The sequence below is a fragment of the Olivibacter sitiensis DSM 17696 genome (genome assembly GCF_000427965.1).
GTDB classification, from domain to species: Bacteria; Bacteroidota; Bacteroidia; order Sphingobacteriales; family Sphingobacteriaceae; genus Olivibacter; species Olivibacter sitiensis.
On sequence record NZ_ATZA01000003.1, the window covers coordinates 1 to 115,343 of the forward strand.

The following is a 115,343-nucleotide window of genomic DNA, read 5'->3' on the forward strand; positions in this document are numbered from 1 at the left end:
TATCTTTCTTGGGAAATGCTTTGTAATAAATGTTCGACAAACTATCCCAGGGAAGCAGATGAGCTAACTTAACCCAACGGTTTTCTGGGTTAAGATGACGATCAAAAGGAGACTCAAATCCCTCAATAATGAGCTGATTCGGACTGCTATAAATAGGGCTAGGTGCACGCCTTTTTGATGCTTTTTTCATAAATCCTTGCACTTGACAACCTAAAAATAACTATAATTCATTGGTTAACAAAACGAATAGAGTTTTTCAGCAGACCCTAAATACTGGTTTTCAAGGATTGCCAACTGTGGTTTTTTGTCGGAATTTTACTGCTGTTTCATCATAGCAGCGATGAAACGTTATTATGGTAAAATAATACATTGAACTATGCAGAATCTGAGGTACATTTTTATGCTTGCGGTGGCATTTTCAAGTCCTTCTATAACATCTTGCTCAAAAGATGACAATAGCACAAACACCGGCGGTGATACCATACAAGGTAAAATTCTATATGAATTTGGCACCAACACTTTTCAATTTGATCTGGAAAGTGGAACCAAGCAGAACTTTTTTGAGTACAATAGTTATTCCATGAATGGTTGGGACGTTAGCCGAGACGGCAAGCTGTTGCTTAGCAGCCAGATTATAGCCGGCAGTTTTGATGTCACCAAATATACCTTGAGTAATTTGGAAGATGGTTCCCTCATCGGTGAATTCGAATACCGCCCACTGGGTATGGAAAGGGATAACCGCGGATTGCTGTCACCGGATAATTCCCTTATCGCCATTAAGCCAACGGCAGATCAGGGAATTATTATCGTCAACACATCAGGAGAAGTATTGCACGAACTGAACAGCGTTAACGGAGAGCCCATAAAGCAGCGTGAAAATGTAGTTTGGTTACCTGGTAACGCCTTGGTTTTCACCTTCAATGATTTTGTTCTGAGAACGGACCCACCCTACACAACCATTACACCCATAAGGCAGATGGATTTTACCGAATGGGGCGATCTCCATGCCAACCCAGATGGCACTAAACTGTCGATGCGCATCGACAAACATATTTACCTTATGGATATTGATGGGCAAAATCTGACGCAGGTAACCGAGAGCAGTACCGTGCATTACGAACGGGAAGCGGTATTTTCTCCGGATGGGAAGTATCTTTTAGTTGGAACAGATTGGACGCCGAGGTCAAACAGCAAGGGAGTATGGTCGCTCAAAATCATTCCAGCGGATGGTAGAAAATACCGTGTTGATGAAGAAGATCCAAATGTCATCCCTATTATTCCAAAAGGGTCGGAAGTTATCGAAAAGTGTAGTGATATCATGCTTTGGCGCTGACGGCGGGCTAACTTGCATCCATCACCTATGAAGTATTATTTCCCTACAGTTTCGATTCCCCTTTCTTATCTAAATCGGCATCAACCCCCTACCCTGTTTCAACGCTAATTTTGATAAATCTTAAAAAAACTATTTGATATCTGTATCGTCGGACAAACAAAAAACCTTAGAAAGACGCATTTCTAAGGTTTTTTGTTTGGTATTGGCTCCTTTCAGAAAGCTATTTTTTATTTAGAAAGGCACGCAACATCCAATTTTGCTTTTCGTTAAACTGCATAAAGGCGTTGATCATATCGTTAGATCCCTCATCGTTAGCGTCATCCGTTATTTCCAACAAATCGCGCTCTAAACCTATCAAAATTCCCAGATCATCCACTATCGCTTTGACCAGCTCTACATCGGACAAACCGATGGTGTTTATTTCTTTTATTTCCGAGGTTTCCAAATAATCTTTATATGTACTCAAGGGTGATTTGCCCAAGGTAAGTACCCTTTCTGCCAGTTCATCAATCGTGGTGATGGCGTTATTGTATAGCTCTTCAAATTTGGCGTGAAGGGTAAAGAAATGCGAACCGCGCACATTCCAGTGTGCACCTCTCAACTTTTGATAATGCACATGATAGTTGGCCAACAAATCGTTCAAATGATCGACAACAGGCCTCAGTTTTTTGCCTTCTAGGCTTATAGCTTCTGGATTCATAAATTTATTGTTTTTTTAGTATAAAAGAAACGGGATATCTACCTTACCTCAACAACAAATATCTGCCATTACTGTTTTTTTCTTACCACTAAATTGTAATTTTCCTGTTTCTCCACAACGACAGTCTCCCCGCGCTCAACAAAGCCTTCACGCGCCACGGCATCATACCATTTTCCATCTATCTCTATTTTGCCAGATGGCCGCAGTGTAGTCTTCACCTCGCCCTCCCTGCCTATCAACTCTGCATTGCGCAAGGCAGACACGTAGCCCATGCTAGACTGCTGCTCATCGGTCAATACCAAGCGTTGAAAAGCTTTGGAATGAAGTATGCCCTTACCAAAAACCACGCAAAGAACAATGGACCCTACCATGGAAATCAACACGATAATCAAGGAATTAAACAGGTTATTGGGCGTGCTCGGCACAAAATCGAACCAATCGTTTGGCACCATGCTGAATGTCAGCCCGCAGATTACAAAGACAATACCCAAAATACCTGCTATGCCAAAACCGGGTATGACAAAAATCTCCAAGAGTAGCAAAACGACTCCCAGCACAAACAATACTATTTCCCAATTGTCCGCCAATCCTTGCATATACAGGGGAGCAAAGAAAAGCAATGCCGCTATAATGGCAACTACCAAGGCAAAGCCGATGCCTGGAGTCTGCATCTCAAAATATATGCCTCCAATGATAAGCAAAATCAAAATGCTACTCACAGCGGGGTTGACCAAAAAATTGATGAGGGCATCTACCCAAGTGCTCTTGTAGAAAGCGACGTCGCTATCAGCAAGACCAGATTGCTGAATAACGTCATAGACATCCTTGGCGTACGCTTTCGCCAGCCCAGCCTCTATAGCCTCCTTACTGGTAAGCGTTAGAACCTTGCCTTTTTCTTTCCATTTTGGCAAGTCCACGTCCGGGTCCACAAATGCTTCGGCGATCTTGGGATCCCTATTCTTGGCTTCTGCCGTGGCACGCATAAGTCCACGCATATACGATTGATACTTTTCCGGCAAAACCTCTCCTTCGCCATTTACCACACTGGCAGCGCCAATGCTCGACCCTCTAGACATGTAAATGTCGTCACAAGCCAATGCAATCAAAGCGCCCGCGGACGCGGCATTATGATTGATAAATATGGCTGTCTTGACAGGACTATTCAATATTTTGGTTCGTATGGAATCGGCAAAGTTGACCATGCCTCCATACGTGTTCATTTCTATGACAATAAGCTTGGCCCCATTGGCCTTGGCCTCGTCAAATGCAAGCTGAGTAGTGCGCCAAGTAGCGGGCCCTATATCCTCTGTCAATTTAAAACTGTACACGTCCTGTCCCATTGCTCCATGCCATCCGAAACATGAACAAAAAAACATTAAACAGCACGAAAGCCGTAAAAGGATGCGAATGTGTATTTTTGTATTCATAAGTTTTAAAAGCAATACGAAACTATCGATTCAACTGCTATAAAAATACATATAAATAATGAATAACACGCTACCTATTGCGTATTCAATCGCTTTCCCTCACCCCATATGGCGCATGGATTTTCACCCGACGGCCCGCTACATGGCCGTGGAGCTCAGGGACAATGACAATGGCATGCCCTATTTCACGGTGTTCGATTATCTAAATGGTCAAAAGGCACTGGAAGATATCCCGGCAGAAGATCGATGGTGGACATTGGGTGCGGTGGCTCCAGAACATCTTTTGCTTACCTATTACAGCAATCCGGAAACGCCAAACACATCTGCTTTATCCTCTATATCTTTGAAAACAGGCAAGTCACTATGGGAAAAGTACAACCTTATTTTGGAAGGGCAAAGCAAGGATGGGCCGGTGGTACAATTAGCCCATATGCCAAATGGATTTCTCAGTCTTTTGGATCCCTCCTCTGGGCATACAATAGCACATTACAAACCAGGTCAACAGATTTCTTACTTAGAAAGACCTATTATATATTCGGCCCCTGTCACTACCTCTCCAAGCTTTGTTTACCAAAGCGAAAACCACATTGGTCCGTGGCATTATGCGCAATACGGAGACCTCGACCTATGGGCAATACATACAAAAAAGGACAATAGCATTTGCATCAGGTTGATTATTAGCCACGAGCAAGTAATTTTGCACGATGAGGTAATAATTAATAATTTAGCCAAGTTGTTATTGGAAATATTTTTCATCTTGGATGACCATTTGTTTGTCATCTCAAATAATAAACAGCAAATAATTGCGTATAAGCTTAAGTAAAAAAGCAAACATCAACAAGAATAATTATACTGCAAATCAAAACAGTTCTTTTTAGAAAATGATGAACAAAAAATTAAAGAAAACAGGTATTTCTGCCTGCCTGCTTTTTGCAAGTTCACTTAGTCTGTCTCAAGCATCGGTACTAAGGGATTCGGTAGGCGTGGAAAACCTAAACGGCAAACGTGTCATCCTTCACCGTGTCGAATCTGGCGAAACCTATTACGGTATCTCTAGGCGTTACCAAGTAGATCCCAAATCACTTATTGCATTTAACAATAACACTTCCCTTAGACCCGGATTAGTGGTCAAGGTGGCTACCGGAAAGCCATTCGTGGAAAACATATCGGTACGTCCGGAGAAGGAACAGGTGGTGAAAGCCTCCGCCAGCAGCGCCGCAAATACCGGTACGGATTTCATTGAATATAAAGTTGGATCAGGTGAAACCCTATTTGCATTGTCAAGAAAATTCGGAGTCTCTGTAGATGCTATACAAAAAGCAAACAGCCTCTCCAGCAGTAGCCTAAAGGCTGGGCAAATCGTTAAAATCCCCAATCAGCAGACGGCAAGCAATGCGGTGGTAATTACCGATGAAGACTTAAGGGACGACCGTACTACAAACAACGAGGCATCAACAGCCGTCTCAGTAATAGACGATCGAAACGATAACAATACCGTGGAAAGCGTAAGAAAGGAAGAGGAAAAAAGTTTTGAACCCACGAATCAGTTTGGTTTAAAAGAGGTGTCGGCTAGCGGGGTTGGCGTTTGGATGGATGACGTAGGAAACGGAGATAGCGGAAAGAACCTCGCTTTGCATAATGCAGCCCCCATAGGTACCGTAGTGAAAATAACCAACCCGATGAACAATAGGATGGCTTATGCCAAAGTGGTGGGTAGATTTAATGAAACTGCTCAAAGCAAGGATGCCGTTATCGTGATTTCCAAATCTGTAGCTAGTCTACTGGGAGTTATTGACAGGCGTTTTCAGGTAAAAATTTCCTATTAGCAGACGGCCACATGCAAGACAGAAAAAGGCCTTTTGTTATCGGTATTGCAGGTAGCAGTGGTTCTGGGAAAACGCTTTTCCTGAAATGTTTTCTCAACCATTTTAAGGATCATGAGGTGACGCTCATCTCTCAGGACGACTACTACTTGCCTGCAAATACCAAGACGCAGGAAGAAAACCGATTGTATAATTTCGATCTACCTACTGCTATAAACAGAAAGGAATTCCATCAGCACATCTTAAGTCTTTTTGAAGGCAACACGGTATATAAGGAAGAATATACGTTCAACAATCCCGCGCTCGAACCAAAAATGTTGGAAATTAAACCTGCGCCAATCCTCATTGTAGAGGGGCTTTTTATTTTCCATTATCTTGAGGTAAATGAGCTATTGGACGAGCGTATTTTTTTGCATGCCGATGACGACATTGCCTTACAAAGACGCATTAAACGGGATCTGGTAGAACGCGGTTACGATGAGGAAGATGTACGCTACAAATGGTTCAACCACGTATTGCCAGCCTTTCAGGAATATTTGTTGCCTTATAAACCCATGTGCAATCTAATCATTGAGAACAATGAAGACGATATGCAACATATGTTGAATGTAACCAACACTTATTCGGAAGAACTTAGAAAGAAAGTGTTTAAAGAATAATTCTAAATAAACAGTATCTTTGCAGGATGACAACTACGAGCGTATTTGTTCTAAGCGAATATACCACCAATAATGCCACCCCTTTTGAAAAACAGCGAGGTGGAGACATTTTTTTTTGCTTAGGTTGCGAATTTAAAAAATGCTGTAAGAAATATAAAAAAGGTACAAGATGCAAAAAATGCCCAAAGAGATAACTATTCTCATTAGGAGCACCTTAGCTGATAGTAAAATGAAGCCCCTGGGCCGTCATCATTGTTTTCAGCCCATAATATGCCATTCATTTTCTTTATCATGTCTTGGCAGATAATCATGGCTATGCCAGCCCCTTTTACTGTATTCGATGAAAAATTGGTAGTATTGCTTTCATAGAAAAGTCCATTAAAAACCTCTTCGTCAATACCCCTTCCAGAATCTCTTACAATTACCTCCACCTTGTTACTAGCGCTGTCTAACAAACGTGAAGAAATGTTGATTTCGCCTCCTTTATCGGTATATTTCACCGCATTGCTTATGATATTCCTATTTAGGAAGAGCAACATTTCAAGCTGCCCATAAACGTCAATGTCATCCTCCACATCGATTACCAAACTTAAATCTTGATTGTCTATTTCGTATTTATTGAAAAGCACCGCTTTTTCTATTGAGTCTTTCAAATTGATTTTTTTGGATATTAAACTCATTCCCAATCCATTATATTTTGTCCATTGCAATAAACCATCAAGCGTCTGTATACTCTGTTCTGAAATGATATGCATTTGCTCAAACAAGGACTTACATTCTTCCAAATCAAGATCGTTGCTTTTCACTAGTTCCTGCGCAAGTAAAATAGAAGCAAAGGGCTGACGCAAATCATGCGCCATGATGGCAATCACCTTTTCATTGAACTGCCTTTTGTCTTCAAGCTGCTTATTGACTTTTATAAGCTGTTCGGATAAGGTCCTTTTGATGCGATAAAGATTCCATATGTAGATAGCTATACAAACACTCAGCAAAGCTAGCAAAGCAATAGCCCAAAATACCACCTGTCGTACCTTATGTTTCTCCTCCTCTAGCCTTAAGTTATTCTCCTTCAATAATATTTCCAGGTAATTAATTCTATCTAAGGTATCCACAATGGGGTGCTCTCGCTGAAAACGGAGTATGGCATCGCTTTGTGCATTTACCCTTTCGGAGTTCGGCTCCTTCTCCCTCAATATATCGAAGATCCTACTTCTACCATACATGGAAATCAGCTCCATTTTGTTCTCTAAGGAGAGCTCAACCCCTTTTTCATAATAGGCCACCGCCGAATCATGGTCTATTTTGGAAAATGCATCTCCTAGTCCATAATAGTTCTGAACATCGAAGGCGGGGCTATCATCATAATTTTTATAGGATGCCAAACTGCTCCTAAAAAGTTGGATGGCTTTTTGTGGATTATTGGCTTTCTGCAGGTATATCTGACCTCGATAATTATCTATCTGGGCCAAGATAGGATTGTTGTCATATTTTTTAGCTACCCTTTCAGCCGTATCGGCATAGCTCATCAATTTATCGAAACCGTATAAATCGCGGTGCAAAAAGCCATAGTTCAACAAAATGGATGACTGCAAGGAATCCTTCTCCATATACCTGCTCAACTCCAAGGCCTGATTTACATAATTCCTCGCTTGAGGCAATAAATTGCGGGTGGCGGACAAAACCGCAATTTCTGCCAATGATACACATTGCAGTGTCGTATCTTTCATGGTTTTGGAAATTTCAAGCGCATCGTTAAGTTGCTTGAAGGCCATAAAATCATTTGCCTTGACACGATAATAAAAGCCCAAAGAGTGGAGCGCCGCAACCTCGCCTTTTTGATAACCGAGCTTTGTAGCCATCTGCTTGGCCATGTCAGCATATCGGTATAAACTATCAGCATGTGCATCCCGGTATTTTTTCGACAATTCGTTCAACAAATCGACTTTTTGAGGATTATCTTGACGAATTTGAGAAACTTTTGATTTTAAAGATGCAATGCCATTCTTTTCAGTTTTTTGTGCGAAAGCTGTATTAAAAAGAAAAAAGAAAACCGGTAGGATAAGAAAATATCTGGCCATATACGAATTCGTAAAGCTAACAATACCTATTTATAGGGCAAGACAAAATTGACAAGCCCTAGATTGCTATCGTATTCCCTATTATTATACAGACAATTATATCAAAATAAGTTGATATAACGAAACAACCGCTCGATATATGATAGGTCTTGGACAGGATATCCCTCCTTATTTCAAATAAACGTGCGTAATTCCATCTCCCCCGCGGTCGGCATGTTCGTCTTCCATACGACTTACCTCTGCATACTTCCTGAGGTAATCCCTAATCATTTTTCTCAGAATACCATCTCCCTTGCCATGTATGATCTTCAGGCTAGGAAAACCCATCATCACCGCACGGTCCAGCACCTTCTCTACTTCCTGCAAGGCATTCTCTGTACGCATGCCCCGTACATCCACCTCCGGATAGAAACTGGCTATATCATCCACACCATGCGTTGTGCTAGATCGCCGGACAGACTTAGGTACTACGTTCTTTTCCACTTTCTCCACCTTACTGCGCTTCACCACCATGCGTAGCTCGCCCATGGCCAATATGAGATTGTCCTTGGCTACCTCGAGGACCTGGGCGCTATTGCCAGAGTCGAGCAATTTCACCCAATCACCCGTCTTGTATTCCACCTGGCTCTTGGAGCCATGCGCTTTTGTAGGAACCTTAGCTGGTTCTACGTGAAGTTTATCCCGCTCTGCTTGCAGATTTTGCCTTAGTTTCTTCGTGTTCTCCTTATCGGCCTTGCTATCTTTAATTTCGGCAATCGTGTTTTCTATCAGCTTATTGGCATTTTTGAGAATCATCTGCGCCTCTTCCTTAGCCTGCTTCAAGAGGGCGTGCTTATTCTCGCGTAGTTCTCGCTGCAAACGCTCGTTCTCTTGCTGTAGGCGTACGGCTTCATGCTCTCGCTTTTCTACGGCTATACGAGCCTCGTAGATAGCCTTTTTCTCCCGCTCCAAATTGACCAAGAGCGCATCCACGTTTTTCTGCTGTGTACCTATCTTTTGCTTAGCTGCTTCCAGTACCGCCTGGGGCAGTCCTATTTTTTGCGCTATTTCAAAGGCATAGCTACTACCTGGTTTCCCTACCTCCAAGATGTACAGTGGCCTCATGGCTTCATTGTCGAACAGCATGGAAGCATTGACAAGTCCCGGTGTATTGCTGGCAAAATGCTTCAGGTTGGAATAATGCGTGGTAACCACACCCCTCACCTGCTTTTGATTGAGCACCTCCAAGACTGCTTCTGCAATGGGACCACCAAACTGCGGGTCTGTACCCGTGCCAAATTCATCTATCAGCACCAATGTCTTTCCGTTGGCTCTTTCGGAAAAATATTTCATCTTGGAAAGATGCGCACTGTAGGTACTCAAATCACTCTCTATAGACTGGTCATCACCGATATCGGCAAATATTTGCTTGAATATACCCATCTTGGATGCCTCATCGGCAGGGATCAATAGACCTGCCTGCACCATCAGCTGCAAGAGTCCAATGGTTTTCATGCATACCGACTTACCCCCGGCATTGGGTCCCGAAACAACCACTATGCGCTCCACTGCATCTATCTTTACGTTAAGTGGCACCACTGACAGCTGCTCTTTACGAAGGCTCAAAACCAGTAAGGGATGCCTGGCATTGATCAAAGAGAGAGCTGGCTGAGCATCGATTTGTGGCAGTGTTGCATCTATTTCCAAAGCAAACAAAGCCTTTGCACGTACAAAATCCAATTTGCCCAATAGGCCATGATAAGCATGTAGCAAAGGAATATGCGGTCTCAGTTCATCAGTAAGGGCGGTCAATATTCGGATAATCTCCCTTCGCTTGTCAAATTCCAGGTCGCGTACGCGGTTGTTGAGGTGAAAGACTTCTTCGGGCTCGATATATACCGTTTGACCACTGGCCGATTCATCATGTATGAAGCCTTTCATCTTGCGTTTATTCTCCGCAAGGATGGGGATACAGAGCCGTCCATCCCGCACGGTGAGGCTGCCGTCGGCTGTCCAGCCCGCATGTTGCACTTCCCTGTAGATCGTATCTATTTTTTTCCGCGCCTCACGTTCTGCTTTGGCTATCTCAGTGCTTATTTCCAATAAAAGGGAGCTGGCGTTGTCCCGTATTTTGCCTTTGCTGTCGAGCACATTTTCTATACTGCGTATAATGCTTTTTTCTATTGGAAGATGCTCGAACAGCGCTTCAAGATTGGGATACAATCCCTCCCTGTCGTTAAAATAGCTAATGACGGCAAACACCGTGACTAGAGAGAGATAGATCTGGTGAAATTCTTCATCAGACAAGAAAGTACCCTCCACCCTGGCCCGATCGGCCAAATGGCGTATGGGATAAAGGTGATCTATGGGCAAGGGACTGTCATTGACCAATATCTCTTTAAACTCATATGTCTGCCGCAAAAATTTATGTATCTGGTCCATCTGATGCAGAGGTTGTATCTTTTCTACCATCTGCTTGCCCATGTCACTAATACAGAAACCAGCTATTAATTGCTTTATCTCGGAAAACCCAAGTTTATCAAGCGCATTATTAGGATAAATCATTCTTGTTCTTTCATTTGTTCCCGTTTGGCAACAGGTTTATTTGGTCCCAAACTGGAAGCCGCAGGCTTGCCATCTAACATTACGGGTGTAGGCACGTCCTTAGGCAATACTTTTTTATCACTTCCGTTATTTATGGATACGGACGGGTTGCTAGGAACAACACCGCCTTTGGCCGAATCATAACTAACAGGCATTATCAACTTCCCAACACCTAAATAGTGCAACATCCTATCCTGCTGATGCAGCCATCGCTCTCTTGCAGCAATTGGCGGCAAACTGTCAGATCTGCCAGTCAATGTGTCGGCAACCGCCAGATCGGTACTATCTATGAACACCAATTTGTTCGACCATTTTAGTCTAACGGAATCGAGGGCCACGCGACGTACACTATCGGCTATGTACGCACTGCGAATCGAGTCGGCAACAAACTGCTTCCGTATCTTCGCGTCCATTTTGCTCTGCTCTTGTTGTTCCATGTCCGTCAGCCGACTCTGTACTTTTTCATATATCTTATCCAACTCCGTGGGATCATTGGAATAATAGGCAATACTATTGTACAGACCAGCTGAATCGGTGCCGTACTTATCATAGATAGCCTGATAGTATTGCTTCGCCACAAGTTGCATGCTATCCTGCGGCATGCTCATCAAGTAGCCCTCTATCAAATGCAAGTCGGTAAGTACATTGACCATTTTCCTTTTTGCAATCACATCTTTTGGAGCATCCCGACACGCCGTTATCAAAAGTAAAGCCAATAATCCTCCTAAAAACCGTCGCATTTCTTTAATTTAGCCGCAAACTTAGATAAACTTGTTTTTTCATGCAAATTAACGAAAATTGCAGGGAAAACATGCTTATCCATTTCTCATCTGCCATTGAGAAACGAATATTGCAGGTAAAAAATAAAAACGATTGTTACGTAATAGGATGAGTATAGAGACCAATTTATTGGAAATCAAAAATGAGATAGAGCAGGTACAGGTTACTCTTGTCGCCGTGTCCAAAACAAAAAGTGTAGAGGAAATAAAAGAGGCCTATGACGCCGGACAGCGTATATTTGGCGAAAACCAAGTGCAGGAACTCGTAGAAAAACATCCTGCCTTGCCTCAAGATATCTTTTGGCATATGATAGGCCATCTTCAGACAAACAAAGTGAAGTACATTGCTCCCTTTGTCCATCTCATACAGTCTGTAGACAGCCTAAAACTGCTGAAAGAAATAGACAAAAATGCCAAGAAGCACAACAGAGTCATAGATTGCCTGTTGCAGATACATATCGCTGAAGAGGAAAGCAAATTTGGCCTAAGCCACGAGGAGGTCATAGAACTTCTCCGCTCGGGAGACTACCAACAAATGCAAAACATCCGCATAGTAGGCTTAATGGGCATAGCTACCAATACAGAAAATGGGAAAGTGATAAAGGAAGAATTTTACGAATTAAAAACCTTTTTTGACGGGCTCAAAATCAGCTTTTTCAAAGAAAAGGATTATTTTAATATCCTTAGCATGGGCATGAGTTCCGATTACAGGCTTGCCATCACACAGGGAAGCAATATGATTCGCCTGGGATCCGGCATTTTTGGATCAAGAGCAAACAAACAGTAGTACAGCAATGCAAGAACAACAATATACCATCCGCAAAGCGGTACCTGCCGATTGTGCACAAATGATGGAACTGATACGGGAACTCGCCTTGTACGAAAAAGCCCCTGAACAAGTGACGGTAAGCATGTCAGAATTTGAAGATGCCGGTTTCGGTACAAATCCCTGCTGGGAGGCATTCGTAACCGAAAAAGATGGCAGGATTATTGGGTTAGCTCTTTATTATGTGCGTTACTCCACATGGAAAGGGAGGCGAATTTACCTAGAGGATCTGATAGTAAACGAAGCCTACCGCGGACAAGGCATAGGCAAGCTGCTATTTGATGAGGTACTAAAGGAAACTAAACGCAAAAAATACAGTGGTATGGTGTGGCAAGTATTGGATTGGAACGAGCCTGCCATCAATTTTTACAAAAAATACAATTCAGAATTTGACGGAGGGTGGATCAATGTGTCGATTGCTACAACGGAATCATAGTTTATTGTTTGTTTGCTTATGTACTGTCGCCTGCTTGTTGTCCTGCAAAGGAGAACAAGCGAACAAGACATCCAACATAGATGAGCAAGAGCCAAAAACAGATACGCTCACTTATAAGCTTTCCCACGTCCGCCTTGAAAGTGAAAAAACGGTCGATATGGGTAGTGGCGGTACTGATACAACTTATTTCGATGTCGTATATCCCGTATTCGAAAACAAGGAGCTAGACAATTTGGTCATGTCCACGCTACTTAGCACCGATGATCAAGGAAAGACACATCGCAGTGTGGAGGAAGAAGGCAAGGCATTTATCAGTGATTTTGACAGCAACATACAGGGTGATCCCTTCCCACGCCCTTGGTTTCATCAAATGAACCTAAAGGTAATACAAAACACAAAACACTACCTCGCTTTTGAATTCTCGTTTAGTCAATATACCGGTGGGGCACATGGCAACTATGGCACCATTTACAAGAACTATGCTCCACAAAAAAAAGACACACTAGCACTAGAAGACGTCATACATCAACAAAAAATGTCCATCCTCCTAAAAAATGCCGAACGCATCTTTCGCCATCAGGAGAACATCGGCAAAAATCAATCATTGGATGACGAATTTTTTTTTGACGATGGAAAATTCGCACTTAACAATAACTTTGTGCTCGACAAAAAGGGCATCCTGTTTCTCTACAACGTATATGAGATCAAACCCTATTCGTCAGGAATCACGAAATTACACATCCCATACAAGGCCATTGATACTATAATGACTGATTTGGGACAACAAATAAAAAAAGAAATACAAAAAGACTAAAGCTGAAAGGCGAAGAGGTCTAAGGTAATAAAGCATAATCGGAATGAATATGTCCTTCTGCCTGATACCTTCTTAAAGCCTGATACTTGATACTAACGTCTTAATACTTTTAAGTTTTTCAATTTTTACTTTACATAATGCAAGTATTCAAATTTGGTGGTGCATCTGTTTGCAATGCCGAAGGAGTGAAAAATCTCACCAAAATAGTAGATAACTACAAAAACGAGGAGCTGCTTATCGTCGTATCTGCCATGGGCAAGACCACTAATGCCCTAGAAGCACTTACGAAGGCCTATTTTAATGGAAAGACGGAAGAAATGAGGTCGCAATACCAGCAGGTAAAGGCTTTTCACGAACAGCTACTTAATCAGCTTTTTGAGGATAGATCGCATCCAATCTATGACGATGTAAATAACTTTTTTGTAGAAATAGACTGGATCATAGAAGAAGATGCTCAGGATGCTTACGACTACCTATATGACCAAATTGTATCTATCGGTGAGCTACTTTCCTCACGTATTGTAGAGGCCTACCTGCGGAGCCAAAAAATAAGCAGTATGTGGATAGACGCCCGCAATTATATCCATACGGATAACAACTACCAAGAAGCAAAGGTAGATTGGGATAAAACCACGGAACGTATACAGGAACGATTGCCAACGCTATTGAAAGACTACATCTTAGTGACCCAGGGCTTCATTGGCAGCACTTCAGAAAACTTTACTACTACCTTAGGGCGAGATGGCTCGGACTACTCTGCTGCCATATTTGCTTCCAGTCTACAGGCAGAGCACGTTACGATATGGAAAGACGTACCAGGTGTGCTCAATGCAGATCCAAAGTGGTTTGACCATACCGAGCTTATTCCCGAGCTATCCTACCTGGATGCCATAGAACTGACTTATTATGGTGCCAATGTAATCCATCCCAAGACCATAAAACCCTTGCAAAACAAGGGCATCCCACTTCACGTCCGCTCCTTCATAGACCTTCAAAGTCCCGGCACCTGTATTCGCGTCAACAAGCACACGCTTCCAGTACCTTCCTTTATCTTCAAGGTCAATCAAGTGCTTATATCCATATTGCCCAAGGATTTTTCTTTTATCGTGGAAGACAATTTCAGCCATATCTTCAACTTGTTTTCCAAGTATAAACTAAAGATCAACATGATGCACAACAGTGCGTTGAGCTTTTCCGTCAGTGTAGATTATCATGAAAACAACATAGCGGAACTCATTAAGGAACTGAAAAGACAGTACGATGTGGAATTTCAGCGCAACTTGGAACTAGTGACCATACGCTATTACAACCCCGAGACGATAGCACGCGTGTTGGTCAACAAAAAGATCATCATGCAACTGCAGGACAGCTACACCTGCCAGATGCTTATTAAAGACAATTAGGTTTAGAGGTAGAAGGTAATAAGGTGTAAGGCAGGGAAGTGTATGAACAAGATTTTACTACATGAGAACGTACAAGACTACCTTAGGAGTCACCTCTATAGTTCATCTGCCGAAATGGCTCTTACAAAAAGTCCTTTTGAAGGGATAACCGCATCTGAACTGGCCTCCCAATTGGACGGTATGCAGCGGGCGAGGAAAAAACTCCCTTTGTGGTACAGAAACAAATGCATTTACTACGCTCCGCAACTTGCCAGCGAGCAAGCGTCTTCTGCCCTGACAGCCAAGTTCAAGTCTTCCTTAATTGGTCAGGGCGATCGGCTGATAGATCTTACGGGAGGTTTTGGCGTAGATAGCTATTATTTTAGTCTCAAGGCCAAAGAGGTTTTTCACTGTGAAATTCAGGAAGAACTATCTGCTATTGCCGCACATAATTTCCAGTGCTTGGGAGCTTCAAACATCCAAGTTATTGCCCAAGATGGCATCAGTTTTCTATCAGCCCAAAAGGATGATGATTTCACTGTTGCCTACATCGATCCATCCAGAAGGGTAAAGTCGCAAAAAGTATTCTTGTTAACGGATTGCGAGCCCAATATCGTAGCGAATCAATCGCTCTTGTTTCAAAAATGCGAACGTATATTGCTAAAGGCGGCCCCATTGCTGGATATTACGTTGGCCATGAAAGAACTCTCGTATGTACGCGATATCTATATAGTAAGTACGGGAAATGAGACCAAGGAGCTTCTGTTTCTCATGGAAAGGGATTTTGAGCAATCACCACATTATCATGCCGTTGCGCTCCACGAAGAAAATGCACCCCAGATATTTACCTTTTTACATGAAGAAGAGCAAAATGCCCTGCCAGAATATAGCTCTCCCCTCGCCTATTTGTACGAACCGGACAGTGCGCTGCTCAAGGCTGGCTGCTTCAATTTAATTGCCACTAAGTATGAACTTCACAAACTTCATCCGCATACGCATCTCTATACCTCGCCTGTGCCGATAGCCCAATTTATAGGCAGACAATTCCGCATTAGTGATGTCATGCCATACGGTTTGTTCAAAAGAAAATACAAAAACATCCAAGCGAATGTCAGCTGCCGCAATTTCCCTCTCAAAGCGGAAATATTGCGACAGAAACATAAGATAAAGGACGGTGGTGATCTATACCTGTTTTTCTGTACCGGTCCTGATAAACAGCTGTTGACCCTCTTCTGCGAAAAAACACATGCCAATCGGTCTACACCTCCAAATCTCCCTGAATCCCATCATGGTGATTTTCTCCAGTAAGTATGGAAGTGAGCATTTTAAAAGTGGCTACTGGAGCTGCATGCTCGTTATCCCAATAATGTCCTTCATAAGGAACTACTTTCAACAAAGAAATGCTGGGATCATCTGGTCCATCAAACCAGATTTCAAGCGGTTTTGACCACAATTCGTCCACTTTTTCCTTGTCATCCACCTGTTCGGCTATACCATATACATTTAAAAAGCCGGCCCGTTTACCGCCTTGCATCAACAAATGAACAAAGGGGTCTTCGGACACTTCTTCTTCTTTAAGGCTGTCTTTGCGATTCATAAACCAAAAATTCCCTGCGTCATCTACTTCCAAAATAGTCATAGGCCGTACAGATAAGGGCACACCTGTCTTTATATCCGTACAGAAAAAACAGGTCTTTGCTTCCGTTGCCAGTTCTTTCATCTTGTCAATCGCCTCTGCGCCTTGCAAGTCTTTTGTTTTCTTGTCTGTCATCTTATTCCTCTCCTTCTATTTCTACTGACGAATCCATGAAAAATGCCAATAGGTGTTTGTTCAACTTGTCTTTGTGCGTAAGAAAAAAACCATGTGGCGCATCCGGATACAGGATATATTGGCTATTGGCTACCAATTCCGAGGTGCGATTGCCACTGGCTTCCACGGGCACTATTTTATCGGCATCGCCATGGATGATCAGCGTAGGGACATCTATGTTGCTTAAATCACCTCGGAAATCAGTTTCGGCAAATGCTTTCACGCATTGCACGGTAGCATGGGGTGCCGCCATACAAGCAATGACACGCTGGTATTCCAGCATAGGCTTGCTCACAGCCTTATGCAGCATCGTGAGTCCAAAAAAATCATTGAAGAAGTTCTCCAGAAAAGCGGGCCTATCCTTCTTGATTTCTTCGATCATATCCGTAAACACCGCCCTGTCCACGCCTTCGGGATTGTCGTCTGTTGCCAGCAAGTAAGGGGTCACTGCGCCCAACAATACGGCTTTGCTGATTCGGCTGCTCCCATGGCGGGTAAAGTAACGGGCCACCTCTCCCCCTCCCATGCTAAAACCTACTAAAATGACGGATTCCAAGGCGAGCTGCGTGATAATTTCGTGCAAATCGTCTGCAAAATTATCATAGCTATAGCCATGCAGAGGCCTGGAAGAATCTCCGAAACCTCTTCTATCATAGGCTATGCAACGGTACCCTTGCTCCAGAAAGTAGCCGATCTGTGGCTCCCACATGCGGTGGCTAGATGGCCATCCATGGATAAAGACAATAGGTTGCCCTTGCCCTAGATCTTCGTAGTGCAGACGGATACGTTCCCCATCTGCTGTGTTCTTCTTTTCGATAAATTTCATATTTTCATAAGTAGTGTTAGGTCATTACATGCAAATTGCAGTCCAAAAACTAATTGGTTATAAATTGATCCAATGACACCAATGGCCAAGAATAAACAACCAGCAACTAATAAGTGGTAAAATGTCATAAAAGTTGTAAGTTTGTTCGGCTATGAAGACAAGAAAGGGCTTTATATCACTATAAAACAAAAGAACATGTCTAAATCAAAGAAAGAACAAAAGGACCATCAAGCAGTAGTAACGGATAAATCCATCAAATTTTTCGAGAAATACATTAACAACCCCTCTCCCACAGGCTTTGAATGGCAAGGACAACGCCTTTGGCTCGACTATATTAAACCCTATGTAGACGATACATATACGGACAATTACGGTACGGCAGTGGGCGTCATCAATCCCAAGGCCGACTATAAGGTAGTCATCGAGGCGCATGCCGATGAGATCTCCTGGTTTGTCAACTATATTACCAATGATGGGCTCATCTACGTCATACGCAATGGGGGCTCCGATCATCAGATAGCGCCTTCAAAAAGGGTAAACATACACGGAGAAAAGGGCATCGTGAAAGCGGTCTTTGGCTGGCCTGCCATCCATACGCGCGGTGCCGGCGAAAAAGAAGAAAGCCCTTCGTTGAAAAACATCTTCCTCGACTGCGGTGCCATATCCAAGGAAGAAGTGGAACAGCTGGGCATCCATGTCGGTTCCGTCATTACCTATGAAGACGAGTTTATGGTATTGAACGACCGCTACTATGTAGGTCGCGCACTGGACAACCGTGCCGGAGGTTTTATGATAGCCGAGGTAGCACGCTTATTAAAGGAAAACAAGAAAAAACTGCCTTTCGGGTTGTATATCGTCAATTCCGTGCAGGAAGAAATAGGATTGAAAGGGGCTGAGATGATCGCCGATAGCATAAAGCCCAATGTGGCTATCGTCACCGACGTATCGCACGACACCTCTACGCCCATGATCAACAAGATCACACAAGGCGATACGGCCTGTGGCAAGGGGCCAATCATTACTGCTGCGCCAGCCGTGCAAATCAACCTGAACAAAGTGTTGATCGAAACGGCCAAGGAAAAGAGTATACCTTTCCAAAGGGCGGCTTCCTCCAGAACTACAGGCACGGATACGGACTCCTTTGCCTATTCCAATGGAGGCGTACCCTCGGCGCTGATCTCGCTCCCTTTACGCTATATGCACACCACGGTAGAGATGGTGCACAAGGAAGATGTAGACAATGTCATCAAGCTCATCTACGAGGTTTTGCAGAAAATAGAGGCAGGCCAAGATTTCAGGACCTTCAAGAAATAAATTCAATAAGGCTGTCTTTGAGACAGCCTTCTCTTTCATCTCCCATGAAGCACCTCACGCTGTTTATGGCCGTCTGCTGCGGTCTCATTGTGGCCAATTTGTACTATTGCCAGCCACTACTGCACCTTATTGCAGCAGATTTCAGTGTTTCGGAAACCGAGGCAGGAAGTATCACCTATATTACGCAGTTGGGCTATGCAGCGGGCCTATTGCTCTTTGTACCTCTCGGCGATCTGCTGGAAAAGAAGACCCAGATACTGTACACTTCCTGCATGGTCGTTGTAGTACTCCTTTTTGCATCCTTTACGCGATCTTTCTTTCTCCTGCAAGTATTGTCCTTTCTTATCGGTCTATTCTCCATTATCCCCCAGTTGCTCATCCCTTTTGCGGCCAGCCTGGCCAAAAACGAGGAACGGAGCAAGGTCATTGGCTTGGTAATGGGCGGTTTGCTGATAGGTATTGTTTCTTCGCGCTCACTGAGCGGGCTTGTAGGTCAATACCTGGGATGGCGGTATATGTATTTCATTGCGGCCAGCATCTGCTTCCTGCTCATCTTGCTGATGCAGCGATGGCTGCCCCATGGCGAACCTACTTTCAAAGGCACCTACAGAGAGTTGATGCGCTCTATAGTCACTTATATCAAGCAGGACAGCAATTTACGCTTGGCATCTCTGAGCGTGGGCATATCCTTTGGTGCCATGTGTGCTTTTTGGGTAGCGATGGTACTCTTTCTGGCCTCCCCTCCCTTTAGCTATAGCACCGTGCAAATTGGCCTATTTGGTCTCGTTGGTGCCAGTGGAGCTTTGGCCGCCCCAATGATAGGCAATCGGCTTTCTAGCAAGCCACAGCTGCTCCACGTCTTTGTGTTGCTAGCGCTGTTGCTGGAATTACTAGCATACCTATCCTTTTACATATCTACGCACCATATCCTGCTGCTGGTACTTGGTATCGTTCTGCTCGACGTCGGGCATCAAATGATCGGCATTACCAATCAGAGCCTCATCTATTCGCTCAATGCTACGGCCCGCAACCGGTACAATACGGTCTTCATGACTTCCAATTTCATTGGCGGTGCTCTTGGCTCTGCATTGGGATTGGCACTTTACCATTGGCAAGGATGGCATGCCGTATGTATAGGTATCAGCCTTACCGTTATGGGAAATGCATGTCTTAACATCTTATGGAAGAAAAGGTGATGGTTATTGCGCATGCGCTTCTATGAATTTTTCCAGTTCCAAAAAATCTGCCTCTTTCATGACACGGGGTATTTTGATTTGGCCACCTAGCTTTCTCGTCTCCTTGTTCCATTGATAGAACACATCGGGAGAGACCAACTCTACTTCCACCCCTTTCAGGGCCTTGGCCCGGGCCACGCCATAGTTTTTGTTCAGCTCGGTCAAATGCCGATTGAGCGCTTCGGCAAATTGCTCCTTATCCAGATATTTATCTCCATCAACAGCAACATACCACTTGTTGATATAGTCTTCCCCCCGATGGATGGCAGACACGACAAATTCCTTTATGCTAATATCAAATTGCTTTTCGAGTCGCTGCATGGCATCGTTCATCTGGTGCACGGCAAGCTGTTCCCCCACCACATTCAGGAAATGTTTGGTCCTTCCCGTAATGCGTATCTCGGCCAGTTCCTTACTCGTCACCTCCACCGTGTCGCCTATCATATAGCGCCAGGCACCGGCACAGGTGGAGATCAGCAAGATGTACGTTTCTCCTTCTTCCACATCAGCCAGGGTCAGAACCGGTGCATCGGCCGTTACGGCACCGTCTTGGTCCATGTATTCTTCCTTAAAAGGTACGAACTCGAAAAATATACCATTGTCCACAATGAGGGCCATCGCATGGGTATCGGGTCGCTTTTGCGTGGCCAAATAACCTTCGGAGGCCAGGTAAGTTTCGATGACGGTCACTGGCCGCCCCAGAAGCTTGTCGAAACTCTTGCTATAGGGCTCAAAGGCTACACCCCCTGTAGAGTAAACTTCCAAGTGGGGCCATATATCATGAATATGGTTCACTTTATGACGGGCTATGATTCGTTTTAGCATGATCTCTGTCCACGATGGGATCCCCGTGATACTACCGACGTCCCAGTCCCTAGCCTCCTCTGCAATGCGGTCTATCTTGGTCTCCCAATCGGCTACAGCGGCAATCTCGGGTCCCGGCTTATAGAAACGCCTGAACCAAAAAGGGATATTGCGTGCACTGATACCGCTTATTTCGCCTTCCATGTGGTCGTCCTTCTCTATCAATCGGGTGCAGCTGCCCAGCATCAAGATCTGCTTGGTGAAAAACTCGGACGGCAACTCGAAATTCTTTAGACTAAGGATCTGCTGAATGCCAGAGCGTTGGATGGATTCCAGCATATCGTCCGTGATGGGAATGTATTTACTATGGCTGGTGGTGCCGCTACTCAATGCAAAATAGTCCTGTCCTCCAGGCCAAGTGACATTTTGGTGCCCTTCCAGCAGATAGTGCCACCACTCGGCATATAGCTTGTCATAGTCGTGAAGCGGTACCTTATCCTGAAATGCGGTGATCATATCATCTGCCTGCAATATCTCGGCAAATTTATATTTCTTTCCAAAAGCCGTCAGCTTAGCCTTTTCCAAAAGATGTTGGAGCGTCTTCGCCTGCGCTGCTACGGCATCACTATGTCCACCGAGCAAGCCAGCGGCGTCAATGGCTTTTTTAATAATTTCACCTATCAGATCCATAAGATATCTTTCATGATTGAAATATAATATTATCCCATTTTTTCATTTTTTGCAAGGCCTCTTCATCTGTTAAATCTAACCGCAAGGGAGTGATGGATATATTACCCTGTTGCACTTCGTACCGGTCCGTGCCTACCTCCACCTCCTCTATTGGCCGCACACTGATCCAATAATTCTTGCGTCCCAACGGATCCTCGCCTGTTACCACCCTACCATCGTAATGCCGCACGGACTGCCTGGTAAATGCAATGGCCTTGGGCTTACGTGGAAAATTGACATTATATAAGGCCGGTTCTGTATCATGCATTAGCAGTTCCAAGCACTGCAACACGTAAGGAGCCAAATAATCAAAATCTGGTTCCTCGTCGCCCACGGGCGTACTGAGAGCAATGCCCCTGAAACCCAGCATGACGGCTTGTCGCGCTGCCGAGAGCGTGCCCGAATGCCACATGGCATTGCCCAGATTGGTTCCCATGTTTATCCCCGATAGCACTATGTCCGTATCGGGCCACAGCTCCGTACCCAACGCCACGCAGTCTGCGGGTGTGCCATTGACGCGCAGGGCTTCTATATCGTTAAAAGAAATAACCGACTTTTTCACATATAGCGGCCTAGAATGCGTGATGGCATGTCCCATGGAGGATTGCTCCACATCCGGGGCCATGATGCGCACGGTACCGAACTCCTTCGCTATGCGCGCCAATGCGGCAATGCCCGGCGCATAGATGCCATCATCGTTGGTGATTAATATGTTCATAGGTATGCTGTATTTATTTATGTACTATGTAATTGTACATGACAAAATTTATGAACATCAAAAAAACGCGTCATTGCCAGGCCTATGGGGCGAAGCAATCTGCGTTTTGTTGTTTGCCAGATTGCTTCGTTTCTCGCAATGACGGCAAACAAGAAAAAATGTCACATACTTAGATACTAAGTATAAAACCTAGCGAGGTAAAAATTGTTCATATCATGTCTTGGAAAAATAAATATATGATAGATCATGGCCCTCACCCGCTCATTCAGCTTTTGCATAACGATGCCGCTGGGGCATCAACACAGGAACTCGAACTGGTGAAACTCATCCATAAAGAAGGTTTTAAGTGCAAACTATTTGGCCATTCAGAACGCATTGCCCATCAGATACTGCCGCAGACCGACGTACTTGCGGTAGCGGCAGGAGACGGCACCATCCGCAAGCTGGCATTGGACATGCTCAATGGACATCTCAAACACCGGAGGCCCATAGCCCTATTGCCACACGGCACGGCCAATAATATTTCGAGGGCTCTCGGTATCTCGGGCACCAATAGGCAAATCATACGCTCCTGGCATCAACAGTACTTACATCCCTTTGATATTGGCCAGTACAGCATAGGTAGAAAATATAGTTTTTTCTTGGAATCCTTTGGTTTTGGAGTCTTCCCAAGATTGATCAGCATCTTCAACGATAGGAAAAAAGAAGTAGCGCATAATGTGGATGAGGAAATACATCTAGCATTGCAGTATCTGCTCGATATCGTAAAATACTATAAGGCCAGAATGTGCCATATACAAATCGGAAAGCAGCGGATAGATGAAAAGCTATTGCTATTGGAAGTCATGAACATTCCTTCCATAGGCCCTAGACTCACGCTTTCCCCTCACTCCGACCCCAGTGATGGTATCTTGGAGTTGGTTTATGTTACCGAAGCACAAAGAGAGGCCTTTATAGCCTGGATCGAGCAAATGATTGCCGGCAAAAGCACTAAGCTGGAGGCCAAGCGTATACTGCTCAATAAAGCTAGTATTACACTACCTCCAGTTGACTGGCATACCGATGACCGTCTGATTAAGAGAAAAAGCAAAGGTACCGTACATATCTCCCTATTGGGACATATGTTTGATTTTCTGGGAACCGTAGAAAAAAAATAAAAAAAAATTTTGCAAAGTGTACAAGACACACTATATTTGCATCATCATAATTTAGGTTTATAATTGGTTAGTAAAGGTCTCTAGTCTCCCCGGCTAGGGACCTTTCGTTTTTCATCCCATGGCAATCTATCGACCGAATCGGCATTAATTTGGACACCATTGCATTTCTAGCTATCTTTGATATATACGGCCATAAATAAGGCTGAAACTACTACAAAGGGTTATATCCGCAGACCGATTCGTAACCATGTTTGATGCTCTCAAAAAATCACTGGATCATATTATTCAACTCAACGAAGAGGAATGGACAAGTATAAAAGATGCTTTTGAACTAGTCAGTGTACCTTCAAAACACCTGTTAACGGACTTTGGCGAAAGAGAATCTAAGATCTATTTTGTAGGCGAAGGCCTAGTACGTCTATATTGCATGAACAGCAAGGGCGAAGAAACAACGGTATTCATTTTTAAGGAACATCATTTTGCCAGTTGTTATCATAGTTTTCTTACCCAAACACCCAGTGACCAAGCCATGGAGACATTGGAAAGCTGTACGCTGCTTTCTATCAGCAAAGAAAACTACAGCAGGCTCCATCGGGAAGTCCCGAAGATGAACATGATTACCCGTGTAGTAGCAGAGCAGCGATTCATCAATGCCCAACGTATATTTTCTTCCCACATTATGCGTACAGCCGAGGAGCGCTACCTCGAATTTGAACGATTACATGGAGACCTATTATTACGGATTCCTCACCATATCATTGCTTCTTACCTCGGCATCACTCCCGTCTCGCTCAGTCGCATCAGAAATCGGCTAAGCAAAAAATGATTTTTTCTTATCTTATGTTAACGGCGTAAAATCTTGGTCGGTTTTACCTTTGCTGCCATTACATATTTACGGATTATGATCACGAACAAACAAAATTCCCTTTACATTTACACCTGTACTTTCCTTTTGTGCCTCTTTATTTCAGCTCTTTTTCATGCGCATGCGCAAGAAGCAAAGCTGGGCCCTCGCGTAGAGGTAGAGGCCGACCCCTTAGCTTATGTTTTCAAAGGATATTCCATTCACACGGCCGTCACTTACTCGGGGTTTAGATCCAGTGTAGGTGTTTTTGGGATAGAACCACCCAAATTTTTCCTCGAAAATAAAGCGTTCTCGGTATTTACCTCGGGTTTTGATGTGAAAACAGACTATTTGTTTGGCAGTATAAAGGGCTTCTATGCCGGACTTCAGCTGACGTATAGTAAGGAAAGAGTAGGGCTTAAGGATGCGGAATACAGAGAAAGTATCTGGGGTTTGAACATTGGTGTAAGGACAGGCTATCGTTTCCTATTTGGAAAAGCAGAAAACAACTACAAAGGGTTTTACCTTACTCCATGGATAGCACTTATGTACGCTCCCGATGCCAAGACAATTCAACACGGCACTCAGGAATACCAACAATCTTCGTGGGCTCCCTTTCCTACCGTGCACGTGGGATGGCGTTTTTAGATCAGGCTCTTTCCGTCTTTTTGCCAAGCGCTAAGCTATAAGAATGTGTTTTTTTTCGTACGTTTGAAGAACATACGGCTACATATCCAATTCATGATCGAACTACAAAACGATTCTCTACATATCAAGATTGCCAAAAAAGGGGCAGAAATCATTTCCTTGTACGATAAGCGCGATGGTATTGAGCATATATGGCAGGCCGACCCCACTGTATGGCCTTGGCACGCACCAAATTTATTTCCCATAGTCGGCGGCTGCAAGGATAATAGAATCTTGATAGACGGGCAATATTTTCCGCTTACCAGGCACGGCTTTGCTAGGCATAGCACGTTCAACATTTTGGAAGCTTCTCCCCTACATGCGGTATTTTCGTTCTTGTATAACGACGAAAGTCTACAAGTTTTTCCTTATAAATTTGAATATCAGATCATATACGATTTGGAGGAAAGTCAGTTACGCATTACCTACAAAGTAATCAATCTTGACGACAATGCTATCTATTTTTCCATTGGCGCGCATCCCGCATTTGCTATTCCGTTCTTCCAACATGAACAATACAGCGATTACTATCTCACATTTGAATACGAAGAGGTTTTGTCTTCGCAACTGCTGGACAGCGATGGTCTTGTCACTGGCCAGACAAGGGATATCCTTATCGAGCAGGGAAATTTACATCTATCGCCCACATTATTTGAAAATGACGCCTTGGTATTCATGAACCTACGCTCCAAACGAATAGACATCAAGAGTGAGAAGCACCAAAAGAGTATTTCGATATATTTTCCATCATTCAAAGAGCTGGGGATATGGGCCAAGCCATATGCACACTTTATCTGTGTAGAACCTTGGCTGGGACATGCAGACCATGCCAGTGAAAATCCTACCGCCTTTCAGGAAAAACCAGGCATACAGTCACTTCGCCACGGGCATACCTTTGAAGCCGATTTCGTTATAGCCATCAATCTACAATAAGACACGACATCCCTATGCATACTTTCTACAAGTTGAAACACCGTCTGCTAACATTGGCTGTATCGATAGCCATTATTAACTGCGCAAACAACATAGCGCATGCCCAAAACGCCAATGACTCGCTGCTTATAGCCACTACCGCATGGAAAAGCAAACCGATAAAAGAAGGAGTAGTATGGAAACAGGCACATTATACCCAGTTGTTTGACAGCGAGCAAGAAATCAACTTGGTAGAAGTAGATCTTAAAGACAAAAAATTGGGCTTAGCGCTGGAGGGTTTTTCAGATTCCTTGGCATTGACAAGCGCCATAGCACAAGCTGCCGATGCCACAGTCGCTATCAATGGCGGCTTCTTCGACATGACTAATGGTGGCGGAACTACCTTACTGAAAAAAGACGGCCAGCTTGTAAACAGCACTACCCTACTTTCCAAAAACGGAGAACGAACAGCGCGCTCGAATGGAGCACTCATGCTGAAAGGAAGGAAAACTTCCATCATCTGGCAAAATGATCTGGATAACCTTACATGGGATCTCAAATTAAAGGGAAAGAACATTATGGTCTGTGGCCCCATGTTGTTGAGTCAAACGCAAATAAACCCCCTTACCCAAGATGCTTTCAACGACAATAGACATCCCCGATCGGCGGTTGCCATTACCAAGGATCAGAAACTTTTACTCATAACGATAGATGGCAGAAATGCCAAGGCCCAGGGAATGAACCTCCATGAATTAGCTTATTTCCTGTATATATACGGTGCAAAAGAGGCACTCAATCTGGATGGGGGTGGTTCTACGGCCTTATATATAAAAGGTGAAGGTGTGGTCAATTATCCTTCGGATAATAAATTGTTTGACCATCTTGGCGAACGAAAAGTCGCCAATTGCATCTTAGTCTATTAAGTCAGGGACAAGCGTTCTTTCCACAATTGCTGTTCCTGTTCTTCCAAGAACGCGATATATGGCAACAAAAGATGTTTATCTGCCGCCTGCTTCTCGTCTATGTTTTCCAGATACGCGGGAATGAAACCAGCGCAGAAAGATGGCCCGCAAGAATAATGCTTGATACGCTCCAACTCATTCAAGCCTATCTCGGTAGCATGGCTATTCAGCACATCCTCAGGTATCTCATAATCGGCCCCTTTTTCAAAGCCGAGAAAATGAAACAACTTTCTTTTCCATACCACAAACAGCTTGTCTGAATCCACATTTTGACCAAAATGACCAAAAATGTCGTTCAATACTACCTTGCCCTTTTCCATTCCCAACAATGTGGGAATAAACATTTCAAGATGCCTCGCATACGCAAGGAAGCTCTCAGCGGACAACTCTTTCTCATAAAACCGTACAAGCACCTGAAAGAAATCATCAAAGGATAAAGAAGCATGAAGCTGCCCCAAACTCAAAAAAAACAGGCTATGCCTATTGGGAGGCCTGGAAAAAGACGGATAAATACCATGTTCACCAGGAGGAAAGGAAAAGTAGACTGAATCTTCTTGTTCCGTCAGTGCCTTATTTACCGCAACCCAAGAAGTGAAATCATGTACCAGACTACAATTGGCCGCTAGGTCCCTGTCCTTATTCCCATCTTTCTTTTTGGTTCCCACAACGACATCGCCCGTTTTAAGCATACCAACCGGACGGGAAAAACCACGTATATGCAAAAATAACGTTTGCTTGTTCGGCAAAACCAAAAGACCAAATCCTTTTGCATTATCGAACCATTTAATTGCACCTACAAACATGGAGAGTATTGTAATTTATTGAATATTGTAGTAAAATTTAATACCATAAATCGAAGAGAAGCTATACCTGTAAAACCTATAAACTATATTTCGCTCTAAATTAATACTTTATTATTTATTCCTAAAATGTTTTTGTTTTTTTATGTAAACCAAGCGCCTGAAAAAGGCCTTTTACAACGAATGTCTATTGATAAGTAAAAACAGAACTGACATAGAAGTGACCACACAAATGCCTAAAGTGAGGGATGTTTTTTACTTTCGTGTTAGTTTTGTGTTATACAATTTAAATTACATATGGCTAGAAAAGACTTCATGCAAGATCTCTTGGTACCATGCCTCTTCTTATTTTTTTTCAGTTTACTTGCAGGTGAAACGCTAGCTCAAGGCACAATATATTTTAGGACACAAGACTCTGTCATCACGAAGAATAAGGTATGGACTACGCCCGACACTTTATGGAAAGTAAAAAAAAACTTCCCGAGAGCTGCTACCGAATGGTTTTTAATACAGGCAGCACCCGCTTCCTTTAATTATTTTGTGAGAAAAGATCCCTACTCCCATATTACCGTTAAAAACTTCATTCAACACCTGAACCCAACTTATTGGGACTGGGATGACAATGAGTTTATGACCAACCAAATTGCGCACCCCTATCACGGGCATCTATATTTTAACGCCTTTCGTAGCAACGGCTACTCATATACGCAATCATCCCTTGCCACTTTGGCGGGAAGTTTTATTTGGGAAACTGCTGGCGAAACACAGTCACCTTCCATCAATGACCTGGTCAACACGAGCTTCGGTGGCGTTGTATTGGGAGAAATGACGCACCGCGTGGCTAACAATATTTTGAGCAGACCTAGCTACGGTATTGGCAGGCAAGTCAATGAGGCACTAGCATTCCTAGTCAATCCCATGAACGGACTGAACCGCCTACTCGATGGTAAATGGGGAAAATATAGAGGTGGTGGTATTCGCGATTCCTCATTTATAAGTGGCGAATTTGATTTTGGCTTAAGGCGCTTTGATTCTAGATCGGACGATGTATTGTCAAAGGGTAAAAATGGCGGCTATGGCCGCCTGCGCTTTATCTATACAGCTGGAGACAACGACATCAAAAAGCCTTTTGATGAATTTTACGTCAACATTGAACTGGGGAGAGACGACAGTTCCCTTATCAACACGTTAAACGTATACGGTTTGTTATATGGGCGCGAGATATGGAAAAAAAAACCAGGTAGACACATAGGAACTTTATCTGCCAACTATGATTTCTACCGAAATGAGGCATTTTTTTATGGTGCGCAAAGCATTAATTTCAACATGGCATCTACTTTTTCCCTAGGGAGAAAGAGTAGCGTGTCTACATTGATTGGCGGTGGCCCTGTATTGTTAGCGGCGGTACCAGATCCTTACCTGCTCTTTGGGGCCAGCAGAAATTACAATTATGGATCTGGAATCAATTTACGTTACGGGGGTGAGTTAAATCTGTTTGATCGGCTTAAGATAAGCTCTCAATACAACGGCGGCTTTTTCTTCACACTTAGCGGCAACCATTCGAATTATTTCATACATGCCGTATCTTCTGAGGCAAGTTTTAAATTCTACAAAAACCTTTCCCTAAACCTCAACTCGGGGTACTTCACCCTTCAGGGCAATTTCAGAGATTATGAAGACATTGACAAAACCTATCCTTTCATACGCATGTCCTTAGGCTACGCAGTCACTTTCTGACACAAAAACAAATTCCCTGCCCACGTGTTTAAAATAGTACCTAAAGACGCTAACATTTTGATAACCATATATAGAACAAAATTATGTCTCCATTTTTCCGAATTGTACACATCACTTCGCTCCTGCTTATTGGCAGTACACTTTTTGCCCAAGAGCAGGGAAAAGAATATCTTTCACTTATCTGGAAGACGGACAGTATATTGCCAATTCCAGAGAGCATATTGCTGGATAAGCCGAGCAGTGTGCTATATGTATCACTTATAGGCAAAGGTGATCGCTCTGCCCTCGACGGTAATGGCAGCATTGGCAAATTGAAAACAGACGGAACCGTACTAGATCTCCATTGGGCAACGGGGTTGAATTCTCCTAAGGGCATAGACACTCATGCGGACAAACTTTTTGTCGCCGACTTAAAGGAACTTGTTGTCATAGACTTAAAAAATGGAAAAACGATAAACAAATTTTCCGTACCAGAAGCTGGTATGCTAAATGATGTGACCTCCGCGTCCAACGGTTCCATATATGTTTCGGATTCCAATGGAGGCAGCATTTACAAGTTCCAAGACAGCTCCTATGTCAAGCTTTTAGACAACTTGAAAAATCCCAACGGCTTGTTGGTTGACAATGACACGCTCTATTACCTCGATAGTGGCAGCCTATACGCCTACGATTTGGAAGGAAAAAGTGCAAGGCTTATAGCCGAAGGCATGCTAACAAGTACAGACGGATTGCAAAAAACCAAGGAAGGTGATTTTCTGATTAGTTGCTGGATTGGTTCACTGTACTTTGTGAAAAAAGACGGAAAGGTTATCCAGCTACAAGATAGCAGAGACGAAAAGAAGAACACCGCAGACATTACCTTTGACAGTACTGAAAACATATTGTACGTACCCACTTTCCTTAAGAAGAGCATAGAAGCATACCGTTTTGACAACGGTTCGAAATGAGATCTTGACTAATAACAGACAATATAGAAGAACATCTACCGTTAGTATCTTTGATGATCAGGAAAATAGTCTTTGTCAAACACCCCGCTAAAATTCTAAAAGCTGCTGTATTTTCGCTTTTTTTTACCGTCATAGTCACCTTTACTTTTGCCACAAACAGAGAATCAGCGCATGTTTCTTATTCTCCCTATCCAGAGATCATAAAATATGCCAAGCAATGGTTAGGTGTAAAATATAAATATGGCGCGGCTCATCCAAATCAAGGTTTCGACTGTTCGGGATTTGTACACTACGTATATAAGCAATTCAACATTTCAATACCCAGAAGTTCAGCAGCAATAGGAAAAGTGGGAAAAACCATCCGATTGGAAGATGCAGAGGCTGGAGACATTATACTTTTTACAGGCACCAACCCTCGTAATAGACAAATTGGACATGTCGGAATCGTCGTCTCCAATGATGGAATCCATACCAAATTTATACACGCCAGCTCGGGCAAAGCCATGGCAGTAACGGAAACCCCACTTGAAGGTAGCTACAAAAAACGCTTCATCAAGGTTATCAGAGTTGCCTCCTGATTGTATTTTTTCAGAAAAAATTTTCCTCTAATCCCTTAGGATATTCCCACTGTCTGTGAAACGCCCATCTCCGGGTGAATTGTTCATTTCACAAAAACACCGCAAAACAACAATAACGACAAAAACGGAAGTCTGTTTGGTCGGAAATGCTTAAATTGCAAGCCACATTATTACAATTCACATATGAACGGATATTTAAAGCGATTGACGGCCTTAAGGGAGATTATGCGGGATCAAAAAATTGATGCCTATATCATTCCCGCTGCCGATCCCCATATCAGCGAATACCTACCAGCCCATTATCAATGCATTGCTTACGTATCTGGATTTACAGGTTCCGCCGGAACGCTGGTTGTTACCCAGGCATTTGCGGGGCTATGGACTGACTCCCGGTATTTCGTACAGGCAAAGGAACAATTAAAAGAATCTGGATTCGAACTAGTTAAACTGAAAGTACAAAAGGCTCCCGAATACATAGGGTGGCTTTCCGAAACACTGGATCAGGGAAGCACGGTCGCTTTTGATGGCAAATTGATTGCAGTAACTACTGCTAAGGAAATAATCAATTTCTTGCAGCCGCGCAAGATGATCATAAATGCCCGCGTAGACCTCCTAAAACAGATTTGGTCGGACCGCCCTTCCCTTCCACGGGCAGAAGCTTACCTTATACCTCCTTCCATTACTGGAGAAAACACAAAAAGTAAGCTCGACCGTGTACGACAATACATAGTTCGGCACGATGCCACCGCTCACCTTATCTCTTCTCTTGACGATATTGCGTGGCTATACAACATTCGTGGTGCTGATGTGAAATGCAATCCCGTAGTATTGAGTTTTTCGTATATCACCGTTGAAAAGGCCTATCTGTTTATCGACAAAAACAAGTTGCATCTAGAAGCCATAGAATCATTGGAAACAGATGGCGTTGAATTAAAGCCCTATGAAGATATCTTTGACTTTATCAGGTTACTCAATTCCGACGAAACGATTTTCGTTGATCCTGTAAAAACATGCTATACATTATATACGATGATCCCCCAATATGATCGTATCATTAAAGGCACTAACCCCACTACGCAGTTCAAGGCCATAAAGAACGAGGTAGAAACTGCCCATACGCGCCAGACCATGGTTAAAGACGGCGTAGCTCTTACAAAGTTTTTCATGTGGTTTGAAGAGCAGCTCAACGGAGGCTTACTTGACGAGCTTTCGATCGTGGATCAGCTGTTCGACTTCCGGAGCCAGCAGGAAAGTTTCGTGAATGACAGTTTTGACACTATTGCCGCATATGGCCCGCATGCGGCGCTGCCACATTACAAGCCCACAGCAGACAGTAATTCCAACATTGGCACTTCAGGGCTTTTCCTGTTGGACTCAGGCGGGCAATACAAAACGGGCACCACGGACATCACTCGTGTAGTACCTTGTGGGCCTACAAATGCCGAAGAAACGAAAGACTATACGTTGGTACTAAAGAGCTTGATAGAGGGCAGTACGATCCTATTTCCCGAAAGCAGCAGGGGCTATCAAATAGACGCCATTACCCGCAAGGCCCTTTGGGACCATTTGTATAATTACGGTCATGGAACAGGACACGGTGTGGGTTTCTTTCTCAATGTACACGAAGGCCCACAAGTATTTAACCCTTCCAACAATGATACCATCATCGAAGAAAATATGATTACCTCTATCGAACCTGGTCTATACAGAGAAGGACGGCACGGAATTCGAATCGAAAACCTGGTGTTGAGCAAAGATGCAGGTACCAGTGAATTTGGAAATTTTATGGGCTTTGAAACTTTGAGTCTATGTTATATCGACACTAGTTTGATTGAAAAAGAGCTTCTTGAGCAAAAACATCTATCGTGGCTTAATGAGTACCATCAGCAGGTGTACGATGCACTTTCACCGTACCTCAATGAAAAAGAAAGGCAATGGCTCAAGGAGAAGACCAAAAACATTTAAAGAACAACAGAAAACAAAACCAAATGCCACATCCTATTCCACCAGCAAAAAACACCCCAGCAAGTGCTTTCGACCGCCTATTGGAAGTGCTAAACACTCTCAGGGAGGAATGTCCGTGGGACAAGAAACAAACCATGTTGTCCTTGAGGCACCTTACAATTGAAGAGACCTATGAACTTGCCGACGCAATATTGGAAAATGACCTCAACGAAGTAAAAAAAGAGTTGGGCGATATCATGATGCACCTTGTATTTTATGCGCGTATCGCATCGGAAACCAACGCTTTCACCATTACAGACGTATTAAATGGCGTTTGCGACAAACTCATTAGCAGACATCCCCATATTTATGGCGATGTTTCGGTAGCAAATGAGGAAGACGTAAAACGCAATTGGGAACAACTGAAACTGAAGGAGGGCAACAAGTCTGTGTTAGCGGGCGTACCGGAATCCTTACCTGCATTGGTAAAAGCATATCGTATCCAAGACAAGGTAAGGGGTGTTGGTTTTGACTGGCAGGAGGCTGCCGAAGTGTGGGGCAAAGTAGAAGAAGAGATGCAAGAGTTCAAACAGGAGTTTGACGTATCGCAAGAAAAAGCCATAGACAGCGAAAAGGCAGAGGCCGAATTTGGCGACCTGCTCTTCTCCTTGGTAAACTATGCCCGCAAAATAGGAATCAATCCCGAGACAGCATTGGAGCGAACGAACAAAAAGTTCCGAAAACGCTTCACGTACCTGGAAGAACAGGCCAAAGCAGATGGAAAGGAACTAAAGGATATGACCTTATCCGAGATGGATAGCTATTGGAATCAGGCCAAGAACCTATAAGGTGATCTATAAATGGATTAACAAATATTTATGCTATGAGCCACCAATTGTTGCATGAAGTATACCGATACCCAAGCCTTTCGCAGTCGGACTTGGAAAAGATCATGGCCCAGCATAAACGAATATCTTTTCCAAAACATAAACACCTGCTCAAAGCAGGCCAAATGGCAAATGCCTATTATATCATTGAATCTGGATTGGTGCGCTCTTATTTATATGATTTTAACGACAATGAAATCACCACCGATTTCATCCTGGAAGGCGAAATAGCAAACGAGGTTGCCTCCCTATTTCAACGCATCCCTACGAAGATATATATGCAGGCTCTGACGGATGTAACGGCTTGGAAAATCGATTTCGACATCTTTCAGGAACTTTTCCTCTCCATACCCGCTCTCACAGAGTGGGGCCGCGCCTGGATGACCACCCAGCTAGTGCTATGCAAGAAAAGAGCCACAGAGATGATCACGGATTCGGCAGCACAGCGCTATGCCCAGTTGATGAAGGAAAAACCACAAATAATACAGCTTGCCCCTCTCAAACATGTTGCTTCCTATCTGGGAGTGACCGACACCTCCCTAAGCCGGATCCGAAAAGAATTTGCCCTCTCCAGATAAAACTTATCTTAAGGCAAGTTTTTCTTTCATTGGTACTCCTATTTTTGGCTTCTAGACTACATGATTAAAAAAACCTTGATCGGTATATTTCTATCAGGGCGAATCGTTAGGCGATAAAAAAAATTAATATATAAATAAACCTATAAATTGTAATTTCAATGGCAACATTAAATCCCTATTTGAACTTCGACGGCAAGGCCGAAGAGGCATTCACTTTTTATCAATCTATATTCGGCGGTGAGCTATTCATCCAGAAAATGGGCGATGCACCTGGTATGGAACAATTGCCCGAAGAAGAAAAGAATTATGTGATGCACGTTTCATTGCCTGTAGGAGATAATTTACTTATGGCATCAGATTGCCTAAAATCGCAAGGGCATGAACTTCGTATAGGCAATAACTGCTACATTTCACTCGCGCCAGATAGCCGCCAGGAGGCCGACAGAATATTTGCTGCCCTAACGGAAGGAGGCACCGTAGAGATGCCTTTGGCCGATATGTTCTGGGGCGACTATTTTGGCTCGTTAAAAGACAAATTTGGCATACAGTGGATGATCAATTACAATGACAAAACTCCATAAGAACAGCAAATCATATTGCCCGTCGACAGAGCACACCCAAAAAAAGGAAGAACTCTGAGAGACAGGACAAACCACTTGGAGCATGGCAGATTTCTGCCGTGCCTCTCTTCTCCTCACACCTAGGTTTTCAAATATTTTTTGCCATTATGTATTTAAATACTATTTTTGCTTCGCTTTATAAAAGCCGCCTCGGTAGCTCAGCTGGATAGAGCAACGGTTTTCTAAACCGTGGGTCACAGGTTCGAATCCTGTCCGGGGTACAAAACTATTTACCGTAAGTTGAACGTATGTTCGTCTTGCGGTTTTTTATTTTAAGAAAACTTCACCAGCACTCGTATTAGGCAAAGAACAGAAAATGAGGACATAGTTTGGGGCATACCATTGCATACTTTGCGATGCAGTCAATTCGGCATACGTATATTCAAAATGTCTGCTGAACCAGCCGAAACGAAGCCTATTTATATATTTAATAGTCCTCATAATAATTGTTCAGGATGGCCATGAGTTTGTTCAAATTCAAGCTTTCATGGCCGATCCGTCACCGTATTTCACTATGTGAAAGAAAAGCTTAAAATAGATAGCATAATAAGCTAAAGTACCTGAGTAGCCTCGCCATACGCAAACCTTCACGTTGTTTTCATTGGTTGTTTCCATAATTTTGATCTATTAATTGATAAAATTAAATTCAATCAACTTTCTTGAACCTGCGCCAGTAGCTGGATTCATCACCTATCCCATATGCCAATACAAGATAATGCCCATCAAAGCTAAACACAGCTGGCATGGCATTATCATATCCAATTGGGCGGCAATCAAAATCTGTGGTCAAACTACCATTGGCACGTTGCTCATATGTACCCGTGCATGGCGGGTCTGCCTCATAAGATATAATGGCTCCGTCTGACGTCAATTCCAAGATAAAGGCTTCATCTTTGGAAACCTGTTTCCAGTCGTTGTTCATTTCCTCGGTGTAATACAAATCCGTGGTAACTGTTTGGTGAAGTACCCATTTTCCATGTAACGTTGTTTTTTGGTCGTCATTCTTGTCACAAGCACTAAATGCAAGGGAAAGGAGCATCAGGGACATAACTCTCATATTCAAAAAATTGGTTATAATGGCAAACGTGTATATATCTGAAAATGTTACATTAATCCAAAAATCACACCCGACATAATGAGAATCGGATCTGCTTTTTCGACAATAAATAAACGGATCTTTGGTCAGTTGCTTTTTGACAACATAATGGTTGTCAATAAACTTTCTCTCGATTTTGTGATGGACACAAATTTTCACATTGTAGGTGCTATCCGCTTTCTTGTGATGTTCAAATACCTTAGCGCTAACGGTTGCCATAATTTTCAATCACCACACAAAAATTTCCGTTACCTATTTGTTACGGTTTTGCGTGAAGTTCAACAAAAAACTATGTAAATCACACCGATTCAGGGTATCCAATTTGGCAAGCGCAGATGTTCCCAATCTGTCCTTAGAAACGAAAAAAAGCCGTTTTTCCGTGCGAAAAAACGACTTTTTGATGTGGTGACCCCGGAGAGGCTCGAACTCTCGACCCACTGATTAAGAGTCAGTTGCTCTACCAACTGAGCTACGGAGTCAATTGCTTTTTTAATTAAGCGAGGCAAAGATAGGTTTTTCTTGATTTAAAATGAAAGTATTTTTCCAGTTTGACTCCTAGATCACCCCATATACCTGAATGACAGAATCATTAAATCACAAAAAAGCTTATCAACACGTTTAATCCATGACCGTTCTTATGATTTTTTAACAACTAAATTGAGCAAAATAACGATTCAATAACGCATATTTGTCCCATGTTTAAAAGGATAAAAAACCAGTTTATACGCTATACCGTCATCATTATTTATTTCGTCATCATCTTTATATGTGCTATAGAACTCAATTTCCTTTGGCTTTTCGGATATACTCCAAGTAATAAAGATATCGAAATGCCCACACTTCATGTCGCTTCCGAACTCTACACGGCAGACGGAAAGCTTATTGGGCGATATTTTAAAGAAAACCGCTCACCTGTTGCTTATGACAGCATATCACCTAATATCATCAACGCCTTGGTTGCAACCGAAGATATCCGTTTTTTTTCACATAAGGGTGTCGATTTCAGGGCCATCGTATCGGGCCTGGTTTCCTCTGCCCAAGGAGACAAGCGCGGCGGCAGCACCATAACTCAACAGCTGGCAAAAAATCTATACAAAACACGCTATACGCAATCCGGCGGTCCGCTTAACAAAGTACCGGGGTTAAGAATGATCGTTATTAAGATAAAAGAGTGGATTACGGCCTTCAAGCTGGAAAGAAAATACAGCAAACAGGAAATCTTGACTATGTACCTCAATACAGTCACCTTTGGCAACAACACATACGGTATAAAAACAGCCGCAAGACGGTATTTCGACAGCTCCACATTGGATATCAATGCACCGCAGGCCGCATTGCTTATAGGCATGCTGAAAGGTACAACGCTATACAATCCCGTTAGAAATCCAGAACGGGCCCTCGAGAGAAGAAACGTGGTGCTATATCAAATGGAACGAGCAAAATTTATAACAGATGAACAATACAAGCAATACAAAAGTCAAGAGCTCAATCTGAGCATTGGTTTAGTGAGCGAATCTGGCAAAGAAGATTCCTACCTACGAGGCGCGGTAGAAAGGCTCATTGAGAAATGGTGTGAAGACAATGGGTATGATCTATATGAAGACGGGCTGAAAATCTATACCACCATAGACTCCAGAATGCAGGCACATGCGGAAAAAACGGCCTATGAACAAATGGAAGTACTGCAAAAAAGGCTCAACAATGCCTGGGGTAGCGAGCTGCCTTGGCGCGACTCGCAGGGCAACGTTATCCCAAATTTCTTGGAAAACCTGGCTAAGAAAACTTCCATCTATACCTTTCTGAAAACTAAATATGGCGAGCGTGAGGACAGTATAAAACATTACCTAGAGCAACCTAAGCCCATGCAGGTTTTCACCTGGGATGGCATGAAGGATGTAGAATACAGCACCATGGACTCACTAGCCCATTACGCCAAGTTTCTAAATGTAGGAATGATGGCCATGGATCCTTACTCTGCGGAGATCAAGGTATGGGTAGGCGGCATTAATCACAACTACTACAAATATGATCATGTCAATCAAGCCAAACGACAAGCAGGCTCCACATTTAAACCCTTCGCTTATCTCACGGCACTGCAGCAAGGAATGTCTCCCTGTGACAAGTTTGTAGACAGAGCCGTAACCATAAAATATACGGAAAAGGGAGAAGAAAAAATTTGGGAACCAAAAAATGCCGATTGGAATTTCAGCGGCATGGACATGTCATTACGTTGGGCCATGGGAAGATCCATTAACTCGGTCACTGCCCAAATAACGGAAAAAGTGGGTTGGGACAACGTGGTAAAGACAGCCCATGAATGTGGCATCACAAGTCATTTAGAATCCGTTCCCTCCGTCAGTTTGGGTTCTAATGATGTCACTGTGTACGAAATGGTAAATGCATATAGCACCTTTCTGAACAAGGGCAGGCACAGCGAACCTATCTTGGTAAAAGAAATCACGGACCACGATGGCAAGTCCCTCGCGACATTTGACGCAAAATCCAAGCAAGTAATGAGTGAAGAAGTCGCATGGCTGATGACCTATATGCTTCGTGGCACCATGGAAGAACCGGGAGGAACATCGCAAGCCTTATGGGAATGGGATTTATGGAAAAATGGAAATCAAATAGGTGGTAAGACTGGCACGTCTTCCGATTACGTGGATGGCTGGTATATTGGTATAACCAAAGACTTAGTAACTGGCGTTTGGGTGGGCAACGATGAACGGAGTATCCATTTCAGAAGTTCTGCAACCGGCGAAGGAGCCCACACCGCGCTCCCCATTTTTGGGAAATTCATGGAAACATTGTACCATGACCCGACAAGTGGCTATCAATATGGCCCACTCCCGGCCCCTACTGTCCCCATCACCCGCAAATACGATTGCCCAAGTCCAAGAATCATCGTGAGAGACACGGTAGAAACAGATACCATAATACCTCTCCGTCCCACCGTTGCCCCTATACATGATGATGATGAATTGGACAGGATAATGAATGAACTTCAAAAGAAACAACAAAGCCAATGATGTGCAATCTCTCGACTCATATGTTAAATTAGTTTTTTAAATGCAGTATATTTTCTAGATTAGCATCAAATCCATTCATATACGAACCATATGAAAAATATAGACGTAAAGACCATAATCAAACGCCATTGCCCAATACTTTTATCCATAGGTTTATCGATCTTTTTATGTTATCCAAGCTCGTTATACGCTCAGTATTTTGGACAGAATAAAATGCGCTATAAGACACTGGATTTTAAGGTAAAATCTACGCCGCATTTCGATTTCTACACCTATCTGAACAACGACAGCCTGCTCAGGAGATTTGCACAGGAAAGTGAGTTGTGGTACGAACTTCACCAGCAAGTTTTCAGGGACACCTTTGAAAGGAAAAACCCGCTCATCCTATATAACAACCATCCAGATTTCCAGCAAACAACTGCTACCTCTGGAGAAATCAGTGTAGGGACGGGTGGTTTCACGGAAGGCATGAAAAACAGGGTGGTGATGCCCCTGATGCAAATAAACAACCAGACACGGCACGTGCTAGGTCATGAGCTGGTGCATGCTTTCCAGTACCATTCCCTCATGGAGGGAGACTCCACTCGATTGGAAAATATTGGTAACCTTCCATTATGGATGATAGAAGGCATGGCGGAATACCTTTCCATAGGCAAAAAAGATGCCTTCACTGCCATGTGGATGCGCGATGCCTATTTAAACAAAGACATACCTACGCTAAGGGATTTGACCGAAAGTGGGCGGTATTTCCCCTATAGGTATGGGCAGGCATTCTGGTCTTATGTAGGTGCCACATATGGCGATACGGTCATTGTCCCACTTTTCAAAGCTACCGCAAAATATGGCTATCAAAACGCCATTCAATATATATTTGGATATGATGAACCCACGCTTTCTGGATTGTGGCGCAGTAGCGTAGAGAATGCTTATGCTCCGCTATTGAAGGATACAGCACAAACTCCTTTGGGAAACATGGTCATCAACAACAAGAATGGCGGCAATATGAACGTCTCTCCAGCCATTTCTCCTGACGGAAAGTTGATAGCTTTCCTGTCCGAAAAAGAACTTTTCAGTATAGACCTATTTTTAGCTGATGCAAAAACTGGAAGGATCATCCGAAACCTGAGTAGTAGGCAAAGCAACTCCCATATTGATGAATTCAGCTATATCGAATCTGCGGGCTCATTTTCTCCCGACAGCAGAAAATTTGCGTTCAGTATCTTTAGTGGAGGAAGAAACAAATTATTGATAGTCAATGTCGAGAACGGCAAAACCATCATGACGGAGGGCATGGGCGATGTAGGTGAATTTTCTAATATCACTTGGTCGCCCGATGGAGTACACGTTGCCTTTTCGGGTCTCAAAGAGGGACAAAGCGACATTTTTATGTACAACATAGAAAACAAGACGCTTACGCAGCTTACGAATGATCCTTATTCGGATTATCAACCCAGCTTTTCTCGAGATGGAAAAAAGATCGTTTTCAGCACCGATAGACTTTCATATCGTGGAGAAGATGGGGAGGTAGCGATACCGATGACAATAGCTGTTTTGGATATCCAATCAAAAGCAGTTTCAGTAATTGATGTGTTTCCCAGAGCAAACAATCTCAATCCGCAATTCGGCAGTAACGATGAGCATATTTATTTCCTTTCCAACCGCGACGGTTTCAGAAATCTATATAAATATACCTTGGCTGATGAAAAAGTGGAACAGCTCACCGACTATTTTACGGGTATAAGCGGTATTACCGAATATTCGCCGGCGCTGAGCGTTTCCAATGAAGACGATATCATTTACTCCTATTACCGGTCTCAGCGCTACACCATTTACAATGCCAAACCCGAGGACTTCAAGGCCACCGAGGTCTCCCCTACCGAGGTCGATTTTACGGCAGCTATGCTTCCCCCTCCCCAGAGCTATGGGGTAGATGTCGTAAATACCAATCTGGGCAATTTCAATCTCTTTCGAAGAATAAATAGTTCTTTGATAAAACCCATACCCTACAAACCAAAATTCCAACTGGATTACCTACAGGGAAGTGGCGTGGGAGTAGCGGTGGGCAGTCGTTACGGAGCCGGGCTTGCCAGTGGTGTGCAAGGCATATTCTCTGACATATTGGGCCGCAACCAGCTGTTTGCCGGACTGGCCATCAATGGGGAAATATATGATTTTGGTGGACAATTTGCCTATATCAACCAAAAAAGCCGTATTGGCTGGGGCGGCTCCGTTTCGCATATACCCTATATGTCGGGACTAATGAGCTATGGGCAGGAAACCATCAATGACATCACGTACCTAACGGAAAACACCGATATTATCCGGACATTCCAAACACAAGTCGATGGTTTCGCCATGTATCCCTTCTCTAGAACTACCCGTTTTGAGTTGGGCGCTGCTTTCGCCCGATATGGTTACCGCATTGACCGCTTTACCAATTATTACCAAAATGGTTATTACTTTGTTGGCAGCGACAGAAGACGAATATCCAACGAGGAGGCCTCCGCCACCTATGGAGGAAATTTTGAAAGTTTCACCTTACCGCAAGTGAACGCTGCATTTGTGGGTGACAATTCATTCTTTGGAGTGGCCGCACCGCTGAACGGTTATAGGTATAGGCTAGCAGCAGAGAAGTACTTTGGGCGGTTCAATTTTACGGCATACACGGCAGATCTAAGGAAATACAACCGTTATAAGCCCGTCACCTTAGCTGCCCGTGCTTATACATACATGCGTGTAGGGGACGGAGAAGACCGGTTGTTCCCGTTGTTTATTGGCTATCCGTTCTTGGTACGCGGTTACGAATCTGGATCATATTATAATAACAGCAATAGCTACTCAAACTCCAATGGATTAAATCAACTGATGGGTAGTCGAATGGCAGTCTTCAACCTGGAGGCGAGATTGCCATTCACTGGCCCGGAAAGACTGGCACAGATAAAGTCGGGTATGTTTTTCTCCGATCTGAATGTGTTTTTTGATGCAGGTATCGCATGGAGTGCCGGTGACAAGCTCACCTTCTCAAACCCTCAAAAGGTAGGAGAACAGCAATATATTGATAGTTCCAACGGCGAAATAGTTACGGTAGATATATACGAAAGAGCACCAGTGATGAGTGCCGGCATATCCCTTAGGGTCAATGTATTTGGTTATTTTGTGCTAGAGCCATACTATGCTTTTCCATTCAATAGATCCGATATAAAAGCCGGAACCTTCGGGCTGAACTTTGCCCCTGGATGGTAGTTTACTCAACAAAATCTTCCTAGAAAGACTATCGTATTTGGATAGTCTTTCTAGGAATGAAAAACGCGCGGCATACTGCTCAATTGCACCCCTGCTGTTAGCATTCTCTCCATATCCAAACCAATACTGAGATCTATCCAGTCTGTATTGATCGCCCTTATTATGCGCTCCTTTTGAGGACGAGTATATATCTTAAGAGTATTAAATCGCTTCAAAGCTATATCTTCTCGGTCATATTCTTCAAAATAGACCAAACGAGAAACCTGATTCGGAGAGTCAAAAAAAAGTTGCTTATTACGCTTATAGAATTGTACAGTGCTCAATAAATCACCCGTAAGGCCAACATGTAAGCTTCTTCTATTGCTGTCGGTAAGAATATAAACGAATTGCTTCATGATAAAAATCTAACTAAAATTTCCTAAAACCAAAATAAGTTACTAACTTTATTGGCACAATATTACTAACAATTTTAGTTAAAACAAATTTATTTAGAAAAAAATGTCCAATATAGCATCCAATCTGAAGTATCTGCGCAAGAAAAAGAAAAAGCTTACGCAACAGGAATTCGCAGAAGCTATGAATATAAAACGCTCTTTGGTAGGAGCTTATGAAGAAGACCGTGCTGAACCTAAATATGAATTATTGAAGAAATTTGCCGATTTCTTTGAGTTGACAATGGATGAGTTAGTCAATGAATCCATTGATGATAAATGGAAGCGAACGCCAAAAAGTGACAGTTCCAATCTACGAATACTAAGTATTACGGTAAACGAAGATGAACAAGAAAACATTGAATTAGTCCCTGTAAAAGCAAGTGCTGGGTATTTAAATGGTTACGCAGATCCAGAATACATTAGCGAGTTACCCCGTTTCAATCTCCCTATTTTCAAACAAGGAACATACCGAGCATTTGAGATAAAAGGTGACTCCATGCTTCCCTTGCAACCTGGCACCATCATCGTTTGTGAATATGTAGAACAATGGAACGACATCAAACCGGGTCAAACGTACGTAATTATCTCCCAAAGCGAGGGGATTGTATACAAAAGAATTGCTTACAAATTTAAGGAAGACAAGGGACTTAAATTGCTATCGGACAATAAGGTCTACGACCCGTACTGGATCGCTCCCGACGATATCCTTGAAATATGGAAGGCCAAAGCTTTCATCAGCACCAATTTCCCAGAGGTTGCTGCAGAACCAACTCTTGAGTCGCTTACCAACATGATGTCTGATATACAGAAAACGATAAAAAACATGAAGAATTAACTTCCAAATAAAGGTGCCACTGAAGTCGGTGGCACCTCTTCAAAAACCAGTAGTCAAAACCTTCCGAGAAACAATAAAGTTTTGTATGACAACCTTACCCTTCCATTTTCTTCATGGTTATCAAAAAGTTTCTTCAGTTCCTTCTTCAAACCGCCGTTATCTTTCTCTTCATTTGGCATGTAAGAATAGGAATAGGTCCTACCCAGTAGTTGGGTGTAATCAATAAAGGTTTCATAATTATAGATTTTCTTAACAATTTGATCATTCCCGAAAAAAGAAGCGAGGTTTTCACCTCTCTGATTCCTTTCGTTAAATGCCGTTAAATCTGTCGAGAAAGCTTCTAAAACTTTCTCATATTCCCTTTCAAAAGCGGACATATTACTTCTCATATTCCAGATAATGGCTACCGCCCCGCCTTGTCTTATTATTCGCTCAAACTCTATCCTGGTTTTATCAAAATCAAACCAATGAAAGGCTTGGGCACAAACAATCAAGTCTATTGCATGATCGGGCAATCCAGTTCGTTCAGCTTCGCCATTCATCAAATGGCAATTAGCCAGGGCTTCAAGGTGAGCACCGGCCTTATGCCGCATTTCTACATTTGGCTCCACAGCATATATGGTACAGCCCCATTGGGCCAATTGCTCCGTAAAAATGCCCGTGCCAGCCCCAATTTCGGCGACCGTCATGTTGGGAGTCACACCAAGCTCCTGTCGCAGAAAATCCATCATTTCAACAGGATAAGCCGGTCTAAACTTATCATATTTATCTGCTCGCAAGCTAAATCTCTCCGTGTTCTTCATAAATGCTAATTGCCATAAAGATGCCACAACATAACGTATTATCCAAATATTTTACAAAGCATAAAGCCCCTGCTTTTGGCAAGGGCTTTATCAATTGGCGTTTACTCTATCGGCAATATACCGTCAATAAACTTTTACCATAAATACAAAGTCCTGAATTTTCTTTATCTGCTCCGCCCTATTCAGCTTACCCAAATTATTTCTTTTATTGAGCACGATTTGCTCGCCTTCCACGTCTGCCAGTTCCTCCAAACTCTTCAGAAGAAATTTGGTCTTTATCGCAAAAGCAGCTCCATCCGCCTGCGTCTGCTTTCCCTTAACGATACCTATTATATTACCATGGTTATCCACCAATGGTCCGCCGCTGTTACCTGGATTCACGGGAATAGAAACCTGATAGGCAATGGTGTCTCCAGCGTAATCTGATTGACTACTTAGATACCCTCTACCATATACCGCCTCATCCCTTGGGAAACCAATTGTAAACACATCCTCTCCTATATCCGAACTCCCCTTTTTGAAAGTGTAAGGTATTGCTGCAAGGCCCTCAAAGTTTGGATCATCTATCTGAAGAATGGCTATATCGTAGCTTTTATCCATATGAACCACTTTGGTTTTATACGATTGCCCATCATTGCCCTGCACATAAATAGAATCTGCCCTATCCACCACATGGTAATTCGTCACCAGATAGCCATCAGAAGAAAGTGCAAAGCCAGTAGCACCATAATGACTGGGATTTATCCCCTTGTCCTTCTCCGTACCGTCACTATTCTTCTTGTTGAATTCTTTCACCAAGGCGTTCTGGCGCCTAGCTATACTATTCATATCCCTTCTCAAGGCAGAATACTGGGACGAATTGTCCTTTACATTGGTAAAATAGCCTGTCAGCCACAAGGTCGAAAAAACGGCCAAAAGAGCTACAGAAGCCGCCACCAAGGAGTTGATCTTATATTTGTTCCAGATACGGACTACTACCGGTTTGTGCGGTTTGGCACTTAGCCTAATTTCGTTCATATCCAATTCGGCATGGATGGCATCCATTTTCTGCTGCAAATTGACCCTATCTCCGTACAAGCCGAGATATTTGAGAAAACTTCTATGTTCTTCCAACTGAGTTTGCGCATAAGGAGTATCATTGCAATAGCGCTCAAATTCTATTTGCTCCCTTTGACTTAGCTCCCCTTTAAGGTAAGCATCGGCCCATTCCAAAAATTCCTGATCGCTTCTCATCCCTGCTTATTTTCTATTTATATGGCACTGATCTGATAAGATACGACGCCCAAAAATGCAAATTAATTAAAAAACAACTTCTTAAGCCGCTGCAGGCATTTATATTTCTGCGTTTTGGCATTATCAGTGCTAGTATAACCAAACTTATCGCTGATATCCTGCATAGACATATTGTAGATATAGAAATCTTTCAATATGCTTTGGCAGGGTTCACCTAAACGCTTCATAGCAGCTTCCATCATAAAAAATTGCTTGTCACGTTCTTCCATCCATTCTATCTCATTCACCAAGGGGATAGAATCTTCAAAATCCTCTATATTGAGACTATATCTATCTTTTTTCCCCAGTCGCTTAAGCCATAAATTGCGGCAGATAGAATAAATAAATGTTTTTAGCTGGCATTTCAGATCCAGCTTCTGCTGTCCTATCCTGTCGTAAAGCGCAATAACAGCCTCCTGAAATATATCTTTGGCATCATCTTCCGATCCACTATTATGAGTCACGAAACGCAGTGCCATAGGATAAAATTGCTTATATAAAATCTTTAACGTGTCTGAATTTCCTCGTTTAATACCTTCCAACAACGATACGTCATCAGCTACGGTCTGCTGCTTTTGCTCTTTGCTCACTTATTAATACACTTAATTGATAAATGGTAACCCAAATTTATTCATTTTATCGCTATTTATAACTATGATCCCCTCTTTACTTCATTGAGTTTGATATCGGCCATTCACCATCTAAACAAAATATATTACTGACAAGCAGCTATTTAAACTAAACAAATCCAGCAAAAGGCAAGCCCGAAAAGAAAAAAATAAAATTGTTGGGTTACCTTTATAGCTTTAGAGGTATAAAAGGTAAATGTAAAACAAGTTATTGTTTAATTAAAACTGGAGATTATAATGAAAAACGCATTCAAATTTGGATTTTTTGGCTTAGCATTGGCCATTGCAGTAGCATCTTGTGGTGGTTCTGAAAGTAAAACTGAAGAAACTGCAGACACAACTATCGAAGTAGTTCCTACACCAGATGATACTTTGGAAGTTGTTACTGACACAGTCGTTACTACCGATACAATCCAATAAGAAAAAGAACAATTTAATAAAAAAAAACAATTAATTAACAATGAAAAATCTATTCAAATTTGGCTTTTTGGGCCTTGCTTTAGCACTAGCTGTAGCAGCTTGCGGTGGTTCTGAAACCAAAACCGAAGAAACTGCAGACACGACTGTAGAAGTAGTTCCTACACCAGATGACACTATTGAAGTTGTTACTGATACTGTTGTTACTACTGATACTTTAGCTGAAGACACTGATCACTAAGCTGAAAAGTATTTTTTCAAGAAAAGCCATTTGCTAATAGCAAATGGCTTTTCTTTTTATTACCCGCTTTCCAAAAGCGCTATTTATCCAGTCTTTTGTCTTTTAACAAAGCCTTACAGATTCTCTTGACCAATACTGGTCCCTCATATATAAACCCGGTATATAACTGGATTAAGGATGCACCTGCTGCAAGCTTCTCCTTGGCATCTTCTGCATTGTGAATACCTCCTACTCCAATTATCGGAAAAGATCGATTGGATTTCTCGGAAAGATATTTGATCACTTCGGTAGAACGCCTGGTCAAGGGGCGACCGCTCAGCCCTCCTATTTCCTTTGTCAGTTCGGGAGACGATCTCAATCTTTCCCTCGTTATTGTTGTATTGGTTGCTATCACCCCCGCAATCTTGGTTTCCTGTACGATACTGACAATGTCATCTAACTGACTGTCGGTCAAATCGGGAGCAATTTTCAACAAAATCGGCCTTACTAGCCCATTCTTGCCATTGCGCGATTGCAACGTATTCAAGATATGCATCAAGGGCTCTTTTTCCTGCAAATCCCTCAACCCCGGAGTATTGGGAGAGCTTACATTCACCACAAAGTAATCGACCACATCAAAGAGAACATCGAAACAGGTCACGTAGTCATCAACGGCTTTCTCATTAGGCGTACTTTTATTCTTGCCTATATTGCCCCCAATAATCAGCTTGTCTCTATGCTTCAACTGCTTCAAACGTTGTGCGGCAACCTCCACTCCCTGATTATTAAAGCCCATGCGGTTGATGATAGCTTCATCATCCACCAAGCGAAACATACGTGGTTTATCATTACCAGGCTGCGGCCTAGGTGTTACCGTACCGATTTCAACAAAGCCAAAACCCAAGTCTGCGATCTCTTCAACAAACTCGGCATTCTTGTCGAAACCAGCTGCCAACCCAACGGGATTCTTGAATGTAAGGCCAAAAACATGTCTCTCGAGACGAGGATCATCATAACAAAATGAAGAGCGAATTAATTTTGAGACACCGGGAACAAGACGCGTATTACGCAGCCCTGAAGTAACCGCGCGATGGGCATCCTCGGGTTGTAAAAGAAAAAAAAGGGGCTTCACCAATTGATACATGAGGCAAAGGTAAATAAATTTTCCACTTGTTATTAAAAGGATTTATTGACTCAAATAAAGCTTACGAAGTGTTGGCTGACCCTTAGTGACTAGGCTTACTTTAATTACGGATGGATTTGTGAGATAAAATCAGATGAATTTATTAAACCCGCGGTCTTAACATATTGCATGACTTCATTGTGTTATTATCCTTTTACTTTCGCTTTCCTCACTTTCCCGTTTTTGCCTTACTTTTGCGTTGCCGCCAAAAGACATCGAATACGTAAGCCTAATTATGGGAAATTTCCGAGATTCAGGATAGAATATACTAGTGCTTTTTCCGTTAAAAGCTTCTGGTGTAAGTATTCCGTAATCGTTTCTGTATTTAATTGTGCTTAGCATGTCATATACCGATAGCTGAAGGATAGCTTGTTTTTTTAGTTCCTTTTTTATACCGGCATTTAACGAGCCGAACCGACCAGTTTTTACAGTACCGTTATAGGTTGATGAATTGTAAAAACCCGACAATTCAAGAGATAAGTTGTCTGTCATTTTAAACAAGTGACTACCGTTAATGGAATAAAGTATTGTTTGCATATAAAAATTGTTAATTAACGGAAAGTATAAGACGATTAGGAAACAAAAAATTGTTGGCTGATAATTTTTCCCTGACTGACTTTATACACACATAACTCATCAATATTTCTTTTCTTGCCATCAATGAGAAAGGCAATGAAAAACCTAATTGTAAAATAGTTTTCTGCGTGAATAGCTTCTGAGATCTCTATGTTGTAGATTTCTACTTTAGAAAGAAACAATTTTTCAACCTCAATTAATCTCGACAACCCTTTTAACGGTTCAGGACGAGGATTGATTGGGTCGATACTTTCTGCGTCTTCACTAAAAAGATCCTCATACGCTTTTACAAACTGCTGATTTCTTAATAATTGAATAAGATGCCGCGAAATGGATGTTATTGTTTGCATTGTTTTTACTAAGTTAATTGTAGATTTATCGTGAATTCGTTTACGTCATTTATTACATTCATATGGTCCTTAAGGACAATTACTGTTCGCCTATTATTCCTTGTTGTTCCTGTACAAAATTATTAAGTACATAAGTAAGCATCCTTTCTACATTTTCGTGGGTATGCTGAAATGTCTTGGGAATCAATCTGAAATTTAGTTTTTCTAATATTTTAACGGACGCTGGGTTATGAGCAGATGGAAAAGCAGTGATCATGTCAGCCTCCATTTTTTCAAATCCAAAATTAATAACTGCTGCTAAGCCTTCTGCCATGATGCCTTTCTTTTGAAATTCAGGTAGCAATTCGTAACCGATTTCTAAAGAGCTATTATCTACATCATAATTCCAAAAGCATATCGCACCGATTAAAGCAGATTCACCTTTATAAGAAATCGCCCAAAACACACACGCATGCTCTTTAAATAGCCTTTCAATTTTTTGGATATAGGCTATCGCGTCATTTATACTCGTGAAAGGTTCTTTCCCTGTCAATCTTGCTACTTTAGGATCTGATCGTAGTTGGTAAATTGCCTGAGCATCTGAAAAGGATAATCTTCGTAGATTTAAACGTACGGTTTCTAATACAGGAAATATTGAAAAGTTAGTATTCATCTTAAAAAGGAGATAAGTTTTTGGCAATACCATTTTTATCAAATACTTGAATTAAAGGATTGCCAATGCTATCCACGATAATGCTTATCCTGGGCTTTTCATCCGGGCCATTAATAAACAATCCCGCATTGCCATTTTCTGTTATTAGTTTCAAACGTGAAATATTGCTACCTGGTGTACCAGATAAATCTTTATCCATAATCAGAATTCCTGCTCTAAAGTTATTTCCATTTAGATCCTCTTGAGATAATAACCCTATTGCATCTGCATTTGCATAATCAAAGGAAAGAGCGCGTAAGCCAGAATTATTCATTGTAGAAAGAGCAAGCCCACCTATTTCGTCCCCTTTTTCATCATAAAATATGATGCCAGCTGGAGCAATTTTTCTTTTATATTCCTTCCCTGCAATAATCGGGTTTGGCATCAGTTCTTGATTGGATATAACCATCCTGTTATTTCCTGCTTCATCAACAACATTAATACGCTTGACTGATATTTCCTCGAAAGAAGCCGTAGACCTGTTGTTGGAATTGAATGAGTAGATGAGCAACAGCGTAGTGACAGCCATGTAAATCATCATGAATAATTGTAAAAAGTTCTTTTTCATGTTAGTATAAATAAATAATCCGAATAAAATCCCACGGTTTATGGCTATTAATCTTTGGTCAAAAAATCAATAATCAAATTTTCAAATTTATCCTTACTCTGGATATTCGTAAGGTGAACTACAGGAAGTATTACAACTTTTCTACTTCTTCGGGAATTACGAGAAGCAAGGTGCAACCCGATTCGGACTTAACGGCATGTTTAGAATTAGGTGGCGTAAACAAGTAGTCTCCTTCCTCCAATAAAGAACCTTCAATTTCACAACTTCCCTGTAAAACAAAAATTTCTTCTCCAGCCGGGTGATTGTGGTACGGATATGATGAACCAGGTTCAAACTTTAATAAGATGGTAGTAGATCGTTGTTTTTCCTTATCAAACCGAAGTGATTTCACAAATACACCTTTGTAATGAATGCCCTCTTCTACTAAAGCTGTCCATACCTTTTGTTCCGATCTTACGATGTAAGCATCAATGTTCTTTTTCATTTTTTTGTTTTTTTATTTTTCAGCATGAAGGCCAATATGATTTCCTTCCGTGTCTTCTACTATGGCTATAAATGCAGCCGGAATTTCTGTTTTTGTTGTAATAACTTTTCCTCCCGATTTTTCAACCCTATCGAGAACTTTCTGAAGTTCTGGATAGGCATTTAGATAAACAAGTGTTCCTTTATTTGAAGGAAATCTGCTGTCAGATTTGATCAGTACTCCGGTTATTCTTCCTGACTTTTTGCCTATTACACTCACTTGTTCGCTGAAAGTGCCAATTGAAGAAATGCCTTGTTTCATTACTAGTCTTTTTTGATTGTTGTCTTGCGCAATAGCATGAAACCCCAGAATTAGGAGTGAGATTATTGAGTAAGTTTTAAATACCTGTTTCATCTTTTTAGATTTATAATTGTTCTCTCAATATTCATTTTAAGAACTAAATTCACGGAACAATATTAATACTTTTTTTTATAAAACGTACAGACTTGTCTGTTTTATTTTTTATTTTTGCAAAAACAATATTAGAAAATGTCAAAAGCAAGGGAACGGATTTTATGTGCCACAAAAACCCTGTTTTATAAGCAGGGATATAATGCCACAGGAATTAATCAGGTAATAGAAGAGGCTGATATAGCAAAATCAACGTTGTTTCAGCATTTTGCTACTAAAGAAGATTTATGCAAACATTATTTGCAGCAAACAAGTGATGACACCATTTCCTATCTGGAACAGCTGCTTTCGGGTAAAGGAAGTGAGAAAACCAAAATAAACAAGCTCTACGAGAATCTTCGGAATGATGTTATCAATAAGGAATTTCGAGGATGTCACTTTCACAATATTATCTCCGAAATCTCCGATAAGAATGAAGTACTATTCCCTATTGTACAAACACACAAAGAAAAATTGCGGATGATTTTTCATAAAATATTTGAAGCGGATACCGACAAATCTTTTGCTGATTTCGCATTTATACTTTTTGAAGGCACCCTGATCCAATGTCAAATACAGCAACAGCAATGGCCAATTGATAGTGCCAAGCAAACTATGAACAAATTATTGGAAGAAAGACAAAAAGCATGAAGCAGGGAATAATTCATATTGTTATGATTTTCATTCTATTGACAATAATCCACATGGAAAGCCATGCCCAAACAGTAAATAATAATAGGATGAATACTGTCTATTACAAAACAGTCGAGGTAAACGGACTCGAAATTTTCTATATCGAAGCAGGCGATAAGGCAAATCCCACTCTCTTGCTCTTGCATGGATTTCCTTCCTCGTCTTTTATGTTCCGTCATTTGATCCGTGATTTGAAAGATAAGTATCACTTAATAGCTCCCACTTATCCTGGGTTTGGTCTTAGTTCGATGCCCTTAATTGAAAAATTCGATTATAATTTTGACAACCTTTCTGTCATCATCGAAAGATTTATCGACACATTGGATATAAAAAAAGCGACCTTTTTGATGCACGATTATGGCGGCCCCATTGGTTTTCGGATTTTAATGCGTCGCCCTGAGTTATTGGAATGTTTAATTATCCAAAATGCCAATGCTTACAAGGAAGGACTTACCGAAAGTTCCCAGCCCTTATTTGATTTATGGGAGAATCCTAGCGTTGAAAACAGAAAGAAGGCAGCTCAGTTACTGACTATTGACGGAACAAAATTTCAATATTATGAAGGTGCATCCGACAGCTTGAAGATTGAGCCATCTGCAATTTATACAGATCAGTATTTTCTTGATAGACCAGAAAACAAAGAGATACAGCTGACTTTACTTTATGATTACAGGCACAATGTGGAAGTCTACGATTTATGGCAAAAACAATTGGCAACAATACAACCCGCCACATTGATCATCTGGGGAGAAAACGATCAATTCTTCTCAAAAAACGGAGCTCTGAAATATGGAGAGGATATAGAAGACATTGAATTTCATTTCTATCCTACCGGGCATTTTCCATTGGAAGAATTTCATACCGATATTGCACAGAAAATTGACAATTTCCTATCTAGGAAATTGGTGCGATAAAACCAGTTCTCTATTAAAGATTTTCCAGAAAACCCATATACCGGGGAACGCTTCTTTCTATCCATTCTTTTTTGCTATTCAATTCAACTCCATAATAGGCAAAAAACGACCTGTAATCGGCTCGCACATATTCAAAGGTCAGTTCAAAAGGGCGGGTTAATTCAGCCAATGTATACTTATATTTTGCCATTGCATTATATTCATTTTCATCTATTCCAACGGATATTGCCAATGCGATTTTCTTTCCCGAAAGCTTGTATCCGCTTTTGCCGCCATAGGCCCAACCGTAGGTGAGAACCTCGTCCAGCCACTTTTTAAAGAGCGGAGGACAGTTAAACCAATAAAATGGAAACTGAAACACTATTTTGTCGTATTGCTCTATGAGTTGTTGTTCCGCACTTACATCAATTTTCTCATCAGGATAAACCTCGTACAACTGGCGAACGTCATATTTATCAGGATATTTGCTTAGTTCTTCATTCCATCTATGATTGATTAACGAACGCTTTATATTAGGGTGGATAATTACTATTAATGCTTTCATATACAGTTTATATTACGTATTACCGCACAAAAGTAATCCAAAAAAAACTAAATTCGTCTGTAGACAACTAATTGTATGGTACTATAAAAAATGTAAGCAATGGCAAAAATCAAGGAAACTTCCACAAACTTTTCAAATAAGCAGGCTTTAGCCAATGATTGCCTAGAGGTATATGCATCCAATATAATAGGTGGTCGGTGGACACTAGCAATATGTTGTTATCTGATAAACGGAAAACACAGATTTGGAGAACTGAAAAAATGTTTACCAAATATAACCGAACGAATGCTGACATTGCAATTGCGCAAATTGGAAGAAAACAAAATTGTAAAACGAACGGTGTATGCTGAGGTTCCACCTCGCGTTGAATACGAGCTAACACAGATTGGATATGCCCTAAATCCAGTTATCAGAGAACTTGAAAAATGGGGCAGAAAACATAAATCACTTTAGCCCTTATAGTCACCAAAGGAGCATGTTCTCCCGCATTGTTTTCAATCTCAATTTTCTGGACTGACAGGCCATCTATCAAAACAACAATAAGTCACAGAAGAAGAAAAAAAAGGGACAAGTCTTTCTTTTTTAGACTTGTCCCAAGAGGTGATCCCGCTGGGATTCGAACCCAGGACCCATACATTAAAAGTGTATTGCTCTACCAGCTGAGCTACGGAATCTTCAAATGAAAAACATCTCCTTTTCGTTAGCACACGCACTTCTAGATGCGCTTAAGGCCTTTTCAAATGCCGGGGCAAAAGTAAGTATTATTCCGAACAAATGAAAATTAACTTAAAAACCTCTTTTCTTCCATCACAAAGTCTATTATAAATCCGTCCCAAATGCCATTACATTACCTCCCCTAACCCACACATCTGAATTGGGACAATAATGAAACCACCCGTAAACATTTATTTATAATCGAGATACTTGCAGCAATGAATCGCCATCAAAAACTTAACGTTGCTCATTTTGTTATCTTTATTTAAAACTATTGTCATAATGATTCAAGACCTGATACAAGAATTCGAACATGAAGTAAATAGCACGCGTAAACTCTTACAAGCGATCCCTGAAAAGGATCTTGGCTATAAACCGTCGGAAATTTCCTGGACGATGGGCGAATTGGCCCAGCATATTGCTACCATCTATTACTGGTATGTGGGCGCACTTACTCAAGACATTTATGACATGGCTGCGGATCACTTTAAACGGGGTGATGCCAATGATATCAAAGCTACCTTGGCGTTTTTCGAAAATAATGTTGAGAAGGCCAGAACCGCTTTAAATTCGCTTACCGAGGAGAAGTTGAAAGACGATTGGATTATGAAAGCAGGAGAACGGGTAGTTCTTGGTCCTATGCCAAGGGGTATTGTGGCCCGTGGATTTCTTTTTAATCATATTTATCACCATCGTGGCGAAATGATTGTTTATCTACGTGCTACGGGGAATAAGGTTCCCGGTATGTACGGGCCTACTTATGAAGAAAGTAAATAAAAAAGGTTAAATAAGTAGAGCAGGTTTTCTGCTGAATTACCAGATTTCTTTTTTGAAAATCCCATTCGAAAAGATTTCAATAAAAAAGCCCCAACATCTGCTGAGGCTTTTGTGATCCCGCTGGGATTCGAACCCAGGACCCATACATTAAAAGTGTATTGCTCTACCAGCTGAGCTACGGAATCGTTATTTTAAAGCTCTTTCGAGGCCTTAACCCCCTTTTTGAAAGAGCTGCAAAGATAGAATCTTTAACATTATCTTCCAAAGATAAATCAACAATATTTGAACTTTTCTTTTAACTAATTAAATTTCAATCTAAAAATATTCACCCATATAGTTAACTATAAAATCCTTTCAATTTTGGCCTTGATTTACGCCTTGCATACCTCGATTTAAATTGACAAAAAAAAGTCGCAGATAACGTTTATCTTTCAAACACCAAGGCAATCTCATTATCTTTGTCCGATAATTGCACAATACCACCATGATGTCAATTGCTCTACTCATACTTTTCCTTGCATGTTATATTTTTGTGATTTATGTCTATACCGACAAACTTCGCAACGAGGTAAAAAGCTACTTTGCGCCAACGTATCAACCACTATATTACCTTGGCATCGTTTTACCTGGACTATACCTCTGGTGGATCCTCCGAGAGGAACAGTTTATCTATTTCTACGATTATTCCAACTATTGGATTAAGTCGGCCATGTTCCGAAATTTCTTTTACGATTCTGCCGTAAATGGTTTGAGACAAGTGTATCATTCTATTAACTTTGACGAGTACAATTATACGCCAGTGGTACTTTTGGCCTTGTGCCACAAGTATATCGGCTTGCAGTTCGGCGACTATATTATGTCGATGTATCTCATCTATGCCATTCCATTCAGCCTGATATTTACCAATTTCGTCCTCAAATGCCTACCCCAATCCGTAGCTCCCCCTTGGAAAATCGCTCTGCCGTATATCATATTGCTCTTTGCTCCCGTATTAATACCCTTACGTCTGGGCTACATAGATCTTTGCGGCCTTATCCCCATAAGCATCTTACTAAACATTTTCGTAGACAGCTGCTACTTGAGAAAAGTAGACATAAAAAGTGCCGTAAGCATCGGTCTATTGCTACTTGTTGCAGTATTCCTGAGGCGATGGTACGCCTACTGGGTGGTCGGATTTTTCCTGGCTGTTTTCATCACCAATGCAGTGTATGCCATACGATCCAAGAAGCTCATTATCCTGAAAAATACGACTATCAATCTTTTCGTTGCCGGTATAGTTCCCTTAGCAATAGTCCTCCTGTTCTTTTATCCTTTCTTTGAGATGAGCGTATTGAAGGATTATTCCATTGCCTACGCGGCTTACAAGGGGAATTATTCATGGGCCATTGTGGCAACAGCTTTTCCCTCATATTGTGGTAATTCATTATTTATTGCCATTGTAGTAGGCGCAATATGCCTGTACTTCCGACAAAAGTTCTTCCTTATCTTGTTTTTACTCATCACTTGCTTTGCGGTAATGTTGTTCTCACGGACAGCCGACCTGCTTTCTTTCCAGCATTATTATTTGCTTGTTCCCTTGGCCGTTTATTGTTTTATCTTCGCCATTTGCAACCCCAAATTATCCAAAATAATAAGATATCCACTTATAGCGCTGTTCCTCTTTAACTTTTTATTCGTATTCAATGGCAGCTACAAATGGCGAAGGAACAGTAAGTTTATTGATAATAGTCATTTAGAGAAAGAATACACGGGCAACAATGCCCTAGAGATGATAAGACGCCATAGCCTTTTCCTATTTTCGTTTGTAGACGCGGGGCCCAAGTTCAGGCCAGACGTAAAAGAAATAAACAGGATGACCGATACACTCACACACTTACAAAATCGGGGAAATAAAGTCTACATAGTAGCGAGTTCTTCTATTTTCAATGACGATATAGTACGAAACAGTCAGCTGCCAGATATCAATAGTCCCATTTTCCATATGTCACCGACCCAGATGATCGACTATAGGGATCATTTCCCCAACGAACTATTCATGGCAAACTATGTAGTGGTAACCGATCCCGTACAAACCCATATGGAAAGACAACGCTTCATCACCTATTTCAATGAGGAAATCCTCCGCGGAAACCTAAGCCATCATTATCAGCAGGTTGCAGAATATGCCTTGCAAGACGGCATCAAAGCCTATCTGATGAAGAAAAAATCGGGACTAAGTGAAAATGAAATTAATCAGCTATATCAATATTTCAGGCATAATTTTCCAGATCACCCACAAATGTATGCCATCTATACGCCCGCGTTGTTCGCTACCTCTTTGGAAGACGGCGATTATTGGAATCCAATCCAATTTGTGAACGACAGCACCCTATACTTTTCTCCCGGCAGGGAGCATCCTAGCAGCATGCACTTAACATTTGATCAACGTTCTACAAGTCTCCAGTTCAAAGCCGGCTTCGGCGATAGTCCAAATCTAAAGCAGCAAGACGGCCTGATGCAACAGAATAAGGTGTTCCTGCTTTTAAAACAAAATAATAAAATCATACAGAAAGTCCTTATAGACCATCAAGGAAACAAGGTGTTCAACATAGGCCCATTGGCGAGTTGCACACTTGACATTATAGTGGAAAAGGAACAAAATAACCTGGAAAAAGATGACTTTTACCTGTGGGATTTCAAAAAACATTGAACACCAAAATACCTTGTACTTTTATGCTTTTTTGCTGCTATCCTTTTTGACGATAGCAAATGTACTTACTCCAAAGGGATAGGTAATCCACCGCATGGCCTTGTTTTCAACTTTCATCCAAGAGACAATGACCCTATTGATCCACGATGGAGTAAAGAATAACTGATTTGCCTGTGCCTTACCTCTAGTGAAAAACCTTGAACACAAGCGATATAGGACCGTGGGAAAGAAAAGGAGAAAATTCCAATATCCTGCTCTCAGGACCGCAAAACCAGCGGCATGAAGCTTTTTCAACAGGGTAGTCTTATCGTATCTCTTGAAATGCTGGTTTATGACATCATGCTCGGACCATAAAAATCGATAAGCAGGCACGAATATAATGGCCACCCCACCATCTTTCAGTAATTCGGACCAGTTGGACAGAGCCCGTTCATCGTGCTCCAAATGCTCCAGGCAGTCGGAAGCAATGAGCAAATCGAAACTGCCGGCCGCGAAATCTGGTGCTTCCCCGTCCATTAAAAAGGCATTAACCATGCCTCTTGAATGACATTTATTTATGGCATGCGGGCTATTGTCCACCAGGTACAAATCAAGATACCCTTGCTCTTTCAAATGCCAGGCAAGAGCACCTCCCGAAGCCCCTATATCCAGTATCTTGGCCTCTTTAGAAACACCTAGTTGCTTGACAAGCTGCAAAACAACATGCCTTCTTGCCATGAACCACCAATGTTTTTCCTCCAGTTCGTGATACTTCTCTTCATACTGTTTGTCCATCAACAGCAAATATAACCTTTAAGCATAGTATAGTTTTACCCATTAGTGAGTAAATATTTTTCGGGAACTAAATTTTATCTATTTTTAGCTTATGAAAGAATCATTGCCATCCGTTGATTTATCCGTTATAATCCCCATATACAATGAAGGGAGAAATCTACTGGAACTTTACCAAAGACTCTTGGAAGTTGTACCAGGCATCAGTTCACAACACGAATATATATTTGTCAATGATGGTAGTAATGACGACTCCCTACAGCACATTTTAGCACTGTGTCAGGAGAATGAACATGTATTTTACATTGACCTAAGCAGAAACTTTGGCCAGCAGATCGCCATCAGCGCCGGGCTGGACATTGCAAGGGGGAAAGCTGTGGTGATCATGGACGGTGACCTGCAAGACCCACCAGAACTGATACCCAAGCTGTATGCCAAATATCGCGAAGGCTATGAAGTGGTTTATGCCCGACGTGGACAGCGCAATGGCGAGAGTTGGTTCAAAAAATATTCGGCCAAACTGTTTTATCGCGTGATGAATTGGGCAAGCTCCTTTGAATTTCCTTTAGATGTGGGCGATTTTCGTTTGGTAGACCATAAAGTAGTGCAATACCTGAACCTAATGCCCGAACAAAACAAGTTCCTAAGAGGGCAAATCGCCTGGCTAGGCTTCAAGCAGACAGCGATAGATTTCGACCGCGATAAAAGAAAAGATGGGAAAACCGGTTATAGTATCACCAAAATGCTAGTGCTTGCGTTGGATGCCATTACCAGCTTTTCAGACAAACCCTTACTATTCGTCACCCGATCGGGATTCCTCCTCTCCGGCCTTTCTTTTTTACTTATCCTTTATGCCCTTTTTGCTTATTTTGTGTTGCAACGTACCATTTCCGGATGGACCTCTATCATGGTAAGCTCCATGTTTTTGGGAGGCATACAACTTATCTCCATAGGCATTATTGGAGAATATGTGAGAAGGATCAACAAAAACACGCAAAATAGACCTCTGTATATCGTTAGAGACAGCAATATCATTTCCCAAAAGGAGTAATTGTTGCTTTCTAAGCAATTATCGCACAAGGGGCTAGCTATCCGCGCAACTTCAAATTCAAATTGGCACCGATTGTTTTGGATGCGACAGACGAAGGACTAGGCAATATCGCAATCTTTTTCTTTAATCTCAAGAAAGGCTTTTCCACAAAAAAATAGAGCAATGCGCCTATAGATACACTTAAAAACAAATACAACAAAAAAGATAGTTTATTAGTATACTTACCTGCAAATGAGAAATAATTAACCATAATGTAAGGAACCAATATAGTCAAGACAAAACTACCATGAACCAAATAGATAGCGTAACTTAACTTATTGCTACCAAAAGTTATAATCTTCTCAATCCAATGAACCCCTGGCTTTATGTAAAATACAGCTGGCAATATCAGAAACACGATAAGGGGTGCCAAATTTAAATACAAAAAACCAAATTGATTGTGTGCCAACCTAACACTTCCAATTGCCCATTCCTGCTGTTCAAAAGATTTACCAAAGTCAAAGGCAAAGGAGAAAAGTATCAGAATAGTCAGAATAAGGGTAACGGAAATAGACAATAACAAATAACGAGAACGCTTAAACAATTGTGGATGAAATTGATAAAAATAAGCAGCCAATAAACCTAATGCTGGCCTATCTAAATACAAAACCACCCTATTCATAAAAAAAGTCATAAACTCGCCTAGATCTTGCTGGGTATGAAAGTTGTAGTAATAGTATTTTAATGAGTTGCTAAAAACGATGAGCGATAAGGCAAACATCAGCATGAAACTTTTCAAGGAATTGCCGCACCACCTTAAACCGATAAACAACAGTATAACAATAGAAATATAAAACCATTCTTCTACGCTTAAACTCCAGGATTCCAAAAAAAACACAGGCATTTCTTTGTTGAAATTCTGAATAAAGAAAAAATATTCATATAAATTTATCGATCCCAAACCAACTTGTTGATATGATTGTATGACGGCCAACACGACAATCATCACATAATAGCCTGGTAGGGTTTTTAGCCATCTTCGCCCCATGAATTTACACAAATCCGTCAAAAAAAGCCCTTTAGTACGAACTATCTGGATAAGTTGGTTTCCTATCAAAAAACCACTCATTACAAAAAATATGGTAACTCCATCTACCATGACCAAAGCCATCAAGAAACTCTTAAAATAGCCGTCCCCAAAAAGACTATGAGAGTGAAAAAGCAGTACACTCGCAATTGCATAGCACCGTAAGGCGTCTAAGCCGAAATTTCTTCCATTCATCGTTTCACGAAGATTAAAAATTGGAAATAGATCTTGGTTAATCGAAAATTATCATGTTATAAAAATGCGAATAACATATTTATAACATATTGATTATCTGCATATAACAGGCAAATCAACTCCAATTACAGGATGAAATAAAGACTATTTTTCCGGATTTACAATAGCAAATTCAATTAAAATATTGCCTTAGATTTAAGGGCTAAAAGGCAGTGAAATCGGGCTTAAAGGGACGCTAGATAGCTCCTTGGAGTAGTTCTCAGTGCCGATATACTCATGCGGTGCAAGACAGGCTTACATCGGACTCAACAAAAATGTACTATAGGAATGGAGCAGTTATACTATTTGGTGAAGATTTCATTTCAAGTGGCGTTCCGCTGAATATTACCTTCCCCCCTCTTTCGCCTCCTTCAGGTCCTAGTTCTATTAGCCAATCAGCCTGCTTGATGACTGCTAGGTTATGCTCCAATACTAGAAGGCTATTTCCTGCGTCCACGAGCTCGTTAAACAACTTCAATAACTGTTTCACGTCATCCATATGCAGACCCGCCGTCGGTTCGTCCAATACATAAATACTTCCTTTACGCTCAAGGTTGCTTGCTAGTTTGAGCCGTTGCAACTCGCCACCAGAGAGCGTAGACAACGATTGGTTGAGATATAGGTAATCCAAGCCAACCTTGGCAAGATTGTCCAATTGGGAGACAAAGGACATTCCCTTGAAAAAGAGAAGACTCTCCTTCACCGATAAGCCCATTACTTCCGCTATATTCTTACCGTGGTAGGTGTAGTGCAACACTTTTTCATCGTAACGACTCCCACCGCAGGCTTCGCATACGGTTACTATGTCTTCCATAAAAGACATATCGGTAACGATTACGCCTTTTCCTTTGCATTTTGGACATGCCCCCTTTGAATTGAAGCTAAAATAGGATGCAGATATGTTGTTTTCCTTTGCAAACAACTTGCGAATTTCATCACCTATATCGAAATAGGTGGCAGGGGTAGAACGTAGATTGACCCCGATGCTCTTTTGTGAAATGGAGATTACATCCCTTTCCATTTCCCCGATAGCAACCTCAGAAAGTGAGCTTTTGCCCGAGCCAGCAACTCCGCATAAGACACAAAAGATTCCCAAGGGGATATCGACAGACACATCCTTCAGGTTGTGATAAGTTGCGTGTTGTATACTCAACCAGCCCTTTGGCATCCTAGTATTTTCCTTTATAGCCACTTTCTCATTTAGGTCTTTGCTAGTCAGGGTAGCGGTTTTCCGCAACCCATCCAAACTGCCCATATACATTACTTCTCCCCCATTGGCACCAGCTCCTGGCCCCATATCAATGACGTATTCCGCCATATATATAAGATCAGGGTTATGCTCCACCATAATTAATGTATTGCCCTGTTCCTTTAGACGAACAAGGGCATTCTTCAGGCGAATGATATCGTGCGGATGCAGGCCCGAGCTCGGCTCATCCAGCACATAGACAATGTCCGTAAGCGAACCATTGATATACTTTGCGATCTTAACGCGTTGCGCCTCTCCGCCAGAAAGTGTCCCCGATGCCCTACTAAGGGTAAGGTAGCCAAGACCAATATCAAGCAATGCCTTCAACCTCTTGCTTAGCTCCCGCTTAATGTCAACGGCCAAGGGAGCGTCTATCTCATCCACAAAGCCCAAAACTTCGTCCAAAGGCATTAAACATATATCCGAGATATTCTTGCCCATAATCTTGCATGAGCGGACGCGATCATTTACACGCGTTCCATTACAGGCAGGACATTCCTCCAGCGTCATCAACTCGGCCAAGCGCTTAGCGTGCCGCTTCCCTTCATCTTTGTTAATTATACTGCGTTGCATACGTGGAATCAATCCCTCATAAAGCGCAGTATGCGGCCATTCGGATGGAGGATTCTTCAGCTTTTGTTGCGGAGCGTAGAGGAACAATTCCAGCTCTTGAGGTGAGTAGTCTTTTATCTTTTTATCAAGATCAAATAGCCCGCTGTTGGCATAGCGTTTCCACCTCCAAAAACCAGCATGAAAGGTGGGGAAATCGATAGCCCCTTCATTTAGGCTTTTGTCAAAATCCACCAGCTTCTTTACATGGATCTCGCTACGGAAACCCAGCCCATCACAAACGGGGCACTTACCATCTGGGTGATTAAAGGAAAATGTGTCCGAATAACCAATAAACGGCTTACCTATCCTAGAGAAAAGCAGGCGCACGAAGGTGTAGATATCGGTATAGGTACCTACTGTAGAACGTACGTTGTCCCCTAATTTCTTTTGGTCTATGATAATGGTGACAGGTAGATTTTTGATGACGTCTACATGTGGACGACCATATTTGGGCAAGTAATGCTGTACAAAACTAGGGAAGGTCTCGTTTAGCTCGCGACGGGACTCCGCAGCGATGGTATCAAATACCAGTGAAGATTTTCCAGAACCAGAAACCCCAGTTACTACCGTGAGTTTCGATTTGGGAATCGACACGCTAACGTGTTTCAGGTTATTTTCTACCGCATTGATTACGATAATATCGTTATTTTCAGACATGAAAGTGAACTTGTTAATTTGCGCGCTTACTAAGGCAACAAATGTACCAATTCGACACAGAAAGCATCACTACAGACATAAAAACACACCTTAGGTATAAGTTATAAACGAAAAATGGATGCCATTTTGTGGCATCCATTACATTTTTAACGAAGATGCAAAATTAACTGGGCTTTGAATAAGTCTTACGCAACTCTTCATAAAGCTCAATAACCTTTTTCTGCAACTCGATCACCTCTTCATTGCGCTCGTTCAATTTCTTAATAGCATCCTCCAAAGCGGTATTATACTGCTTTTGCTCTTCAGAGTCATTAAATGTCAACAGCTGTACAACGCTCATGTCAAAAAGCTTGGAAATCTGCTGTAAACGAGACAGATTGACATCCGTAATACCTGTCTCAATCTTTGAGAACGCAGGAATAGAAATATCAAGCTTCTTTGCTACATCTTCCTGACTCCATCCATTCTGGTGTCTTAACAACCTTATTTTTTTTCCTAAAGATTTCATTAGAACAATAATTTGATTTGTGGGAATCGGTTAAAAGCTGCATAAGTCATGTAGGCAGCAATCAAAGATCCTAAGCGAAATAGTTTCTTAAAAGCCTTTCCTCGAATCCCGTCATTCTATTTCTTGAATCAAATATAGTAATTATATTAATTTTCAAAAAAATTATCTATATACTTAACAAAATTGACGCCACCAAAGTTACCTGAACTCATAAATAAGAGATTTTTATTGTGATAATCAAGATTTCTTAGATATATCAACAAATCTTCTGCTGAGTTGAAAAACAACAAATCTTCTCTGTTAAAAGATTGCTTTAATATTAACGGATCTATAGGTTTTTTATTTTTTTGCTTAAGTGATTTTTCATCAATAAAAACGGCAGCCGTTTCGGCAGCAGCCATTGCATCTTTATATTGCGCCAAAAACTGATCGTCAAGGCTACTAAAAGTATGCAATTCCACCACGGCTATCAGTTCTTTATCTGGATACTGCTCGCTCAAGGCTTCTACGGATGCCCGCACTTTTGATGGCGAATGCGCGAAATCCTTATAAACAATGCTGCCATCTTTATCCGCTACATATTCCAGGCGTCTAACTGCCCCATTGAAGGTTTTGATGGCATCGTAAAAATCGTCTCTGGTTATACCGAGCCATTCGCAAACCGTATAGGCCCCAGCTAAGTTCGACAAGTTGTGCCGACCGAATACCTGCAAGGGGATATCCCCCTGATTGGTCTGGAGATAGGTAACCCCCTTGTTGATGGTATAACTAGGCAAACGATAACCATGCGTATTGATCTTTGCGTTATTTTCGTTGACCAACTTCTGCACTTCTTTATCATCTTTGTTATATACCAATGTCCCTTTGGGAGATATACTTTGTATGAACAACCTGAACTGCTCCACGTAGTCGTCATAGGTAGGAAAAACATTGATGTGGTCCCACGCTATACCGCTTATGAGTGCAATGTTTGCATGATAGAGCAAGAATTTGGGTCTTTTGTCTATCGGAGATGCCAAATACTCATCCCCTTCAACAATAATCAATGGCGCATCCTTCGTCAAGCGCACCATGGTATCAAACCCCTCCAGCTTGGCACCTACTAAGTAATCAAATTCCCTATTGAGCTTTTTGAGCACATGCATGATCATGGAAGTAATAGTTGTCTTACCATGACTTCCCGCTACGACTACCCTCAACTTATCTTGTGTTTGTTCATACACAAATTCAGGATAGGAATAAATGCGCAAGTCCAATTCTTGGGCTTTCAACAATTCTGGATTATCTGCCTTGGCGTGCATCCCCAATACCACCGCATCGATGCTTTGGTCTATAAGTTCCGGATGCCAACCTATTTCCTTTGGAAGAAGACCATACGCCTCCAGATTTGACTTGGAAGGTTCATAGATAAAGTCATCGGATCCTGTGACAATGTAGCCTTTTTGAGCGAGGGCGATGGCTAAATTGTGCATAACAGCACCTCCTATGGCAATAAAGTGAACACGCATATGCTATTCTTATATTATATAATTTGCTGTTTTGTTCAATATTTCACAAACTTTGCTGCCACCCAATTATCCTGCTCGCGATGTTCTTCATAAATCAAGTGCAGTGTCTCGGCTCTCTCTTTCAATAAGTCCAGGTCTTCGCCAGCATAGAAACCGCTAAGGAACAGCCTTCCACCTGTTTTCAACACCTCAGAATACCTGTCCATTTGATCCAACAATATGTTTCGATTAATATTAGCCAAAACAACACCGAACTCCTCATATGGAATAGCTTCTTTGGACCCCTGTATCACTTCAATGCCAGAAACCCCGTTGAGCACTATATTCTCCCTGGCGCTGGAAGTACATAATTCGTCATAGTCTATGGCCACTACCCTAAGAGCGCCCAATTTGGAGGCCAGAATAGCCAAAATACCTGTCCCACATCCCATATCCAGCACGTTTTTACCCACTAAATCTTCCTCAAGCAGGTACCTCATCATCAATGAAGTAGTCTGATGGTGTCCTGTGCCAAAGGCCATCTTTGGATCTATCACAATCTCATAAGCATACTGAGGCTTTGGATCGTGAAAGGTAGCCCTCACATAGCAATCGCCAATCGCAAGTGGCTTAAAATTCCTTTCCCACTCCTCGTTCCAGTTTTTGGGCGCAAGATCATGTACCTCGTACAGTACATGGAAGCCAGGATCTTGGTATAGTAAGAGTCCTTCCAACGAGGCAAGATCTAGATTATTCGAGGGGATATAGGCCTTGAAGCCTTCGGATGTATCTTCAAAGGTATCAAAACCCAATTGAGCTAAATCGTCTATTAATATATCCTTTTGCCACTCTTCCCCTCCCTGACATGTGAATACTACCTCGCTGTATTGCATGCTTATAAAGATTTTCTCATTTATTTTTAGTTGAATACCTTTACGATATCAGTAAAATCCCTCGATTTCAACGAAGCCCCACCTATCAAACCGCCGTCAATATCGGCTTGGGAGAAAAGATCAGGCGCATTTTTTGGGTTGCAGCTGCCTCCATACAATATAGTGGTATCATTTGCCAATGTCTCGTCGTATTTTTCTGCGACGCACTTACGGATATACGCGTGTACCTCTTGAGCCTGCTCAGGACTAGCAGTAAGCCCTGTACCTATAGCCCAAACCGGTTCGTAGGCCAAGACCACCTGAGCAAAAGCTTCGGCAGACAGATGAAAAACACCCTTTTGCAATTGCTCCCTAATTACCTCAAAATATTGCTCGGATTCTCTTTCTTCTTTCGTTTCGCCAACGCAATAGATCGGCTTCAATTGGAATTTTAAAGCCACGTCAATCTTTTGCGCCAGCACCTCATTAGTTTCACCGAAATAAGCCCTACGCTCGGAATGGCCTACTATGACATAACTGGCTCCAGTAGATTTGATCTGCTTGGCGGAGATCTCTCCTGTGTACGCTCCAGCTTCTTCTTGGTATAAGTTCTCTGCACCTACAGAAATCCTGTCAATACCTTTTGAAAGTTCTGCTAGTGCATAAAGGTGAATGTAAGGACTGCAAACCACTACTTCTTGCTGACCATAAACTTCATCTTTTACCATATGGGCTATCTCGGAAAACAAACTAACACCTTCTTGGTAATCCAAGTTCATTTTCCAATTGCCTGCTACGATTTTTTTACGCATCTTATAAAGTTAAAAGTTAAAAATAAAATCCTATAAAGTTCCAAGCCTGAAAGCCCCTGGCCATGATTGTTCTTTCCTGAACGAACGGTAATTTACTGGCCAACAAACAAAGTCCCGATCATCCTCTATACTTAACAGTAAGCCCAAAGACATACCGCAGTATATTTTCCTCCGAAGTGTCAAATGTACGATTACGTCGTGCAAAAACCAATTTTGCCGTATCAATCATTTTCTCCAACTCATAGGTGGCACTATTCTCCTCACCACCCCAAGTAAAATCGGGTACAAATTTGAGCGGAGTGCTCTGATTAAAAATACTTGCACCGACTCCCACTACGGTACCGGTATTGAATGCGGTATTGATAGCACATTTGGCATGGTCCCCCATCAGCATCCCACAAAACTGCAGACCCGTGTTCCTATATCCCTCATCGTGGTAATCATACAACCTCACTTGCCTATAATTGTTCTTTAGATTGGAATTGCTGGTGCCCGCACCCCAGTTGCACCATTCGCCAATGACTGCATTTCCCATATAACCTTCGTGCCCCTTGGAAGAGTTGCCCCATATCACGGAAGTATTCAGTTCGCCTCCCACCCTGCTTCCGGGGCCTACGGTCACGTTACTATAGATCTTCGCCCCCATCTTCACCTGTGAGCCTTCGCCTAACGCAAATGGCCCACGGATATACGCTCCTTCCCAGACCTCGCTGTTACGACCAAGATAGATGGGGCCCGTCTTGGTATTGAAGGTGGCACATTCGGCTACGGCCCCCTCTTCAACAAAAATTCTGTCACCTATTACCGTGTTACTACTACTTAGGCTCGCAGATGTTCTACCTCGAGTAAGTAGTTCAAAATCTTTCGCAATTTCTGCTCCATTTTGCAAAAATATAAATTCGGGAAAATGAATAATAGATAGCGGTTTTTTATAATGCTTGGCTTCAGTCCCTTTGGCTAGGTCCTCTACCACCTGATGGGCATTAACACCCTCCTCCGTATGTACCGCAATAAGAAGATCATGGTAATAGAGCGATTGGCCAGGACCTAATTCACGAACGGTATCACACAAGGCTGCATCGGGCAGCACATTGCCCCTAATGCAAATCGATTCGCCTCCATTTTGATGAAAAGGATATTTTCCTTGCAGGTATTCTGAAGTAACGACGAACACTTGCTCCCCCATCCATTTCACCCATTTTTCACGGATGGTAAGCGCTCCTATCCTCAAATCAGAAACTGGTCTGGTAAGTGCCAAAGGATACAGGTGATTTCGCCAAGAGGCATTGTCATATAAGTAAATATGCATAGGATTCACTAATTTACAAACTTAGATAAATTGCTTTTATATCCAATTTAATTGAGTTGCAAAAAAGCAATTTATCGGTCTCTCCTGCCATGGAAAACTTTTTATAGAGGAAATTTATAGATTTCTCCTCTCCCGTTTCAACAGAATATCATAAAAATAAAAAAGTCTCGGCATATATGCCAAGACTCCACATTATCTTATAAAAATTTCCTCTTATTTGCTATAGCGGCTACGGAATTTGTCGATACGTCCTGCCGTATCTACCAATTTCATTTTACCTGTATAGAAAGGGTGTGAGGTATGTGAAATTTCCAATTTCACTAAGGGATATTCTTTACCATCTTCCCAAGTAACTGTTTCTTTGGTATCAATGCATGATTTGGTTATGAAAGCATAGTCATTTGACATATCCTTAAACACTACTAACCTATAGTTTGATGGATGCAAATCTTTTTTCATTTCGTATTTCGTATTTTGTGTATTCTTATTTCATCAAAAAAGACACGTCATTTATTATAGAGAAAAACACGTCTTCATTTGAGGTCGCAAAGATAAACTTTATATCTTTTTGTTCAAAATTATTTTGCTTTGTTTTTTTCATAAGTGGATATGCCCATGAATCTGAAAAACAGAGGCGCGCTAAGGATAATTGCTTCATTTTATTGAAAAACCTAGAGACGACATATAAGGATAAGGACATTCAGTTATAAAAGATAAAACCTGTGGAAATACTTCTTGAAAAGTGATAACTTTCCTTAAAATCAATCAACCACCAGTTCCCTCTCGCCAGATACGAGTTGGATATGGCAACAATCGAACGTGATGACGTATGGGCTTGTCACCACCTCGCGGCCGTCTATGTATCCAAAGAATATCAAGGAGGTATTACTATCCTTGGGAAAGCGCTGGTCATCGGCATCGGAAGCAACGGGATAGCTGCCAAATTGCCTAAACATGCTCCATTCCTGCGCAACATATGCACGCGTTACATCCTCACCACCAGGCATTCTCACTACCTTGAAATCATCCAAGGCGACCGGTGAACCAGCGGCATCAGTCAGCTTGACCGAAATAGTCCGAAACTCCATGGTGCACATTTTGCCGTCACAGTTTCTCTCTGCCTTGGTGCAACCTGCCATGGCCAAACCTAAGCACAACCATAGAATTAATCTATTTCCCATTATAAATCAGTGAGTTCCATTTAAAGGATAACGAGTGAAATACCCCGTTCGCTACATAGCGGCACGAATAAAGCATGGTGGCTATAGAACTAAACCATTCTATTTTGAGAAGCTGACCGGAATAGAGTCTATTACATATAAAATATTCCCTTCCTGTTGCCTAGCATATAAACTAGAGAAAGTACCTAAAAGAAAAAGCAGCAATAAGCCGATTTTTAGATGATTCACTTGATGAGTGAAAAGGGATAAGCGGTTCATGTGGGTTTTCAAATATGACAAAAAGGATTTCTGCATAAAAATACGGATAATCCACTTAAAATCATATAACTTTAGCCTGAATAATATCAACTTTCTCCAACACAGCGACTAATGATGAAACTACTGATAGGTTTTATTTCGCTATGCCTAGGCACTTATTTAATGGGCTATGCGTACACCACACCAATGAAGGTTTACTATATGAATACGATTGTGTTCATAATAGGTTCCGTGCTTGCTATTGTGCCTATTGTTTATCTGTTTATCAAGGTAATGCGGAAGCTTTTTAATTAAGACCCCTAATCACGATAAAACAGCAAACAATAATGGGGCAGTATTTATCTGTAGGCTGTTAACAATCTTGCTACCAAAAAAAATCGCTACCTTTAATCGTATGATACATGAGGTAACCTGCGCCATCATCCAAAAGGACGATAAGATATTGATCTGCCAGCGCTCTAAGCAGATGAAACTGCCACTCAAATGGGAATTTCCGGGAGGCAAGGTAGAGCCAAGCGAGTCGTACGAAGACTGCCTACTGCGCGAAATCTTCGAAGAGCTGGCCATCCGCGTCAGCGTACTGCGTCGGTTGACCGTGGTGGAACATCATTATGCCGGCTTTTCGATACGCCTCCACCCTTTCGTATGCCAATATGAGGATGGTGAGCTGCTCGCTGCCGAACACGCACAGACCGTCTGGGTACCCAAGGAAAAACTGATGGACTATGACTGGGCCGAGGCCGACATACCCGTCGTGCGCGAACTGATCGTGGCAACGGACGCTTATTGGTAACATTGCAACAGAACATGCTGAACATGCAATTGTTGAAGCTCCATGGCTATGAACTGAGATAGAAAAACGGATAGCCTAATAAAAAGCTATCAACTCTCAATTGTTCAATTTTCTGAATTCGGCGGGACTCACCTCTTTCATTTTCCTGAAAAAATGTGATAAATGACTTTCGTCCGTAAAGCCAAATTCGTACGCAATCTGTTTCATTGTAAGCGCTGGGACCAACACGCGTTTTTCAATAAGCTTGAGGCGGTATTCGTTCACATAGTTGCGATAACTAATCTCGAATTTACGCTTGAAATAATCGCTAAAGTAAGAAGAAGCGATATTAAAGTGGGAAGCAATGCTTTTTATCTGTATAAGCGACGGATCATAAATATGCTGATGTATATAGGATATCAGTTCTTCTTTATCTGGCTGTCCGTTGTCGATACGGATATTCAGTTTTGCGGCGGCCTCTTTTATGAGACCAAAAATGGAGAGCATTTGGTAATAGACCAATGGTGAAGAGGCCACATCTTTACGGCAATTATAAGCAACGATGTTTTCCACGGTATTGCGCAAGATAGTGATACAAGGCTCGTCCATTTTCAACTTCACTTCTTTCAGGAGTTTATTCCTCATAATGGCCTCTGGAGTTGAAAGCATCAGCGCATCGGGCCGGTGCATTTTATGACCTGCAAAGTAACTGTCCGTAAATTTTATAAAAGTGAAATGGGTACTTTTCCTGATTTCAAAGTAATGCTGGTCCTCTGGACTGATAATGAACAAATCTCCTGTCTTATACGTTAATCGATTGTTGTTCAATAGGTGCACGCCACTCCCTTTTCGAATGTAGACAAGTTCGTAATAGGTATGGCTATGTACCGGCAGGTGAAAGATTTTCTCTTCGTAGTCGTGGATTACCAATTGTTCAAACTGGGTTTTCTTCATAGCAGCTTATATTCATTTACCATAAATGTACATCGATTTACTTAAATAATACAAACTAAAAAGTGAATTGATTCGGAACTTTGTAAATATGGAAGGAGAAAAAGGACTCACGGCTTATCAAACAGGCATAATGGCTGTCAGTGCGGGGATTTGCGTTGCAAATATCTACTATATCCAGCCGTTATTGCATGATATAGCCTCCGGTCTGCATGTTTCCGATAGCGCAATGGGAAGCGCGGCCGTACTGGCACAAGTAGGCTATGGCATTGGACTGCTTTTCATTACCCCATTGGGAGATAAAGTAAACCGCAGAAAACTGATATTGCTATTGCAGCTTATCTTGGTATTTGCATTGCTTGGAATGACGTTTTCAAAGGGACTTTCTACCATTTTGGCCATGAGCCTACTGATTGGGTTTCTATCGGTTGCAGCGCAGGTTATTCTTCCATTGGCCGCTTTTTTATCGGTCAAGAACAAAGGCAGAACCGTAGGTAATATCTTTACCGGCATACTGGCGGGGATATTGGCAGCAAGGGTTTTTAGCGGATTTGTCGCAGATTGGTTGGGTTGGCGCTATGTATATGGCTTAGCCGCAGGATTGGTTTTTGTTTCATCCGTCTTGCTGTATAGGGCCTTGCCCGACGTGCCGGTACTATTCAAGGGAACTTACAGCGGCTTGGTGAAATCTACTTTACAACAAGTGACACGCTTCCCGCTCTTACGGCATACGGCCTTATTGGGAGGATTGATGTTTGGCGCTTTCTGTTCGTTTTGGACCAACCTTACCCTTCATCTTAGTGGCTCGCCCTTTTATTATAGTACCGATACTATAGGTTTATTCGGCATCCTTGCCATCGCCTCGGTCCTGTTGGCCCCCGTCTTCGGGAAACTTGCCGATAAGGGAGTACCTCGGTTGTCCCAGTTGATGGGCATTATTATCGTGATAGCAGGAATAGTGTTTACGCTGATATTTCCAAATAGTTTATGGGCTATACTACTGGCAGTCCTACTGCTCGACATAGGCGTACAGGCCGTGCAGGTGACCAATGTCGCTGTAATCTATACACTTGACGAACATGCACATAGCCGAATCAATACCGTTTATATGACCTCCTATTTTCTGGGAGGTGCATTGGGCACATTTACAGGCCTTTTATGTTGGAAAGCAGGCGGCTGGCAAGCGGTATGCATACAGCTGCTCCTATTGGCTGTGTCGGGCGCTTTGCTTGCTATAGGCGGGTTCCGTAAAAGAAAATTGCAACAAGCAACTATTAAATAATTTTTAAAACAAATCATATGCTTACCGTCATTGCAAAGATAACCGCTAAAAAAGCGCTGATAAAAGAGACAAAAGAAGTACTGCAGGCGCTCGTGCCACCTACTTTGGCAGAAGAAGGCTGCCTACAATATGACCTGCACCAGGGAACTACGGAAAACCATGTATTCTTCTTTTACGAAACATGGGAAAGCCGCCAGCATCTGGAAGAACACCTGGCCAATAGCCATTTGATAGCATTCAAACAAAAAGCGGAAAACCTGCTACAGCGGCCAATGGAGGTGTTCATGTTGAATAAAATATAACCATAAAACGATGCGATGGAAAGAAGGAAATTCATACAGGCAGGCAGCTTCATAGTTGCCGCATTTCTGCTTAAACATAATCTATATGCGATGCATTTAACGATAACGCCCAAAACTTTTTATTTTAAGGATGACGGCCTTATCCCCAACAGCAAGTATCCTTTACTGGTGTACCAAAATGCCTTCACGCAGCGAGGAAGCAAAGGCGGCGATTGGCTTGAAGAAAAATTTGCGGTCAACCATTGGACAAACACCTGGCGCTGGGGAGTCTACCCTTTTCACCATTACCACAGCAATACCCACGAGGTGCTAGGCGTATTCAGTGGCACTGCCCTCTTGCACATGGGTGGCGAACAAGGAGAGAAAATGCAAGTACAAGCGGGAGACATCCTGGTCATACCCGCCGGGGTGGGACACAAATGTATCTCGCATAGCAATGACTTTACCGTATTGGGGGCTTATCCAAATGGCCTATCGCCAGATTTGAAGAAGGGCGAAAAAGGTGAACGCCCTAAAACGGACCATAATATTGCCGCAGTAAAATTCCCTGCCACTGATCCTTTTTTGGGCAAGGGTGGTGGCTTAATCAAAATTTGGAAAACATGAAAACAAAACTTGTAAAATATACCTCTATCCTCCTTCTTTCACTAATAGGTAGTATCATGCAAACACAAGCGCAAATGCCCCATACCTATCCACCCGGCATCACTCTGGCACATAGTTTTGCGGATGTGGAACCCGCAGGAATTACACTTAGTGAAAACGGTCGCCTCTTTATGTGCTTGCCTCGTGGTGGCGTAAACCACAAGCATCCTTCGGTAGTGGAAATTATCGATGGCAAGGCGGTAGCCTTTCCCAATAAAGCGATAAACCAAAACGTCGATACCGACCTGCCCCATCATTTGGTATCGGTATTGGGCATTACCCTATACAAAAACACCCTTTGGATTTTGGACCAAGGCAAACGAGCAGGCATCGATGGCATTCCAGATGGAAGCACCAAAATAGTGGCGGTAGATATCAATACCAAAGAGGTGATCAAGAACATCCCCATTCCACGGCCGTTTTTCCGCGAGACCATACAGCTCAACGATTTGCGCTTCGATCCCACCCACGGCAAGGAAGGTACTATCTATATTTCCAACAATGGATTTGCCAAACCGGACCAGTCCATTATCGTGGCCGACGTTGCAACGGGCAAATTGAGGGAACTGTTTAGAGACGCACCGGAAGTATCGCCGGTAAAAGGATTTATGACCTATGTGGAAGGCTTTCCGCATACGCTAAGCTATGAGAAGCCTACCATGCCACAGGGAGGCGTTAACGGTATCGAATTGAGCCCGGATTTCAAAACCTTATACTGGACGATACCCACCAATCCAAATTTCTACAGCATCCCCACCGAAATCATCAGTGATGCCCATTTGTCGGAAAGTGACATAAAAAAAGCAATCAAATGGGAAGGACAGATTGTTTCTAACGGTGGTATTACCATCGACGAAGAAGGTACGCTCTATTTTGGCGATGCCTCGCGGTACAGTATCCTGAAGAAAGATACCGCCGGCAATGTGTCCTTAGCTGCTTACGATCCCCGCCTGATCTGGCCCGACGGCATGATTTATTGGAAAGGCAACTTGTACGTCACCATCGGCCAATGGCATCGGGCACCGGGCCTCAACGATGGCAAGGATTTAAGGCACGGGCCTTATGAAGTATTGAAAATCCCTATTACGGAAAAAGCAAAAAATCAATAGATATGAACTATCAGAAAACAGAAGTAAGGGCTATTGACCATATCGGCATTACCGTGCCCGACATAGCCGAAGCAGCTGAATTTTTGGAAAAAGCATTTGGCGCAACGGCCATTTACGACAATATCGTCCCCGCGGACGAGCCTACACAAGGCCCAGATGCGGAAGCCAAACTGGGCATTGCGAAAGGGACGGCCGTGGTACACATGCGCATGATGCGCATTGGCGACGGCGCCTGCATAGAACTATTTGAAATGAAAGTCCCCGGCCAGCGCCAGCAGAACATCATTCCGTCCGACATCGGCTTGCAGCACTTTGCGGTGTACACGGATGATATCGAAAAAACCAAGGAGAAATTCCTGAAAGCCGGAGGTAGGCTCTTAAAAGGCCCCAATGACATGTTGGGCCGTGAGGGCGGCGAAGGCAACCAATTTATGTACGCAGTGACGCCTTGGGGCACCTTTGTGGAATTGATCACCTATCCATCCGAGTTGGAAATAGAAAAAACAACCGTTTTGCGCAGGTGGAAACCACAACCTGGCAAAGAGGAATAAATTCGTTCACTTAAAAGCTATAGCAATGAATACGCGCACGAAAGATATCGTAAAGGGAATAGCCGTAGGACTGATAGCATCGTGGATCAAGTCTTTGGCAGAGCCTCCCCTACAGGATTTGGGCGAAAGGTATTTCCCTCCCAAACCCAACCAGCTGAAGCTGAAAGGAGCAGACGTGAACAGGCAACCGGAAAACATGCCGCCATCGGTACTGGCAAAAAAAGTATACCATGCTTCTACGGGCAAAGAGCTGTCGAAAAAAGACACCCTCAAAGCCATGAAGTTTATTCATTACACCTTGGGAACCGTGATTGCCATCACCTACGTAAGCTTGGTCAATCGCCATAAACAACTAAAAATCGAGGAAGGCCTTACGGCGGGCGCAGCCGTCTGGGCAGCCACGCACGGATCGGTGGTACCGGCACTTGGCCTACAGGGCAAGGTAAAAGCCATGCCCAAGTCCTGGTGGGTCTGGGAATTTGGTTCCCACCTGGTTTTTGGTGTGGCTATGGAACAAGGCAGGAAATTGGCAAACAAAATTATCAAGTGACAAACCGTACAATAAGCAAAAAACAAAAAGATGAAAAAATTTATTTTGCTCGCGTTGATAGGCATCTCAATAAACAATACCATGAAAGCACAAGTTTTAAAGGGCAGCAATTGGTCTGCAAAAAAGGTAGACAGCACCTATATAGTAAGCGTTCAGGATAAATCCAGCATACTGGATGCCCTGACCGATTTTGTCGTGACCCAAAAGATACAGGCCGGCCAGATAACCGGCATTGGCGCCGTAAACGAAGCCACGCTTCGTTTCTTCAACCCCGAAACAAAAAAATATGTAGACAAAACATTTCAGGAACAAATGGAGGTGAGCAACCTCTCTGGCAACATTTCGGAGGTGGAGGGCAAGCCCATGTTGCACCTGCACATTACCCTAGGCAAAAGCGATTATACCGCCCTGGCCGGGCATTTGTTGGACGCCAAAATACGGGGAGCCGGTGAGTTCTTTATCTACCCATTGGACAACCACGTAGTGAAAGTGAAAAACGAGGCAGTAGGATTGAATTTCTATGATTTCGACAAATAATTGTATTCATCCGTAAAAGGAAATGTAATTCATTATGAAGTACATATATGTATTGTTACTCAATATAACAATGGTCTTGGTTTCGCTCACCTCCTGTGGGCAAGCAAGGCAAGAGGACACAAAAACAGCTACAGTTATGCTACAGCAGAACACGGTCATCGGCATTATCGGTTCAGGTAATGTCGGTGGCACACTGGGAGAAAAATGGGCGAAAGCCGGATACAAAGTACTGTTCAGCAGCCGCCACCCGGAAGAATTAACCGATTTGGTGAAATCTGCCGGCAACGGTGCCGAGGCCGTTTCTGTGGAAGAGGCGGCAAAACGGGGCGAGATTATCGTGCTGGCCGTCCCATTTATGGCAGAAGCCACGGTAAGCAAGCAGATACAGCCTTTTGTGAAAGGCAAGATAGTGCTTCTTTGCGACAATGCTTATCCCGGAAGGGATGGCGCAATTGCAGAAGAGGCCAAACGGGTGGGCGTAGCTTACTATGCACAACAGCATTATTACCCGGAAGTAGCGTTGATAAGGGCTTTCAGCTCATTGCCCATAGCCACGGTAGCAAGGGCCACGGCCAGCAACCCCGTGAAGATCCCCTATGCGGCAGACAACGATCGGGCAAAAGCCATTGCGGAAGAACTCATCAGGGCGGCAAACGGAACAGCCGAATATGTCGGAAAGATCGCAGACAGTCGGCAGCTTGACTACTAACTTCGAGCAAAAAAACATAATTACGCAATCTCAAAAATTGAAAAACAGCTATATTTTACCGTTCCAACAATGAAAAATGCCCCTGATTTTTTGCCGCAATTAACCGGCTCTTTTGCGCAGCCAGCTGCTGAAAACCCTACTGTCGCCATGGTAGAGGCGGCCTATCGGCATCATGGTTTGCACTTCCGCTATATCAATTGCGAGGTAAGCCCCGAAAATTTAAAAGCAGCCGTAGACGGTGCTCAAGCAATGGGATGGACCGGGTTTAACTGTTCCATACCGCACAAGGTGGCGGTAATACCATATCTGGATGGTCTTGGTAAATCGGCCAGCTTGATTGGTGCAGTCAATACCATTGTAAAAAGAGACGGACAATGGATAGGCGAAAATACGGATGGCAAGGGCTTTGTACAGGCATTACGCGAAGCGATCGACCCTAATGAAAAACACATCACCCTGTTTGGCGCCGGTGGCGCTGCCAGGGCCGTTGCCGTAGAGCTGGCATTGGCGGGAGCGGCAAGCATTACCTTGGTCAACCGCAGTAAAGAACGCGCAGAAGCGGTCGTTGCCCTACTGAACGAACATACCAACGCCAGGGCGAGCTACCATCCCTGGACGGACCGTTACGCCATCGACCTTTCCTCAGACATCGTCATCAATGCCACCAGCGTAGGTTTGTTCCCCAACGTGCAGGAGCAATTGAACATCGATTTCGATAGCATTACACCAGATATGGTAGTAGCCGACGGCATTCACAATCCACCGGACACGCATTTTCTGAAAACCGCAGCGGCCAAAGGTTGCAAAACCGTAAACGGTTTGCAGATGTTAGTAAACCAAGGAGTAATTGGCATTAAGTACTGGACAGGTGTGGATGTGGACCCAACGGTGATGCACGCCGCATTAAAAAAAGTTTTGGACATACACTAGTACTAGATTGTTGTTTTTCTTTAGAGGCACTTGGACAAACGTTTTGAGCTTATTGAATTTAAATAGTAAAAATCATGAAATACTTTTTCAAACTGGCAATATTTTCACTGTTAACCATAAACATCCATACCGCCATGGCACAAAATGACTATGAGGTAATAGCCCGCATCGCTCCGCCAGACCCAGACATGTCTGGCATAGCCGTCAGCTCGGACAACCGCGTGTTCCTGGGCTTTCCGCGCCATGCTGATAATCATACGGCCTTTGCATTGGCAGAATTGGTAGACGGCAAGCCCATCCCCTTTCCCAACAAAGACTATGTGTACCCCTCCACAAAACCATACGCAGATTGGTTGGTATCGCCGCATGGCATGTACATGGATACTCGGGATGTGTTGTGGGTATTGGACGACGGAAAGCGTTCCGGCATCAAGGAAATTCCCGAGGGCGCTGCCAAGGTGGTCGCCATAGACATCAAAACCGGCAAAATAGTACACTCCTTGGTAATCGGTAAACCAATATTGTCAGACGACGCACACTACAACGACTTACGGGTAGACTTGACCCACGGAGAACAGGGAACCGTTTATATCGCCAACTCCGGCTTTGGCGAATACTTTTCACTGGTCGTCATCGACGTGGCCAGCGGCAAGGTAAGGCAGGTCCTGCTCAACCATTACAGCACCTCGCCCGACATCGACTTTATGGGCTTTCTGGAAGGTCAGGCACATGTGTACAACTTCAAAAACCCAACATTCCCCATCGGGGGTGCCGATGGCATTTCAATAAGTCCCGATAGTAAGACCTTATATTGGACCAGCATTACCGGCAGGAAACTATACAGCATAGCCACGGATGTACTGTGCGATGCCGAAGCCAGCAACCAGCAAGTCATCAAGGCCGTAAAAGACCTGGGCGAGCGCCCCGCCTGTGACGGGCTGGCAGAAGACGAACAGGGCAATATCTATTTCGGGGCCTTCGAGCAGCAATCCATCATCAAGCGCACCACCGACGGACAATACCACCTGCTTGCCCATGATAAGGACAATTTCGTGTGGCCCGATGGCCTAGCCTATCGCAATGGCTACGTGTACGTCACCCTTGGCCAGTGGAACCGCCTTCCGGGATTCAATGGCGGAAAAGATTTGAGAAAACCGCCTTTTCTGGTAGTTAGAATTAAAAGTGAATAATTAGAAATAAAAGCAATGATAAAAATAGTCCGTTTAATACTCATTGGTAGCTTATTGGCTATCAATAGCATGGCACAGACAAAGGCCCCAGAACTGACGGTGGTTGCCACTACAACAGAACGCAACTGGAATGGATTGGCCGTATCTAACGACAAACGCATCTTTGCAGATTTCCCCCGCTGGGAAAAAGGAGACAATCCTTCGGTAGTAGAAATTAAAGAGGGCAAAGAAATACCGTTTCCGGGTGGTACATGGAACGAATGGCAATCTGGTAAAGACCCGAAAACAGCCTTTGTTTCCGTCAATTCCTTGTATCTGAACAGAGCAGACAACCATCTTTGGGTGACGGACTCTGGCGATCCCTTTGGGGATAGCAATGTGCTAGGGGCGCCCAAATTGGTCGAAATAGACCTAGCAACCGATGAAGTGGTCAATGTCTTTTTATTCGATGAAACCTTTGCACCGACAGGAAGCCACTTGAATGACATTCGTATTTCAGGAGACCATGTCTTTGTCACAGAATCCGGAACTGGAGCAATTTTGGTATTGAACAGAAAAACGAAAACGATTAGAAGGCTCTTGGCCATGTCGGTACTTACCAAGGCCGACCCGAAGGCGCAGCCAGTAGTAGATGGTTTCAGGCTGCAGGGAGAAGACGGAAAGACACCGGCCATCCATGCCGATCAGATAGAACTTTCGCCCGATGCAAAGACCTTGTATTTCATGAGCCCTTTTGGCCCTAATCTCTACAAAATTGCGGTTGCCGACTTGCTGAACGAAAAGCTTACCGACGCAGATTTGGAAAAGCGCGTCACAGTAGACCGCAAAGTGAATCCGGTGGGGGGCATTATCATGGATGCCAATGGGAATTTGTACCTATCCGAGGTAGAAACCAAGAGTATTCGTTGCGAAGGCGCCGACAAAAAAACAAAATGGATACTACAGGACGACAGATTGGTATGGCCAGATGCCTATTCCATTACACCCGATGGCACCTTTTACATCGTGGTAGCACAGATCTCCAACATGTCATTCATGCGTAAAGGCGAAGATCTAAGGCAAGCACCGTATTACATATTTAGTTTCAAACCAACTGACTAATTTACTATGGACAGAAGAAAATTTATTAAGCAAAGCTCAGTGGCCACGGCTGGACTGGTAGCCAGTACTTCCATCCCAGCATATGCTTCCACATTTGTAAAATCAAGTAATATGACATCACCATTTGAAAATTCAGGACAGCACAGAAGATTTCGCCCCAAGTACAAAGCTGGCTTCGGCGGCGTGGCCCTGGGCAACGGATTTCAGCAGAATCCAGATATAGAATGCATCCAATCGGTAGAGGCCGCCTGGGATGCAGGTATACGCTATTTCGATACCTCACCTTGGTATGGCCTGGGTATCAGTGAGCGCCGCATGGGGATGTACTTAAAGGACAAACCCAGGGAAGAATTCGTTCTTTCTACCAAAGTAGGCCGCCTCTTGCCCCCGCATGAAAATTTCAAACTGGAACGTGGCCTGTGGAAGAGCAAGCTCAATTTTGAATACAAATACGATTATACTGCCGCAGGCGTACGTCGCAGCGTGGAGGACAGCCTCCAACGCCTCGGCCTGTCATCGCTGGATATCGTTTTTATTCACGACCTATCTCCGGACAATGGCGACATGAAGGAAAATTGGGTGAAGTATTTTGATGAAGCCGCCACAGGAGCCATGCCCGAGCTGACCAAAATGCGCGAAGAAGGACTCATCAAGGCTTGGGGATTTGGGGTTAACACCATCGAGCCCATATTGAAGGCCATCGAAGTTGCCGACCCGGACATTTTCCTTTCTGCCTGTCAGTACTCGCTCATCAAGCACGAGGACGACCTGAACAAGGTATTTCCCAAAGCAGCAGAAAGAGATATTTCCATCGTGGTGGGCGCTCCCCTGTGTGCGGGCTTTTTGGCAGGAAAAGACCGTTATTTATACGATGGTAAGTTTCCAGATGGCGTCAAGGAAAAATTGGCAGCGCTGAAACGAGTGGCCGCCAACCACCAAGTAGATTTGAGAACGGCAGCCTTACAGTTTGCGGCCGCTCCCGACGTAGTTTCTGGCGTTATACCGGGAGCACATACCGCGCAGCAGGCACAGGAAAATGCCGCGTCTTTCAAGGCGAAAATCCCGACTGGTTTCTGGGCAGAGTTAAAAAGCGAAAAGCTAATAGCAGAAAATGCGCCTACGCCTAACGTTTAGTCTTTAGGATTTTTAGTAGAAGCAGTCTCACAAGACGGGCCGTCATTGCAAACGGGATTGCTTCACTCCTGGCACAACCCCACCCTTCCGGTTCGCAATGACACCTGTACGAAACGTCACTGCGAGGAACGAAGCAGTCTCACACAGACGGGCCGTCATTACAAACGGGATTGCTTCACTCCTGGCACAACCCCACCCTTCCGGTTCGCAATGACACCTGTACGAAACGTCACTGCGAGGAACGAAGCAGTCTCACACAGACGGGCCGTCATTGCAAACGGGATTGCTTCACTCCTGGCACAACCCCACCCTTCCGGCTCGCAATGGCGCCTGCACAACACCTAGGTGACTCTGATTAATAGGGTCACCTTTTTCAGTCATGAACCAGAGTCACCTGAAAATTAGCGCTTTGCAGCAAACCCTAACTACCTGCCTTCTTTTACCGCCTTAAACGTGCCATTGGGCTGGATAAAGTGCAAAGCCGAAATCTTGCCCTCTTTGTCTGCCTCAAACCGGAACAAATAACCATCCAATGCAAGTGGTTTGAATGCGTGGTCACCAAGCGGCTGCGTTTCATAATCGGGCTGACCAGGCACGGAAACGACCAATACACTTTTTTTCAGGAATACCTTGACAAACATGGAAGAAATCTCATAGGTACCTACATATGCCTGCAATTCTTCGGCCGAAAGAGATACCGCAGATGGCCTAAAGGTAAATGTTACGGGTTCTTTTGCACCGGGATCCAAACGTGCCTGTATCCTGTCTATTTTTCCTATCTCATCCGTCAAAAAATTAAATTTCAGACCGCCGGCCGTCGTGTCTACCCCGGTTTTGGGATCTATACTCTTAGCTTCAAACACATCGTAGTGATAGTGCTTGAGGTAAAAGGAATCTCGCGGCAGGTAAGCAAAAAGCGAATCTTGGCGTATTTTAACTTTAAAGCTGCCATAGGCAGGATTGTGCGCCTCCCCTACATAGTCTTTCAAGGGATGACCTGGCTTGGTGCCCGCTACCCTGCCCAGATCCTGCTTGTCACTTTCCTCTCCTGTATCTCCACCTGCTTTCCCGGGCTTGCTCCAGGCGTAATAAGACTGTCCAAAGAGCCTATCGGCAATGAGGTTCCGCACGGCCGCAGGTACACCAGAAGCATTTTGATTGCTCAACACGATGATAGCCAGACCATCCGTGGGAAACAGGCACACATTGGCACTGAATCCGTCTATATTGCCCCCATGCTCTACCCTATAGTGGCCGTGATAGGAACTCAACATCCACCCCAGGCCATAAGTAGAAAAATGGAGGTCCGGATGCACCGCACCGGGAATTCCCGTTCCCATGACCATTTGTGAACTGATGGCGTCATTGACATAGGCAGCCGGAATCACCTCTTTCCCCTCAAACTTTCCCTTGTCCAGCCAGGTCATTACCCAAGCGGACAATTCGTTCACACTGCTATTGATACTCCCCGCCGGCCCCATGGCCTTAATGGGATAGTATTCCAATTTATTGATAATTGAATCGTCCTTTAGCGAATACCCAAGGGCAATATCGCTATGTTTCTGCAATGCCGCAATGCTGGTATTGGAACGAATCATGCGCAAAGGGGCAAAGAACCGCTCCATAATGAGCTGTTCCCATGTTTTTCCCGTCAAATGCTCGGCCACCATCCCCTGTGCCAGGTACATGAAATTATTGTACTGCCAAGTTTCCCTGAATCCTGCCGTTGCTTTCATATGGCGTACCCGCTGCAAGAGGCTATCTCTCGAATCGGTAGGAAAAAAATACCAGGAATAATCGTATCGAGGCAAGCCCGTGCGGTGTGTCATCATATCGCGTAAGGTGACGTTTGCAGAAAGGTATTCATCTGCAAACTCCAGCTTGGGAAAGTAGCGCCTCACCGGCTCGTCAAGCGATAGCTTGCGATCTTCTGCCAGTTTGCCGATCAGCGCAGCCGTAAAAGCCTTGGTAGTGGACCCTATGGGCATGAGCGTGTTGGCGGTCATGGGCTTCTTGTTTTCCCAATCGCGGTAGCCAAAGCCCCTGCTATAGATGATACTATCCTTGTTGACCACCGCAACGGCATAGCCCGCAGCCAAATGATTTCGGAGTACTTGCTCCAGCAAGGGTTCTAGCGATTGCAGCTTTTGCAAGTAGGTGCTGTCGGCTTTTGTCGTTGCTCCTTGTCTCTCTGCCGGCGATGAGGCCTCGCTGTGCTCCCTCTTGAGTCCCATCGCAAATTTTCCCTGCCCTTGGGCAAAAGTGCCCGCAATGGAATCTGCATTGACCAGCTGGCCTTCATAACGAATCTGCGCCGTGCTGACAACGAAACGAAAACGGGGATCGTCAAAAAACACACTATCTACGGGCACACCAAAGGCATTTTGCTTGGGACTATCGAAGGTAGCTTTGAGGCTTCCACCGTCCTCATCAATGTGCAATACCAAGGGAAGCTCGCCCTGCGGCAACTTAAGACTTCCGTGCCAAGCACCCACGATGGATTGGGCCTCCAGGGCCAAAGAAGAAAAAGCAAAAAAAAGAAAAGTAAAAAAACGACCCATAAAATCAATAATTAAACGGATAATAGATATATCTCGCAAACAACTGCGGTACAAAAGATATAACAACAAGAACCGCGATAAACACAACAACAAGCTTGGTTCCTTTGCCATTTGTTGCGGTCTTAAACCCGGCAAAGAGCATCCAAAGCGAAACAATCAAAAATACCAGCGAAATCAGGGCTAAGATCAACATAGGTATCATCGATTGATTATCTATTTCTAGGGCACCTTGCTGTACTTGCTCCAAGACCTTTTCCGAATACGACACAAAAAAACCATTGATGTTCAGCAGACAGCCCAGATAGAGCACCGCCCTGGAAAGCATCGCTACGTTCAGTATATCCAAAAACCGGGTCTTCGCATTTAGAAATAATCCAGCAAGAAAGAGCGCTATGGAAAGCAAAAGCACATTCGTGATGTTGTCCAGCAAAGGTGTGTAGAAAGGCAGCCTTGGCGAAAGGATATTGATATTGAGTAAACCTACATAACGCATATTCACCATATAAGCCAAAGTAGACCCCAGTATAGTCGCTACCCCACCAATGCCAAACTGCTTCCGCTCATTCCAATTTTCAAAGATATAATATATCCATTTATTCATCTGTCTCTACCGTTAAAGATTTCACCTTAGCAATTACATCATCCAGTTTGTTGCGCACCGTGGGATAGCTCTTTCCCATTTGGCTGGCCATCTCTTTCAGGCTTCCGCTATTTACCAAAAACTGCAGCACAAAATGCTGCTCTTCCTCGGTCAGGCGCAACAGAGCCGGCAGTGGGAAATGGCCCGAAACCTGCGTATGGCACTGCTCACAGCTTAGCTGCGAGGCCGAAAGTGCGCTATGGCAGCTAGGACAATATAAGGGCAATTTTGCTTTCATAAATCAAACCACAATTCAACAATTCAAATATACTATTTAATTTTTTTAATATAAAAATCAATAATATTTATTTATAATTTTCAAGATCAAAGTTCACTTTTTTGAGAACTCTTATCTATCTTTTCTTTGAGTATATGATAAAAAAGATAGTTACTTAATTCACCTACCAAGATGAACCATTAAGGCATTGAGATAAATTAAGAAAAGGCTTAATTCCCTTGACTTTCCTACCTACCGCAGGCAGGTTAATGGTTTGGACGGAAACTTTTGCTATTCTTAATTTTGTCATGTACTTAGATTTTTTCTCTATTAAATTTAACTCCTCTTGACACTGTCCGAGTTTGAGCGTATGGCCATAGGCTGCAGGGAAATGGTTTGAAAAAATGGGCAGCGCAGTCTCTAGACTATGAATCCATTGGTCAGCTCTGGAAAGATCTCAATAGTCCTCTATAAAATCCTCTTCGTACAAACGCTTCAACTGCGAGGCCGCCAAGCTATTGGGCAGCAGACGGAACAAGTTATTCCGGACGGATACAAGTATAGGATTTGATAGCTGAGCTAGCCAGCCAGCCCTACGGGAAGTTTCGATGATGTATTGCGTGCGTTTTAACCTACGCCCTTCAAATGCAATGAAAGCTTCTTCAAAAGTGGCCCGTTTCCGTAATTCGGATTTCAGGATGGCCGCATCCTCTATAGCCTGGCAGGCCCCCTGCCCCATGTTGGGCGTAGTGGCATGCGCGGCATCGCCCAAGAGCAAAGCGCGACCATAGGCAAAGCGCCTCAGCGGGCGGATGTCCATGATGTCGTTCCACAACAAATCTTCATCCTTCGTAATGGATAAGGCGCGAACAACCGGTTCGTGATAATGCGAGAAATGCGCCTGCAGATCGGCAACTCGATAGGCCGCGTAATGCGCATCGCGAGCAGGAGCATTGACACATGCGTACCAATACAGCCTATCGCCGATGAGTGGCGTGAGGCCAAAACGTCCCTTGGCACCCCAAGTCTCCACGCCTTCCTCCACGCCCACCAGCCGATTGTCTACCACTGCACGCCAACAGGTATAGCCGGCATAGCGAGGCCTTGCACTGGGCACCAACTGTTGCCGGATGGCCGAATGTACGCCATCTGCCACCAAGAGGTAGTCACCACGAAGGTTTTCTCCATTGGCAAAGCTTAGATCCACGCCATCATCATCCTGTTTAAAGGAAACTGCACGGTGCGATAGCACCAAGGCCTCCGAAGGCAAATAAGCCATTAACAATTTATGAAGGTCAGCACGATGAAATGCATAATTTTCAGCCTGATATCTAGCCTGTAAGCGAGCTGGATCGGTCTCTATCAAGGCCCTTCCCAGCTCATCGCAGATGCGAAAACTATCAACAGGATAGCCCAACTGCGCCACTTCGCTTTCCAAGCCCAGCAATTCAAATGCTTTCATCGCATTGCTTGCAAGCCCAAAGCCTGCACCTATTCCTTTCAGTTCCCGAGCACTTTCATATACCACAGGCTCGTATCCCAATTGCCTCAAGGCTATGGCAGCGGTCAATCCCGCTATGCCCCCTCCCAAAATGATTATGCGTTCCTTCATCGATTGTTTTGCTGCCGTAAATATAGCTATTTTCAGGAGCCGCTCATTTTCGATAATATTGTTAAATTCGTCCACAACGAATATGACACAACAGGACACGATAAAACGATTTGACAGGATTGTAGCCATTTTCGTCCAGTTGCAATCCAAACGCATTGTGAAGGCACAGGAGCTGGCCGATCGCTTTGATGTAAGCATCAGGACCATATACCGCGACATCAAGACCCTGGAAAGCTCGGGCATCCCGATCTATGGCGAAGCGGGATCGGGCTACTCCTTGGTGGATGACTACCGCTTGCCTCCCATGCGCTTCTCTCAGGAAGAGGTAGCCAGCTTCATAGCCGCCGATAAACTCATGCAAAAATATGCCGACGGCAACATGCAGGAACATTTCGCTTCGTCCATGTTCAAGATCAGGGCCCTGCTCCGATCGCAGGAAAAGGAACAGGTAACGAACCTGGAATCAAAGGTGATCATGAAGCCCCGAATTCAAGAAAAAGAGCAAGGAACACCCAACGCATTGACCACCCTGTTTGAAAGCATTGCCCGAAAAACACAGGTACTGCTTCTATACCAAGCCCTCAATGCCGACACCCCATCTGAGCGTCTAGTGGAACCAGTGGGCATTTTCCATCAGGACAGCAACTGGCACATGATTGCCTATTGCCTTCTTAGGCAAGACTATCGGCAGTTCAGGACAGACCGTATCCATGACATCAAGCTAACCGAACAGTCGTTCCAGCACCAACATCAACCACTTTCCTTTTACCTCAACAACAAGGAAAAGAAACCGACCATCACCACTAAAATAGTGGTACCAAACGATGTAGCGCGGCATCTGTCATGGGAACGCTCCTATTTCGGTTTTGTAGAAGAAGAACTAGTAGACGAAAAATGGTTGATGACCTTTGAGGTCACCAACCTGGAGGGCTTTGCCCGATGGTTTGTTTCTTTTGGCGACAGGGCTTCAATTATTGAACCCGATGAGCTAATAATACATGTAAGGGATTTAATCGATCGTATCGGTCAAAATCTAAAGAACAACGTATCATCGCTTTAAGTTATGAACGGTAAGTTTTAAATATCCCAGCGGCCTAGTACAAAGGCTTGGGAGTAAAATAAAAATCGCTCACAGATAACACTGATTTGCACGGAAAAAATCTGTGGGAATCCGTGAAATCTGTGAGAAATAAAATTGACTAGCCTCTCTCCCAGAAAAAAGGCGGCTCTATACCCAAGGCCCGCAGATAAACATATCCCTGACCACGGTGGTGAATCTCATTGTCAATGAAATAAAAGATATTGTCTACGATGGGGAAATTATATTCTCCAAAGAGATTAAATGTTTCACCAAAGCGCTCTTCCGGTATCTGTGCATAATAGGCCTTAATCACTTCGGTTTCCTCATCCCACTTTTTCAGGATATCTTCTTTTGAGCGCGGCACGAAAGCCTCTTCGCTATAGGTTTTCTCTTCATCGGAAACGATTGCCTGAAGTGCAGGTCCGCCAATGGAAATCAATTCGGTAGCCAGCTGCGCAAAGGTACGCATGCCACCAATGGAAAATTCAAAGAGTTCCTTTTCGGGAAAAGCCTCTATTACCCTACGGGTAAGATTGCGGTGTCCTAGCCAGTGCTTCAAAAGATCTTCTTTGCTCAGTACTGCAGAAATTGTCGTAGTCATATTATTCTATTTTTTGGTTTACGATACAAAACTAAGCTCGCCGTTGACAAGGGAGTGTCAACAGCAAAACAGAGGCGACATTGTCAGGAAAAAAACCAGTAAATTACGCCGTAAACGATCGTCAAAATACCAAAAAACAGGTACATAAAACTCACATATATTTCACTACATTTGACCAGTTAACATTTAATTTTTCACCTTTTTAAACTTTAAATCAATGAAAAAAAGCTATTTTCTAGGTCTCGTTATGGCTTGTGCCATTTCTTTTGGTCTCACAGAGCGCCTAGCGGCTCAATCGCCCGTCAAGCTGTCTATAGGCCTCGAAGGCGGTATCCCCACGGGAGATGCAAGTGACATATATTCTGCAGCTGGCGGAGTGAGCCTGAACGTTCGCGTTCCTCTCCCCCTGACCAATCTCGATGTCATAGGTTCCGTCGGCTACCAGCAATGGTTTGTTAAGGGCGACTTCAAGGACACATTTGAGAATTTAGGATTCAATATCAGCAATTTTGGCTTTCTGCCCATAAAGGCGGGACTTCGCTATGGCTTTGGCTTCACACCCTTGTATGTCAAATTTGACCTTGGTCCGGCCATCACGATCAAGGAAGCCATTGAAGGTGGCGATAGCGGCACCGCTATGACCTATTCTCCTGGCCTCGGTGCCAAACTAGGGCCTTTGGAAGCCGAACTGAAATATGACATATATAGCAAGGACGGCACGCAGTCCTTCGTTGGCCTCAAGCTATCCTATTATTTGTTCTAATCATAGCAAAAGCAAGTCCGCTGCTCCATCCAAAAGCGGCAGACTTGCCTTTTCTTTCTTCCTTTAGTAAAATATTCTGCCAATAATCCCTTCCGTCTATCACGAGACTTTACGTTATTTATGTAACTTTGCCCACATGATAAAAACGGCAAGTTTTGTATGCAGCAATTCCAGGGTAGATAAACTTCCGGCAGCCGATAAGCCCGAATACGCGTTCATTGGCCGCTCCAATGTAGGCAAATCGTCGCTCATCAATGCCATCACCAATCATAAGGGCTTGGCAAAGACCTCCCAAACACCTGGTAAAACGCAGCTCATCAATCACTTCATTATCAATAATGAATGGTACATTGTGGATCTTCCAGGCTATGGATATGCCAAGGCTTCCAAGACAAACAGGGCACAGTGGGAGAAATTCATTCGGAGATATCTTAATCTAAGGGAAAATCTGCAATGCGTATTTGTACTGGTAGACAGCAGGCTATCTCCACAAAAAATAGACCTGGACTTTTGCTATAACCTGGGCGAATGGGCCATTCCATTTGTTTTGGTCTTTACAAAGGCCGACAAGCAATCGCAAGCCAAGTCGAAAAAAAACATGGAAGATTTTTTCACGGCCCTTTCCGAATGGTTCGAGGAAATACCTCCCCATTTTCTTACTTCTTCAGAAAGCAGGTCGGGCTGCGACGAGATAACCGCCTTCATAGAGGATATCAATACGCGTTTCAATAGCGCCGCTGCACCTGACACCAACGATTAACCTTAAATGAAGAAGTATTTTTCCCTAGTGCTCTTTGCGCACAGCATATTTGCTCTACCCTTTGCTATCATTGGTTTCTTCCTTGGCCTGTCTACCACCGAGCATACTTTCAGCTACAAGCTTTTTTTGCTCATGCTCCTCTGCATGGTGACCGCTAGAAATGCCGCCATGGCTTTTAATAGGTATCTCGATAGGGATATCGATGCGCTCAATCCCCGAACGGCACAGCGCGATATTCCGGCAGGGCGCATCAGTGCCAAGGGTGCGCTGACCTTCACCATCGTCAACTGCCTGTTGTTCATCACGGCCACTTACTTCATCAACACCCTGTGTTTCTACCTTTCCCCAGTAGCCTTGTTCGTGGTATTGTTTTATAGCTATACCAAACGTTTTACGCCACTGTGCCATTTGGTATTAGGGGCTGGCCTTGGGCTTGCACCCATTGGAGCCTATATGGTCATTACCGGTCAGTTTGCATTGGTACCTGTGCTGTATGGTTTTTCGGTGCTTTTCTGGGTGGGTGGCTTCGACATCATATACGCCCTGCAAGACGAAGAGTTTGACCGCCAACATGGGCTCAATTCCATACCCGCCTATTTCGGCAAGAAAGGTGCACTCCGCATTTCCGAGATCATGCATGTACTCTCGGCCATATGTGTCATTGCCCCTTATTTCATTTTGCAATTGGGCTACTTGTACATGGTAGGTCTTGCGCTATACTGTGGCTTGCTGATCTATCAGCACCGCATAGTAAGCCCCAAAGATCTCAGCAAGGTGGATAGGGCCTTTATGACTACCAATGGCATTGCCTCCGTGGTATTTGCCTCTTTCTTTCTTCTGGATATTTACTTTTTAAAATGAGACGCGCAACTTTCGTTACCCGACTTTCTTTACTCCAGTTTTTTCAATAGGTCCAGTCCTTGTGGCCATTTACCATAGCCGGCGTCCCCATTGATATGGCCAGCCTCTCCTATCCGTTTTAGTGTACTTCCCCAAGAACGAGCAAACAACTCGGACTTTTCCACCGACAGCCAAGGATCATTGTCACTCGCCACCAAGAGGGAAGGGAAAGGCAATTTTTGTAGGGGAATGGGGGTAAATCCCGTGCCTGGAAAGTTTTGCGCAGTGCCTGCTATATCAGCTGGAGCAACCAGCATAGCCCCTTTCACGATAGGATGATATTTGGCTGCCCAATGCACTATCGTAATACAACCTAAGCTGTGCCCAATCAAGATCGTTTGCGAAAGGTCCAACCCAGAGACCGTTTCCTCTAAACCTTGCACCCATTTGTCGCCATCCGGTCTGTCCCAATCCCCTTGTATTACACGCCTCACCGGAGAGAGCATTTCTTCCCATAAGCTCTGCCAATGCTGTGAGCCGGAGTTGCCGAGTCCCGGAACAATAACATATTGAATCATATATGAATGGAGCTAAATTTATCTGTAAAGATAGCAAGATTTACGATTTCCTTTCTGGCTCTCAAGCTGAGCCACGGCTTTTACTTTCTTTGCAAACGCTGCACGAAGATCTTGTACAGACGTAATATGTTACGTCTCTACAGACAAATCACACCCCACAACTGAAAACTCACAACTATCTTGGTACTTAGCAAAAAATAGTAGATTAGATGCAACATTATACTTCCAAAAGCGACTTACTAATAGAAACGGATAAAAAAATATAGAGAGCCCTTTGCGATCGATAGGTAAAATAGATGACAACGAACTGATAGCCATGTGCCTGGCGGGCAATGACCTGGGCTATACGGAGCTGTACCACAAATATGCCAAGAGCGTGTACAATTCCATATGCCGTGTCATCTCCCATACGGGCGAAGCAGAAGACATTCTGCAGGAGGCTTTTCTACTGGCGTTCGAAGATATGGAACGCCTGCAAAATGTAGCCAGCTTCGGAGCTTGGATCAAGCGGATTGCCATCAATCGTTCCATCTCGCATTTGAGAAAGCGGAAAATACAATTTTCCGATGTGGAGCAGGTAGACAAGGCGGATGAAGAAGTATATGACATGGAAGAAAACATCTTGTTCGATTGCAAGGTGGAGGACATAAAAAAAGCGATAGCACTATTGCCAGATGGCTATAGGACCATTGTGAGTTTATACCTCTTTGAGGAGATACCTCAAGAGGAAATAGGTAGGATGCTGGGCATCTCGCACAACACGGTGAGGACACAGTACCATAGGGCCAAGAAAAAAATAGTGCAAGCACTGAAGGAGAAAACATATCATGAATGATCCATTAAAAAAAATTATAAAGGAAAACAGGGAGGTATTTGACCATTTGGAAGCCCCAACAGGAGCCTTGCAACAAATACTGGCCAAGCGAAAACAAGCAAGCACAGAGCCAAAACGCCGCTTGTTGTCTAGCGGGATAGGTAAATGGCTGATAGCGGCCTCTGTCCTACTGGCTTTGGCACTGACCTATATCTTGTACGACAAAGGTGTATCACGAGGAGAACTGGATAATCTGCAAAATGGCATAGCCCAAAAGGAAACTCCCGCTATTACAGGCAGCCCGGCAATAGAGTCCCCCAGTGCAGAACTGAAAGAGGTGCCCCAGATAGTCCATGCCGCAAGTAAGGTACCGGTAACGAAAAAGCCCAAGAAGCAGGCAAGTCCTCAACCAACAGCGGATGAATTGGAGGAAGCAGGACGCTTTGCCCAACTGACCGATAGCAGTTCAGCCAGTATACGCTTGGCCGCCATTCTGGATATAGAGAAGTCCGGCCGTATGAACGATCAGACCCTCGAGATGCTCTCCAAGACCATGAACGAAGATGCCAACAGCAATGTACGTCTGGCCGCTTTTGATCTATTGAGCCAGTATGCCTACGAACCAAGCGTGGCCGACGTGTTCATCAAATCGTTGGCCACGCAGGACGATCCACTGGTACAACTGAGCCTCATCAATCTCTTGGGCAATGTGGACAATCAGGAGGTAGATGAAACACTCTTTGCGCTGGCCAACGACCCAGAAACATTTACCGCGGTGAAGGACGAAGCCTATGCCGTACTATTAAGTCAAAACAAATTATAGAAAAGAACAATAAAAAACAAAAAGCGATATGAAAAAGCAACTCATCACATTGGCCATTCTCCTATGTACCAGTCTGTCCGTTTGGGCACAGAAAGAATATAAGCTAGCAAAAAATACAGGGAAACTCATACTCAACCTCAACGGTGCTACCATAGAGGGCTATGATGGGAAAGAAATCGTTTTTATAGACGAAAAGGCAAAAAACGAAGTAGAAGATGAACGAGCAAGAGGATTGCGTGCCATAAGCGGTTCTGGTATCATTGACAACACGGGGCTAGGCATCAATGTCACGGAGAGCGGACAAGATGTCAAGGTCAATCTGGTAGGAAACGGAAGAGAAGACAACATCTTTAAAATACTAGTTCCTAGTCAAATGGACATTTCATTTGCTTATGAGAATGCCATGTTCGGTAGACCCATAACTATCCAAGACATGAAAGGCGAAATAGAGGTGTCCGTGCGTTACAACGAAATAAAACTTGTCAATAACAGTGGTCCCATGAATATCAAGTCTATGCATGGCGGTATCGATGCTTCTTTTGAGGAACCTATAAAAGGCCCCATCTCCATGATTTCCGTCTACAATCATGTAGACGTTTCTTTACCTACTACTACAAAAGCGAATGTAGAACTGGGCACTAGCTACGGCAAACTATATGCAGCAGACGACTTTAAGATAGCTGTCCTTCCAGAAGATAAAGCCGCCAAGGAGAAAAATGCGACCAATGCCGTGGCGATAAGTGGCAGTGGTACTTATTCTAACACGTCGAGAGCACTCACGGTGATTAATAGAAAAGTAAACAACTCGGATTCTACAAACACAGCCAGTGCACCTATTACCGTGGTTAACGGAGAGATCGTCAATCTCAAAGACAATCCCTATTTTACAATAATAAAAACTGGGGACAACATCAAGGGCACGATCAACGGAGGCGGTCTCGATTTAATTCTCAAGTCAAACCACAACAACGTTTACCTCCGCACCCCGAAAAATTAGGCATTGCAAAAAATAACTATATGAATTTGAAATATATAAGGGCTTAGTAAGCAAAAAAAGCATATAGTCATTTGAAAAAACCATTTTTTGTATTAGGTTTGCAGTCCCAAATGAGGGGTGAGGTGCCTGAGAGGCCGAAAGGAACAGTTTGCTAAACTGTCGTACTGGAAACGGTACCGCGGGTTCGAATCCCGCCCTCACCGCCAACGCAAATGAATGATGCCCCGACTATTTGTCGGGGTATTTTTGTTTGTGGCCTTGCCAAACTTGTTTGAGCAAAAGCATCAAACAAAAATATACAAGAGCGAAGCGAACAGCATTCATTTGCGTTGAAGCCACCCCCCTCACGGGATGGCTGCGGCCAAGCGTGCGGGGTTGTGCGACGCAGCCAATCCCCCTCCTCCCAACACTCATATTCCACCGCGCCCCCCTCCAAAGGGGGATAGGTGCCTGTCTCGCTATTCGGCATTTTCTGTCAAGGAATCCGCTATGAGGCCAGCCCGCTTCAACAACGCCTCCACATGCGGCTTTCTCCCCCTAAAATCCACATATAGCGTCATCGGATCCTCCGTGCCGCCCTTGGACAACAAGGTCTTGAACTTGTCAGCCACATCTTTGTTAAATATCCCCTTTTCCTTGAACAACTCAAAAGCATCGGCATCGAGCACTTCCGCCCATTTGTAGCTGTAATAACCAGAAGAATATCCACCGGGAAATATATGCGAGAAGGAGGCGCTGAGGGCGGTATCGGGCAGGTGCGGGTATAACCGTGTATCCTGCAAGGTAGCCAGCTCAAATTGCTCCATGTCGACCTCTTTGGTCCATTGATTGGTATGGTAGGCCATGTCCAGCAGACCAAAGCTTAGCTGCCGCAAGGTTTGATAGCCCTCCATAAAATTGGCTGCGGCGATAATCTTGTCTATCTTATCCCCATCCAATGGCTCGCCAGTTTGATAATGCTTGGCAAAGGACCGCAAAAATTCCTTCTCATAGCAGAAGTTCTCCATAAACTGCGAGGGTAGTTCCACAAAGTCCCAATACACATTGGGGCTAGCTAAACTTTCATAGGTGGTATCGGCCAATATGCCGTGTAGCGCATGGCCAAACTCATGAAACAGGGTAGTCACCTCGGTGAAGGTAAGCAAAGAGGGCGCCTCACCCGTAGGGCGCGAAAAATTGCAGACAATAGAAACATGGGGCCTTAGGTTTTTGCCTTCAATACGGCACTGCCCCTGAAAGCTGGTCATCCACGCCCCTGGTCGTTTCCCTTTTCTCGGATGAAAATCGGCATACAATAGTGCCTTATGCTCCCCAGCTTCAAGCACCTCATATACCTGCACCTCGGGGTGATAAACAGCAATATCATTCCGCAAGCTAAAGGTTAGACCATACAGTTTATTGGCAGCGTCAAACGCGGCATTCAGCACATTTTCAAGAGAAAAATAGGGTTTCAATTCCTCTTCGGAAAAGCTAAAGCGCTGTTCGCGCTGCTGCTCGGCATAATAGGCATGATCATAAGGCATCATTGCTTCGATGCCCTCCTTTCTGGCCATTTCCTGTAGCCCTTGCACTTCCTTAATGGCAAAAGGCTTAGCCTTTAGCAAAAGCTCGCTCAAAAAGTCAAGTACCGCATTTGGATTGGCTGCCATGCGCTCTTCGAGTACAAAGGAAGCATGGTTTGCATAACCAAGCAGCTGTGCCCGCCTATGCCGCAAATCCACCAGCTTGCGCACGACACCGGCGTTGTTGAAGTCATTGTCTTTGTAGGCACGTTTGCCTGCCGCCAGGCTGATCTGCCTACGCAGGTCCCTATTCTTGGCATACTTCAAAAGAGGAGTCATGCTAGGGAACTGCAGGGTGAATACCCAGCCCGGCAGCTCGCGTTCTGCGGCCTCGGCTGCTGCCATAGCTTTGATAGAGGGCGGCAAACCTTCCAGATCGCGCTCGTCTTCCACATGAAGGAAATAGGCGTTTGTCTCTTGCAGCACATTCTTGCTGAACTGAACCTTCAATTCGGCCAACTGACGGTCTATCTCGCGCAAGATTTCCTTATCGCTATCGTTCAGTAAGGCACCATTTCTTGCAAATCCCTTGTAGGTCTTATCCAAAAGACGCCATTCTTCCGTGCTGAGATTATCATTATTCGCCTGTTCATAGACTTGCTTTACGCGCTCAAACAGGGCTTCATTCAGCTGTATGTCATTGGAGAAAGCCGCCAGCATGGGCGATAGCTTTTGTGCAAGGTCCTGCATGGCATCGCTGGTTTCGGCCGAGTCCAAGTTGAAGAAAATCTCGGCTATTCGTCCAAGCTTCCTGCCCGATTGCTCCAGGCGGGCAATAGTATTGGCAAAACCGGGGGCCTCTTTGGAAGCTGTAATGGAATCAATTTCGGCTTTAGCCTCGTCCATTGCCTGCTCTATCGCAGGCAAATAGTCCGATAGCTGGATCTTATCAAAAGGCACACTGTCAAAAGGTGTCCCATAAACGTTCAATAAAGGATTGTTCATGGAAACAAAGATAGGAGTTAGATGTGAGATATGAGACTCAAACTAATTTGCCAATGGATTAAAAAACCGTCCCAGTCAGATGAGTTAAGAAATAAAACCACGGGGGTATGGTAAGGATTATAATAAAGAAGGTTTATAATTGGCCAAGCAGCCATTATATCATATTAATAAACGATTCTGTAGTGGATACCTACATTAGCATTGAGACCTATCAAAAATTTCTTGCCAGCGCTGGTCCATTGATCATACAGCATATCGTAGTGGTACAAACGATCCTCCGCTATTTGGTTAAACGGTGTAATCTCCACTTTCTTCAAAGGAATAAAAAATCCGAAGTTGGTCGTTATAGTAAATTTGTCGTTGATGTCCAGCGACTTCAAACCTATACCTATATAAGGAGCCAAATCCGTAAACTTCAAATTATAATATTCGCTATCATCATCGTAATAACGATCGATATTATTGGAGAAATAATAGCTCAGGCCGACCGACACATATCCTTTTTTAGCCAAGAAGCCTTCTTTGTCGTAAAGCGGTCGCCAATCTACGAAGGCATTTACATTGGAACGATGTATCTCGGCCCTATTATTTCTATAGCCCGTACTTATCGAACTTATCGGAAAAAAATTAAAGCCCAGCTTGGCATCTATGTCACCCCGCACAGAATATATACCTTCCACGCCAATGCCATGGCTTCCCAAGACAATACCCACGGACGGGGTAGGATTCAAATCGTTGAAATTCCTTATAATCTGTGCTTGCAAGCGTATTGTCCCCACTATCAGGCTAATCGCCGTAACAAGAAATAGTCTCTTCATAACTTGATATAATGAATTGAAATAATCTATTAAAAACAGTTAGCCGGCCATGCCCCATCGATAATGCTCCTAAACACCTAGCAACACACAGCAGCAGCTATTTACAGCTTAGTAAACTCGCTTATGAATCCGTCTCCACTTCTTTTTCAGTGGTTTCCTTTACTTTTTCTTCTTTTACTTTCTTGGCCTTGGGTGCTTTTGACTTGGGTACTTTTTGCTTAGGATCTTCACTTGGCAATACCAAATTATCCGCATTGATACCTCTTGGATTTTTCCAGGTACTTTCTTTCAAAGCATCGATTTTCGCCTGTATCTTTTCAGATTCGGCTTCCCTGTCTACCACTTCGCCGGGCAGGGCCACTTGTTGTTGCCCACGAGGAGACGATTCACGTATGATTGTGCTAACAAACTTACGTTGCACCAATACATCATCCATGGTTACGTCGAAGAGTCCCACATCAGGATCCGAAACGTCTACCTGCGCTAGCGTATAGCGCAATTGAGGATAGTATAGCCAAAACGCTGGTGTAGAACCAATTGACTCCGCCAATTCTGCCGAGGAATTGATATCCATCAAGGGAGCAACACCTATAATACGTGTTTCTATGGTACCACGCACTTTATCAAGAAAAATATCTTCCTTGAGCCTAAATTTAGTTACCCTGTTTGGGTCAAATTCATTAACGGCCATCTGTGCATCAATCTGATTCCCCTCGTCATCAAAGATAGGCACCAGTACGGAATCCGCAAATTTTGCTTCCCCAGCCCTAGCGGTGAGCTTGGTTTTGAAGGCATCGTCTTCATAAGGAGTGAGCTTACCTTCCTGAATACCCTTCATAATGGCTCCCATCATCGTATAATCCTGCATGGCAAAGATATAATTGACGGTATCCTTTAAATCGATGTCCCTATAAATCCTTTTATAGAAACGAATATTTTTGGTATCTACCTTAGGAAACGGGATAGGCTTATTGTCCGAAAGATCAATAGCATGGTAATAACCGTCCATTTCCGGGATGGTATCTGTATCGAAACCATTCACTGAAGGAATGGAATCCAAGATCAACTCCTGAGCGCGAACAGCCATCGCGCTTAAGCCAAGAAGTCCTAATAATACTAATTTTTTCATCTTATTGATTCTCTTTATCTTTGTACGAAATACCTTCTGTACGAATTAAACGAACGATTGTTTATTATTCCAGTTTATATTTTCTAGTTTTCACTTGTTCCGTTGGCAGCTCAATGGCCGACATGACGCAACGGAAACCGATATAAGAACGCGGCATATCCTGTTCTTCATAGGTTCTGGCATCGCTATTCAACATGTTTCCATTATCTTTCCAAGAACCTCCACGTACCACCTTTCGTTTCATCAAGGGATTGGCATCATCGGGAACGTCATATAACAATACCGGGTTCAAGTCGTTCACAAAAGCCGAAGCAGAAGGGCTATAGGCGTCCATGGTCCATTCGGACACGTTTCCTGCCGTATTATATAGGCCAAAAGCATTTGGAGTGTACGATTTGACCGGCAAGGTGAAGGTGGAACCATCGCGGGAATAAGTACCTTCTCCCTGCTTGAAGTTGAGCGCCAATTTCTCTTTGCCCGTTTTCTTATCTTCAATGGTCTTCTTGGTCCTATCAATCGTATCCGCTGGGTCGATTTTACCTTCCGCCGCATACTGCCACTGCACTTCGGTAGGCAAACTAAAGACAAGGTCAAAATCGCGCAAAACGGGATTTTTCTTCATTTCCTTAGCCAGCTGAATTCCTCTCCAATCGGCATAGGCCCTAGCCTGCTTCCAAGTTACCCCTACCACGGGATTATAATCGTAGATTTTATTGGTGAAATAATTTTGATCCATCACCTGCATCTGTGAATTCGGGAAATCGGAAGACCATACCGTTTCTTTTGGCCATACGCTAATGGTATCCATCACGTATTCACCCGTATTGCCGCCAGCCATTCGAATATAGTACAAGCGGTACTTCGCCTTTTCGGGATCCAAAACCCTTCTAGTACCTTTCATCATGGTCATTGGCAACAGTTTATCACGTTCTTCTGCTGTTCCCTTTTCCCAAAGTGGGGATTTACTGCCCACCTTGCTCCAATTGATAAAGCGGCGCCCAGAATCGGCCGCAACCGTATTGCCCTTGGGCTGTATGAAATAAGAATCATCTTGGAGGTAATCCGTTATGGCCACCGAATCGGCCACCCAGTTTACAAACGTACGGTATTGCAAGTTGTTTACTTCCGTTTCGTCAATGAAAAACGCACTGACACTGACGTTGCGGTGCACCGCACTGCTGTCGTCAATCCCCTTATACAAAATAGTACCAGAAGGAACGTAAACCATGCCTGGAGGCGCTGGCAAGGCCGTTCCTCTATAAGCCACGGTATTAGGCACCTCTGTGAACTTATTGGTCTTACAGGCCCCCGCGGCTAACAAGGCAGCTACGATGAGCAAACCGCCCCATCTCTTCAGTTTAGAACTACCTAAGGAAGTAGTATAACGTCTATTCATATTATTTTAACATTAAAGCAAAATCCAAGTCAAATTATTAAAAATCAACAGCAAAGATAATCAAATCACTACAAAACACAAGCCAAAAACGGATTTGCCTTTTTAATTTTTAAAAAAAAAGCCAAAATCCCTCATTTATAGCTCCTCACACAATTACCACCCAATTTTGCGAGGCAAAGATAAACAAAAGATTGTTTCAAATACACGACATTAAAAAAATACCCATTATCTGGTATCATGGCGAAATGATTCAGCTAGTCCTTACAAAATATTTCATCCCTGATTTTTCTTAAACCAGGATTTTTTTCGCTTTTTTTCAGTCTCTCCATAATAGCCATAGCCATAGCCATAATAACCATAGTAGCCGCCATCTTCCTGCTTCACGTCATTGAATACCAAGGCCATATTTCTCAATTTGCCCGATTGATAAAGTTCATCGATCAGCTTCAATAGATCGAGCGGCGAGTGATTGGCACGTACCATATAGAGGGTAGCATCCGCATAATGGTTGAGCAGCTGGGCATCCGTTACCAACCCAATGGGCGGCGTATCGATGACAACCATATCGTAATTGGCCTTAGCCTCTTCCATCAATTGCCTCGTTCGGTCGTTTACAATGAGCTCCGAGGGATTGGGAGGAACGGGGCCACTACCGATATAATCCAGGCCGTCCATATGGGGCACCGGATAGGCCAATTGCGCCAAGTTCAGTGAACGGTCTACGATGTAGTTGGTAATACCCTGCTGCTGTTTGCGTTGATTGAAGTGCTCGCTCAGCTTGGGCCTGCGCAAGTCGAACTCCATCAGTAGCACTTTTTTGCCCGCATAGGCCAATATATGGGCCAGATTGAGCGCGGTGAAGGATTTTCCCTCACCGGGCATGCCCGAGGTAAGCATCACCACCTTGGCTCCTTCGGCCGTGAGCATAAAAGCTAGGTCGGTCCTTAAGCTCCGAAACTGCTCGGCCAAGGCAGAACGCTTTCCCGCGAAATCGATCAGCGTATAGTCTTCCTCCTTATGGCTGATTTCGGCTATGACGGGGGCCGTGGTACGCTTCGTAATGTCCTTGCGTGTACGTACCTTATTGTTCAAAAGCTCTTCCGCCGCTATTTTTCCCGCCGGTATTAAAAATGCGATAATAAAGGCCATGGTCCAAAAGCTGTCTGGCTTTTTTGAGATGTTTGCTCCTCCCCTTGCTGGTTCAATGATGCGGATGGAGGTACCCCGAGCACTATTGGCCACGGCCACCTCTTCCCGCCTCTGCAATAAAAAAAGGTACATCTCCTGTGCCAATTGCTGCCTTCGCTCCATATTGAGCAATTCGCTACGTTCTTTTGGCACCTGCCGCACATCGCCGGCAAGGCGGTTTACCGTAGCCTGTATATCCCGGCGATTGACGATCAATCGATTTTCGGTATTATTCAGGTATTCCAGTATGTTTTGCCGCACTTCTTCCAATTGCTTATCGATGTTGAGTATATTCGGATGATCGGGCTTATAAGCCAAGAGCGAACGCTCGCGTTGCAGCAAGAGGTCATTGTATTGGTGTGATAGATTGGCAAAGCCTCCATCCTCTTCCAATAGTACCCCAGGCACAAAGCGTTGCACCTGGCCGCTGCTTAAATTGCTCTTCAGTTCCTTTATCAGACTGAGGCGATTTTCCAGTGATATCAGTTGCTGCGTATAAACATTTTGGTTTGACAAGAGCATACCCGACTGAGCTTGTAAATTGGCTAAGCCTCTTTCCTGCATATAGCCTTGAATGGTGCCTTCCAACTCCGTCAATTCTTCATTCACCTTGAGGATGCGGTTGTCAATAAATTTGATGGTACTGTCCGCTATACGACCTTTATCCCTACTGTCCTGATAGATGTATTCCTCAATCAACTGGTTCAGAATATATGCCCCCTTTTCGGGAACGGGGCTATTAATGAACAATTGCATAGTAGAAGTCCCTTTGGGTACCAAGGCGGAAAAATTGTTGCCAAATTGGCCAGCAGTGGCCCATACCGAGTTAATAGCAATTTTGTACTTCAATCCAGCAGATAATGACTCTTTGGGCGTCAGCACATAATGATCTCCTCTAGGAAGGCTAAAGGAATCGCCAAAACGAATCTGCCTTACAATTTCTTCCTCCCCTTCCAGATATTCCAGTTCAAAGGCTTCATTACTTAAAGGCACGACCGTAAAAGACACCGACTTCATGGAATCGGCCGGCTTATCCACAAACAATTGCATGGGCGCATTGAATATTTCCTCTTCCTTGAGCCGCCCTTTCAGGTACCAAAAAATATTCAGGCGCTTTTTGATCACCAATTGCTGCATTAGGTAACTGCTACGAAAAATTTCCTCCTCCGTAGCCATTTTTGTACCAGACTCAGACAAAAAACCCATAGAAGCCGTCCCTCCGGCATAGTTTTCATTGCTTAGGCGTACCTTAGCCAAGGATTTATAGAGTGGCTTCAATTCATAGCTGACGTAGTAGTAAGTATAGGATAAACAGATGACAAGTCCAATCGTCAATAAGGGCCATAATTTCAAATACCTTCTGCCATAATACTTAAAATCAAAGCCCGAACCATTCTCTTCCACCCAAGCACTATTTTCCATTATATTATCCGCCATTTAATTTCCTCCAAATAATGTTTAAAGTACATTTGTTCTAGTGAGCAGTACCAATAATGTTGAAAGAACCCCCAAACAAGCCGTAATGATGGTAATTTTCTGCCTTTCCGTATTGGCGATCATGGCCTTGCTAGGTTCCACATAGATAATATCGTTTTGCTTCAGGTAATAATAAGGCGAACTAAATATCTTGGCATCATTGAGGTTAAAACGTACCATTTCCTTATCGCCCCCATCCGTTTCCCGGATCAGTAGCACGTTTTCCCTTTTGCCATAAGGGGTCAAATCGCCTGCCATGGCAATGGCATCCAATACATTGATCTTTTCGTCGGCCACATTGTAATTATTTGGTTTACTTACTTCTCCTATGATGGATATCTTAAAGTTGACAAAGCGCACCTGTACGGTGGGGTCATTGTAGAGGGTATTGGCTTTTTGCCGCACCAAATCGCGCACCTCGGAAGTGGTAAGCCCTTCCACCTTGAAGTTTCCCAGAATGGGTATTTCAATCTCTCCTTGTTTATCCACCTTATAGCCTATCACATCCCTACCTGCGGCACCCGTACCTTCCTGATTGGCCCCCGAATTGATGGCCGCAACGGAAGCGGGGTCGGCGGTTTTGATGTACACGGAGATAATATCGCCTTTCAGTATCTTGGGTTCAACGAATTTTGCTTGTGCTATTTGGCTGTATTCCGATTCCGGGATGTTCTTGAAATAAGGAATGGTTTTGTTGCTGCGGCAGCCCGATAAAGCCAAGCCACTTATTATTAACAACTTAACAAGCCATTTGGTAGAAAATCTGCTTATTCTCATAGTTTAGACAAAGAAAATGATTATTTTTCAATATTTTATATTTGTTTTCACATTTTTATCACTCTTAAAAAAGCGTCTTTGCGAGGCACGAAGCAATCTGCTTTTTTTCCGCAACTAGCACAAGCTTTGGCATACTAGGGCCAGGAAGCTACAAGCTTCCTTCTATACTCCAGTCCAAGTTAACCCACACCCCTCTCCCCCCCCTAAACTTGAACCAGTGCAGGACAAAAATTCCCCAAACTGGCGCAAGCTTTGGCGTAATGGGCCAGGAAGCTACAAGCTTCCATCTATAGTCCAGTCCAAGTTAACCCACCGCCCTTTCCCATTACTAAACTTGAACCAGTGCAGGACAAAAATTCCCCAAACCGGCGCAAGCTTTGGCATAATGGGCCAGGAAGCTGCAAGCTTCCATCTATAGTCTGTTCCAAGTTAGCCCGCCGCCCTCTACCGCACCTAAACTTGAACCAGTGCCGGGACAAAAATTCCCCAAACTGGCGCAAGCTGTGGCGTAATAGACCAGGAAGCTGCAAGCTTCCTTCTATAGTCTGTTCCAAGTTAGCCCGCCGCCCTCTACCGCCCTTAAACTTGAACCAGTGCAGGACAAAAATCCCCCAAAACTGGCGCAAGCTTTGGCGTAATGGGCCAGGAAACTACAAGCTTCCATCTATAATCCGGTCCAAGTTAGCCCGCCGCCCTCTACCGCACCTAAACTTGAACCAGTGCCGGGACAAAAACTCCCCAAACTGGCGCAAGCTTTGGCGTAATGGGCCATGTGCGGATGGCCTAGCTTGTGCCCATAAATACAACCAAGCGTGCAGCTTGGTAACGGTCAGGAAGCTGCAAGCTTCCATCTATAGTCTGGTCCAAGTTAGCCCACAAGCCTCTACCGCCCCTAAACTTGAACCAGTGCGCCCTTAAACTTGAACCAGTGCCGGGACTACAAAATCTCCTTCAATCTTTCCTCAAAATCATGCAAAATCTGTTCTTTATCCAAGTACTTCAGCGCATAACGCCTGGCGGCCTCCTGCATGGTAGACCTATCCATTGCCAGCGCCTGTTCAATCCCTGCATTTAGCGCCGCAACAGATTCCGGTTCCACCAGGATGCCCAACTGGTATTTGTCCATCACCTGGTAAAGCGTGGTACCGGGCACCGCATTGACCAGGGCAAAACCACCTGCGGCCAGAATGGCAGTCAGCTTGGAAGGCATTACCAGGTCGGAGGCCGACTTTTTCTGCAAAACCAAGTGAATATCGGCCGTGGCCAATAAAGCGGACAATTTATCATAAGGTTGCAAGGCATAGAAATGTACATTTCCCAATTGCTCGCACTTGGCCCTGGCCATCAATTCCTCCTTCATGCCGCCCGAGCCCACAATGACAAAATGCAAGTGTTTGTTGTCCCGAAAATGCGCAGCGCAGGAAAGAATCAGTTCCAGCCCCTGTTTTTTTCCCAAATTGCCCGAATACAACACGACCTGATCGCTCAGTGGAATGCCCCAGTCCTTCCGCAAGGAATCTTGTACCGGAAGGGGCTGCACATTCTTCCCATCTACCCAATTGGGAAACAGCAGGCATTTTTCGGGCTTAATTCCCTTGGCATAGATCTTTTTCAACATGCCCAAGCTAATGCTTGACACCAAATCGCTTTTCTTTAATAGATAGCGTTCAAAAGCAAACATGAAACCGATCAGCTTTTTGCTGCGAATCATTCCCAGTTCGTGGGCCGCATCTACCTGTAAGTCCTGAATATGGGTAATGAGTTTAGCCCCCTTCAGCTTGGCATACATCAAAGCATAAAAGCCCAAATGAAAGGGCGGCGTCACATTGATCACCACGTCGAATTTTTGCTTTAGCAAAAGGCGAAACCAAACGGGAAAAATAGCCAGTTCGAATGAAAATTCATGAATCATGCGGTTCCGCGCACGCACCACTTTGGGCACATACAGCGGCACGCGGTATACAGTGGCTCCGTCCAGCTCTTCCCTCATCCAGCGCTTTCCTTTATAGGCAGGGTGTACCTCCCATTCGGGGTAATAAGGCAGTGCGGTCACCACGCTCACCTCGTGGCCTTGCGCCGCCAGCCAAGCCCCCATTTCGCCCGTATATTTACCTATGCCGGTTAGCTCTGGGGCATAATTAATGCCAAAAATCAATATCCGCATGTCGGTCTAGGTATTAAGTTATTTCATGATTTTGAAGATTGCTTTTATACTCTTTCATTTTTATTTTAATCAAAAATTCATAGTACGCCATATTCACACAGTAGACAAAACCCTGTCTTCCTTCCAGAAATCCTAGCTTTAAGACATATGCCTGAAAAAACCTCAATAATGGCCAGCCAGGCAGATTGCTCAACCAGGATTTCAAAGCAGGATTTCTAATGGAAGTATTGCTATTAAATATATCCTTAAAAGGACGCTTTTCGTACAATCTAGCTTTTGCCTCTTGAGAAGAATAACGATTATGTCTTTCTATCCAAAAAGTCCATCCTTTACTAAACCCGTAATGCAAGTAAGGCTCTTTGATGTACGCTAATTTTCCATTTATCGATCCTTCTTTCTGTCCATGGCCAAAATCGATAAAGTTGGCTTCTCCTAATTTCAATAATCTAAACTGCCATTTTGGAAAATTATCACAACGTTTCAGCCATCTTCCTTCTAAAATCATCTTCCAGCAACAGTAATAACCCACAGTATCCCCTCCAGCATTTGATATGGCAACCTCCAGAGCATTACGAAAAGCAGGCGTTGATCGCTCATCGGCGTCCAAAAATAAAACCCAATCATACTTGACATTTAAGTGCTCCAGAGCATAATTTCTTTGTTTGCCAAAAGATTCAAAAGGATGAAAAGCAATTTTCGCACCGTATTTTTCAGCGATTTCTATTGTTTTATCCACACTGCCCGAATCAAGCACATGAATATCATCGCACCATGCAATAGATTTCAAACATAAATCAATGTCTTGCTCCTCATTTTTTGTCAAGATTATAATAGAGACCATATATTTTTTTACTAATTGGGCAATTACCAACTTATAGACAAAAGCAACGCAAATTACATTTTTACTACATTATTTACGAGAAAAAACGACCACTTGCATGAATTTGTCAGTGAACATACCCATGCGATTTGGCCGTATTTCTTTCCGTCAATCTTCCAGCACCCTTTCTTTGAGTGGTTTGCAAGGGAAACCAGCACATACCATCCATGCCGGCATGTCCTTCGTCACCACCGATCGAGCTCCGATAACTGTTCCCTCGCCAATAGTTACTCCTGGGTGCACAAAAACATCGGCGGCCAACCAAGCTTCCGCACCAATATGTATGGGCAAAGTATAGAGCGGGAAACCTTTTTTTGTATAATCATGTGTGCCTGTACAAATATAGCTGCCTTGTGAGATTACGGCACGTTTACCAATATCAATCACAGCTTGTGAGTAAAGCTCTACTCCATTGGCAATGCCGCATTCGTCATCCAGCACCAAGTTCCAAGGCGCCCATATGGTAACGGCCGGATAAACGTGAACACCCTTACCCACCTTTGCGCCAAAACAACGCAATAGAAAAGAACGCCAGCCATGCAAAGGCCTAGGAGAGTAACGGAACAATAGCCAGTATATTATTCCCCAAAGCAGCCGCATCAGGCGATTGCGCAAAGAAAATGATGCGCCTGTATGTGTATCTTGATTGACCATTACTATTTACAACTTAATTACTTACTACTTACAGCTCCTTCCAAAGCCGCCTTCATCTTCAAAGCTGCTTGTTCTACGGTAAAGCACCTTTCATAAACCAATTTAGCCTTTTGCCCCATTTCTTTTTGTTCTGCATCTGAGCACTGAGACCATTTTATTAATAAGTTTTTTATGCCTTCCAACTCATCAGGCTCAACCAATCCGCCTTTTCCCTCAGCAATTTCGCGCCAGATATTTACTTGATCGGAAATCAACACTGCTTTTCCGCAGGCCATTGCCTCCACAACGGCGATGCCGAAATTCTCCTGATGGCTGGGTAAGATAAAAGCATCACAATTATAAAAAGCGCCCCATTTGGCATCGCCTTGCAACATACCCGGAAAGTGAATCTGGGAATCATCCTTCGTCATCTCTTGAAGTTGCTCGCCAAAAGTGGTATTCAAGCCCGGCCCCGCTATCACCAAATCAGGTAAATCCATTGTTTTACCTTTCAAGTCCAAATATGCGCTAATCAATAGATCTACTCCTTTCTTAGGATGAATACGACTTAGAAATAATAAAAAGCGCTTAGTTTTCACTGTTGGACAACGCTCCAAAAATGTTTGCCTAATACCTCCTGCATTCACAGGAGGAGCAGCTATGCCATAGCCAATATTTAATTCCTTTTTGGGATGATATGGGCTAAATGCGTCCCTGGCCAACAACAATTCTTGTTCGCAGGTAAACAATAGGCCATCAGCATCATTGATTACTTTACTTTCAAAAAGCTTCCAGAAAATCCAATTCCGAATAGCCTTTAACCTTCTACCCTTCGCCCTTTGAAAATAAGGGTCCAGCATGCCATGAGGCATTATAAAAAGTTTGGTCTTCCCACCCCTACTTTTATGTTTCCTCCATGCCTTATACGTGCCATAACTATTGTAGAGCCAAAGGCCATGCACGATAACAACATCATAACTGTCCAAATGCGTTTCCAACCAGTTTGCGAGTTCCCGATTGTATGCATAAGGTGTTTTACCTTCACCTATTGCATAGATAGGGAAACGCTCGTGTTTAAGGAAATCACTTTTGGGGTTATCGAATGAAAGCACCTCGTTTTCTATCCCCAATTGCGATAAAGCTGGAATACTATTCCTAATTCCTTGGCTAGGCCCCCCATGGCTGGGATCCATGCTATTTATTACCCTGAGTATTTTCATACCTAAATGCTAATAGACAAATCCTTTTTCGCGATGGAAATACTTGGCTTCCCTATTCAAGTCGGAAACGGGCTTGGCAGGTACTCCCGCATACAGCTTCCATTCATCCGAAAAAGCTTTATTAAGCAGCGATTTGGCCCCTAGGACAGAATAAGCAGGCAAAATGGCACCGCCCAAAATCGTTACGTTGGTTCCCACAAAGCAATAGTCGCCTATCTCTATGGGATGACTGTCCTGTCTATTCACGTAAATATCTATGGAATGTGTGAGCAATTGCGATTGATAGCCTGCAATGGTGACGTATTTCCCAATTCGGATGGGGCTGGTACAGTCGATATGATGATCTTTGGTGATGGCGCTGTGATCATCTACAAAAAGCAAGGACTGGCGACTTGGTTGGTGGCGGAAATGCTTTGAGTCCGTGCCGGAAGCAAAACCGGTGATCCAATTGCCACGGCCAATCGAAACCTGACTACCCAGGTGAATTTCGTCCAAATGTACGGCCACATTGAAAGAAGCAATCTTGCTATGAGGCCCCATAATCAGTTTTCTAGGAAAAACCCAAGATAAGCCCACATGCGCCGTTGGATGTAGGTCATATTTAAAATAATGTCGCAGTAAAAGCCGTTTGAGCGGCATGGGTAAGATGACCGTGAGGCATTGCATCAGTTTTCGCATGGGCTATTCGTTAAACAAATTTATGTATTTTGACACCATTTCCTCCGTTTTAAACCGCTTGATATTTTCAAATCCTTTTGCAAGCAAAGTCCTTTTTTTCCCTTCATCCTTTAATTCCAAGAAAGCTTCGGCAAAATCTTCCGGCTTGTTTGGATCGGCGTATAAGGCACCATCGCCTCCCACCTCTGGCATGGGTGCCAGGCTACTGGCAATAACCGGTGTACCGCAGGCCTGTGCTTCAATGACCGGCCAGCCAAATCCTTCAGAGTAGGAAGGAAAAACAAAAACCTCCGCCCCATTTATTAGGGCTTCCAATAGTTCGTGCTTGGGTTTAACGATTTCCACTACACGACTACCCAATCCACTGTTATCGATGGCTTCTTGCAGCCTCTCATCAATGGCCTGTCCCGAAAAGCAGATTATGCCTTCCCATCTGCTTTCCAAGCAAGCCAGCATCTTCACTAGCATAGTGCGGTTTTTTCTCGGCAGGGAAGATCCCAAATGAAGCAGATAGGGTTTGTGCAACAACGCTTGAAGTTGACTATCCTTTAATCGCCCTACCCGCTCCTTTTCGGAAAGTTGGTGAAATGGTGCATTGAATCCATTCAAGATGACCTTCCATCCCGATTTGGTTCTACCCCCATTTAGAGCTATCAGTTGATCCAGCGTAAATTGCGATACTGTAGCTATTTTCTTGGCCTTTGTTAGATGCTTTAGGATCCATTTTTGCAAGATGAGGCCCGTTCGGCTGGCCGGGCAATAAGCATCGGCATAGCCCAAAGCCCCGCGAATGGCCAATACATCATGGCAGGTAATGGATGAACGATCCCTAGGCAAAGCACTTAAATAAGGTGCATTGGAATGATCGCAAATGTGGTAGTGTATGTCGTGGGAACCAAATAGGCTTTTACATTTCAATATTAAGGGAAACAGCAGCCATTTATCGATGTAGCCCAACCATTTGCCATAGCCTTTTAAGGTCGTACTTGCCATTCTGCCAAAAAAAACCAGCGGTTTGATAACCTGTACCTTCAGTTCATTTTTTGTCAGACCTTGCTGGAGCATAGTACAAAAACGGATCATACTTTCCTGCCTATCAGCTGGGTAATTTGCTATCAATATTAACCTTTTAACCATTATTACCTGCTCTTATAATCTTTCTCTTCCACTTAGGACGCTTTGTACAAGCCAATAATAAGCCTGTATATAGTACAAAAAAACCCAAGCTAGTCGGTTGTCCCCAGCCTCCTTGACTAATTACAATTAAACCTGTACTTAGCAAAAGCCACGGTAGCAAGTCTCCTTTAACCATATATTTATACGAGTTTAAGGCAATATTTCCGGCTAGAAGTAATCTAATAAATATAATCATTAACCCTAATATAGGACCTGCTTCTCCGATCATTCTTCCCCATTCCCCTTCGGCGATTAAAAAAGTAGCTCTGCCGCTTAACATAACTGCACCCGCGTTTGTTCCCATACCCAAGCCATATCCAAAAAAAGGTAATCCTTTTGATTTAAATATAGCGCTATACATACCGCCCAAAAAGCGATCCATAAACACGCCTTCCAGCCCTCCTTCGGCATCGTTAGCCTTATCAAATCTTGTTGTGAATACCTCTAATGATTCATTAAAACTTCCTGATTTTACCACTACCAATAACACAATACCAAGCCCCAATGCTGCAAATAGAATATTTTTCAAAAATTTCGGATTTCTAGATAGTGCCAATAACACAAATAAGCAAATTAAACACACATTAAAAAACAAAGAGCGGCTAATAGACAGGGGTATGGCTATTGCTAATGCCCCCGAAGCAGCCATTAATATAATCTTGTTCATTTTCTCTTTGGGATTAAGCCAAAAATAGAAAATAAAAGGAGCCACGAACGCATAAAAAGTACTCAATCCATTGGTAAAAGAAAAAGTGCCTGGAGGCCGCATAAAGCCCATGGCTCCTGAAAAACCTGCTCCTTCTTCATCCCCTCCTACTCCCCGATTTACCCAGGCCGACTGGGGCGAGTAAAACTGCAAAAAAACCAATATGGTCATGGGAATGGCAATCCATAGCAGGCATTTACCTACCTTGACCACATCCTCCCTTATAAAGACTTGCCCAATCAAAAAAGCCAAGGAAAAATGCAATAACAGGATCCGTGCACCAAAGAGTGCCACAAACAGATTTCTATGTCCCAGAAGCATCGTAAACAATAAGGAAAACAGACCAATGCCCCAAACCCATTTAACCATAGAAGGCGGCTTAAAAAAATCTTGATTGATAGCCGTAAAAATCAACCATAATGCGATCGGATCTCGTACAACTAACAATGGAGATGCCAAAAAAGGTAAAAACCATTTGCGTAGCGCTCCCTCGAAAATAACCAAAAGAATATACAGCCAAATTCCTTTTTTTATTAATCCCAATTGCTTTTCCTTTGTTTTCGCTCTACGCTGAGCCATCAAACGGATGGGATCTGGCTTATTTGTCGTTATTGATATGGGTTCCATTTCCTTTCATTAAAGCTTCGACCATAACAGTCAACTCCGAACCATAGACGGTCCAGGGTCGCTGCAGCGCCTTCAATCTCGCAGCCTTTCCCGTCCTTTCAACCACTGCCGGATCCAACAATATCTCTTCTATCTTCTGAATCAGCGCATTTGTATTGCCCGCTTCCACCAGCCAACCGTCCTTTCCGTCTTCAATCAAATCCGCCCCTGCCGTACGGTCGGTAGTAATCACGGGAGTACCCTGAGACATGGCTTCGGTGATAACTAAGCCAAAGCCTTCAAACAAAGAAGGGAACAACAGTACATCGTGCTCACGCATGGCTTTCAAAATTTCTCCGTGAGCTAAACTAGGAATATAGCGGTGTTTTTTTAAACCCTCGTTTAAGGGACGGCAATCTTCCGAAGTCTTACGACCTATAATAGTTAAATCGACCATGTCACCCAGCATCTCTACGGCTTCCAATACATTGGCAATGCCTTTACGTTGGGAGAGTCCTCCCACAAACAATAGTTTAAGTGGGCGCCCTACTATATATGTGTACTCCCTAGTCAAATTGGCTTCCGGAAAACCATAGGGGATGACATGCACAGGGGCTAGATGTCCAGGATAAGATTCCAAGGTCTTCTTGGTAAAACTACTCGCCACAAAAACATGATCGGCTAAATTGAGCTCTTCATCCTTTCTTTTCAGTTTATTTTCCGAATCCTTAAAGCTCGTCAGAGTGGAAGCCCATTCAGGCCTTTTATCCAATTCTTCTTGCATCAATTGCCGTGCAGCGCGCCAATAACCAATGGGTAAATCATATAGATTTAGCAGCCCCATTTGCTTTGCACGCTGAAAAACTTCCAATGCGGCGTCTTCATAAGCATAGACAGCTTTTAATAAATCACCTTTTTGTCTGTTCAATTGCCTAGCACTATATCGCGAACTACGGCGTGATACCGCATCAATGCAGAAAACACCATCTTCGTGTTGTATCAAGGCTTTCCAGCTGATTTTGGAAGCCAATAGGCGCCCGGTTTCTATAAAAGGATCTACCCTAGTCAAGGCTCTTAAATCCTTATCAAAGGTTCTTTTTCTGATTTCTCCCAAGGCAGGCAATCCTCCTAAGCGATACATTAAATCATTGGGAAAAGCCGCTATGCTGGTATGAAATTCCGAAAGAATCCCTGCGTCTTTAAACCCCCGTAAAGCTGCACGTACATTTTGATTGCCAATGGGATGAGTCAACAATAACATAATTATAAAAAAATCAATTAAACAAGATACTTTCCCATTGGTTTATCAATACATTTGGAGCAAACCGGGCCTGGTAGAGCGCCTTTTGTTTGTCCGCACTGACTTTTCCCATAGCAATATCATCGGCAAATCTTTTAACCTCCATTTTGACCTGTTCATAATCACCCACATTTTCTAATAATCTGGTGCTCAACGGATCGCAGGCAATATCGGCTATCCCCCCCCTATTACTAGCTAACCAAGGCAGCCCTGCACTCATCACTTCCAACAAACTTATGGGCAAACCCTCCGGATGGGTGGACAGCAAAAGATATCCATTCAAAGAACTCAACACTTTTGACAATGCCCCTTTCCCATTAAATCTTCCATGGTATACCAAGTTGGGAAATTTCTCAAAAAAAATAGGGGGATAACGACTTCCCTCACCCCAGATGTGAAATTGGATATGGGTCAAATCAGGGTCATCACTCAATCGGCAAAGCAAATCTATTCCTTTTTCGGGTATCAATCGGCCATAGTAACCTAAACTTACCCTTTCACTTTTTAGAATATCATTAACGGATACTTCCCTTGAAAAGCAAGGAACAGTGATAACCGTTCTATTCAACGCCTGCTGCATATCCTGTGCATTTCTTGTAGAACAGGCAACTACTGTATGCGCATCACGCAAAGCCTTAATATAGTAAGAACTCCAGGTTTTCTGATCCTCTATATCTCCAGCAGTATGGTGATGATGAACCCAGTTTCTAGACCTAAAGAATTTGGAAACTAGGTATATACTATTACCCTGTCCGTTGGTATAAACTGCATCGTATTTTCTTTGAATAGCCTTCAAATAAAAAAAAATAAAAGTCAACACGTGAAATAACCCTTTTCTTCCTAGGAATACATCATTACAGACACTTCGATATCTGTCTGCTGTAGTTCTATCCATCCTAGAGTTTAAAACAAACAGGTCAACGTTTGTGTTATTGCGCGACATATTTTCACAAAAACTTAATAAATGGCTTTCAATACCACCGGTTGGCATATGTTGTGTAGTAAATACCAAAATATGTTTACCCTTAGCCATTGAATTTAACCCGTTTTTGAACCTTCATTCCAAAGATGCTCTTCCATAAATTAACCCAAACTATCCTTTGTTTTTCAATCAACAAACCAAGTATACAAGCTACGCCGAGTACTACAGTAACACCAAAAATGTATTGTATCATATTATATTTCTCAAAAGGCACTATAGTCCTAAAAAGAAGCAACAATGGAAGGTGTAATACATATATGGGAAACGTTAAATCGGCTATTTTTCTAAAATTAGAAATAAACGATTTACTAATTTGGACCGAATTAAATTCCTTGTTTGGTATCAACCAAATAGCAATAGCAATGATTAAGCCAACGATCCAATCCGTAATAAATTGGTTTGCAAAATAAAATGGCGAAGCTCCGATACCTTTTGGTATGGGCTTTAGATAAAGCATTAACAAAATAGCAATAACTAATAATAAGACGAACAAAAACCAATTGAAACTAAACTTCAAATTCGGTTTTGGCAACCTATATGCCAAACATCCAAACACCCAAATGGGCATCATCGCTAAAATCTTTGGCCCTGCCAGCAAACAAACCAATATGAGTACTAACCACCCCAATATTCCCTTTCCTTTATAAAACCAAAACCCAAAAATCAAATAATACCAAAACTCAAAACTTAAAGACCATAAGGGCCTATTGATAGGTGGAGCTGCAGACAACAACCATATCTCATTGGAAAACAGAGCTGTTAACGGATACCTTATAATATCGTGCCCCCGATGGTAATTTTTAAACAAATCAGGATTAAATTCTTTTAAAATTAATTGAACAATGATGGACACGACCAAAGCCGGATAAACCACGGACGTAAGTTTGCTTAATCTAGCAACAGCATATTGCTTTACTCCTCTATTGTTATTAGTAGTTGTATAACAAATCACATATCCAGATAAAACAAAGAAAACAACCACTGCAGCATGTGCAAATGTACCGTTATCTTCAATTGTATGTTGTGTATCAGGAAACCATTGATCCATAGCATGACTAAAAAGCACAGTCAATGCCGCAATGATTCGTAGCGAATCAAGCATGAAACTTGTAATCGGATTAATTAGTTTGGGTTGACCAAGTAAAATCATAGTTTTGATTTAATATAATTATCCAAAAGTTCAAAGTTGTTTGACGCTAAAGATTTAATTTCTTTTATAAGATCATCATTCAAGTACCAAGCCTTATCATTTTCATCCTTAAGCCCTTCCATCCAGTCATCTATACAATTCATATCACCATCCCACATTTTTTGATAATTTCCCCTTCCTATCTGTTGAAAAAAACGTGCAGATTTTTCGTGAAAGGAAAAGCCAAAAACAGGAACACCAAATGTTGCACTTACAATGGATACATGTAGTTTTGTTGTAAGAATAGCATCACACTGGCGTAGAAAGTCTGCGGTTGTCCAATGATTCATTCTAGGCTGAATACAATAGGATAAATTTTCAATCTTAGAAAGTTGCTGCCCAACCCAACTAACATTTTGTGAGCTATAATCATAGAAAAAGATGATATGGAATTTTTTCAAAAAAACATTATCCTTAAAAAAATTAAGTGCACAAAACGCTTTAAATCGATCTTGGTCATCATATATTTTTTCTAAATGAAATCCTAAAATTTTTTTCTCGTGTCCTATCTTAGCTTTTAGGTCATGCATTGAATACCGATGCGTATCAGGAATATCAGAATCGTTCAAAGTTAATGCAAGATCGGCCGTGATGTCAATAATTCTATTAACACCTACTTTCTTTAATAAATTAGCGGAAACATCGTCCCTAATTGACAAGAAAGTGGCGTGTTGGCAAATATATTTTATGCGTTTACCTCCCGTTTTTGAGCCAATTGGGCCAGCTCCAGCGCCAACTAAAGCATAAGAAATCCCAAATAATCTCCATAGCCTAGCGGGCAATGTATATCTTAGTAATACCTTTTTGCCAATTTTGGTTCCATTATCATCTTCTAAGTATCCACCTCCTCCAAATACTACAAATTTGGGGAATAACACGTTT

115 protein-coding genes and 5 tRNA genes (1 of these 120 running past the window's edge) are annotated in these 115,343 nt (G+C 43.3%); 57 read left to right on the forward strand and 63 right to left on the reverse strand.

Going from position 1 to position 115,343, the window contains the following annotated elements:
• Nucleotides 1-190, reverse strand: a 190-nt coding sequence (locus A37S_RS27675) for a hypothetical protein (RefSeq protein WP_036600995.1), incomplete at its 3' end; no start/stop codon positions are given.
• 186 nt (nucleotides 191-376) lie between these two features.
• On the opposite strand from A37S_RS27675, the gene A37S_RS0102200 reads away from it, so the two are divergent.
• A complete protein-coding gene (locus tag A37S_RS0102200; RefSeq protein ID WP_028295587.1) occupies nucleotides 377-1,333 on the forward strand; it encodes a TolB-like translocation protein in 957 nt (318 codons plus the stop codon).
• Nucleotides 1,334-1,553: 220 nt separating this feature from the next.
• Here A37S_RS0102200 and A37S_RS0102205 read toward each other — a convergent pair whose 3' ends face one another.
• Both A37S_RS0102205 and A37S_RS0102210 read right to left on the reverse strand, forming a co-directional pair.
• Complete coding sequence (locus A37S_RS0102205; RefSeq protein ID WP_028295588.1) at nucleotides 1,554-2,033, reverse strand: Dps family protein; 480 nt, start codon at nucleotides 2,031-2,033, stop codon at nucleotides 1,554-1,556.
• A gap of 68 nt (nucleotides 2,034-2,101) precedes the next feature.
• Nucleotides 2,102-3,361, reverse strand: a complete 1,260-nt coding sequence (locus tag A37S_RS0102210) for an NfeD family protein (RefSeq protein ID WP_245586290.1) — start codon at nucleotides 3,359-3,361, stop codon at nucleotides 2,102-2,104.
• A 157-nt stretch (nucleotides 3,362-3,518) separates the two neighbouring features.
• Here A37S_RS0102210 and A37S_RS0102215 point away from each other — a divergent pair, with 157 nt between their 5' ends.
• The 3 genes from A37S_RS0102215 to A37S_RS0102225 are packed head-to-tail and all read left to right on the forward strand — an operon-like array spanning nucleotide 3,519 to nucleotide 5,942.
• Nucleotides 3,519-4,283, forward strand: coding sequence for a DUF4905 domain-containing protein (locus A37S_RS0102215; protein ID WP_084163718.1), 765 nt, complete (start codon nucleotides 3,519-3,521; stop codon nucleotides 4,281-4,283).
• 58 nt (nucleotides 4,284-4,341) lie between these two features.
• Entirely contained in the window at nucleotides 4,342-5,286 is a 945-nt protein-coding gene (locus tag A37S_RS0102220) for a DPBB and LysM peptidoglycan-binding domain-containing protein (protein ID WP_051292652.1), read from the forward strand.
• Nucleotides 5,287-5,297: 11 nt separating this feature from the next.
• On the forward strand, nucleotides 5,298-5,942 hold the full coding sequence (locus A37S_RS0102225; RefSeq protein ID WP_028295592.1) for a uridine kinase family protein: 645 nt from the start codon (nucleotides 5,298-5,300) through the stop codon (nucleotides 5,940-5,942).
• Nucleotides 5,943-6,145: 203 nt separating this feature from the next.
• Here the strand turns inward: A37S_RS0102225 and A37S_RS0102230 are convergent, their stop codons facing one another.
• From A37S_RS0102230 to A37S_RS26020, 3 genes are all read right to left on the reverse strand, one after another.
• Complete coding sequence (locus tag A37S_RS0102230) at nucleotides 6,146-7,801, reverse strand: sensor histidine kinase (RefSeq protein WP_169719415.1); 1,656 nt, start codon at nucleotides 7,799-7,801, stop codon at nucleotides 6,146-6,148.
• 387 nt (nucleotides 7,802-8,188) lie between these two features.
• The gene (locus A37S_RS0102235) at nucleotides 8,189-10,564 is read right to left on the reverse strand and encodes an endonuclease MutS2 (RefSeq protein ID WP_028295594.1); all 2,376 of its coding nucleotides are present in this window, start codon (nucleotides 10,562-10,564) and stop codon (nucleotides 8,189-8,191) included.
• Nucleotides 10,561-11,343, reverse strand: coding sequence for a DUF4296 domain-containing protein (locus A37S_RS26020; protein ID WP_051292653.1), 783 nt, complete (start codon nucleotides 11,341-11,343; stop codon nucleotides 10,561-10,563). Before A37S_RS26020 ends, A37S_RS0102235 begins: the two co-directional genes overlap by 4 nt.
• A gap of 148 nt (nucleotides 11,344-11,491) precedes the next feature.
• Here A37S_RS26020 and A37S_RS0102245 point away from each other — a divergent pair, with 148 nt between their 5' ends.
• The 5 genes from A37S_RS0102245 (at nucleotide 11,492) to A37S_RS23260 (ending at nucleotide 16,148) form a co-directional block, all read left to right on the forward strand.
• Entirely contained in the window at nucleotides 11,492-12,169 is a 678-nt protein-coding gene (locus tag A37S_RS0102245; RefSeq protein WP_028295595.1) for a YggS family pyridoxal phosphate-dependent enzyme, read from the forward strand.
• Between the two features lie 7 nt (nucleotides 12,170-12,176).
• The gene (locus A37S_RS0102250) at nucleotides 12,177-12,644 is read left to right on the forward strand and encodes a GNAT family N-acetyltransferase (RefSeq protein ID WP_028295596.1); all 468 of its coding nucleotides are present in this window, start codon (nucleotides 12,177-12,179) and stop codon (nucleotides 12,642-12,644) included.
• A 37-nt stretch (nucleotides 12,645-12,681) separates the two neighbouring features.
• Complete coding sequence (locus tag A37S_RS0102255) at nucleotides 12,682-13,458, forward strand: DUF3298 and DUF4163 domain-containing protein (protein ID WP_036601000.1); 777 nt, start codon at nucleotides 12,682-12,684, stop codon at nucleotides 13,456-13,458.
• Between the two features lie 137 nt (nucleotides 13,459-13,595).
• Entirely contained in the window at nucleotides 13,596-14,861 is a 1,266-nt protein-coding gene (locus A37S_RS0102260; protein WP_028295598.1) for an aspartate kinase, read from the forward strand.
• A 42-nt stretch (nucleotides 14,862-14,903) separates the two neighbouring features.
• Nucleotides 14,904-16,148, forward strand: coding sequence for a THUMP-like domain-containing protein (locus tag A37S_RS23260; RefSeq protein WP_157278325.1), 1,245 nt, complete (start codon nucleotides 14,904-14,906; stop codon nucleotides 16,146-16,148).
• Here the strand turns inward: A37S_RS23260 and A37S_RS0102270 are convergent.
• Together A37S_RS0102270 and A37S_RS0102275 are read right to left on the reverse strand one after the other, a co-directional pair.
• Entirely contained in the window at nucleotides 16,099-16,611 is a 513-nt protein-coding gene (locus A37S_RS0102270; RefSeq protein WP_028295599.1) for a pyridoxamine 5'-phosphate oxidase family protein, read from the reverse strand. The genes A37S_RS23260 and A37S_RS0102270 overlap by 50 nt on opposite strands.
• 1 nt (nucleotide 16,612) lies before the next feature.
• Complete coding sequence (locus A37S_RS0102275) at nucleotides 16,613-17,476, reverse strand: alpha/beta fold hydrolase (RefSeq protein ID WP_028295600.1); 864 nt, start codon at nucleotides 17,474-17,476, stop codon at nucleotides 16,613-16,615.
• Nucleotides 17,477-17,671: 195 nt separating this feature from the next.
• On the opposite strand from A37S_RS0102275, the gene A37S_RS0102280 reads away from it, so the two are divergent.
• Together A37S_RS0102280 and A37S_RS0102285 are read left to right on the forward strand one after the other, a co-directional pair.
• Nucleotides 17,672-18,790, forward strand: a complete 1,119-nt coding sequence (locus tag A37S_RS0102280) for a M42 family metallopeptidase (RefSeq protein WP_028295601.1) — start codon at nucleotides 17,672-17,674, stop codon at nucleotides 18,788-18,790.
• 44 nt (nucleotides 18,791-18,834) lie between these two features.
• Nucleotides 18,835-19,986 (forward strand): MFS transporter, encoded by a 1,152-nt coding sequence (locus A37S_RS0102285; protein WP_028295602.1) that lies wholly within the window; start codon nucleotides 18,835-18,837, stop codon nucleotides 19,984-19,986.
• Nucleotides 19,987-19,989: 3 nt separating this feature from the next.
• On the opposite strand, the gene A37S_RS0102290 is transcribed toward A37S_RS0102285, so the two are convergent.
• The gene (locus A37S_RS0102290) at nucleotides 19,990-21,519 is read right to left on the reverse strand and encodes a GH3 family acyl-acid amido synthetase (protein ID WP_028295603.1); all 1,530 of its coding nucleotides are present in this window, start codon (nucleotides 21,517-21,519) and stop codon (nucleotides 19,990-19,992) included.
• A 10-nt stretch (nucleotides 21,520-21,529) separates the two neighbouring features.
• Nucleotides 21,530-22,276 (reverse strand): 5'/3'-nucleotidase SurE, encoded by a 747-nt coding sequence (gene surE / locus A37S_RS0102295; RefSeq protein WP_028295604.1) that lies wholly within the window; start codon nucleotides 22,274-22,276, stop codon nucleotides 21,530-21,532.
• Between the two features lie 215 nt (nucleotides 22,277-22,491).
• On the opposite strand from surE, the gene A37S_RS23265 reads away from it, so the two are divergent.
• The 5 genes from A37S_RS23265 (at nucleotide 22,492) to A37S_RS0102320 (ending at nucleotide 26,799) form a co-directional block, all read left to right on the forward strand.
• Nucleotides 22,492-23,433 carry a diacylglycerol/lipid kinase family protein gene (locus A37S_RS23265; protein WP_051292655.1) on the forward strand — a complete coding sequence of 314 codons (942 nt, stop codon included), beginning with the start codon at nucleotides 22,492-22,494 and terminating at the stop codon, nucleotides 23,431-23,433.
• Between the two features lie 247 nt (nucleotides 23,434-23,680).
• Nucleotides 23,681-24,259, forward strand: coding sequence for a Crp/Fnr family transcriptional regulator (locus A37S_RS23270; RefSeq protein WP_051292656.1), 579 nt, complete (start codon nucleotides 23,681-23,683; stop codon nucleotides 24,257-24,259).
• Nucleotides 24,260-24,334: 75 nt separating this feature from the next.
• Entirely contained in the window at nucleotides 24,335-24,925 is a 591-nt protein-coding gene (locus A37S_RS0102310; RefSeq protein ID WP_028295605.1) for a hypothetical protein, read from the forward strand.
• 93 nt (nucleotides 24,926-25,018) lie between these two features.
• Nucleotides 25,019-25,897, forward strand: coding sequence for an aldose 1-epimerase family protein (locus A37S_RS0102315; RefSeq protein ID WP_028295606.1), 879 nt, complete (start codon nucleotides 25,019-25,021; stop codon nucleotides 25,895-25,897).
• A gap of 14 nt (nucleotides 25,898-25,911) precedes the next feature.
• The gene (locus A37S_RS0102320; RefSeq protein ID WP_051292657.1) at nucleotides 25,912-26,799 is read left to right on the forward strand and encodes a phosphodiester glycosidase family protein; all 888 of its coding nucleotides are present in this window, start codon (nucleotides 25,912-25,914) and stop codon (nucleotides 26,797-26,799) included.
• On the opposite strand, the gene A37S_RS0102325 is transcribed toward A37S_RS0102320, so the two are convergent.
• Nucleotides 26,796-27,641, reverse strand: coding sequence for a cold-shock protein (locus A37S_RS0102325; protein ID WP_028295608.1), 846 nt, complete (start codon nucleotides 27,639-27,641; stop codon nucleotides 26,796-26,798). The genes A37S_RS0102320 and A37S_RS0102325 overlap by 4 nt on opposite strands.
• 294 nt (nucleotides 27,642-27,935) lie before the next feature.
• Here A37S_RS0102325 and A37S_RS0102330 point away from each other — a divergent pair, with 294 nt between their 5' ends.
• The 8 genes from A37S_RS0102330 (at nucleotide 27,936) to A37S_RS0102365 (ending at nucleotide 35,150) form a co-directional block, all read left to right on the forward strand.
• Nucleotides 27,936-29,375 carry a DUF3943 domain-containing protein gene (locus A37S_RS0102330; protein ID WP_051292658.1) on the forward strand — a complete coding sequence of 480 codons (1,440 nt, stop codon included), beginning with the start codon at nucleotides 27,936-27,938 and terminating at the stop codon, nucleotides 29,373-29,375.
• An 83-nt stretch (nucleotides 29,376-29,458) separates the two neighbouring features.
• On the forward strand, nucleotides 29,459-30,322 hold the full coding sequence (locus tag A37S_RS0102335; protein ID WP_028295610.1) for an SMP-30/gluconolactonase/LRE family protein: 864 nt from the start codon (nucleotides 29,459-29,461) through the stop codon (nucleotides 30,320-30,322).
• 53 nt (nucleotides 30,323-30,375) lie between these two features.
• On the forward strand, nucleotides 30,376-30,900 hold the full coding sequence (locus A37S_RS23275; RefSeq protein WP_051292659.1) for a C40 family peptidase: 525 nt from the start codon (nucleotides 30,376-30,378) through the stop codon (nucleotides 30,898-30,900).
• Between the two features lie 183 nt (nucleotides 30,901-31,083).
• Complete coding sequence (locus A37S_RS0102345; protein WP_028295611.1) at nucleotides 31,084-32,865, forward strand: aminopeptidase P family protein; 1,782 nt, start codon at nucleotides 31,084-31,086, stop codon at nucleotides 32,863-32,865.
• A 23-nt stretch (nucleotides 32,866-32,888) separates the two neighbouring features.
• Nucleotides 32,889-33,692, forward strand: a complete 804-nt coding sequence (gene mazG / locus A37S_RS0102350) for a nucleoside triphosphate pyrophosphohydrolase (protein WP_028295612.1) — start codon at nucleotides 32,889-32,891, stop codon at nucleotides 33,690-33,692.
• 35 nt (nucleotides 33,693-33,727) lie between these two features.
• Entirely contained in the window at nucleotides 33,728-34,309 is a 582-nt protein-coding gene (locus A37S_RS0102355; protein WP_028295613.1) for a Crp/Fnr family transcriptional regulator, read from the forward strand.
• 158 nt (nucleotides 34,310-34,467) lie between these two features.
• Complete coding sequence (locus tag A37S_RS0102360; protein WP_028295614.1) at nucleotides 34,468-34,890, forward strand: VOC family protein; 423 nt, start codon at nucleotides 34,468-34,470, stop codon at nucleotides 34,888-34,890.
• A 186-nt stretch (nucleotides 34,891-35,076) separates the two neighbouring features.
• Nucleotides 35,077-35,150: transfer RNA gene (locus A37S_RS0102365), tRNA-Arg, on the forward strand.
• 256 nt (nucleotides 35,151-35,406) lie between these two features.
• On the opposite strand, the gene A37S_RS26970 is transcribed toward A37S_RS0102365, so the two are convergent.
• The 3 genes from A37S_RS26970 to A37S_RS0102380 all read right to left on the reverse strand — a co-directional run bounded on the left by A37S_RS26970 (nucleotide 35,407) and on the right by A37S_RS0102380 (nucleotide 36,504).
• The gene (locus tag A37S_RS26970) at nucleotides 35,407-35,544 is read right to left on the reverse strand and encodes a hypothetical protein (protein ID WP_157278329.1); all 138 of its coding nucleotides are present in this window, start codon (nucleotides 35,542-35,544) and stop codon (nucleotides 35,407-35,409) included.
• 31 nt (nucleotides 35,545-35,575) lie between these two features.
• Complete coding sequence (locus A37S_RS26975; protein WP_157278332.1) at nucleotides 35,576-35,986, reverse strand: hypothetical protein; 411 nt, start codon at nucleotides 35,984-35,986, stop codon at nucleotides 35,576-35,578.
• 442 nt (nucleotides 35,987-36,428) lie between these two features.
• A tRNA-Lys gene (locus tag A37S_RS0102380) sits at nucleotides 36,429-36,504 on the reverse strand.
• Between the two features lie 216 nt (nucleotides 36,505-36,720).
• Here A37S_RS0102380 and A37S_RS0102385 point away from each other — a divergent pair.
• Nucleotides 36,721-39,054, forward strand: a complete 2,334-nt coding sequence (locus A37S_RS0102385) for a transglycosylase domain-containing protein (RefSeq protein WP_028295616.1) — start codon at nucleotides 36,721-36,723, stop codon at nucleotides 39,052-39,054.
• Nucleotides 39,055-39,267: 213 nt separating this feature from the next.
• On the forward strand, nucleotides 39,268-42,297 hold the full coding sequence (locus tag A37S_RS0102390) for a basic secretory protein-like protein (RefSeq protein WP_245586291.1): 3,030 nt from the start codon (nucleotides 39,268-39,270) through the stop codon (nucleotides 42,295-42,297).
• Nucleotides 42,298-42,347: 50 nt separating this feature from the next.
• Here the strand turns inward: A37S_RS0102390 and A37S_RS0102395 are convergent, their stop codons facing one another.
• A complete protein-coding gene (locus A37S_RS0102395) occupies nucleotides 42,348-42,692 on the reverse strand; it encodes a GIY-YIG nuclease family protein (protein ID WP_028295618.1) in 345 nt (114 codons plus the stop codon).
• Nucleotides 42,693-42,795: 103 nt separating this feature from the next.
• Between A37S_RS0102395 and A37S_RS0102400 the strand changes: the two genes are divergently transcribed.
• The gene (locus A37S_RS0102400; RefSeq protein WP_028295619.1) at nucleotides 42,796-43,566 is read left to right on the forward strand and encodes a LexA family transcriptional regulator; all 771 of its coding nucleotides are present in this window, start codon (nucleotides 42,796-42,798) and stop codon (nucleotides 43,564-43,566) included.
• A gap of 53 nt (nucleotides 43,567-43,619) precedes the next feature.
• Here A37S_RS0102400 and A37S_RS0102405 read toward each other — a convergent pair whose 3' ends face one another.
• The 3 genes from A37S_RS0102405 to A37S_RS0102420 form a co-directional block, all read right to left on the reverse strand.
• The gene (locus tag A37S_RS0102405; protein ID WP_028295620.1) at nucleotides 43,620-44,369 is read right to left on the reverse strand and encodes a class I SAM-dependent methyltransferase; all 750 of its coding nucleotides are present in this window, start codon (nucleotides 44,367-44,369) and stop codon (nucleotides 43,620-43,622) included.
• Between the two features lie 123 nt (nucleotides 44,370-44,492).
• On the reverse strand, nucleotides 44,493-45,602 hold the full coding sequence (locus A37S_RS0102415; RefSeq protein WP_028295621.1) for a S1C family serine protease: 1,110 nt from the start codon (nucleotides 45,600-45,602) through the stop codon (nucleotides 44,493-44,495).
• Between the two features lie 62 nt (nucleotides 45,603-45,664).
• Complete coding sequence (locus tag A37S_RS0102420) at nucleotides 45,665-46,231, reverse strand: RNA polymerase sigma factor (RefSeq protein WP_028295622.1); 567 nt, start codon at nucleotides 46,229-46,231, stop codon at nucleotides 45,665-45,667.
• A gap of 276 nt (nucleotides 46,232-46,507) precedes the next feature.
• Here A37S_RS0102420 and A37S_RS0102425 point away from each other — a divergent pair, with 276 nt between their 5' ends.
• Nucleotides 46,508-46,690 carry a hypothetical protein gene (locus A37S_RS0102425; RefSeq protein ID WP_028295623.1) on the forward strand — a complete coding sequence of 61 codons (183 nt, stop codon included), beginning with the start codon at nucleotides 46,508-46,510 and terminating at the stop codon, nucleotides 46,688-46,690.
• A 40-nt stretch (nucleotides 46,691-46,730) separates the two neighbouring features.
• Nucleotides 46,731-46,928: a hypothetical protein gene (locus A37S_RS0102430; protein WP_028295624.1), complete on the forward strand. Its 198-nt coding sequence runs from the start codon at nucleotides 46,731-46,733 to the stop codon at nucleotides 46,926-46,928.
• A gap of 79 nt (nucleotides 46,929-47,007) precedes the next feature.
• Here the strand turns inward: A37S_RS0102430 and A37S_RS0102435 are convergent, their stop codons facing one another.
• From A37S_RS0102435 to A37S_RS26030, 7 genes are all read right to left on the reverse strand, one after another.
• Entirely contained in the window at nucleotides 47,008-48,051 is a 1,044-nt protein-coding gene (locus A37S_RS0102435) for a quinone-dependent dihydroorotate dehydrogenase (RefSeq protein WP_028295625.1), read from the reverse strand.
• Between the two features lie 174 nt (nucleotides 48,052-48,225).
• Nucleotides 48,226-48,627: an outer membrane beta-barrel protein gene (locus tag A37S_RS0102440; RefSeq protein WP_028295626.1), complete on the reverse strand. Its 402-nt coding sequence runs from the start codon at nucleotides 48,625-48,627 to the stop codon at nucleotides 48,226-48,228.
• 35 nt (nucleotides 48,628-48,662) lie between these two features.
• Nucleotides 48,663-49,016 (reverse strand): nuclear transport factor 2 family protein, encoded by a 354-nt coding sequence (locus tag A37S_RS0102445; RefSeq protein ID WP_028295627.1) that lies wholly within the window; start codon nucleotides 49,014-49,016, stop codon nucleotides 48,663-48,665.
• Nucleotides 49,017-49,095: 79 nt separating this feature from the next.
• Nucleotides 49,096-49,668, reverse strand: coding sequence for a GNAT family N-acetyltransferase (locus tag A37S_RS23280; protein ID WP_051292660.1), 573 nt, complete (start codon nucleotides 49,666-49,668; stop codon nucleotides 49,096-49,098).
• Nucleotide 49,669: 1 nt separating this feature from the next.
• Complete coding sequence (locus A37S_RS26025) at nucleotides 49,670-50,275, reverse strand: hypothetical protein (RefSeq protein WP_028295628.1); 606 nt, start codon at nucleotides 50,273-50,275, stop codon at nucleotides 49,670-49,672.
• 130 nt (nucleotides 50,276-50,405) lie between these two features.
• Nucleotides 50,406-50,759, reverse strand: coding sequence for a cupin domain-containing protein (locus tag A37S_RS0102460; protein WP_028295629.1), 354 nt, complete (start codon nucleotides 50,757-50,759; stop codon nucleotides 50,406-50,408).
• Nucleotides 50,760-50,771: 12 nt separating this feature from the next.
• Nucleotides 50,772-51,152, reverse strand: coding sequence for a VOC family protein (locus tag A37S_RS26030; RefSeq protein ID WP_051292661.1), 381 nt, complete (start codon nucleotides 51,150-51,152; stop codon nucleotides 50,772-50,774).
• A 135-nt stretch (nucleotides 51,153-51,287) separates the two neighbouring features.
• Here A37S_RS26030 and A37S_RS0102470 point away from each other — a divergent pair, with 135 nt between their 5' ends.
• Complete coding sequence (locus A37S_RS0102470; protein ID WP_028295630.1) at nucleotides 51,288-51,839, forward strand: TetR/AcrR family transcriptional regulator; 552 nt, start codon at nucleotides 51,288-51,290, stop codon at nucleotides 51,837-51,839.
• 89 nt (nucleotides 51,840-51,928) lie between these two features.
• Nucleotides 51,929-52,795, forward strand: coding sequence for an alpha/beta fold hydrolase (locus tag A37S_RS0102475; protein ID WP_028295631.1), 867 nt, complete (start codon nucleotides 51,929-51,931; stop codon nucleotides 52,793-52,795).
• Nucleotides 52,796-52,808: 13 nt separating this feature from the next.
• Here the strand turns inward: A37S_RS0102475 and A37S_RS0102480 are convergent, their stop codons facing one another.
• Nucleotides 52,809-53,339 (reverse strand): NAD(P)H-dependent oxidoreductase, encoded by a 531-nt coding sequence (locus A37S_RS0102480; protein WP_028295632.1) that lies wholly within the window; start codon nucleotides 53,337-53,339, stop codon nucleotides 52,809-52,811.
• A gap of 99 nt (nucleotides 53,340-53,438) precedes the next feature.
• Here A37S_RS0102480 and A37S_RS0102485 point away from each other — a divergent pair, with 99 nt between their 5' ends.
• Nucleotides 53,439-53,792, forward strand: a complete 354-nt coding sequence (locus A37S_RS0102485) for a winged helix-turn-helix transcriptional regulator (RefSeq protein ID WP_028295633.1) — start codon at nucleotides 53,439-53,441, stop codon at nucleotides 53,790-53,792.
• A gap of 148 nt (nucleotides 53,793-53,940) precedes the next feature.
• Here A37S_RS0102485 and A37S_RS0102490 read toward each other — a convergent pair.
• Nucleotides 53,941-54,013, reverse strand: a tRNA-Lys gene (locus A37S_RS0102490).
• A 322-nt stretch (nucleotides 54,014-54,335) separates the two neighbouring features.
• On the opposite strand from A37S_RS0102490, the gene A37S_RS0102495 reads away from it, so the two are divergent.
• Nucleotides 54,336-54,830, forward strand: coding sequence for a DinB family protein (locus A37S_RS0102495; protein ID WP_245586292.1), 495 nt, complete (start codon nucleotides 54,336-54,338; stop codon nucleotides 54,828-54,830).
• Nucleotides 54,831-54,942: 112 nt separating this feature from the next.
• On the opposite strand, the gene A37S_RS0102500 is transcribed toward A37S_RS0102495, so the two are convergent.
• Nucleotides 54,943-55,015, reverse strand: a tRNA-Lys gene (locus tag A37S_RS0102500).
• 299 nt (nucleotides 55,016-55,314) lie between these two features.
• On the opposite strand from A37S_RS0102500, the gene A37S_RS0102505 reads away from it, so the two are divergent.
• Complete coding sequence (locus A37S_RS0102505; protein WP_157278335.1) at nucleotides 55,315-57,519, forward strand: hypothetical protein; 2,205 nt, start codon at nucleotides 55,315-55,317, stop codon at nucleotides 57,517-57,519.
• A gap of 21 nt (nucleotides 57,520-57,540) precedes the next feature.
• On the opposite strand, the gene A37S_RS0102510 is transcribed toward A37S_RS0102505, so the two are convergent.
• Complete coding sequence (locus A37S_RS0102510) at nucleotides 57,541-58,293, reverse strand: class I SAM-dependent methyltransferase (RefSeq protein WP_028295636.1); 753 nt, start codon at nucleotides 58,291-58,293, stop codon at nucleotides 57,541-57,543.
• A gap of 91 nt (nucleotides 58,294-58,384) precedes the next feature.
• Here A37S_RS0102510 and A37S_RS0102515 point away from each other — a divergent pair, with 91 nt between their 5' ends.
• Entirely contained in the window at nucleotides 58,385-59,341 is a 957-nt protein-coding gene (locus A37S_RS0102515) for a glycosyltransferase family 2 protein (protein ID WP_036601005.1), read from the forward strand.
• A 37-nt stretch (nucleotides 59,342-59,378) separates the two neighbouring features.
• On the opposite strand, the gene A37S_RS0102520 is transcribed toward A37S_RS0102515, so the two are convergent.
• The 9 genes from A37S_RS0102520 to A37S_RS0102565 all read right to left on the reverse strand — a co-directional run bounded on the left by A37S_RS0102520 (nucleotide 59,379) and on the right by A37S_RS0102565 (nucleotide 69,328).
• On the reverse strand, nucleotides 59,379-60,602 hold the full coding sequence (locus A37S_RS0102520) for an acyltransferase family protein (protein WP_084163721.1): 1,224 nt from the start codon (nucleotides 60,600-60,602) through the stop codon (nucleotides 59,379-59,381).
• A 319-nt stretch (nucleotides 60,603-60,921) separates the two neighbouring features.
• Entirely contained in the window at nucleotides 60,922-63,159 is a 2,238-nt protein-coding gene (locus A37S_RS0102525; RefSeq protein ID WP_028295639.1) for an ATP-binding cassette domain-containing protein, read from the reverse strand.
• 163 nt (nucleotides 63,160-63,322) lie between these two features.
• Nucleotides 63,323-63,667 (reverse strand): helix-turn-helix domain-containing protein, encoded by a 345-nt coding sequence (locus A37S_RS0102530; protein ID WP_028295640.1) that lies wholly within the window; start codon nucleotides 63,665-63,667, stop codon nucleotides 63,323-63,325.
• A 146-nt stretch (nucleotides 63,668-63,813) separates the two neighbouring features.
• On the reverse strand, nucleotides 63,814-65,175 hold the full coding sequence (locus A37S_RS0102535) for a UDP-N-acetylmuramate--L-alanine ligase (protein ID WP_028295641.1): 1,362 nt from the start codon (nucleotides 65,173-65,175) through the stop codon (nucleotides 63,814-63,816).
• A 35-nt stretch (nucleotides 65,176-65,210) separates the two neighbouring features.
• Nucleotides 65,211-66,047 (reverse strand): 50S ribosomal protein L11 methyltransferase, encoded by an 837-nt coding sequence (prmA, locus tag A37S_RS0102540; RefSeq protein WP_028295642.1) that lies wholly within the window; start codon nucleotides 66,045-66,047, stop codon nucleotides 65,211-65,213.
• 26 nt (nucleotides 66,048-66,073) lie between these two features.
• The gene (gene tpiA, locus A37S_RS0102545; RefSeq protein WP_028295643.1) at nucleotides 66,074-66,838 is read right to left on the reverse strand and encodes a triose-phosphate isomerase; all 765 of its coding nucleotides are present in this window, start codon (nucleotides 66,836-66,838) and stop codon (nucleotides 66,074-66,076) included.
• Nucleotides 66,839-66,956: 118 nt separating this feature from the next.
• Nucleotides 66,957-68,147 (reverse strand): putative sugar nucleotidyl transferase, encoded by a 1,191-nt coding sequence (locus A37S_RS0102550; protein ID WP_028295644.1) that lies wholly within the window; start codon nucleotides 68,145-68,147, stop codon nucleotides 66,957-66,959.
• A gap of 213 nt (nucleotides 68,148-68,360) precedes the next feature.
• A complete protein-coding gene (locus A37S_RS0102555) occupies nucleotides 68,361-68,606 on the reverse strand; it encodes a type B 50S ribosomal protein L31 (protein ID WP_028295645.1) in 246 nt (81 codons plus the stop codon).
• Nucleotides 68,607-68,908: 302 nt separating this feature from the next.
• Complete coding sequence (locus tag A37S_RS0102565) at nucleotides 68,909-69,328, reverse strand: hypothetical protein (RefSeq protein WP_157278338.1); 420 nt, start codon at nucleotides 69,326-69,328, stop codon at nucleotides 68,909-68,911.
• A gap of 369 nt (nucleotides 69,329-69,697) precedes the next feature.
• On the opposite strand from A37S_RS0102565, the gene A37S_RS0102570 reads away from it, so the two are divergent.
• Both A37S_RS0102570 and A37S_RS0102575 read left to right on the forward strand, forming a co-directional pair.
• Nucleotides 69,698-69,880, forward strand: coding sequence for a hypothetical protein (locus tag A37S_RS0102570; RefSeq protein ID WP_028295647.1), 183 nt, complete (start codon nucleotides 69,698-69,700; stop codon nucleotides 69,878-69,880).
• 100 nt (nucleotides 69,881-69,980) lie between these two features.
• The gene (locus A37S_RS0102575; RefSeq protein ID WP_028295648.1) at nucleotides 69,981-70,379 is read left to right on the forward strand and encodes a (deoxy)nucleoside triphosphate pyrophosphohydrolase; all 399 of its coding nucleotides are present in this window, start codon (nucleotides 69,981-69,983) and stop codon (nucleotides 70,377-70,379) included.
• Nucleotides 70,380-70,475: 96 nt separating this feature from the next.
• Here A37S_RS0102575 and A37S_RS0102580 read toward each other — a convergent pair whose 3' ends face one another.
• Nucleotides 70,476-71,312, reverse strand: coding sequence for a helix-turn-helix domain-containing protein (locus A37S_RS0102580; protein WP_028295649.1), 837 nt, complete (start codon nucleotides 71,310-71,312; stop codon nucleotides 70,476-70,478).
• 88 nt (nucleotides 71,313-71,400) lie between these two features.
• On the opposite strand from A37S_RS0102580, the gene A37S_RS23295 reads away from it, so the two are divergent.
• The 12 genes from A37S_RS23295 (at nucleotide 71,401) to A37S_RS0102640 (ending at nucleotide 81,349) form a co-directional block, all read left to right on the forward strand.
• Nucleotides 71,401-72,591: an MFS transporter gene (locus A37S_RS23295; RefSeq protein ID WP_036601008.1), complete on the forward strand. Its 1,191-nt coding sequence runs from the start codon at nucleotides 71,401-71,403 to the stop codon at nucleotides 72,589-72,591.
• 17 nt (nucleotides 72,592-72,608) lie between these two features.
• Nucleotides 72,609-72,893, forward strand: a complete 285-nt coding sequence (locus tag A37S_RS0102590; protein ID WP_028295650.1) for a putative quinol monooxygenase — start codon at nucleotides 72,609-72,611, stop codon at nucleotides 72,891-72,893.
• A gap of 15 nt (nucleotides 72,894-72,908) precedes the next feature.
• Nucleotides 72,909-73,499, forward strand: coding sequence for a cupin domain-containing protein (locus A37S_RS0102595; protein ID WP_084163722.1), 591 nt, complete (start codon nucleotides 72,909-72,911; stop codon nucleotides 73,497-73,499).
• Nucleotides 73,496-74,647: an L-dopachrome tautomerase-related protein gene (locus A37S_RS0102600; protein ID WP_036601010.1), complete on the forward strand. Its 1,152-nt coding sequence runs from the start codon at nucleotides 73,496-73,498 to the stop codon at nucleotides 74,645-74,647. The genes A37S_RS0102595 and A37S_RS0102600 overlap by 4 nt, the downstream gene beginning before the upstream one ends.
• Nucleotides 74,648-74,649: 2 nt before the next feature.
• Nucleotides 74,650-75,198 carry a VOC family protein gene (locus A37S_RS23300; protein ID WP_036601013.1) on the forward strand — a complete coding sequence of 183 codons (549 nt, stop codon included), beginning with the start codon at nucleotides 74,650-74,652 and terminating at the stop codon, nucleotides 75,196-75,198.
• A 25-nt stretch (nucleotides 75,199-75,223) separates the two neighbouring features.
• Nucleotides 75,224-75,748 carry a DUF1440 domain-containing protein gene (locus tag A37S_RS0102610; protein ID WP_028295653.1) on the forward strand — a complete coding sequence of 175 codons (525 nt, stop codon included), beginning with the start codon at nucleotides 75,224-75,226 and terminating at the stop codon, nucleotides 75,746-75,748.
• A gap of 30 nt (nucleotides 75,749-75,778) precedes the next feature.
• The gene (locus tag A37S_RS0102615; protein ID WP_211229704.1) at nucleotides 75,779-76,285 is read left to right on the forward strand and encodes a PPC domain-containing DNA-binding protein; all 507 of its coding nucleotides are present in this window, start codon (nucleotides 75,779-75,781) and stop codon (nucleotides 76,283-76,285) included.
• A 34-nt stretch (nucleotides 76,286-76,319) separates the two neighbouring features.
• Nucleotides 76,320-76,994, forward strand: a complete 675-nt coding sequence (locus A37S_RS23305; protein ID WP_051292662.1) for an NADPH-dependent F420 reductase — start codon at nucleotides 76,320-76,322, stop codon at nucleotides 76,992-76,994.
• Between the two features lie 69 nt (nucleotides 76,995-77,063).
• Nucleotides 77,064-77,924, forward strand: a complete 861-nt coding sequence (gene aroE, locus A37S_RS0102625) for a shikimate dehydrogenase (protein WP_028295655.1) — start codon at nucleotides 77,064-77,066, stop codon at nucleotides 77,922-77,924.
• 74 nt (nucleotides 77,925-77,998) lie between these two features.
• Nucleotides 77,999-79,114, forward strand: coding sequence for an L-dopachrome tautomerase-related protein (locus A37S_RS23310; RefSeq protein ID WP_051292663.1), 1,116 nt, complete (start codon nucleotides 77,999-78,001; stop codon nucleotides 79,112-79,114).
• A gap of 15 nt (nucleotides 79,115-79,129) precedes the next feature.
• Entirely contained in the window at nucleotides 79,130-80,215 is a 1,086-nt protein-coding gene (locus tag A37S_RS0102635; RefSeq protein ID WP_084163723.1) for an L-dopachrome tautomerase-related protein, read from the forward strand.
• A gap of 6 nt (nucleotides 80,216-80,221) precedes the next feature.
• Complete coding sequence (locus tag A37S_RS0102640; RefSeq protein WP_028295657.1) at nucleotides 80,222-81,349, forward strand: aldo/keto reductase; 1,128 nt, start codon at nucleotides 80,222-80,224, stop codon at nucleotides 81,347-81,349.
• 425 nt (nucleotides 81,350-81,774) lie between these two features.
• On the opposite strand, the gene A37S_RS23315 is transcribed toward A37S_RS0102640, so the two are convergent.
• The 4 genes from A37S_RS23315 to A37S_RS0102660 form a co-directional block, all read right to left on the reverse strand.
• A complete protein-coding gene (locus tag A37S_RS23315; protein ID WP_051292664.1) occupies nucleotides 81,775-83,910 on the reverse strand; it encodes a serine hydrolase in 2,136 nt (711 codons plus the stop codon).
• Between the two features lie 4 nt (nucleotides 83,911-83,914).
• Nucleotides 83,915-84,511, reverse strand: coding sequence for a YIP1 family protein (locus A37S_RS0102650; RefSeq protein ID WP_028295658.1), 597 nt, complete (start codon nucleotides 84,509-84,511; stop codon nucleotides 83,915-83,917).
• Nucleotides 84,504-84,788 carry a DUF2089 family protein gene (locus tag A37S_RS0102655; RefSeq protein ID WP_028295659.1) on the reverse strand — a complete coding sequence of 95 codons (285 nt, stop codon included), beginning with the start codon at nucleotides 84,786-84,788 and terminating at the stop codon, nucleotides 84,504-84,506. The genes A37S_RS0102650 and A37S_RS0102655 overlap by 8 nt, the downstream gene beginning before the upstream one ends.
• A gap of 436 nt (nucleotides 84,789-85,224) precedes the next feature.
• A complete protein-coding gene (locus tag A37S_RS0102660) occupies nucleotides 85,225-86,454 on the reverse strand; it encodes an FAD-dependent monooxygenase (RefSeq protein WP_245586293.1) in 1,230 nt (409 codons plus the stop codon).
• A 7-nt stretch (nucleotides 86,455-86,461) separates the two neighbouring features.
• On the opposite strand from A37S_RS0102660, the gene A37S_RS0102665 reads away from it, so the two are divergent.
• Nucleotides 86,462-87,439, forward strand: a complete 978-nt coding sequence (locus A37S_RS0102665; RefSeq protein WP_028295661.1) for a helix-turn-helix transcriptional regulator — start codon at nucleotides 86,462-86,464, stop codon at nucleotides 87,437-87,439.
• Between the two features lie 139 nt (nucleotides 87,440-87,578).
• Here A37S_RS0102665 and A37S_RS0102670 read toward each other — a convergent pair whose 3' ends face one another.
• Nucleotides 87,579-88,061, reverse strand: a complete 483-nt coding sequence (locus A37S_RS0102670; protein WP_028295662.1) for a DinB family protein — start codon at nucleotides 88,059-88,061, stop codon at nucleotides 87,579-87,581.
• A gap of 217 nt (nucleotides 88,062-88,278) precedes the next feature.
• On the opposite strand from A37S_RS0102670, the gene A37S_RS0102675 reads away from it, so the two are divergent.
• From A37S_RS0102675 to A37S_RS0102685, 3 genes are all read left to right on the forward strand, one after another.
• Nucleotides 88,279-88,824 carry a hypothetical protein gene (locus tag A37S_RS0102675; protein ID WP_028295663.1) on the forward strand — a complete coding sequence of 182 codons (546 nt, stop codon included), beginning with the start codon at nucleotides 88,279-88,281 and terminating at the stop codon, nucleotides 88,822-88,824.
• A 136-nt stretch (nucleotides 88,825-88,960) separates the two neighbouring features.
• Nucleotides 88,961-89,584, forward strand: a complete 624-nt coding sequence (gene yihA / locus A37S_RS0102680; protein WP_028295664.1) for a ribosome biogenesis GTP-binding protein YihA/YsxC — start codon at nucleotides 88,961-88,963, stop codon at nucleotides 89,582-89,584.
• 6 nt (nucleotides 89,585-89,590) lie between these two features.
• Complete coding sequence (locus A37S_RS0102685) at nucleotides 89,591-90,445, forward strand: UbiA-like polyprenyltransferase (protein WP_028295665.1); 855 nt, start codon at nucleotides 89,591-89,593, stop codon at nucleotides 90,443-90,445.
• A 29-nt stretch (nucleotides 90,446-90,474) separates the two neighbouring features.
• Here the strand turns inward: A37S_RS0102685 and A37S_RS0102690 are convergent, their stop codons facing one another.
• Nucleotides 90,475-91,002, reverse strand: a complete 528-nt coding sequence (locus A37S_RS0102690) for an RBBP9/YdeN family alpha/beta hydrolase (RefSeq protein ID WP_028295666.1) — start codon at nucleotides 91,000-91,002, stop codon at nucleotides 90,475-90,477.
• Between the two features lie 274 nt (nucleotides 91,003-91,276).
• On the opposite strand from A37S_RS0102690, the gene A37S_RS23320 reads away from it, so the two are divergent.
• The 4 genes from A37S_RS23320 (at nucleotide 91,277) to A37S_RS0102710 (ending at nucleotide 93,842) form a co-directional block, all read left to right on the forward strand.
• Nucleotides 91,277-91,837, forward strand: a complete 561-nt coding sequence (locus A37S_RS23320; protein WP_036601018.1) for an RNA polymerase sigma factor — start codon at nucleotides 91,277-91,279, stop codon at nucleotides 91,835-91,837.
• Nucleotides 91,830-92,639, forward strand: coding sequence for a HEAT repeat domain-containing protein (locus tag A37S_RS26035; RefSeq protein ID WP_028295667.1), 810 nt, complete (start codon nucleotides 91,830-91,832; stop codon nucleotides 92,637-92,639). The genes A37S_RS23320 and A37S_RS26035 overlap by 8 nt, the downstream gene beginning before the upstream one ends.
• A gap of 28 nt (nucleotides 92,640-92,667) precedes the next feature.
• Nucleotides 92,668-93,636 carry a hypothetical protein gene (locus A37S_RS0102705; protein ID WP_028295668.1) on the forward strand — a complete coding sequence of 323 codons (969 nt, stop codon included), beginning with the start codon at nucleotides 92,668-92,670 and terminating at the stop codon, nucleotides 93,634-93,636.
• Between the two features lie 116 nt (nucleotides 93,637-93,752).
• A tRNA-Ser gene (locus tag A37S_RS0102710) sits at nucleotides 93,753-93,842 on the forward strand.
• Between the two features lie 252 nt (nucleotides 93,843-94,094).
• On the opposite strand, the gene A37S_RS0102715 is transcribed toward A37S_RS0102710, so the two are convergent.
• From A37S_RS0102715 to A37S_RS0102795, 18 genes are all read right to left on the reverse strand, one after another.
• The gene (locus tag A37S_RS0102715; RefSeq protein ID WP_028295669.1) at nucleotides 94,095-96,143 is read right to left on the reverse strand and encodes a M3 family metallopeptidase; all 2,049 of its coding nucleotides are present in this window, start codon (nucleotides 96,141-96,143) and stop codon (nucleotides 94,095-94,097) included.
• A gap of 164 nt (nucleotides 96,144-96,307) precedes the next feature.
• On the reverse strand, nucleotides 96,308-96,961 hold the full coding sequence (locus A37S_RS0102720) for a hypothetical protein (RefSeq protein WP_028295670.1): 654 nt from the start codon (nucleotides 96,959-96,961) through the stop codon (nucleotides 96,308-96,310).
• Nucleotides 96,962-97,082: 121 nt separating this feature from the next.
• Nucleotides 97,083-98,090 carry a hypothetical protein gene (locus tag A37S_RS0102725; RefSeq protein WP_157278341.1) on the reverse strand — a complete coding sequence of 336 codons (1,008 nt, stop codon included), beginning with the start codon at nucleotides 98,088-98,090 and terminating at the stop codon, nucleotides 97,083-97,085.
• A 64-nt stretch (nucleotides 98,091-98,154) separates the two neighbouring features.
• Complete coding sequence (porK, locus tag A37S_RS23330; RefSeq protein WP_051292666.1) at nucleotides 98,155-99,486, reverse strand: T9SS ring complex lipoprotein PorK/GldK; 1,332 nt, start codon at nucleotides 99,484-99,486, stop codon at nucleotides 98,155-98,157.
• Nucleotides 99,487-99,759: 273 nt separating this feature from the next.
• Entirely contained in the window at nucleotides 99,760-102,111 is a 2,352-nt protein-coding gene (locus A37S_RS0102735; protein ID WP_028295672.1) for a polysaccharide biosynthesis tyrosine autokinase, read from the reverse strand.
• 21 nt (nucleotides 102,112-102,132) lie between these two features.
• A complete protein-coding gene (locus tag A37S_RS0102740; RefSeq protein WP_028295673.1) occupies nucleotides 102,133-102,927 on the reverse strand; it encodes a polysaccharide biosynthesis/export family protein in 795 nt (264 codons plus the stop codon).
• Nucleotides 102,928-103,577: 650 nt separating this feature from the next.
• Nucleotides 103,578-103,778 (reverse strand): hypothetical protein, encoded by a 201-nt coding sequence (locus A37S_RS27385; RefSeq protein ID WP_169719416.1) that lies wholly within the window; start codon nucleotides 103,776-103,778, stop codon nucleotides 103,578-103,580.
• 86 nt (nucleotides 103,779-103,864) lie between these two features.
• Nucleotides 103,865-105,091, reverse strand: a complete 1,227-nt coding sequence (locus A37S_RS0102745; RefSeq protein WP_028295674.1) for a WcaI family glycosyltransferase — start codon at nucleotides 105,089-105,091, stop codon at nucleotides 103,865-103,867.
• Nucleotides 105,092-105,104: 13 nt separating this feature from the next.
• Entirely contained in the window at nucleotides 105,105-105,932 is an 828-nt protein-coding gene (locus A37S_RS0102750) for a glycosyltransferase family 2 protein (protein ID WP_028295675.1), read from the reverse strand.
• 147 nt (nucleotides 105,933-106,079) lie between these two features.
• Complete coding sequence (locus A37S_RS0102755; RefSeq protein ID WP_036601021.1) at nucleotides 106,080-106,625, reverse strand: WcaF family extracellular polysaccharide biosynthesis acetyltransferase; 546 nt, start codon at nucleotides 106,623-106,625, stop codon at nucleotides 106,080-106,082.
• A 17-nt stretch (nucleotides 106,626-106,642) separates the two neighbouring features.
• Nucleotides 106,643-107,824, reverse strand: coding sequence for a glycosyltransferase (locus A37S_RS0102760; protein ID WP_028295677.1), 1,182 nt, complete (start codon nucleotides 107,822-107,824; stop codon nucleotides 106,643-106,645).
• A 9-nt stretch (nucleotides 107,825-107,833) separates the two neighbouring features.
• Complete coding sequence (locus A37S_RS0102765) at nucleotides 107,834-108,502, reverse strand: acyltransferase (RefSeq protein WP_028295678.1); 669 nt, start codon at nucleotides 108,500-108,502, stop codon at nucleotides 107,834-107,836.
• Nucleotides 108,503-108,505: 3 nt separating this feature from the next.
• Entirely contained in the window at nucleotides 108,506-109,639 is a 1,134-nt protein-coding gene (locus tag A37S_RS0102770; RefSeq protein ID WP_028295679.1) for a glycosyltransferase family 4 protein, read from the reverse strand.
• Entirely contained in the window at nucleotides 109,632-111,011 is a 1,380-nt protein-coding gene (locus A37S_RS23335) for a hypothetical protein (RefSeq protein ID WP_211229705.1), read from the reverse strand. Before A37S_RS23335 ends, A37S_RS0102770 begins: the two co-directional genes overlap by 8 nt.
• The gene (locus A37S_RS0102780) at nucleotides 110,983-112,251 is read right to left on the reverse strand and encodes a glycosyltransferase family 4 protein (RefSeq protein ID WP_028295680.1); all 1,269 of its coding nucleotides are present in this window, start codon (nucleotides 112,249-112,251) and stop codon (nucleotides 110,983-110,985) included. Before A37S_RS0102780 ends, A37S_RS23335 begins: the two co-directional genes overlap by 29 nt.
• Before the next feature lie 13 nt (nucleotides 112,252-112,264).
• The gene (locus tag A37S_RS0102785; protein WP_028295681.1) at nucleotides 112,265-113,323 is read right to left on the reverse strand and encodes a glycosyltransferase family 4 protein; all 1,059 of its coding nucleotides are present in this window, start codon (nucleotides 113,321-113,323) and stop codon (nucleotides 112,265-112,267) included.
• Nucleotides 113,316-114,422 (reverse strand): acyltransferase family protein, encoded by a 1,107-nt coding sequence (locus A37S_RS0102790; protein WP_028295682.1) that lies wholly within the window; start codon nucleotides 114,420-114,422, stop codon nucleotides 113,316-113,318. Before A37S_RS0102790 ends, A37S_RS0102785 begins: the two co-directional genes overlap by 8 nt.
• A protein-coding gene (locus A37S_RS0102795) for a polysaccharide pyruvyl transferase family protein (protein WP_028295683.1) crosses the window boundary here: on the reverse strand, nucleotides 114,419-115,343 show its 3' portion. It continues 173 nt past the right edge of the window; 925 of the gene's 1,098 nt are visible here — the last part of the coding sequence; its start codon lies beyond the right edge, outside the window; it ends in the stop codon at nucleotides 114,419-114,421. The genes A37S_RS0102790 and A37S_RS0102795 overlap by 4 nt, the downstream gene beginning before the upstream one ends.

Bases quoted from the DNA above. Each gene is read 5' to 3' on its own strand.
- A37S_RS0102200 (WP_028295587.1), top strand. From the start codon at position 377: ATGCAGAATCTGAGGTACATTTTTATGCTTGCGGTGGCATTTTCAAGT.
- A37S_RS0102205 (WP_028295588.1), bottom strand. From the start codon at position 2,033: ATGAATCCAGAAGCTATAAGCCTAGAAGGCAAAAAACTGAGGCCTGTT.
- A37S_RS0102215 (WP_084163718.1), top strand. From the start codon at position 3,519: ATGAATAACACGCTACCTATTGCGTATTCAATCGCTTTCCCTCACCCC.
- A37S_RS0102220 (WP_051292652.1), top strand. From the start codon at position 4,342: ATGATGAACAAAAAATTAAAGAAAACAGGTATTTCTGCCTGCCTGCTT.
- A37S_RS0102225 (WP_028295592.1), top strand. From the start codon at position 5,298: ATGCAAGACAGAAAAAGGCCTTTTGTTATCGGTATTGCAGGTAGCAGT.
- A37S_RS0102230 (WP_169719415.1), bottom strand. From the start codon at position 7,801: ATGGCTACAAAGCTCGGTTATCAAAAAGGCGAGGTTGCGGCGCTCCAC.
- A37S_RS0102235 (WP_028295594.1), bottom strand. From the start codon at position 10,564: ATGATTTATCCTAATAATGCGCTTGATAAACTTGGGTTTTCCGAGATA.
- A37S_RS26020 (WP_051292653.1), bottom strand. From the start codon at position 11,343: ATGCGACGGTTTTTAGGAGGATTATTGGCTTTACTTTTGATAACGGCG.
- A37S_RS0102245 (WP_028295595.1), top strand. From the start codon at position 11,492: ATGAGTATAGAGACCAATTTATTGGAAATCAAAAATGAGATAGAGCAG.
- A37S_RS0102250 (WP_028295596.1), top strand. From the start codon at position 12,177: ATGCAAGAACAACAATATACCATCCGCAAAGCGGTACCTGCCGATTGT.
- A37S_RS0102260 (WP_028295598.1), top strand. From the start codon at position 13,596: ATGCAAGTATTCAAATTTGGTGGTGCATCTGTTTGCAATGCCGAAGGA.
- A37S_RS23260 (WP_157278325.1), top strand. From the start codon at position 14,904: ATGAACAAGATTTTACTACATGAGAACGTACAAGACTACCTTAGGAGT.
- A37S_RS0102270 (WP_028295599.1), bottom strand. From the start codon at position 16,611: ATGACAGACAAGAAAACAAAAGACTTGCAAGGCGCAGAGGCGATTGAC.
- A37S_RS0102275 (WP_028295600.1), bottom strand. From the start codon at position 17,476: ATGAAATTTATCGAAAAGAAGAACACAGCAGATGGGGAACGTATCCGT.
- A37S_RS0102280 (WP_028295601.1), top strand. From the start codon at position 17,672: ATGTCTAAATCAAAGAAAGAACAAAAGGACCATCAAGCAGTAGTAACG.
- A37S_RS0102285 (WP_028295602.1), top strand. From the start codon at position 18,835: ATGAAGCACCTCACGCTGTTTATGGCCGTCTGCTGCGGTCTCATTGTG.
- A37S_RS0102290 (WP_028295603.1), bottom strand. From the start codon at position 21,519: ATGGATCTGATAGGTGAAATTATTAAAAAAGCCATTGACGCCGCTGGC.
- surE (WP_028295604.1), bottom strand. From the start codon at position 22,276: ATGAACATATTAATCACCAACGATGATGGCATCTATGCGCCGGGCATT.
- A37S_RS23265 (WP_051292655.1), top strand. From the start codon at position 22,492: ATGTCTTGGAAAAATAAATATATGATAGATCATGGCCCTCACCCGCTC.
- A37S_RS23270 (WP_051292656.1), top strand. From the start codon at position 23,681: ATGTTTGATGCTCTCAAAAAATCACTGGATCATATTATTCAACTCAAC.
- A37S_RS0102310 (WP_028295605.1), top strand. From the start codon at position 24,335: ATGATCACGAACAAACAAAATTCCCTTTACATTTACACCTGTACTTTC.
- A37S_RS0102315 (WP_028295606.1), top strand. From the start codon at position 25,019: ATGATCGAACTACAAAACGATTCTCTACATATCAAGATTGCCAAAAAA.
- A37S_RS0102320 (WP_051292657.1), top strand. From the start codon at position 25,912: ATGCATACTTTCTACAAGTTGAAACACCGTCTGCTAACATTGGCTGTA.
- A37S_RS0102325 (WP_028295608.1), bottom strand. From the start codon at position 27,641: ATGTTTGTAGGTGCAATTAAATGGTTCGATAATGCAAAAGGATTTGGT.
- A37S_RS0102330 (WP_051292658.1), top strand. From the start codon at position 27,936: ATGGCTAGAAAAGACTTCATGCAAGATCTCTTGGTACCATGCCTCTTC.
- A37S_RS0102335 (WP_028295610.1), top strand. From the start codon at position 29,459: ATGTCTCCATTTTTCCGAATTGTACACATCACTTCGCTCCTGCTTATT.
- A37S_RS23275 (WP_051292659.1), top strand. From the start codon at position 30,376: ATGATCAGGAAAATAGTCTTTGTCAAACACCCCGCTAAAATTCTAAAA.
- A37S_RS0102345 (WP_028295611.1), top strand. From the start codon at position 31,084: ATGAACGGATATTTAAAGCGATTGACGGCCTTAAGGGAGATTATGCGG.
- mazG (WP_028295612.1), top strand. From the start codon at position 32,889: ATGCCACATCCTATTCCACCAGCAAAAAACACCCCAGCAAGTGCTTTC.
- A37S_RS0102355 (WP_028295613.1), top strand. From the start codon at position 33,728: ATGAGCCACCAATTGTTGCATGAAGTATACCGATACCCAAGCCTTTCG.
- A37S_RS0102360 (WP_028295614.1), top strand. From the start codon at position 34,468: ATGGCAACATTAAATCCCTATTTGAACTTCGACGGCAAGGCCGAAGAG.
- A37S_RS26970 (WP_157278329.1), bottom strand. From the start codon at position 35,544: ATGGAAACAACCAATGAAAACAACGTGAAGGTTTGCGTATGGCGAGGC.
- A37S_RS26975 (WP_157278332.1), bottom strand. From the start codon at position 35,986: ATGAGAGTTATGTCCCTGATGCTCCTTTCCCTTGCATTTAGTGCTTGT.
- A37S_RS0102385 (WP_028295616.1), top strand. From the start codon at position 36,721: ATGTTTAAAAGGATAAAAAACCAGTTTATACGCTATACCGTCATCATT.
- A37S_RS0102390 (WP_245586291.1), top strand. From the start codon at position 39,268: ATGCGCTATAAGACACTGGATTTTAAGGTAAAATCTACGCCGCATTTC.
- A37S_RS0102395 (WP_028295618.1), bottom strand. From the start codon at position 42,692: ATGAAGCAATTCGTTTATATTCTTACCGACAGCAATAGAAGAAGCTTA.
- A37S_RS0102400 (WP_028295619.1), top strand. From the start codon at position 42,796: ATGTCCAATATAGCATCCAATCTGAAGTATCTGCGCAAGAAAAAGAAA.
- A37S_RS0102405 (WP_028295620.1), bottom strand. From the start codon at position 44,369: ATGAAGAACACGGAGAGATTTAGCTTGCGAGCAGATAAATATGATAAG.
- A37S_RS0102415 (WP_028295621.1), bottom strand. From the start codon at position 45,602: ATGAGAAGCGATCAGGAATTTTTGGAATGGGCCGATGCTTACCTTAAA.
- A37S_RS0102425 (WP_028295623.1), top strand. From the start codon at position 46,508: ATGAAAAACGCATTCAAATTTGGATTTTTTGGCTTAGCATTGGCCATT.
- A37S_RS0102430 (WP_028295624.1), top strand. From the start codon at position 46,731: ATGAAAAATCTATTCAAATTTGGCTTTTTGGGCCTTGCTTTAGCACTA.
- A37S_RS0102435 (WP_028295625.1), bottom strand. From the start codon at position 48,051: ATGTATCAATTGGTGAAGCCCCTTTTTTTTCTTTTACAACCCGAGGAT.
- A37S_RS0102440 (WP_028295626.1), bottom strand. From the start codon at position 48,627: ATGCAAACAATACTTTATTCCATTAACGGTAGTCACTTGTTTAAAATG.
- A37S_RS0102445 (WP_028295627.1), bottom strand. From the start codon at position 49,016: ATGCAAACAATAACATCCATTTCGCGGCATCTTATTCAATTATTAAGA.
- A37S_RS23280 (WP_051292660.1), bottom strand. From the start codon at position 49,668: ATGAATACTAACTTTTCAATATTTCCTGTATTAGAAACCGTACGTTTA.
- A37S_RS26025 (WP_028295628.1), bottom strand. From the start codon at position 50,275: ATGAAAAAGAACTTTTTACAATTATTCATGATGATTTACATGGCTGTC.
- A37S_RS0102460 (WP_028295629.1), bottom strand. From the start codon at position 50,759: ATGAAAAAGAACATTGATGCTTACATCGTAAGATCGGAACAAAAGGTA.
- A37S_RS26030 (WP_051292661.1), bottom strand. From the start codon at position 51,152: ATGAAACAGGTATTTAAAACTTACTCAATAATCTCACTCCTAATTCTG.
- A37S_RS0102470 (WP_028295630.1), top strand. From the start codon at position 51,288: ATGTCAAAAGCAAGGGAACGGATTTTATGTGCCACAAAAACCCTGTTT.
- A37S_RS0102475 (WP_028295631.1), top strand. From the start codon at position 51,929: ATGAATACTGTCTATTACAAAACAGTCGAGGTAAACGGACTCGAAATT.
- A37S_RS0102480 (WP_028295632.1), bottom strand. From the start codon at position 53,339: ATGAAAGCATTAATAGTAATTATCCACCCTAATATAAAGCGTTCGTTA.
- A37S_RS0102485 (WP_028295633.1), top strand. From the start codon at position 53,439: ATGGCAAAAATCAAGGAAACTTCCACAAACTTTTCAAATAAGCAGGCT.
- A37S_RS0102495 (WP_245586292.1), top strand. From the start codon at position 54,336: ATGATTCAAGACCTGATACAAGAATTCGAACATGAAGTAAATAGCACG.
- A37S_RS0102505 (WP_157278335.1), top strand. From the start codon at position 55,315: ATGATGTCAATTGCTCTACTCATACTTTTCCTTGCATGTTATATTTTT.
- A37S_RS0102510 (WP_028295636.1), bottom strand. From the start codon at position 58,293: ATGGACAAACAGTATGAAGAGAAGTATCACGAACTGGAGGAAAAACAT.
- A37S_RS0102515 (WP_036601005.1), top strand. From the start codon at position 58,385: ATGAAAGAATCATTGCCATCCGTTGATTTATCCGTTATAATCCCCATA.
- A37S_RS0102520 (WP_084163721.1), bottom strand. From the start codon at position 60,602: ATGAATGGAAGAAATTTCGGCTTAGACGCCTTACGGTGCTATGCAATT.
- A37S_RS0102525 (WP_028295639.1), bottom strand. From the start codon at position 63,159: ATGTCTGAAAATAACGATATTATCGTAATCAATGCGGTAGAAAATAAC.
- A37S_RS0102530 (WP_028295640.1), bottom strand. From the start codon at position 63,667: ATGAAATCTTTAGGAAAAAAAATAAGGTTGTTAAGACACCAGAATGGA.
- A37S_RS0102535 (WP_028295641.1), bottom strand. From the start codon at position 65,175: ATGCGTGTTCACTTTATTGCCATAGGAGGTGCTGTTATGCACAATTTA.
- prmA (WP_028295642.1), bottom strand. From the start codon at position 66,047: ATGCAATACAGCGAGGTAGTATTCACATGTCAGGGAGGGGAAGAGTGG.
- tpiA (WP_028295643.1), bottom strand. From the start codon at position 66,838: ATGCGTAAAAAAATCGTAGCAGGCAATTGGAAAATGAACTTGGATTAC.
- A37S_RS0102550 (WP_028295644.1), bottom strand. From the start codon at position 68,147: ATGCATATTTACTTATATGACAATGCCTCTTGGCGAAATCACCTGTAT.
- A37S_RS0102555 (WP_028295645.1), bottom strand. From the start codon at position 68,606: ATGAAAAAAGATTTGCATCCATCAAACTATAGGTTAGTAGTGTTTAAG.
- A37S_RS0102565 (WP_157278338.1), bottom strand. From the start codon at position 69,328: ATGGGAAATAGATTAATTCTATGGTTGTGCTTAGGTTTGGCCATGGCA.
- A37S_RS0102570 (WP_028295647.1), top strand. From the start codon at position 69,698: ATGATGAAACTACTGATAGGTTTTATTTCGCTATGCCTAGGCACTTAT.
- A37S_RS0102575 (WP_028295648.1), top strand. From the start codon at position 69,981: ATGATACATGAGGTAACCTGCGCCATCATCCAAAAGGACGATAAGATA.
- A37S_RS0102580 (WP_028295649.1), bottom strand. From the start codon at position 71,312: ATGAAGAAAACCCAGTTTGAACAATTGGTAATCCACGACTACGAAGAG.
- A37S_RS23295 (WP_036601008.1), top strand. From the start codon at position 71,401: ATGGAAGGAGAAAAAGGACTCACGGCTTATCAAACAGGCATAATGGCT.
- A37S_RS0102590 (WP_028295650.1), top strand. From the start codon at position 72,609: ATGCTTACCGTCATTGCAAAGATAACCGCTAAAAAAGCGCTGATAAAA.
- A37S_RS0102595 (WP_084163722.1), top strand. From the start codon at position 72,909: ATGGAAAGAAGGAAATTCATACAGGCAGGCAGCTTCATAGTTGCCGCA.
- A37S_RS0102600 (WP_036601010.1), top strand. From the start codon at position 73,496: ATGAAAACAAAACTTGTAAAATATACCTCTATCCTCCTTCTTTCACTA.
- A37S_RS23300 (WP_036601013.1), top strand. From the start codon at position 74,650: ATGAACTATCAGAAAACAGAAGTAAGGGCTATTGACCATATCGGCATT.
- A37S_RS0102610 (WP_028295653.1), top strand. From the start codon at position 75,224: ATGAATACGCGCACGAAAGATATCGTAAAGGGAATAGCCGTAGGACTG.
- A37S_RS0102615 (WP_211229704.1), top strand. From the start codon at position 75,779: ATGAAAAAATTTATTTTGCTCGCGTTGATAGGCATCTCAATAAACAAT.
- A37S_RS23305 (WP_051292662.1), top strand. From the start codon at position 76,320: ATGAAGTACATATATGTATTGTTACTCAATATAACAATGGTCTTGGTT.
- aroE (WP_028295655.1), top strand. From the start codon at position 77,064: ATGAAAAATGCCCCTGATTTTTTGCCGCAATTAACCGGCTCTTTTGCG.
- A37S_RS23310 (WP_051292663.1), top strand. From the start codon at position 77,999: ATGAAATACTTTTTCAAACTGGCAATATTTTCACTGTTAACCATAAAC.
- A37S_RS0102635 (WP_084163723.1), top strand. From the start codon at position 79,130: ATGATAAAAATAGTCCGTTTAATACTCATTGGTAGCTTATTGGCTATC.
- A37S_RS0102640 (WP_028295657.1), top strand. From the start codon at position 80,222: ATGGACAGAAGAAAATTTATTAAGCAAAGCTCAGTGGCCACGGCTGGA.
- A37S_RS23315 (WP_051292664.1), bottom strand. From the start codon at position 83,910: ATGGGTCGTTTTTTTACTTTTCTTTTTTTTGCTTTTTCTTCTTTGGCC.
- A37S_RS0102650 (WP_028295658.1), bottom strand. From the start codon at position 84,511: ATGAATAAATGGATATATTATATCTTTGAAAATTGGAATGAGCGGAAG.
- A37S_RS0102655 (WP_028295659.1), bottom strand. From the start codon at position 84,788: ATGAAAGCAAAATTGCCCTTATATTGTCCTAGCTGCCATAGCGCACTT.
- A37S_RS0102665 (WP_028295661.1), top strand. From the start codon at position 86,462: ATGACACAACAGGACACGATAAAACGATTTGACAGGATTGTAGCCATT.
- A37S_RS0102670 (WP_028295662.1), bottom strand. From the start codon at position 88,061: ATGACTACGACAATTTCTGCAGTACTGAGCAAAGAAGATCTTTTGAAG.
- A37S_RS0102675 (WP_028295663.1), top strand. From the start codon at position 88,279: ATGAAAAAAAGCTATTTTCTAGGTCTCGTTATGGCTTGTGCCATTTCT.
- yihA (WP_028295664.1), top strand. From the start codon at position 88,961: ATGATAAAAACGGCAAGTTTTGTATGCAGCAATTCCAGGGTAGATAAA.
- A37S_RS0102685 (WP_028295665.1), top strand. From the start codon at position 89,591: ATGAAGAAGTATTTTTCCCTAGTGCTCTTTGCGCACAGCATATTTGCT.
- A37S_RS0102690 (WP_028295666.1), bottom strand. From the start codon at position 91,002: ATGATTCAATATGTTATTGTTCCGGGACTCGGCAACTCCGGCTCACAG.
- A37S_RS26035 (WP_028295667.1), top strand. From the start codon at position 91,830: ATGAATGATCCATTAAAAAAAATTATAAAGGAAAACAGGGAGGTATTT.
- A37S_RS0102705 (WP_028295668.1), top strand. From the start codon at position 92,668: ATGAAAAAGCAACTCATCACATTGGCCATTCTCCTATGTACCAGTCTG.
- A37S_RS0102715 (WP_028295669.1), bottom strand. From the start codon at position 96,143: ATGAACAATCCTTTATTGAACGTTTATGGGACACCTTTTGACAGTGTG.
- A37S_RS0102720 (WP_028295670.1), bottom strand. From the start codon at position 96,961: ATGAAGAGACTATTTCTTGTTACGGCGATTAGCCTGATAGTGGGGACA.
- A37S_RS0102725 (WP_157278341.1), bottom strand. From the start codon at position 98,090: ATGAAAAAATTAGTATTATTAGGACTTCTTGGCTTAAGCGCGATGGCT.
- porK (WP_051292666.1), bottom strand. From the start codon at position 99,486: ATGAATAGACGTTATACTACTTCCTTAGGTAGTTCTAAACTGAAGAGA.
- A37S_RS0102735 (WP_028295672.1), bottom strand. From the start codon at position 102,111: ATGGCGGATAATATAATGGAAAATAGTGCTTGGGTGGAAGAGAATGGT.
- A37S_RS0102740 (WP_028295673.1), bottom strand. From the start codon at position 102,927: ATGAGAATAAGCAGATTTTCTACCAAATGGCTTGTTAAGTTGTTAATA.
- A37S_RS27385 (WP_169719416.1), bottom strand. From the start codon at position 103,778: ATGGAAGCTTGCAGCTTCCTGACCGTTACCAAGCTGCACGCTTGGTTG.
- A37S_RS0102745 (WP_028295674.1), bottom strand. From the start codon at position 105,091: ATGCGGATATTGATTTTTGGCATTAATTATGCCCCAGAGCTAACCGGC.
- A37S_RS0102750 (WP_028295675.1), bottom strand. From the start codon at position 105,932: ATGGTCTCTATTATAATCTTGACAAAAAATGAGGAGCAAGACATTGAT.
- A37S_RS0102755 (WP_036601021.1), bottom strand. From the start codon at position 106,625: ATGGTCAATCAAGATACACATACAGGCGCATCATTTTCTTTGCGCAAT.
- A37S_RS0102760 (WP_028295677.1), bottom strand. From the start codon at position 107,824: ATGAAAATACTCAGGGTAATAAATAGCATGGATCCCAGCCATGGGGGG.
- A37S_RS0102765 (WP_028295678.1), bottom strand. From the start codon at position 108,502: ATGCGAAAACTGATGCAATGCCTCACGGTCATCTTACCCATGCCGCTC.
- A37S_RS0102770 (WP_028295679.1), bottom strand. From the start codon at position 109,639: ATGGTTAAAAGGTTAATATTGATAGCAAATTACCCAGCTGATAGGCAG.
- A37S_RS23335 (WP_211229705.1), bottom strand. From the start codon at position 111,011: ATGGAACCCATATCAATAACGACAAATAAGCCAGATCCCATCCGTTTG.
- A37S_RS0102780 (WP_028295680.1), bottom strand. From the start codon at position 112,251: ATGTTATTGTTGACTCATCCCATTGGCAATCAAAATGTACGTGCAGCT.
- A37S_RS0102785 (WP_028295681.1), bottom strand. From the start codon at position 113,323: ATGGCTAAGGGTAAACATATTTTGGTATTTACTACACAACATATGCCA.
- A37S_RS0102790 (WP_028295682.1), bottom strand. From the start codon at position 114,422: ATGATTTTACTTGGTCAACCCAAACTAATTAATCCGATTACAAGTTTC.